Source organism: Chryseobacterium balustinum (genome assembly GCF_900168205.1).
In the GTDB taxonomy this organism is placed as follows: Bacteria; Bacteroidota; Bacteroidia; order Flavobacteriales; family Weeksellaceae; genus Chryseobacterium; species Chryseobacterium balustinum.
On record NZ_FUZE01000001.1, the window covers coordinates 574,319 to 689,661 of the forward strand.

At 33.2% G+C, this 115,343-nt stretch carries 113 protein-coding genes and 1 riboswitch (1 of these 114 cut by a window edge); of the genes, 73 read left to right on the forward strand and 40 right to left on the reverse strand.

Translation table 11 applies throughout. From position 1 onward, the window contains the following. The 23 genes from rpsC to B5X64_RS02880 form a co-directional block, all read left to right on the forward strand. Positions 1–419: the 3' portion of a 30S ribosomal protein S3 gene (gene rpsC / locus B5X64_RS02770; RefSeq protein WP_066679842.1), read on the forward strand. Its footprint begins 328 nt before the window's first position; only the last 419 of its 747 coding nucleotides appear in the window; the start codon falls outside the window, past its left edge; the stop codon is at positions 417–419. Between the two features lie 78 nt (positions 420–497). Next, a complete protein-coding gene (gene rplP / locus B5X64_RS02775; protein WP_079463782.1) occupies positions 498–923 on the forward strand; it encodes a 50S ribosomal protein L16 in 426 nt (141 codons plus the stop codon). A 12-nt stretch (positions 924–935) separates the two neighbouring features. Continuing rightward, the gene (gene rpmC, locus B5X64_RS02780) at positions 936–1,121 is read left to right on the forward strand and encodes a 50S ribosomal protein L29 (protein WP_066679840.1); all 186 of its coding nucleotides are present in this window, start codon (positions 936–938) and stop codon (positions 1,119–1,121) included. Between the two features lie 11 nt (positions 1,122–1,132). Beyond that, on the forward strand, positions 1,133–1,387 hold the full coding sequence (rpsQ, locus tag B5X64_RS02785) for a 30S ribosomal protein S17 (protein WP_027383312.1): 255 nt from the start codon (positions 1,133–1,135) through the stop codon (positions 1,385–1,387). 2 nt (positions 1,388–1,389) lie between these two features. Further along, entirely contained in the window at positions 1,390–1,758 is a 369-nt protein-coding gene (gene rplN, locus B5X64_RS02790) for a 50S ribosomal protein L14 (protein ID WP_034684837.1), read from the forward strand. A 19-nt stretch (positions 1,759–1,777) separates the two neighbouring features. Then, positions 1,778–2,104: a 50S ribosomal protein L24 gene (gene rplX, locus B5X64_RS02795; RefSeq protein ID WP_079463783.1), complete on the forward strand. Its 327-nt coding sequence runs from the start codon at positions 1,778–1,780 to the stop codon at positions 2,102–2,104. A gap of 11 nt (positions 2,105–2,115) precedes the next feature. Continuing rightward, positions 2,116–2,667 (forward strand): 50S ribosomal protein L5, encoded by a 552-nt coding sequence (gene rplE, locus B5X64_RS02800; protein WP_066679838.1) that lies wholly within the window; start codon positions 2,116–2,118, stop codon positions 2,665–2,667. Positions 2,668–2,670: 3 nt separating this feature from the next. Then, positions 2,671–2,940 carry a 30S ribosomal protein S14 gene (gene rpsN, locus B5X64_RS02805; protein WP_047442254.1) on the forward strand — a complete coding sequence of 90 codons (270 nt, stop codon included), beginning with the start codon at positions 2,671–2,673 and terminating at the stop codon, positions 2,938–2,940. Positions 2,941–3,087: 147 nt separating this feature from the next. Next, positions 3,088–3,486 (forward strand): 30S ribosomal protein S8, encoded by a 399-nt coding sequence (rpsH, locus tag B5X64_RS02810; protein WP_079463784.1) that lies wholly within the window; start codon positions 3,088–3,090, stop codon positions 3,484–3,486. A 17-nt stretch (positions 3,487–3,503) separates the two neighbouring features. Continuing rightward, positions 3,504–4,049, forward strand: a complete 546-nt coding sequence (gene rplF, locus B5X64_RS02815) for a 50S ribosomal protein L6 (RefSeq protein ID WP_066679836.1) — start codon at positions 3,504–3,506, stop codon at positions 4,047–4,049. Between the two features lie 14 nt (positions 4,050–4,063). Continuing rightward, complete coding sequence (rplR, locus tag B5X64_RS02820) at positions 4,064–4,417, forward strand: 50S ribosomal protein L18 (RefSeq protein ID WP_079463785.1); 354 nt, start codon at positions 4,064–4,066, stop codon at positions 4,415–4,417. An 18-nt stretch (positions 4,418–4,435) separates the two neighbouring features. Then, positions 4,436–4,957, forward strand: a complete 522-nt coding sequence (gene rpsE / locus B5X64_RS02825) for a 30S ribosomal protein S5 (protein ID WP_056026804.1) — start codon at positions 4,436–4,438, stop codon at positions 4,955–4,957. 10 nt (positions 4,958–4,967) lie between these two features. Continuing rightward, positions 4,968–5,144, forward strand: a complete 177-nt coding sequence (rpmD, locus tag B5X64_RS02830; protein ID WP_007839493.1) for a 50S ribosomal protein L30 — start codon at positions 4,968–4,970, stop codon at positions 5,142–5,144. A gap of 19 nt (positions 5,145–5,163) precedes the next feature. Continuing rightward, positions 5,164–5,613 (forward strand): 50S ribosomal protein L15, encoded by a 450-nt coding sequence (gene rplO / locus B5X64_RS02835; RefSeq protein ID WP_066679834.1) that lies wholly within the window; start codon positions 5,164–5,166, stop codon positions 5,611–5,613. 9 nt (positions 5,614–5,622) lie between these two features. Then, complete coding sequence (secY, locus tag B5X64_RS02840) at positions 5,623–7,002, forward strand: preprotein translocase subunit SecY (RefSeq protein ID WP_066679833.1); 1,380 nt, start codon at positions 5,623–5,625, stop codon at positions 7,000–7,002. Between the two features lie 3 nt (positions 7,003–7,005). After that, the gene (gene infA, locus B5X64_RS02845) at positions 7,006–7,221 is read left to right on the forward strand and encodes a translation initiation factor IF-1 (protein ID WP_055861802.1); all 216 of its coding nucleotides are present in this window, start codon (positions 7,006–7,008) and stop codon (positions 7,219–7,221) included. Positions 7,222–7,334: 113 nt separating this feature from the next. Then, the gene (rpmJ, locus tag B5X64_RS02850) at positions 7,335–7,451 is read left to right on the forward strand and encodes a 50S ribosomal protein L36 (protein ID WP_007839480.1); all 117 of its coding nucleotides are present in this window, start codon (positions 7,335–7,337) and stop codon (positions 7,449–7,451) included. Between the two features lie 3 nt (positions 7,452–7,454). Next, entirely contained in the window at positions 7,455–7,832 is a 378-nt protein-coding gene (gene rpsM, locus B5X64_RS02855; RefSeq protein WP_034678036.1) for a 30S ribosomal protein S13, read from the forward strand. Between the two features lie 12 nt (positions 7,833–7,844). Further along, the gene (rpsK, locus tag B5X64_RS02860) at positions 7,845–8,234 is read left to right on the forward strand and encodes a 30S ribosomal protein S11 (protein ID WP_066679832.1); all 390 of its coding nucleotides are present in this window, start codon (positions 7,845–7,847) and stop codon (positions 8,232–8,234) included. Positions 8,235–8,253: 19 nt separating this feature from the next. Next, entirely contained in the window at positions 8,254–8,862 is a 609-nt protein-coding gene (gene rpsD / locus B5X64_RS02865) for a 30S ribosomal protein S4 (RefSeq protein ID WP_079463786.1), read from the forward strand. Positions 8,863–8,895: 33 nt separating this feature from the next. After that, a complete protein-coding gene (locus tag B5X64_RS02870) occupies positions 8,896–9,891 on the forward strand; it encodes a DNA-directed RNA polymerase subunit alpha (RefSeq protein ID WP_066679830.1) in 996 nt (331 codons plus the stop codon). Between the two features lie 6 nt (positions 9,892–9,897). After that, a complete protein-coding gene (gene rplQ, locus B5X64_RS02875; RefSeq protein ID WP_079463787.1) occupies positions 9,898–10,416 on the forward strand; it encodes a 50S ribosomal protein L17 in 519 nt (172 codons plus the stop codon). 140 nt (positions 10,417–10,556) lie between these two features. Further along, positions 10,557–11,375 carry a GLPGLI family protein gene (locus B5X64_RS02880; protein ID WP_079463788.1) on the forward strand — a complete coding sequence of 273 codons (819 nt, stop codon included), beginning with the start codon at positions 10,557–10,559 and terminating at the stop codon, positions 11,373–11,375. Between the two features lie 192 nt (positions 11,376–11,567). Here the strand turns inward: B5X64_RS02880 and B5X64_RS02885 are convergent, their stop codons facing one another. After that, on the reverse strand, positions 11,568–11,987 hold the full coding sequence (locus B5X64_RS02885; RefSeq protein ID WP_079463789.1) for a hypothetical protein: 420 nt from the start codon (positions 11,985–11,987) through the stop codon (positions 11,568–11,570). A gap of 148 nt (positions 11,988–12,135) precedes the next feature. Between B5X64_RS02885 and eno the strand changes: the two genes are divergently transcribed. Then, positions 12,136–13,428 carry a phosphopyruvate hydratase gene (gene eno, locus B5X64_RS02890; RefSeq protein ID WP_079463790.1) on the forward strand — a complete coding sequence of 431 codons (1,293 nt, stop codon included), beginning with the start codon at positions 12,136–12,138 and terminating at the stop codon, positions 13,426–13,428. An 81-nt stretch (positions 13,429–13,509) separates the two neighbouring features. Next, on the forward strand, positions 13,510–14,796 hold the full coding sequence (locus tag B5X64_RS02895; RefSeq protein ID WP_079463791.1) for a citrate synthase: 1,287 nt from the start codon (positions 13,510–13,512) through the stop codon (positions 14,794–14,796). A gap of 76 nt (positions 14,797–14,872) precedes the next feature. Here B5X64_RS02895 and B5X64_RS02900 read toward each other — a convergent pair whose 3' ends face one another. Next, complete coding sequence (locus tag B5X64_RS02900; RefSeq protein ID WP_167370492.1) at positions 14,873–15,778, reverse strand: toxin-antitoxin system YwqK family antitoxin; 906 nt, start codon at positions 15,776–15,778, stop codon at positions 14,873–14,875. A gap of 479 nt (positions 15,779–16,257) precedes the next feature. On the opposite strand from B5X64_RS02900, the gene B5X64_RS02905 reads away from it, so the two are divergent. From B5X64_RS02905 to B5X64_RS02925, 5 genes are all read left to right on the forward strand, one after another. Next, positions 16,258–17,226: a helix-turn-helix domain-containing protein gene (locus B5X64_RS02905; protein WP_228418702.1), complete on the forward strand. Its 969-nt coding sequence runs from the start codon at positions 16,258–16,260 to the stop codon at positions 17,224–17,226. Positions 17,227–17,306: 80 nt separating this feature from the next. Then, entirely contained in the window at positions 17,307–19,478 is a 2,172-nt protein-coding gene (locus tag B5X64_RS02910) for an outer membrane beta-barrel family protein (protein WP_079463794.1), read from the forward strand. Positions 19,479–19,822: 344 nt separating this feature from the next. Further along, positions 19,823–20,737, forward strand: coding sequence for a dimethylarginine dimethylaminohydrolase family protein (locus tag B5X64_RS02915; RefSeq protein WP_079463795.1), 915 nt, complete (start codon positions 19,823–19,825; stop codon positions 20,735–20,737). 51 nt (positions 20,738–20,788) lie between these two features. Next, entirely contained in the window at positions 20,789–21,712 is a 924-nt protein-coding gene (ctlX, locus tag B5X64_RS02920) for a citrulline utilization hydrolase CtlX (RefSeq protein WP_079463796.1), read from the forward strand. 121 nt (positions 21,713–21,833) lie between these two features. Next, on the forward strand, positions 21,834–23,591 hold the full coding sequence (locus B5X64_RS02925) for a discoidin domain-containing protein (RefSeq protein ID WP_079463797.1): 1,758 nt from the start codon (positions 21,834–21,836) through the stop codon (positions 23,589–23,591). 43 nt (positions 23,592–23,634) lie between these two features. On the opposite strand, the gene B5X64_RS02930 is transcribed toward B5X64_RS02925, so the two are convergent. The 5 genes from B5X64_RS02930 to recJ form a co-directional block, all read right to left on the reverse strand. Beyond that, a complete protein-coding gene (locus tag B5X64_RS02930; RefSeq protein WP_079463798.1) occupies positions 23,635–24,486 on the reverse strand; it encodes an alpha/beta hydrolase in 852 nt (283 codons plus the stop codon). A 73-nt stretch (positions 24,487–24,559) separates the two neighbouring features. Then, positions 24,560–26,842, reverse strand: a complete 2,283-nt coding sequence (locus B5X64_RS02935; protein WP_079463799.1) for a TonB-dependent receptor domain-containing protein — start codon at positions 26,840–26,842, stop codon at positions 24,560–24,562. A 241-nt stretch (positions 26,843–27,083) separates the two neighbouring features. Beyond that, positions 27,084–27,422, reverse strand: coding sequence for a DUF3817 domain-containing protein (locus B5X64_RS02940; protein ID WP_079463801.1), 339 nt, complete (start codon positions 27,420–27,422; stop codon positions 27,084–27,086). Positions 27,423–27,491: 69 nt separating this feature from the next. Then, positions 27,492–28,076 carry a nicotinate (nicotinamide) nucleotide adenylyltransferase gene (gene nadD / locus B5X64_RS02945; protein ID WP_079463802.1) on the reverse strand — a complete coding sequence of 195 codons (585 nt, stop codon included), beginning with the start codon at positions 28,074–28,076 and terminating at the stop codon, positions 27,492–27,494. 106 nt (positions 28,077–28,182) lie between these two features. After that, the gene (gene recJ, locus B5X64_RS02950; protein ID WP_079463803.1) at positions 28,183–29,901 is read right to left on the reverse strand and encodes a single-stranded-DNA-specific exonuclease RecJ; all 1,719 of its coding nucleotides are present in this window, start codon (positions 29,899–29,901) and stop codon (positions 28,183–28,185) included. A 215-nt stretch (positions 29,902–30,116) separates the two neighbouring features. On the opposite strand from recJ, the gene B5X64_RS02955 reads away from it, so the two are divergent. The 3 genes from B5X64_RS02955 to B5X64_RS02965 all read left to right on the forward strand — a co-directional run bounded on the left by B5X64_RS02955 (position 30,117) and on the right by B5X64_RS02965 (position 32,581). After that, positions 30,117–30,827, forward strand: a complete 711-nt coding sequence (locus tag B5X64_RS02955) for a ferritin-like domain-containing protein (RefSeq protein WP_066679814.1) — start codon at positions 30,117–30,119, stop codon at positions 30,825–30,827. Positions 30,828–30,846: 19 nt separating this feature from the next. Then, positions 30,847–31,662: a ferritin-like domain-containing protein gene (locus tag B5X64_RS02960; RefSeq protein ID WP_079463804.1), complete on the forward strand. Its 816-nt coding sequence runs from the start codon at positions 30,847–30,849 to the stop codon at positions 31,660–31,662. A 103-nt stretch (positions 31,663–31,765) separates the two neighbouring features. Then, the gene (locus B5X64_RS02965; protein ID WP_066679812.1) at positions 31,766–32,581 is read left to right on the forward strand and encodes a M48 family metallopeptidase; all 816 of its coding nucleotides are present in this window, start codon (positions 31,766–31,768) and stop codon (positions 32,579–32,581) included. A 78-nt stretch (positions 32,582–32,659) separates the two neighbouring features. Here the strand turns inward: B5X64_RS02965 and B5X64_RS02970 are convergent, their stop codons facing one another. Beyond that, a complete protein-coding gene (locus tag B5X64_RS02970) occupies positions 32,660–34,282 on the reverse strand; it encodes an ABC-F family ATP-binding cassette domain-containing protein (RefSeq protein WP_079463805.1) in 1,623 nt (540 codons plus the stop codon). A gap of 118 nt (positions 34,283–34,400) precedes the next feature. Between B5X64_RS02970 and smpB the strand changes: the two genes are divergently transcribed. The 5 genes from smpB to B5X64_RS02995 all read left to right on the forward strand — a co-directional run bounded on the left by smpB (position 34,401) and on the right by B5X64_RS02995 (position 39,198). After that, positions 34,401–34,859: an SsrA-binding protein SmpB gene (gene smpB / locus B5X64_RS02975; protein WP_066679915.1), complete on the forward strand. Its 459-nt coding sequence runs from the start codon at positions 34,401–34,403 to the stop codon at positions 34,857–34,859. A gap of 77 nt (positions 34,860–34,936) precedes the next feature. Continuing rightward, positions 34,937–36,421 (forward strand): OmpA family protein, encoded by a 1,485-nt coding sequence (locus B5X64_RS02980; protein ID WP_079463806.1) that lies wholly within the window; start codon positions 34,937–34,939, stop codon positions 36,419–36,421. Between the two features lie 93 nt (positions 36,422–36,514). Further along, a complete protein-coding gene (locus tag B5X64_RS02985; RefSeq protein ID WP_079463807.1) occupies positions 36,515–37,255 on the forward strand; it encodes a YebC/PmpR family DNA-binding transcriptional regulator in 741 nt (246 codons plus the stop codon). 145 nt (positions 37,256–37,400) lie between these two features. Beyond that, complete coding sequence (locus tag B5X64_RS02990) at positions 37,401–38,225, forward strand: UDP-2,3-diacylglucosamine diphosphatase (protein WP_079463808.1); 825 nt, start codon at positions 37,401–37,403, stop codon at positions 38,223–38,225. A gap of 1 nt (position 38,226) precedes the next feature. After that, on the forward strand, positions 38,227–39,198 hold the full coding sequence (locus B5X64_RS02995) for a glycosyltransferase family protein (protein WP_079463809.1): 972 nt from the start codon (positions 38,227–38,229) through the stop codon (positions 39,196–39,198). On the opposite strand, the gene B5X64_RS03000 is transcribed toward B5X64_RS02995, so the two are convergent. Beyond that, positions 39,187–39,477, reverse strand: coding sequence for a GNAT family N-acetyltransferase (locus tag B5X64_RS03000; RefSeq protein ID WP_079463810.1), 291 nt, complete (start codon positions 39,475–39,477; stop codon positions 39,187–39,189). The two genes, B5X64_RS02995 and B5X64_RS03000, sit on opposite strands and share 12 nt — an antisense overlap. A gap of 217 nt (positions 39,478–39,694) precedes the next feature. Between B5X64_RS03000 and B5X64_RS03005 the strand changes: the two genes are divergently transcribed. After that, positions 39,695–40,165 carry a hypothetical protein gene (locus B5X64_RS03005; protein WP_079463811.1) on the forward strand — a complete coding sequence of 157 codons (471 nt, stop codon included), beginning with the start codon at positions 39,695–39,697 and terminating at the stop codon, positions 40,163–40,165. A gap of 112 nt (positions 40,166–40,277) precedes the next feature. Here B5X64_RS03005 and B5X64_RS03010 read toward each other — a convergent pair whose 3' ends face one another. Then, on the reverse strand, positions 40,278–41,027 hold the full coding sequence (locus tag B5X64_RS03010; RefSeq protein WP_079463812.1) for an RDD family protein: 750 nt from the start codon (positions 41,025–41,027) through the stop codon (positions 40,278–40,280). A 27-nt stretch (positions 41,028–41,054) separates the two neighbouring features. Here B5X64_RS03010 and B5X64_RS03015 point away from each other — a divergent pair, with 27 nt between their 5' ends. The 9 genes from B5X64_RS03015 (at position 41,055) to B5X64_RS03055 (ending at position 49,037) form a co-directional block, all read left to right on the forward strand. Continuing rightward, positions 41,055–42,038 carry a stage II sporulation protein M gene (locus tag B5X64_RS03015; protein WP_079463814.1) on the forward strand — a complete coding sequence of 328 codons (984 nt, stop codon included), beginning with the start codon at positions 41,055–41,057 and terminating at the stop codon, positions 42,036–42,038. Next, positions 42,022–42,984, forward strand: a complete 963-nt coding sequence (locus B5X64_RS03020; RefSeq protein WP_079463815.1) for a DUF4013 domain-containing protein — start codon at positions 42,022–42,024, stop codon at positions 42,982–42,984. Before B5X64_RS03015 ends, B5X64_RS03020 begins: the two co-directional genes overlap by 17 nt. After that, positions 42,977–43,774, forward strand: a complete 798-nt coding sequence (locus B5X64_RS03025) for a DUF4129 domain-containing protein (RefSeq protein WP_079463957.1) — start codon at positions 42,977–42,979, stop codon at positions 43,772–43,774. Before B5X64_RS03020 ends, B5X64_RS03025 begins: the two co-directional genes overlap by 8 nt. Before the next feature lie 15 nt (positions 43,775–43,789). After that, a complete protein-coding gene (locus tag B5X64_RS03030; RefSeq protein ID WP_079463816.1) occupies positions 43,790–44,947 on the forward strand; it encodes a DUF4350 domain-containing protein in 1,158 nt (385 codons plus the stop codon). A 123-nt stretch (positions 44,948–45,070) separates the two neighbouring features. Then, positions 45,071–45,538, forward strand: coding sequence for an IS200/IS605 family transposase (tnpA, locus tag B5X64_RS03035; protein WP_079463817.1), 468 nt, complete (start codon positions 45,071–45,073; stop codon positions 45,536–45,538). A 222-nt stretch (positions 45,539–45,760) separates the two neighbouring features. Next, positions 45,761–46,801, forward strand: a complete 1,041-nt coding sequence (locus B5X64_RS03040; RefSeq protein ID WP_079463818.1) for an AAA family ATPase — start codon at positions 45,761–45,763, stop codon at positions 46,799–46,801. Positions 46,802–46,858: 57 nt separating this feature from the next. Continuing rightward, positions 46,859–47,209 carry a four helix bundle protein gene (locus B5X64_RS03045; protein ID WP_079463819.1) on the forward strand — a complete coding sequence of 117 codons (351 nt, stop codon included), beginning with the start codon at positions 46,859–46,861 and terminating at the stop codon, positions 47,207–47,209. Positions 47,210–47,264: 55 nt separating this feature from the next. Beyond that, the gene (locus B5X64_RS03050; RefSeq protein WP_079463820.1) at positions 47,265–48,587 is read left to right on the forward strand and encodes a DUF58 domain-containing protein; all 1,323 of its coding nucleotides are present in this window, start codon (positions 47,265–47,267) and stop codon (positions 48,585–48,587) included. A gap of 24 nt (positions 48,588–48,611) precedes the next feature. Next, positions 48,612–49,037: an OsmC family protein gene (locus tag B5X64_RS03055; protein WP_079463821.1), complete on the forward strand. Its 426-nt coding sequence runs from the start codon at positions 48,612–48,614 to the stop codon at positions 49,035–49,037. Between the two features lie 88 nt (positions 49,038–49,125). On the opposite strand, the gene B5X64_RS03060 is transcribed toward B5X64_RS03055, so the two are convergent. Then, on the reverse strand, positions 49,126–51,738 hold the full coding sequence (locus B5X64_RS03060) for an MGH1-like glycoside hydrolase domain-containing protein (protein WP_079463822.1): 2,613 nt from the start codon (positions 51,736–51,738) through the stop codon (positions 49,126–49,128). 186 nt (positions 51,739–51,924) lie between these two features. Then, positions 51,925–52,036: riboswitch (SAM riboswitch) on the forward strand. Between the two features lie 63 nt (positions 52,037–52,099). On the opposite strand from B5X64_RS03060, the gene B5X64_RS23295 reads away from it, so the two are divergent. The 7 genes from B5X64_RS23295 to metF all read left to right on the forward strand — a co-directional run bounded on the left by B5X64_RS23295 (position 52,100) and on the right by metF (position 61,246). Then, complete coding sequence (locus B5X64_RS23295; protein WP_079463823.1) at positions 52,100–53,038, forward strand: alpha/beta fold hydrolase; 939 nt, start codon at positions 52,100–52,102, stop codon at positions 53,036–53,038. Between the two features lie 54 nt (positions 53,039–53,092). Next, positions 53,093–54,634 (forward strand): ACT domain-containing protein, encoded by a 1,542-nt coding sequence (locus B5X64_RS23300; RefSeq protein WP_079463824.1) that lies wholly within the window; start codon positions 53,093–53,095, stop codon positions 54,632–54,634. Between the two features lie 130 nt (positions 54,635–54,764). Beyond that, on the forward strand, positions 54,765–55,925 hold the full coding sequence (locus B5X64_RS03075; RefSeq protein WP_079463825.1) for an O-succinylhomoserine sulfhydrylase: 1,161 nt from the start codon (positions 54,765–54,767) through the stop codon (positions 55,923–55,925). A 195-nt stretch (positions 55,926–56,120) separates the two neighbouring features. Beyond that, a complete protein-coding gene (locus tag B5X64_RS03080) occupies positions 56,121–57,131 on the forward strand; it encodes a homocysteine S-methyltransferase family protein (RefSeq protein WP_079463826.1) in 1,011 nt (336 codons plus the stop codon). 30 nt (positions 57,132–57,161) lie between these two features. Then, a complete protein-coding gene (locus B5X64_RS03085; RefSeq protein ID WP_079463827.1) occupies positions 57,162–57,536 on the forward strand; it encodes a four helix bundle protein in 375 nt (124 codons plus the stop codon). Beyond that, positions 57,526–60,240, forward strand: coding sequence for a methionine synthase (gene metH, locus B5X64_RS03090; protein WP_228418707.1), 2,715 nt, complete (start codon positions 57,526–57,528; stop codon positions 60,238–60,240). Before B5X64_RS03085 ends, metH begins: the two co-directional genes overlap by 11 nt. Before the next feature lie 46 nt (positions 60,241–60,286). Then, positions 60,287–61,246, forward strand: coding sequence for a methylenetetrahydrofolate reductase [NAD(P)H] (gene metF / locus B5X64_RS03095; RefSeq protein ID WP_079463828.1), 960 nt, complete (start codon positions 60,287–60,289; stop codon positions 61,244–61,246). Between the two features lie 56 nt (positions 61,247–61,302). On the opposite strand, the gene B5X64_RS03100 is transcribed toward metF, so the two are convergent. Further along, positions 61,303–61,788: a hypothetical protein gene (locus tag B5X64_RS03100; RefSeq protein ID WP_079463829.1), complete on the reverse strand. Its 486-nt coding sequence runs from the start codon at positions 61,786–61,788 to the stop codon at positions 61,303–61,305. A 16-nt stretch (positions 61,789–61,804) separates the two neighbouring features. Further along, a complete protein-coding gene (locus tag B5X64_RS03105) occupies positions 61,805–62,956 on the reverse strand; it encodes a hypothetical protein (RefSeq protein WP_079463830.1) in 1,152 nt (383 codons plus the stop codon). 99 nt (positions 62,957–63,055) lie between these two features. Here B5X64_RS03105 and folE point away from each other — a divergent pair, with 99 nt between their 5' ends. The 8 genes from folE (at position 63,056) to B5X64_RS03145 (ending at position 73,306) form a co-directional block, all read left to right on the forward strand. Next, positions 63,056–63,724 carry a GTP cyclohydrolase I FolE gene (gene folE, locus B5X64_RS03110; RefSeq protein ID WP_076557562.1) on the forward strand — a complete coding sequence of 223 codons (669 nt, stop codon included), beginning with the start codon at positions 63,056–63,058 and terminating at the stop codon, positions 63,722–63,724. A 164-nt stretch (positions 63,725–63,888) separates the two neighbouring features. After that, complete coding sequence (gene cysS / locus B5X64_RS03115; RefSeq protein ID WP_079463831.1) at positions 63,889–65,355, forward strand: cysteine--tRNA ligase; 1,467 nt, start codon at positions 63,889–63,891, stop codon at positions 65,353–65,355. A 172-nt stretch (positions 65,356–65,527) separates the two neighbouring features. Next, complete coding sequence (locus B5X64_RS03120) at positions 65,528–66,844, forward strand: T9SS type A sorting domain-containing protein (protein WP_164463455.1); 1,317 nt, start codon at positions 65,528–65,530, stop codon at positions 66,842–66,844. Positions 66,845–66,967: 123 nt separating this feature from the next. Then, positions 66,968–68,131 (forward strand): T9SS type A sorting domain-containing protein, encoded by a 1,164-nt coding sequence (locus tag B5X64_RS03125; RefSeq protein ID WP_079463833.1) that lies wholly within the window; start codon positions 66,968–66,970, stop codon positions 68,129–68,131. Positions 68,132–68,254: 123 nt separating this feature from the next. Next, positions 68,255–70,903, forward strand: coding sequence for a 4-alpha-glucanotransferase (locus B5X64_RS03130; RefSeq protein WP_079463834.1), 2,649 nt, complete (start codon positions 68,255–68,257; stop codon positions 70,901–70,903). Positions 70,904–71,004: 101 nt separating this feature from the next. Further along, a complete protein-coding gene (locus B5X64_RS03135) occupies positions 71,005–72,012 on the forward strand; it encodes a hypothetical protein (protein WP_228418710.1) in 1,008 nt (335 codons plus the stop codon). Between the two features lie 181 nt (positions 72,013–72,193). Continuing rightward, on the forward strand, positions 72,194–72,649 hold the full coding sequence (locus B5X64_RS03140; RefSeq protein ID WP_079463835.1) for a hypothetical protein: 456 nt from the start codon (positions 72,194–72,196) through the stop codon (positions 72,647–72,649). Positions 72,650–72,796: 147 nt separating this feature from the next. Then, positions 72,797–73,306, forward strand: coding sequence for a ferritin (locus B5X64_RS03145; RefSeq protein ID WP_079463836.1), 510 nt, complete (start codon positions 72,797–72,799; stop codon positions 73,304–73,306). A gap of 63 nt (positions 73,307–73,369) precedes the next feature. Here B5X64_RS03145 and B5X64_RS03150 read toward each other — a convergent pair whose 3' ends face one another. Next, on the reverse strand, positions 73,370–76,522 hold the full coding sequence (locus B5X64_RS03150) for a UvrD-helicase domain-containing protein (RefSeq protein ID WP_079463837.1): 3,153 nt from the start codon (positions 76,520–76,522) through the stop codon (positions 73,370–73,372). Positions 76,523–76,703: 181 nt separating this feature from the next. Here B5X64_RS03150 and B5X64_RS03155 point away from each other — a divergent pair, with 181 nt between their 5' ends. Genes B5X64_RS03155 through B5X64_RS03165 form a run of 3 tightly spaced genes read left to right on the forward strand, consistent with a single transcriptional unit; the run spans position 76,704 to position 79,051 of the window. Then, complete coding sequence (locus B5X64_RS03155) at positions 76,704–77,450, forward strand: hypothetical protein (RefSeq protein WP_079463838.1); 747 nt, start codon at positions 76,704–76,706, stop codon at positions 77,448–77,450. Between the two features lie 9 nt (positions 77,451–77,459). Continuing rightward, entirely contained in the window at positions 77,460–78,242 is a 783-nt protein-coding gene (locus tag B5X64_RS03160; RefSeq protein ID WP_123921001.1) for a carboxypeptidase regulatory-like domain-containing protein, read from the forward strand. Further along, entirely contained in the window at positions 78,239–79,051 is an 813-nt protein-coding gene (locus B5X64_RS03165; RefSeq protein WP_079463840.1) for a hypothetical protein, read from the forward strand. The genes B5X64_RS03160 and B5X64_RS03165 overlap by 4 nt, the downstream gene beginning before the upstream one ends. A 106-nt stretch (positions 79,052–79,157) precedes the next feature. Here the strand turns inward: B5X64_RS03165 and B5X64_RS03170 are convergent, their stop codons facing one another. From B5X64_RS03170 to B5X64_RS03190, 5 genes are all read right to left on the reverse strand, one after another. Beyond that, positions 79,158–79,670 (reverse strand): GNAT family N-acetyltransferase, encoded by a 513-nt coding sequence (locus B5X64_RS03170; RefSeq protein WP_079463841.1) that lies wholly within the window; start codon positions 79,668–79,670, stop codon positions 79,158–79,160. A 2-nt stretch (positions 79,671–79,672) separates the two neighbouring features. After that, on the reverse strand, positions 79,673–79,894 hold the full coding sequence (locus tag B5X64_RS03175) for a PspC family transcriptional regulator (RefSeq protein ID WP_079463842.1): 222 nt from the start codon (positions 79,892–79,894) through the stop codon (positions 79,673–79,675). 4 nt (positions 79,895–79,898) lie between these two features. Next, positions 79,899–81,164, reverse strand: coding sequence for a DUF2851 family protein (locus B5X64_RS03180; RefSeq protein ID WP_079463843.1), 1,266 nt, complete (start codon positions 81,162–81,164; stop codon positions 79,899–79,901). A 281-nt stretch (positions 81,165–81,445) separates the two neighbouring features. After that, complete coding sequence (gene bshA, locus B5X64_RS03185; RefSeq protein ID WP_079463844.1) at positions 81,446–82,594, reverse strand: N-acetyl-alpha-D-glucosaminyl L-malate synthase BshA; 1,149 nt, start codon at positions 82,592–82,594, stop codon at positions 81,446–81,448. Positions 82,595–82,604: 10 nt separating this feature from the next. Further along, positions 82,605–84,335: a glycoside hydrolase family 3 protein gene (locus B5X64_RS03190; protein WP_079463845.1), complete on the reverse strand. Its 1,731-nt coding sequence runs from the start codon at positions 84,333–84,335 to the stop codon at positions 82,605–82,607. A 112-nt stretch (positions 84,336–84,447) separates the two neighbouring features. Between B5X64_RS03190 and B5X64_RS03195 the strand changes: the two genes are divergently transcribed. Beyond that, positions 84,448–84,972 carry a hypothetical protein gene (locus B5X64_RS03195; RefSeq protein ID WP_079463846.1) on the forward strand — a complete coding sequence of 175 codons (525 nt, stop codon included), beginning with the start codon at positions 84,448–84,450 and terminating at the stop codon, positions 84,970–84,972. A 67-nt stretch (positions 84,973–85,039) separates the two neighbouring features. Here B5X64_RS03195 and ribA read toward each other — a convergent pair whose 3' ends face one another. The 8 genes from ribA to B5X64_RS03235 all read right to left on the reverse strand — a co-directional run bounded on the left by ribA (position 85,040) and on the right by B5X64_RS03235 (position 92,003). Then, the gene (ribA, locus tag B5X64_RS03200; RefSeq protein WP_079463847.1) at positions 85,040–85,633 is read right to left on the reverse strand and encodes a GTP cyclohydrolase II; all 594 of its coding nucleotides are present in this window, start codon (positions 85,631–85,633) and stop codon (positions 85,040–85,042) included. A gap of 13 nt (positions 85,634–85,646) precedes the next feature. After that, the gene (locus B5X64_RS03205) at positions 85,647–86,099 is read right to left on the reverse strand and encodes a hypothetical protein (protein WP_079463848.1); all 453 of its coding nucleotides are present in this window, start codon (positions 86,097–86,099) and stop codon (positions 85,647–85,649) included. After that, complete coding sequence (locus B5X64_RS03210) at positions 86,096–86,707, reverse strand: DUF4254 domain-containing protein (RefSeq protein WP_079463849.1); 612 nt, start codon at positions 86,705–86,707, stop codon at positions 86,096–86,098. The genes B5X64_RS03205 and B5X64_RS03210 overlap by 4 nt, the downstream gene beginning before the upstream one ends. A gap of 16 nt (positions 86,708–86,723) precedes the next feature. Continuing rightward, on the reverse strand, positions 86,724–86,939 hold the full coding sequence (locus tag B5X64_RS03215; protein WP_079463850.1) for a twin-arginine translocase TatA/TatE family subunit: 216 nt from the start codon (positions 86,937–86,939) through the stop codon (positions 86,724–86,726). Positions 86,940–86,969: 30 nt separating this feature from the next. Further along, positions 86,970–88,529, reverse strand: a complete 1,560-nt coding sequence (locus tag B5X64_RS03220) for a murein hydrolase activator EnvC family protein (RefSeq protein ID WP_079463851.1) — start codon at positions 88,527–88,529, stop codon at positions 86,970–86,972. Next, complete coding sequence (gene lolB1, locus B5X64_RS03225; protein WP_079463852.1) at positions 88,526–89,368, reverse strand: lipoprotein insertase outer membrane protein LolB1; 843 nt, start codon at positions 89,366–89,368, stop codon at positions 88,526–88,528. The genes B5X64_RS03220 and lolB1 overlap by 4 nt, the downstream gene beginning before the upstream one ends. A gap of 131 nt (positions 89,369–89,499) precedes the next feature. Further along, complete coding sequence (locus B5X64_RS03230; protein ID WP_079463853.1) at positions 89,500–90,516, reverse strand: sugar phosphate nucleotidyltransferase; 1,017 nt, start codon at positions 90,514–90,516, stop codon at positions 89,500–89,502. A gap of 32 nt (positions 90,517–90,548) precedes the next feature. Further along, positions 90,549–92,003, reverse strand: a complete 1,455-nt coding sequence (locus tag B5X64_RS03235) for a lipopolysaccharide biosynthesis protein (protein ID WP_079463854.1) — start codon at positions 92,001–92,003, stop codon at positions 90,549–90,551. A 120-nt stretch (positions 92,004–92,123) separates the two neighbouring features. Here B5X64_RS03235 and B5X64_RS03240 point away from each other — a divergent pair, with 120 nt between their 5' ends. Continuing rightward, positions 92,124–93,461, forward strand: a complete 1,338-nt coding sequence (locus B5X64_RS03240) for a dihydroorotase (protein WP_079463855.1) — start codon at positions 92,124–92,126, stop codon at positions 93,459–93,461. 541 nt (positions 93,462–94,002) lie between these two features. Here the strand turns inward: B5X64_RS03240 and B5X64_RS03245 are convergent. From B5X64_RS03245 to B5X64_RS03280, 8 genes are all read right to left on the reverse strand, one after another. Further along, positions 94,003–94,644 (reverse strand): Crp/Fnr family transcriptional regulator, encoded by a 642-nt coding sequence (locus B5X64_RS03245; protein WP_079463856.1) that lies wholly within the window; start codon positions 94,642–94,644, stop codon positions 94,003–94,005. Positions 94,645–95,022: 378 nt separating this feature from the next. Next, positions 95,023–95,472 (reverse strand): hypothetical protein, encoded by a 450-nt coding sequence (locus tag B5X64_RS03250; protein ID WP_123920999.1) that lies wholly within the window; start codon positions 95,470–95,472, stop codon positions 95,023–95,025. Between the two features lie 511 nt (positions 95,473–95,983). Further along, entirely contained in the window at positions 95,984–96,880 is an 897-nt protein-coding gene (locus B5X64_RS03255; RefSeq protein ID WP_079463858.1) for a helix-turn-helix domain-containing protein, read from the reverse strand. Between the two features lie 235 nt (positions 96,881–97,115). After that, positions 97,116–98,123 (reverse strand): aldo/keto reductase, encoded by a 1,008-nt coding sequence (locus B5X64_RS03260; RefSeq protein WP_079463859.1) that lies wholly within the window; start codon positions 98,121–98,123, stop codon positions 97,116–97,118. 193 nt (positions 98,124–98,316) lie between these two features. Beyond that, positions 98,317–100,611, reverse strand: coding sequence for a GH92 family glycosyl hydrolase (locus tag B5X64_RS03265; RefSeq protein WP_079463860.1), 2,295 nt, complete (start codon positions 100,609–100,611; stop codon positions 98,317–98,319). Positions 100,612–100,677: 66 nt separating this feature from the next. Further along, positions 100,678–102,330, reverse strand: a complete 1,653-nt coding sequence (locus tag B5X64_RS03270) for a hypothetical protein (RefSeq protein WP_123920997.1) — start codon at positions 102,328–102,330, stop codon at positions 100,678–100,680. Positions 102,331–102,419: 89 nt separating this feature from the next. Then, positions 102,420–103,097 carry a response regulator transcription factor gene (locus B5X64_RS03275; protein WP_079463960.1) on the reverse strand — a complete coding sequence of 226 codons (678 nt, stop codon included), beginning with the start codon at positions 103,095–103,097 and terminating at the stop codon, positions 102,420–102,422. A gap of 17 nt (positions 103,098–103,114) precedes the next feature. Next, the gene (locus B5X64_RS03280) at positions 103,115–104,362 is read right to left on the reverse strand and encodes a sensor histidine kinase (RefSeq protein ID WP_079463862.1); all 1,248 of its coding nucleotides are present in this window, start codon (positions 104,360–104,362) and stop codon (positions 103,115–103,117) included. Between the two features lie 166 nt (positions 104,363–104,528). On the opposite strand from B5X64_RS03280, the gene B5X64_RS03285 reads away from it, so the two are divergent. The 3 genes from B5X64_RS03285 (at position 104,529) to B5X64_RS03295 (ending at position 107,105) form a co-directional block, all read left to right on the forward strand. Further along, entirely contained in the window at positions 104,529–104,939 is a 411-nt protein-coding gene (locus tag B5X64_RS03285; protein ID WP_066678480.1) for a DUF1573 domain-containing protein, read from the forward strand. Positions 104,940–105,264: 325 nt separating this feature from the next. Then, positions 105,265–106,146: an SDR family oxidoreductase gene (locus tag B5X64_RS03290; protein ID WP_066678484.1), complete on the forward strand. Its 882-nt coding sequence runs from the start codon at positions 105,265–105,267 to the stop codon at positions 106,144–106,146. A gap of 131 nt (positions 106,147–106,277) precedes the next feature. Then, positions 106,278–107,105, forward strand: coding sequence for an endonuclease/exonuclease/phosphatase family protein (locus tag B5X64_RS03295; RefSeq protein ID WP_079463863.1), 828 nt, complete (start codon positions 106,278–106,280; stop codon positions 107,103–107,105). An 8-nt stretch (positions 107,106–107,113) separates the two neighbouring features. On the opposite strand, the gene B5X64_RS03300 is transcribed toward B5X64_RS03295, so the two are convergent. The 3 genes from B5X64_RS03300 to B5X64_RS03310 all read right to left on the reverse strand — a co-directional run bounded on the left by B5X64_RS03300 (position 107,114) and on the right by B5X64_RS03310 (position 110,027). Then, the gene (locus tag B5X64_RS03300; RefSeq protein WP_079463864.1) at positions 107,114–107,962 is read right to left on the reverse strand and encodes a DUF1835 domain-containing protein; all 849 of its coding nucleotides are present in this window, start codon (positions 107,960–107,962) and stop codon (positions 107,114–107,116) included. A 69-nt stretch (positions 107,963–108,031) separates the two neighbouring features. Further along, positions 108,032–108,718, reverse strand: a complete 687-nt coding sequence (locus B5X64_RS03305) for a response regulator transcription factor (RefSeq protein WP_079463865.1) — start codon at positions 108,716–108,718, stop codon at positions 108,032–108,034. Then, entirely contained in the window at positions 108,708–110,027 is a 1,320-nt protein-coding gene (locus B5X64_RS03310) for a sensor histidine kinase (protein ID WP_228418713.1), read from the reverse strand. The genes B5X64_RS03305 and B5X64_RS03310 overlap by 11 nt, the downstream gene beginning before the upstream one ends. Before the next feature lie 145 nt (positions 110,028–110,172). Between B5X64_RS03310 and B5X64_RS03315 the strand changes: the two genes are divergently transcribed. Both B5X64_RS03315 and B5X64_RS03320 read left to right on the forward strand, forming a co-directional pair. Next, a complete protein-coding gene (locus B5X64_RS03315) occupies positions 110,173–112,554 on the forward strand; it encodes an outer membrane beta-barrel family protein (RefSeq protein WP_079463867.1) in 2,382 nt (793 codons plus the stop codon). 133 nt (positions 112,555–112,687) lie between these two features. Next, positions 112,688–113,392 carry a BamJ family beta-barrel-assembly machinery protein gene (locus B5X64_RS03320; RefSeq protein ID WP_079463868.1) on the forward strand — a complete coding sequence of 235 codons (705 nt, stop codon included), beginning with the start codon at positions 112,688–112,690 and terminating at the stop codon, positions 113,390–113,392. Between the two features lie 79 nt (positions 113,393–113,471). Here B5X64_RS03320 and B5X64_RS03325 read toward each other — a convergent pair whose 3' ends face one another. Continuing rightward, the gene (locus tag B5X64_RS03325) at positions 113,472–114,116 is read right to left on the reverse strand and encodes a response regulator transcription factor (protein WP_079463869.1); all 645 of its coding nucleotides are present in this window, start codon (positions 114,114–114,116) and stop codon (positions 113,472–113,474) included. A gap of 2 nt (positions 114,117–114,118) precedes the next feature. Further along, positions 114,119–114,898: a sensor histidine kinase gene (locus B5X64_RS03330; protein ID WP_079463870.1), complete on the reverse strand. Its 780-nt coding sequence runs from the start codon at positions 114,896–114,898 to the stop codon at positions 114,119–114,121. Between the last annotated feature and the right edge of the window lie 445 nt (positions 114,899–115,343).

The window sequence follows — 115,343 nt, forward strand, 5'->3', positions numbered from 1 at the left end:
TTGATGCAGTATTAGTTGCAGACAGTATCGCTAAACAAATCGAAAACAGAATCTCTTATAGAAGAGCTGTGAAAATGGCTATCGCTTCTACAATGAGAATGGGTGCTGAAGGTATCAAAGTTCAAATCTCTGGTAGATTGAACGGTGCTGAAATGGCAAGATCTGAGTCTTTCAAAGACGGAAGAATCCCATTGTCTACTTTCAGAGCAGATATCGACTATCATATCGGTGAGGCATTAACTCAATACGGTAAATTAGGAGTTAAAGTTTGGATCATGAAAGGAGAAGTTTACGGTAAGAGAGATCTTATGCCATTAGTAGGACAACAGAAGAAAGGTGGTCCTTCAGGTGGTGGAAACAGAGAAAGAGGAGGAGATAGAGATAACAGAAGACCTTCAAGAGATAAAAAAAATAATTAATAAAATTTTAGAGGATAGTTTTTAAACGACCGTTACTTTTTTAAAATCTAAATTCTAAAATCTAAAATTTAAGAAATTATGTTACAACCAAAAAGAACCAAATTCCGTAGAGTTCATAAGATGAAAATGAAGGGGATTGCTCAAAGAGGTAATCAACTTGCTTATGGAACTTTCGGAATCAAAGCCAATGAAGGTGCTTGGATCACTGCTAGACAGATCGAAGCTGCTCGTATCGCTGCGACAAGATATATGAAAAGAGAAGGTCAACTATGGATCAAAATATTCCCAGATAAGCCTATTACTAAAAAACCAGCCGAAGTAAGGATGGGTAAAGGTAAAGGTGCTGTAGAATATTGGGTAGCTGTAGTAAAACCAGGTAAAATTATGTTCGAAATCGGAGGTGTATCTTACGATATCGCTAAGGAAGCTTTAAGACTTGCTGCACAGAAATTACCAGTTACGACTAGATTTATAGTTGCTAACGATTTTGTTAAACCTCTTTAATCTCTGAATATAATGAAACAAGCTGAAATTAAAAATCTAAGCGCTGAAGATGTTCAAGCTAAATTGACTGAAGCTAAAGCTACTTTCTCTAAAATGAAATTAGCTCACAAAATCAGTCCTCTTGAAAATCCAATCCAAATCAGAGATTTGAGAAAGACAATCGCAAGACTAAACACTGAGTTAACTAACAAACAATAATCCTTTTTACAATGGATAGAAATTTAAGAAAAGAAAGAATCGGAGTGGTTTCCAGCAATAAAATGGAAAAAACTATTGTTGTTAGTGAAACTACAAGAGTAAAGCACCCAATGTACGGTAAATTCGTTTTGAAAACGAAAAAATATACTGCACACGACGAAAACAACGAATGCACAGAAGGAGATACTGTATTAATTACAGAAACAAGACCTTTGAGCAAGAGTAAGAGATGGAGATTAGTAAGAATCATTGAAAAAGCTAAGTAATAATGTTACAAACAGAATCAAGATTAAAAGTTGCTGATAACACAGGTGCTAAAGAAGTACTAGTGATCAGAGTTCTGGGAGGTACCAGAAGAAGATATGCTTCAGTTGGTGATAAAATTGTAGTTACTATTAAAGATTCTACACCATCAGGAAATGCAAAAAAAGGTCAAGTATCTAAAGCAGTAGTAGTAAGAACTAAAAAAGCAGTAAGAAGAAAAGATGGTTCATACATCAAATTCGAAGACAATGCTTGTGTATTACTTAACGCTGGAGGAGAAATGAGAGGAACACGTGTTTTCGGACCGGTTGCTCGTGAGTTGAGAGACAAAGAATATATGAAAATCATTTCATTAGCTCCTGAAGTACTTTAATATTTAAAATTTTAAAAAAATGTCAAAGTTAAAAATAAAAAGAGGAGATAACGTAATCGTAACTACTGGAAAGAAAGGTCTTAAAGGTGGTACTGGTGAAGTTATTGAAGTGATCAAAAAAGAAGGAAGAGACCCTAGAGTTATCGTTGCAGGACTTAACATCGTTAAAAAACACGTTAAGCCTTCAGCTTCTAACCCTCAAGGAGGAATCACTGAGAAGGAAGCTTCTATTCATATCTCAAACGTAGCTTTAGTTGGTAAAGACGGAAAAGCTATCAAAATCGGTTACAAAATCGAAGGAGATAAGAAAGTAAGAATCAACAAAAAAACGGGTGAAACTTTATAATTAAATAACACATGGAATTTATAGCAAGACCCAAAAAAGCATATAATGAAACGATTGTTCCAGCAATGATGGAAGAATTCGGATACAAGTCTGTAATGCAGGTACCAAGACTAGAGAAAATTATTTTATCTCAAGGTTTAGGTGATGCTACTGCAGACAAAAAAATCATCGATTATGCTGTAGAAGAACTTACAAATATCACTGGTCAAAAGGCTGTTGGTACTATCTCTAAGAAAGATGAAGCTGCTTTCAAATTAAGAAAAGGTATGCCTGTAGGGGCTAAGGTAACTCTTAGAGCTCACAAAATGTACGAATTCTTAGACAGACTTACTGCTTCTGCTTTACCACGTATCAGAGATTTTTCTGGTATCAAAGCTGACGGTTTCGATGGTAGAGGTAACTATAACTTAGGTATTACTGAGCAGATTATCTTCCCTGAGATCGTGATCGACAAAGTAAAGAAAATCCAAGGGATGGACATTACTTTCGTTACCACTGCGAAAACAGATAAAGAAGCTAAAGCATTATTAACTCACTTCGGTTTACCTTTCAAAAAGAACTAAGAGATGGCTAAAGAATCAATGAAAGCGCGTGAGCGCAAAAGAGAAGCTACAGTAGCTAAATACGCTGAAAAAAGAAAAGCTCTTAAAGAAGCTGGTGATTATGAAGGACTTCAGAAATTACCTAAAAATGCTTCTCCTGTAAGATTACACAACAGATGTAAATTAACAGGTAGACCAAGAGGATATATGAGAACGTTTGGTATTTCGAGAGTAACTTTCAGAGAAATGGCAAATAACGGTCTTATCCCGGGAGTTAAAAAAGCTAGTTGGTAATAACTACACATTAAAAATCGGGACAATTAAGTTGTCGAGATACTAAAGAAATAAATATCAGACCTAAGATCTTCTGAAGTCTGATATTTTAATCTTCAAGTCTTTTCAAAACTGATTGTTCTTTAACCAATAATTTAAAACAAAGAAATGGTAACAGATCCAATTTCAGATTTCCTAACTAGAGTAAGGAACGCACAAAGCGCAGGCCACAAAGTGGTGGAAATTCCTGCATCGAAAATCAAAAAGGAGATTACGAAAATCTTATTTGAGCAAGGGTATATCTTAAACTTTAAGTTTGAAGAAAGCGCTGTTCAAGGGACAATCAAAATCGCTTTGAAGTACGACAAGCAAACCAACAAACCAGCAATCAAGAGCATTCAAAGAGCTTCTAGACCAGGTTTGAGACAGTACAAAGGTTCAGGTGAACTTCCAAGAGTACTAAACGGTTTGGGTATTTCTATCATCTCTACTTCTAAAGGAGTAATGACTGACAAGAAAGCTAGAGAAGAGAAAGTAGGCGGTGAAGTAATCTGCTATGTTTATTAATTTTTAATCAAAGGAAAATGTCAAGAATTGGTAAAGCAATTATAACAATTCCAGCTGGTATCACAGTTTCTGAAAAAGAAGGTGTAGTTACAGTAAAAGGTCCTAAAGGAGAACTTTCTCAGGAGCTTACAGAAGGAATTACTATTGAGCAAAACGAAGGTACGTTAACTGTTAACAGGCCATCTGATGCTAAACAACACAGAGCACTTCACGGTTTATATAGAGCGTTGATCGCTAATATGATCCTAGGTGTTGAAAAAGGTTTCGAAAAGAAACTAGAATTAGTAGGGGTAGGATACAGAGCTTCTCACGCAGGTCAAAAACTTGAGTTAGCTTTAGGATTCTCTCACGGTATCGTTCTAGAACTTCCTAGCGAAGTAAAAGTTGATACATTGACTGAAAAAGGTAAAAACCCAATTATTACTTTAACGTCTCACGATAACCAACTTCTAGGGATGGTAGCTGCAAAGATCAGATCTTTCAGAAAACCTGAGCCATACAAAGGAAAAGGTGTGAAATTCGTAGGAGAAATTGTAAGACGTAAAGCTGGTAAATCTGCTTAATAAAATTTAAGAAAATGGCACTAAGTAAATTAGAAAAAAGAATAAGAATCAAAAGAAGAGTAAGAGGAAAAATCTCTGGATCTGCTGATTTGCCAAGATTATCTGTATATAAGAGTAATAAGGAAATTTACGCTCAGTTAATCGACGATAAAGACGGAAAAACTTTAGCTTCAGCTTCTTCTAGAGAGAAAGGAGTAGACGCTAACGGAACAAAAAGTGAAGTTTCTGCTGCTGTAGGTAAAGCAATCGCTGCTAAAGCCCTTGCTGCAGGAATCGAAAGTATTGTATTTGATAGAAACGGATTCGTATATCACGGAAGAGTTAAGGCTCTAGCTGATGGTGCGAGAGAAGGAGGACTTAAATTCTAATCATTAAATTTCGGAAATATGTTAGGACTAGATAATATAGAAAGAGTAAAACCGGGAGGATTAGAACTTAAAGATCGTCTCGTTTCAGTAAATAGAGTTACTAAAGTAACTAAAGGAGGTAGAGCTTTCGGATTTTCTGCAATTGTTGTTGTAGGAGACGAAGCTGGAACTATCGGTTTTGGTTTAGGAAAATCTAAGGAAGTTGCTTCTGCTATTGCTAAAGCAGTAGAAGACGCTAAGAAAAACTTAGTAAAAGTTCCTGTAATGAACCATACAATCCCTCACCAGACTACTGCAAGATACGGTGGTGCAGATATCTTCTTGAGACCTGCTTCTCACGGTACAGGTCTTATCGCAGGTGGTGCGGTAAGAGCGGTATTAGAATCTGCTGGTATTCACGATATCCTTTCAAAATCTAAAGGATCTTCAAACCCTCACAATGTGGTAAAGGCAACTTTCAAAGCATTGTTAGACATCAGAAGACCAGAAGAAATTGCAAGAATGAGAGGAGTTTCTCTAACTAAAGTGTTTAATGGTTAATAATAAAACAATGGCAACAATTAAAGTAAAACAAGTAAGAAGCGCTATTGGTAGAACAAAAACCCAAAAGAGAACGCTTGAAGCATTAGGATTTAAGAAACTTCACCAAGTTGTAGAGCACGAAGCTACTCCTTCTATTTTAGGAATGATAGCTGCAGTTAGTCACTTACTTGAAGTTCAAAAATAATTTTTAAAATAATTTTAAAATGAATTTAAACAACATAAAGCCTGCTGCAGGTTCTACATTTAGTTCAAAAAGAATTGGTAGAGGACAAGGTAGTGGAAAAGGAGGTACTTCTACAAAAGGTCACAAAGGTCAGAAAGCAAGAGCTGGTTATTCTCAGAAAATCGGTTTTGAAGGAGGACAGATGCCTTTGCAAAGAAGATTACCTAAATTCGGTTTCAAAAACGTAAACAGAAAAGAATACAGAGCTATTAATCTTGATGATATCCAAATTTTAATTGAAAATAAATCTGTAACAGGAGATATTACAAAAGAAGTTTTGGTACAGCACGGTCTAGCTACTAAAAATGAAATAGTGAAAATTATGGGGAGAGGAGAATTGAAATCTGCGGTTTCAATTACTGCTGACAAATTCACTAAATCTGCTGAAGAGCTTATTGCTAAAGCAGGTGGAAAAGCAATTACCTTATAATAATTACTAATGAAAGAATTTATACAAACCCTCAAAAATATTTGGAGTCTTAAGGAACTTAGAGATAAAATTCTATTTACTTTAGGGATTATCCTTGTGTATAGATTCGCATCTTTCATCTCTTTACCTGCAATTAACCTTGCAGAAGTAGGAGATCTCTTAGAGCATTATAAAAATCAAGGCGGTAACAAGCAAGGAGCAGGTCTCCTTGGCTTGCTTTCGTCGTTTACGGGAGGAGCTTTCAGCCACGCTTCCGTAATGGCGTTAGGCATCATGCCTTATATTTCTGCTTCTATTATTGTTCAGTTGATGGGGATGGCAATTCCTTATCTTCAGAAACTTCAAAAAGACGGAGAGTCTGGTAGAAACACATTGAATCAAATTACTAGATGGTTAACAATTGGGGTTTGTCTTGTACAAGCACCTTCTTATTTAACTTCTATTACTCAATTATTTTTACCTTATGCTCAGTTCCAGTCTGCATATTTTGTAGATCCAAATTCTATTATGTTCTGGTTACCAAGTATTGTTATCTTGGTAGGTGGTTCTGTATTTGCAATGTGGCTAGGTGAAAAAATTACCGATAAAGGTATTGGAAATGGTATTTCTATCCTTATTATGGTAGGTATTTTATCTAGATTACCAGAAGCATTTGTACAAGAAATCGCTGTTCAGAATGGAAAAGGAGGTTTAGGTTCTATCATGATTATGATTGAAGTAATATTCTGGATGTTGGTGGTTCTTTTGGCAGTAGTATTATCTGTTGCAGTGAGGAAAATCCCTATTCAGTATGTAAGCAGAGCTCAGGCAAGGGGAGGTGTAAATAGAAATCTTATGCAAGGAGCAAGACAGTGGATTCCACTAAAAGTAAACGCAGCTGGTGTAATGCCGATTATCTTTGCTCAGGCATTGATGTTCGTACCTGGTTTGTTAACTAAAGTAGATGAGTCTAATACTTTTCTTGCAGGTTTCAAAAACGTTTTTAGCTGGCAATATAATGTATTGTTTGCGCTATTGATTATTATCTTTTCATTTTTCTATACCGCAATTACAATTCCGGTAAACCAAATGGCCGATGATCTTAAGAGAAATGGTGGTTTGGTACCTAAAGTAAGACCCGGCAAAGAGACTGCTGATTACTTAGATGATATTTTATCAAAAATTACTTTGCCAGGTGCAATATTTTTATCTATCTTTGCAGTCCTTCCGGCAATTGTGCATGGAAGTCTTGTTCAGACAGATGCGTTCGCCTTATTTTTTGGGGGAACTTCGTTGCTAATTATGGTTGGAGTAGTATTAGATACTGTTCAACAGATTAACACTTATCTGCTGAATCATCATTATGATGGCTTAATGCAGTCTAAATTATCAAGATCGACTGGATATTAATTTATGGCAAAACAAAAACATATCGAACAAGATGGCGTTATAACGGAAGCACTTTCGAACGCTCAGTTCCGCGTAGAGTTAGAAAATGGGCATGTACTTATTGCTCATATCTCTGGCAAAATGCGTATGCATTATATTAAACTATTACCTGGTGATAAGGTAAAATTAGAAATGTCTCCTTACGATCTTACGAAGGGGAGAATTACATTTAGATATTAAACAAATGCCAAATGGAATCTTCGGGTCTCCATTTGGCTCTTGTTAAAAAATGAATATTTTCAAGTGAAATCACTGATTGCATTTGACTAGTAAAAAAAACAAAAATTTTCAAAATGAAAGTTAGAGCATCAATTAAAAAAAGAAGTGCTGATTGCAAGATTGTACGCAGAAAAGGTGTACTATTTGTAATCAACAAGAAAAACCCCAAATTTAAACAAAGACAAGGCTAAATTATGGCGAGAATTTCAGGTATTGATTTACCAAAAAACAAAAGAGGTGTTATCGGTTTAACTTACATCTATGGAGTTGGAAGAAGTACTTCTTCTGAAATCCTTAAGGCTGCCGGTATCAGCGAAGACAAGAAAGTCAACGAATGGAATGACGATGAATTGGCTGCAATCAGAACTTATATCTCAGAAAACATTAAAGTGGAGGGAGAGCTTAGATCTGAAGTGCAATTGAACATTAAGCGATTAATGGACATAGGATGCCAACGAGGAATACGTCACAGACTAGGACTACCTTTAAGAGGCCAGAGAACGAAAAACAACTCGAGAACCCGTAAAGGAAAGAGAAAAACAGTTGCTAACAAGAAAAAAGCAAGTAAATAATCGTTAGGAATTATGGCAAAACAAACTAAAGTAGTTAAAAAAAGAAAAGTAAAAGTTGAGGCTATTGGTGAAGCGCATATTCAAGCTTCTTTCAATAACATCATCATTTCTTTAACAAATAAAAGCGGAGAGGTTATCTCTTGGGCATCTGCCGGTAAAATGGGGTTCAGAGGTTCTAAAAAGAACACTCCTTTTGCTGCTCAAATGGCAGCAGAAAATTGCTCTACTGTAGCTCACGAAGCGGGTCTTAGAAGAGTAAAGGTGTATGTGAAAGGTCCTGGTGCAGGTAGAGAGTCTGCAATCAGAACTATTCACAATTCAGGTATCGAAGTTAGCGAAATTATTGACGTTACTCCAATGCCACACAATGGATGTAGACCACCGAAAAGAAGAAGAGTTTAATTTTTAGAATTTACCCATTATGGCAAGATATATTGGACCTAAAACTAAGATTGCTAGAAAGTTTGGTGCTGCAATCTACGGAGATGATAAGAACTTCGAGAAAAGAAAAAACCAACCGCCAGGACAACATGGCGTTAACAAAAGAAGAGGAGCAAAGAAATCAGAATATGCTGTCCAGTTGATGGAAAAGCAAAAAGCTAAATATACTTACGGTATTTTAGAAAGACAATTTGCAAACTTATTCGAAAAAGCACACAGAAGTAAAGGTGTAACAGGGGAAGTACTATTACAACTTTGCGAATCAAGATTGGATAACGTTGTTTACAGATTAGGTTTTGCTAAAACTAGATCTGGAGCAAGACAGTTAACTTCTCACAGACACATTACTGTGAATGGTGAGATCCTTAACATTCCATCTTATTTAGTGAAAGCTGGTGATGTAATCGCTGTAAGAGAAAAATCTAAGTCTCTAGAGGTTGTTGCTGATGCTTTGGCATCAAAAGCAAACTATGAGTGGTTACAATTCAACGACGAGAAAAAAGAAGGTACCTTCATTACTGCTCCTGAAAGAATCCAAATCCCGGAAGACATCAAGGAACAGCTTATCGTCGAACTTTACTCTAAATAATTTTTTAATCAAATTTTTGCTCAACCCAACAATATGGCAATTTTACAATTCATAAAACCCGATAAAGTAATTCTACTTAACTCTGATGAATTTAAAGGTCAATTCGAATTTCGTCCTTTAGAACCAGGTTTCGGGCTTACAATCGGTAATGCTTTGAGAAGAGTGTTGCTTTCTTCTCTGGAAGGATACGCTATTTCATCTATCAAAATAGAAGGTGTAGAGCACGAATTTTCAACTATCCCAGGAGTAATTGAAGACGTTACCGAAATTATTCTTAACCTTAAGCAAGTAAGACTTAAAGCTACAGCAGAAAACCAAGCTTCAGAGCAGGTGGTTGCTAAAGTTTCTGGTCAAACTGTTATTACTGCTGGAGACTTAGGACAGTCTATCAACGGATTTGAAATCTTGAATCCTGAATTGATGATTTGTAACCTAAACTCGGATGTCACTTTTGAAATTACGTTCAACATAGAAAAGGGAAGAGGGTATGTTCCTTCCGAACAAAATAAGTCAAACAATGCTCCTGTAGGAACTATTGCTATTGACTCTATCTTTACGCCGATCAAAAAAGTACAGTATAGTATTGAAAATTACCGTGTAGAGCAAAAAACAGACTACGAAAAACTTGTATTAGATATAGAAACTGATGGCTCTATCAGCCCTCAGAATGCTTTAACTGAAGCTTCTAAGATATTAATTTATCACTTCATGTTGTTCTCTGATGAGAGAATCACTTTGGAGACGGAAGCTGTGAAAGCATCTATTCAGTACGATGAAGAAACTCTTCACACTAGACAATTACTTAAGTCTAAATTAGCAGATATGGATCTTTCTGTAAGAGCCCTAAACTGTCTAAAAGCAGCTGAAGTAGAAACTCTTGGTGAGCTTGTTTCTTACAGTAAGTCTGATTTGATGAAATTCAGAAATTTTGGTAAAAAATCTTTGACAGAACTAGAAGAATTGGTGCATTCAAAAGGTCTTAACTTCGGTTTTGACGTTGCAAAATATAAATTAGACGCTGATAATTAAATAATAATGAGACACGGTAAAAAATTCAATCACTTAGGAAGAACTTCTTCTCACAGAAGCGCGTTACTTTCTAATATGGCTTGTTCTCTAATTGAGCATAAGAGAATCAACACTACTGTAGCTAAAGCGAAAGCTTTAAGAGTATATGTTGAGCCTCTATTAACAAAGGCAAAAGAAGATACTACACACAATAGAAGAATTGTTTTTTCATATCTTCAAAGTAAAGAGGCTGTTACTGAACTTTTCAGATCAGTAGCTCCTAAAATCGCAGAAAGAAACGGAGGTTATACAAGAATCATCAAGACTGGTTTCAGAAAAGGTGATGCTGCTGACATGGCTCTTATCGAGCTTGTTGATTTCAACGAACTTTACAATCCTAATGCTGAGGAGAAAAAGACGACAAGAAGAAGTAGAAGATCTACTACTGCAAAAGTAGCTGTTGAAGCTACTCCTGTAGCAGAAGAAAAAGTTGAAGAGGCTAAAGCTGAATCAACTGATTCTACTGAAGAAAAAGCTGGAGAATAATATTCATTCAGATATATAAAAAAAACCGTTCAGATTTCTGAGCGGTTTTTTTTGTGGAATATTTTAAAACCTCCATTTTTTAAATATTTTAATGTAAGCTTCAATGTTTTTTATACTTATTTTTAAAATGATATCAATTAATGTATAAATGTTTTTTGTTTTTTCTGTTTTTTATTCAATATTCTTACTCGCAAGACTATAGAGTAATATATGATTTTAGTTATAAATTAGATTCATTGAATCCCAGTAGTGATCATATTGAAATGGTACTTGATGTACATAAAGATGACTCGAAGTTTTATTATAAAAAATTAATCAAATTAGATTCCTTGGTAAGAAGTGGTGCTATACTATCTTATGGTTTTCCTGTACAGCAGGTAATAAAAAGAAAAACAGGTTCTTTTAAAAATGAAAATTTTGTGACCGTAAGTGATAAATATTATAATTATTCTTCTACGGATGAGATTAAATGGAAAATACTATCACAGACAAAACTCTTAAACAATTACAAATTACAAAAAGCGGAGGCTATTTGGGGAGGTCGAAAATGGATTGCTTGGTTTTCTATTGAAATACCGGTTTCGGAAGGACCTTATAAATTTAGAGGATTGCCAGGATTAATCTTTGAAATAAAAGATACCAATAATAATTTTAATTATACATTAGTATCTCTTAACAAAGCACTATCAGTATATGATACTTCTAATGTTGTTGAATCTAATTTGGGGTTAAATCCAATATCGATTACGTTAAAACAATATCAGAAATTGTTGATAGATAACTATAATAATCCGTTCAGCGAATACTATACAATGAAAGAAGGAACTTGGGGCTTAACTCTTTTTGATAAAGAAATTAACAGTGTAGAAGGATTGAAAAGTATTAAAAAAGATTACCAGCTCGAGATCATCAATAATTATAATCCTATAGAACTAGATAAGGCAGTGAAGTATAAATAGGAAGTAGTTGTAGAAATTTCATAGTACCCTATGCTGATTTTAGTTCTTTCAGATATAAAAAGAGTCCGTCTCACAGCTAGTGAAAACGGACTCTTTTAATGATCTTTATCGACCTAGTGTCGCAGAATGGTTTTCATACAGTGGATTCTCAATCCATATCATTGAGTTATGAAACTAACTCTTTTGTATGTTTTAAATTTTGGTTCTTTCCAATTCAATAATATTATTACCTTGATGAATGATTAAACTATCTCCTTTTACGGTAGCAGTCATATCGTCTTTTTTATAAGTTGTTTCATGTACCTTGGCTTCAGATTTTTCCAGTACAAATGTTTTATTGTTATTGGTGATAGAAACAGTTCTGTTTTTAGGGTCATAGTTGAAAACCACTTTTACCAAAGACTTGTCGGTCGCTTTGTAAACGAAATCTGTTTTTATGCTTTTATTACCTTCGATGTCGGTTTTGTAAGCAATCGTAGAATCCAGTGCTCCATTATCAGTAAGAACTTCTGTGGGTGCTGGATCAGCTTTTATAACACCTTTATTCTCTTCTTTCTTGCAAGCAATTATTAAAGATGATATTATAGTGACTGTAATAATTTTTTTAATCATATTATTTAAATTTATCTATTGTAGTGCATATTGTTACCAATGTAAAATTAACTAAAATTTAACTCATATTTAAATAAAAGAGGTTGCTAATTAATTGAAAAAAGTTAATTTTTGAGTAAATTTGTATAAACTATAAAATAGATAAAAAATGAGTTACATTTCTTACATAGAAGCGAGACAAATTTTGGATTCAAGAGGAAATCCTACAGTTGAAGTTGATGTATTTACAGAAAGTGGTGCGATGGGTCGTGCTGCAGTTCCTTCTGGTGCATCTACTGGAGAGCATGAAGCGGTAGAATTGCGTGATGGTGGTTCTGAATGGATGGGAAAAGGGGTTTCCAAGGCTGTAGAAAATGTAAGAGAAGTAATATCACCTGAATTGGTGGGTCTTCCTGTTTTTGATCAGAATCTTATCGATCAGATTATGATTGAGCTAGATGGTACAAACAATAAAGGAAACTTAGGAGCAAACGCAATTCTTGGAGTTTCTTTGGCTGCTGCAAAAGCTGCTGCTGCTGAACTTAAAATGCCTTTATATAAATATGTAGGTGGTGTAAATGCAAATACACTTCCTGTTCCGATGATGAATGTAATCAACGGTGGTTCTCACTCAGATGCCCCGATTGCTTTCCAGGAATTTATGGTAATGCCGGTAAAAGCAGATTCTTTTTCTCATGCATTAAGAAAAGGTACTGAAATTTTCCACAACCTGAAATCTATTCTTCATTCAAGAGGTCTTTCTACTGCGGTAGGTGATGAAGGTGGTTTCGCACCAACTTTCAAAGGGACTGAAGATGCTTTAGATACTTTGCTTCAGGCAATTGAAAAAGCAGGATATAAGCCAGGTGACGATGTAATGATCGCATTAGACTGTGCAGCTTCAGAATTCTACAAAGACGGAATTTACGATTACAGAAAATTCCAGACTGCAGATGCGCCTCAGTTCTCAAGCAGCGAGCAGGTTTCTTACCTTGCTGAGTTGGCAAATAAATATCCAATTATCTCTATCGAAGATGGTATGCAGGAAAATGACTGGGAAGGTTGGAAAATGTTAACTGACAAAATCGGTGACAGAGTACAGCTAGTTGGTGACGATTTATTCGTAACAAATGTTGAAAGATTATCAAGAGGAGTTAAAGAAGGAATTGCTAACTCAATCTTGGTAAAAGTAAACCAAATCGGTTCTCTTTCTGAAACAATGGATGCAGTACAAATGGCTCAGCACAACAAGTTTACTTCTGTAATGTCTCACAGATCTGGTGAAACTGAAGATTCTACTATTGCTGATTTAGCAGTTGCTATGAATTGTGGTCAAATCAAAACTGGTTCGGCTTCAAGATCAGACAGAATGGCTAAGTACAACCAACTATTAAGAATTGAAGAAGCTTTGGGAGATACTGCTTATTTCCCTGGTTTAGATGCTTTCAAAATAAATAGATAAATTAAATAAAAAAAACAGCAAACTTTTTTGGTATTGCTGTTTTTTGTGTATTTTTAAGAAATTTAAATAAAATATTATATAATGTCAGACAACAAAGTTATATTGAATTATGACGGTAATTCGTATGAATATCCTATCGTAGATAGTACAATCGGAGACAGAGGAATAGATATTTCAAAATTAAGAGACCAAACGGGTCTTATTACCTTAGATTTAGGGTACAAAAATACAGGAGCTACATTAAGTGAGATCACATATCTTGATGGTGACCAAGGAGAGTTGTTTTACAGAGGTTATCCTATCGAGCAAATTGCTGAGAAATCAAACTTTACTGAGGTAATGTATCTTTTATTGCACGGTGAATTGCCTACAGAAGATCAGCTTGATACTTTCAACGGTAATATCAAAAAATATAACTTCGTAGCAGAGGAGATGAAAAAGATCATCGATGCTTTCCCTCGTTCTGCTCACCCAATGGGAGTTTTATCTACTCTTACTTCTGCGTTAACAGCATTTAATCCTAAATCTGTTAATGTACAATCTAAAGAAGAGATGGATCTTGCAGCAGAATTATTGATTGCTAAATTTGCCCACCTTGCAGCTTGGACGTACAGAAAAACTCTTGGTTTACCATTAAACCACGGAGATAACAGCCTTGATTATGTAGAAAACTTCTATAAAATGGCTTTCAGATTACCAAACGAAGAGTTTGTAATCAACCCTGTAGTTACTGCTGCTTTAAATAAATTATTAATCCTTCACGCTGACCACGAGCAAAACTGTTCTACATCTACTGTAAGAATGGTAGGTTCTGCTCATACAGGCCTTTTCGCTTCAGTTTCTGCAGGTATTTCTGCACTTTGGGGACCACTTCACGGTGGTGCAAACCAGGCTGTTATCGAAATGCTTGAATTGATCGAAAAAGACGGTGGAGATGTTAACAAATGGGTAGCTAAAGCGAAAGATAAAAACGATAGCTTCCGTTTGATGGGATTCGGACACAGAGTTTACAAAAACTTCGATCCAAGAGCAAAAATCATCAAAAAAGCTGCTGACGATTTATTAGCTGCTTTAGGTATTGAAGATAAAGCGCTTGACATTGCGATGCAGTTAGAAAAAGTAGCATTGGAAGACGAATACTTCATCGAAAGAAAATTATATCCAAACGTAGATTTCTATTCTGGAATTATCTACAGAGCGTTAGGAATTCCGACAGAAATGTTTACAGTAATGTTTGCATTGGGAAGACTTCCGGGATGGATCGCTCAATGGAAAGAAATGAGATTAAAAGGAGACCCGATCGGAAGACCAAGACAGGTTTACCAAGGAGCTCAAAAAAGAGATTATATCGATATTGCAAACAGATAATATTGTTTTCTCAAATAAATATAAATCCCAAAGTTTTTTGCTTTGGGATTTTTTTGTATAAAGTTTTGTTAGAAAATTAAAGACCTCGGTTTTTTACTCTAACAGAATCTCTGTCGTAATAAAACATTGCATCTCTTTCTGCTCTTTTTATAGACTGTATGGCTTGTCTTACACTTTCGTGTTTTACCTTATGGTCAAGCTTTCCTTTTTTATCATAAAATTTCCACATTCCAGTATTATGATTAAAATAGTATTTGCCTTTTGTCATTAAAGTGCCTTCTTCATAATATTCTCTATATTTTCCATGAGGTTTAAAATTTGTAAGATTATAGATTTCTTTAATAGCTCCACTTGGATAATAAGTTAATTTTTTCACTTCATTATTTGGATGATAAAAAAGAGTTTCCAATAAAATTCCTTTAGTATCTGTGATTTTCCATAATCCTATTCTTTCACCATTATTAAATATGCCTTCTTCAAAATACTTATCATTAAGACGCCTCCATTTTCCGGTCTCATTACCATTTAAATTATAATTTCCATATTCAATTTGCTTCCCCTGAGAATCTAAAGTTTGAAAAAGACCTATATTTCTGCCATCTTTATAATACCAAGTGCTTTTTGTTTTTCCATCTTTATAGAATAATTTCCATATACCATCTTCTTTATCATTAATATATTTTCCTACAAGGAAAATTTCCCCGGTTTCATAATATCTTTTCCAAAGTCCTTCCCTCTTATTGTCAATTTGTAAACCTTTTTCATATACATTTCCATTATCAAAGTAAAATGTCCAAAGCCCAGTAGACTTACCGTTTTTAAATGTACCTCGTGTTAAAATCTTTCCTTTTTCGTAAGCAAGCCATTCGCCGTCTTGAATACCGTTTTTAAAATCTTTTTCTACAGATAATTCTTCATTAATGTCGTAATATTGCCATCTGCCTTCCCTTTTTCCGTTTTTCTCAAAACCCTTTTCGCTCAATCTGGTACCATATTCATATATCTTTTTTTCTTTTAGATCTTGACAATAATGATTTTTTGTTGAGATTAAAAACAAGAGAATTATAAAATAAATTTTCATGATAATTTTCTACGTATATCCGTTTTTTATCTTATTGCTGTAATGTTAGCAATAATGAACCTTTCAAAGATTTTATCTCTTTTTAAAAATGAATTCTGCAATCTTCTTCGCTCCCAAAATGAGCAGTAAAACTAAATATATCCATCTAATTAATTAAACTATAGATAAAAATAATGATTTATGGTGAATTACGGATATGCATAAGGAAAAATAATATTTTACAAGATTATCTAAATTTTGATATAATAAATTTATTAAATTTACGATTCATAAAATGGTAATAAACAATGAGTTTCGGACAACAGATGTTATTTTTTTTCAGCGTAATAGGAGCTTTTAATGGGCTTCTGCTTGGGATTTACCTATTGTTTGTGAAAAAAATGAAACATATTCCGGATTTTTTCTTAGGATTAATTTTATTGACATTAAGCATTCGCGTAGGAATTTCGGTATGTATTTATTTTTATCCGGATTGGCCTAGAATTATCCCACATACGGGGTTATCGGCACTATTTTTTACTGGTCCGGCTTTGTATTATTATGTTCGTTCTTCTTTTTTACAAGAGCAGTTTAATCTTAAAAATGCTGGAAATTCTTTTGGTATTCTGACGCTAATTCTCGGTGCAATTGGTCTTTTGTATTTAATTTTCCCTATTACTTGGAATGAAAATTTTGCTAGATTTATTTATGGAGTTTGGACGGTTTTCATTTTTCTATCAGTTTATGAATATTTTATTTTTTCAAAAAAAGAAGCTAAAAAACCTACTCAATTTATCCTTCCTGTTTTAGCAAGTAATGTGATTATCTTTTTAGCATATCAACTCATGTCTACGGGATTGATTCAAGTGTATTGTGCAGGTGGAAGTCTTGTGTTTTCTTTGCTTTTGTATGCAAATGTTTTGATCTTTTTCAAAAGTAAAAATAAATCGACAACAGTAAAAGAAGAGAGTAAATATTCCAATAAAAAAATACCCAATCAACAGGCTGAAAACTTTGTTTCAAAATTAGAAAGGTTGATGAATATGGAAGAATTATATAAAAATCCGAATTTGAAATTAAGTGATTTAGCCTTGAAAATGAATATTTCAGCCCATCAGCTTTCACAATTATTGAATGATAATTTGGGTAAAAGTTTTTCAACCTACATCAATGAATACAGAATCAATGAGGCCTGTGAAAAAATTGAAAATGGATCTTATCTGAAAATTGAGGAAATCGGATATGAAGTAGGATTCAATTCTAAATCTACATTTTTTTCTACTTTCAAGAAAATCATGAGTACGACGCCGCTTTTGTATAAACAATCTCAAATGCCTTCTGAGACAGGATTCCAAAGTTCAAATTTATAATTCTGTACTTCGGAATTTAAACTTCAAAACCTAATTTTCGCCCACGTCCAATACTTTTGGGTTCATAAAATTTAAAGCTTATGAACGTCAAATTATGGATTTTTATCTTGTTGTTATTCTTATCATTTTTCGCAAAGTCTCAGGAAATACTCAAAACGAAGGTTCCCGATTCTATACAACAAAAAGATTCGGTCGCAACAATTTCAGAAGTTATTATCCAATCTTCTCATAGAGATTTAAAACTTAATCAAGGGAATATTGTGATGAATGTTTCCGGGAATAAAGATTTTAAAACATCAACCAATATTCTCGAAGTTCTAAGAAAAACTCCAGGTGTGACGGTAGATTCTGAAGATGGAATTTTTATTGGAGGAAGAGTTAGCCCTGCAATTTTTATCAATGGAAAACCTGTTGTAATGAGTAATCAGGAACTGCAGTCCTATCTGAGGTCACTATCGCCGGAAATGGTAGAATCTTTAGAAGTAAATACGAATCCATCTTCAAAATATGATGCTGAATTCAAAGGGATTATTGATATCAAATTAAAGAAAAATACCAATCTTGGCTGGATCGGAAACTATATTGGAAACACCAGTGTCAATAAATTTAATTATAAAGAAAATAGCCTTAACCTTTCTTACAATACTCAAAAGATAAGCTATAATGTACAGTTAGGGTATAACAACGGTATCTCAACATATCGTTATAATGCGTTGCAGCGTTTAGCAAATACAAATGTGATGAGAACGCAGACTTATCAAAAAGATGATGCAAAAATTTATACTATTCAGGTAGGAATCGATTATAAATTGAATGATAAAAATAGGTTTGGCGTCAATGTAAGAAGTAACTTCAGAGATAGTGAACGGATTCGTTTGGGGTCATTATATACCTTAAATAAAGATGAAACGCAGTTGATTTTTAATACAGGAAGTAAAAACCCGATTAACTATTTTCAAGATAATTATGGAATAAGTACAGATTATTCTTTCCAACATAAAAATTTTAAGCTAAGCTTTTTAGGCAACTATCTTTCGGTTAAAAATAAGCAAGAAGATGATTTTCTGAATAGCGATAAGCCAAATTCACAGCTTTTATCCTATTGGAAGTCTGATCTGCTCAACAAAATTATTATTTACACGGGACAAATTGATGTTTCTCAGATAATAGGAGATGCTACTTTCGATGCGGGGCTAAAATTGAGTGATACTAAAACGAATAATATGATTAGATATGATACGTTGTCGGTGAATCAACAATTTGTTTTTGATCCGGCGAGGAGTAATCAATTTTCATATAAAGAGAAGATATTTGCTGGATATTGGGCGTACAGTCAGAAATTTAATAATCTTCAGATTAATGCAGGATTGAGATTTGAAAATACCCAAAGTATTTCTAATGCGGTAACCGTAGATTCTGTGGTCTCAAGAAATTACTTGAAATGGTTACCATCTTTCAGTGTAAGTTATGCCTTCAATAAATCCAGTGAACTTTCATTTTCTTACAGCAGAAAAATGACAAGACCGGTTTTTTCACAGCTTAATCCATTCAGGTTTTATTACAGCCCGCTGAATTATTGGATCGGAAATCCATATTTACAACCTTCTTTTACCAACCAGATTAAAGCAACCTATCGATATAAAAATTGGGTAACCGCTTTTACCATTGGGAAAGAAACAGACGTGATGACTCGGTATCCTATCTACAATCCCGAAACGAATGTGCTCGAATTTTTAGGAACCAACTTACCTTATCGGAATTTTGCCAGTTTAGAAACAAGTTTTCCAGTGAAAATAACGAAATGGTGGAATATAAATACACAGTTCGCGGGATATTATAATTACGAGTTCAGACCTTATTTGGATAAAGTTTTTGCATTGAAAATTTATAACTACGAGATGAGATTAAATCAGGTTTTTTCTTTACCTAAAGGCTATACACTTAATATTTTTTCAAATTACGAATCCAAAACCGGCAATAGTTTATATATAATTAAGCCAAGATATACCGTTGATATTTCAGTTCAAAAAGCATGGTTTGATAATACACTCAATTCGAAAATAAGCTTTAACAATATTTTTGATTCCTATGACCAACGTTTAGAATTTAGACATAAACAAATTATAGATAATCAATTTACCCATTGGTGGGATACCCAAAAGCTGATATTGTCTTTAAGCTATAGTTTTGGAAACTCTAAATATCAGACAAAAAATATACAAAAAACTGATGAAGAATATAGAGCAAGATAAAGGAAAACTATTTTTTTGTAAACAGATTTTTAGTTGTAATTATAAACAAAAAAGATCGTGTATTTTAGAATTTCTATACCTAATTTAAACTTTAAAAGGAGAAAAAAGAGATAAAATACGAGATGATTTTTAGATATAGATAAAGAATAAGCAATTGCGTCACAAATAAATATCTGGAAAATCTTTTGAAATCAAGAGTAATTACTTGTTATTTTTAAAACGGCAAGTATTTAAGTTTGATTTCAAATAATTTTTAGTGTAAAATTCGACTTTGATGTATAAAACATTCAAAAGTTTTCCAGATAACCTCCTTTACTTATATTTGTAGTATTGCATAAATCTTTATGAAACTAAATATAAAAAACGAAACAGGAAGGCTGAAATCTGTAGTTTTAGGTCAACCTAATTCAATGGGAGGAATTCCTACACTGGAAGAAAGCTATGATGCCAAATCATATTACACGATAGAGCATAATAGCTATCCGAAAGAAGCAGACATCATCAGCGAAATGAATGCTTTTGAAGCGGTTTTAAAAAAATATGATGTTCAGGTTTTCCGCCCGGATATTATTAAAGATTATAATCAGGTTTTTGCTAGAGATGTAGCTTTTGTGATCGACGATAAAATGATTATTTCTAATGTGATTGCAGACAGAGCCGACGAACAGGAAGCGTACAAAAAAGTTTTTGAAGAAGTAGCTTGGAGAAAAATTATTAATCTTCCAGAAACAGCTCATATCGAAGGTGGAGATGTAATTGTGTGGAATGACTTTCTTTTTATCGGAACATGTTTCAGTGAAGATTACAGAAGTTATAAAACAGCAAGAACGAACGAATATGCCATTGAAATTCTTAAAGAATATTTTCCTAAAAAGAGAATTATCGATCTTGAATTAAAGAAAAATGATAAAGAACCTTATAAGGGTATTTTGCATTTAGACTGTACATTCAATCCGATTGGCGACGATAAATGTATTATTTATAAAAACGGTTTTGTAGATGAAAGCGATTACAACTTAATCATTGATATTTTCGGTGAAGAAAATTGCTTCCATGTAAACGATGAAGAAATGTTTGAAATGTTTCCGAATATTTTCTCGATTTCTTCTGAAGTTGTAGTTTCAGACAAGACATTTACAAGAATGAATAATCATTTAAGAGATGTCTGGGGAATGACCGTTGAAGAAATTCCTTACAGAGAAATTTCTAAAATGGGAGGACTTTTACGTTGCTCAACGATGCCACTTGTTAGGGAGTAGATTTTTAGATTAGAAAATAATTTGAAATCTTATAATTTGAAATTAAAAAAAATGCATACAACAGATACAGTATTAATGATAGAGCCGATTGCATTCGGTTACAACGCAGAAACGGCAGAAAATAATTATTTTCAGGTAGAGCAGAAAGGTGCAGATATCCAGTCAAAAGCTTTGGCGGAATTCAAGATTTTTGTTGAAAAACTGAGAAGTAAAGGTATTAACGTGATTACCGTTAAAGACACGATCGATCCACATACTCCGGATTCTATTTTCCCAAACAATTGGGTAAGTTTCCACAAGGATGGAAAAGTGGTTTTATATCCGATGTTTGCTTCAAACAGAAGGGTAGAGCGAAGAGAAGATATTATCGAGAGTATCAAAAATCAAGGTTTTCAAGTATCTGAAATTGATGATTGGTCATTGCCTGAAATCCAAGGACATTTTTTGGAAGGAACGGGTAGTATGATTTTTGATCATGATAACAAAATTGCATATGGATCGATTTCTTTGAGACTTGATGAAAATTTATTCAGAGAATTCTGTACCAAATATAGATTTACCCCGGTTGTTTTCCATTCATTTCAGACGGTTGGTGAAGATAGGCTTCCTATCTATCATACCAATGTAATGATGTGTGTTGCCGATAAATTCGTGGTAATTTGCTTAGACTGTATTGATTCCGAATTAGAGAGAAGCAAAGTAATTGAAACCATTAAAAATTCAGGAAAAGAAATCATAGAAATTTCTGAAGAGCAAATGCAGCAATTTGCAGGAAATATGCTTCAGGTTCAGAATAAAGATGGTGAAAAGTTTTTAGTAATGAGCCAAACTGCTTATCAGTCTTTGAATGCTGAGCAAATTTCAAATATCGAAAAATATTGTGAAATCATTTATTCAGATTTAAATACGATTGAAGTAAACGGTGGAGGAAGCGCGCGTTGTATGTTAGCTGAGGTTTTTTTACCTAAAAAATAAAGTATTTTACATTTAAATAAATTATAACTTCTGGCTTTCTAAAGGTCAGAAGTTTTTTATGCTTAGATACGAAGCAAACCGTTTAAAAAACTTTAAATTTGTAGAAATATAAAGTTTGATTATGAGTAAGAGATTATATTTCAGCATGGTAATACTTCTGTGCTTTTTTTCGAATGCGCAGCAAAAAACGTATTGCAATCCTATTAATATCGATTATGGCTATACGCCTTTTGAAGTTTTTTCAAAACAAGGAAAGCATCGTGCAACTGCAGATCCTGTAATTGTTAACTTTCAAAAAAAGCTTTTCCTTTTTTCAACCAATCAGGAAGGGTATTGGTACAGCGATAATATGCTCGACTGGAAATTTGTGAAAAGAAAATTCCTGAGAGACAATAAATATACGCACGATCTGAACGCTCCTGCAGTTTGGGCGATGAAAGATACGTTATACGTTTACGGCTCTACCTGGGAACAGGATTTCCCGATTTGGAAATCTACCAATCCTACAAAAGACGATTGGAAAATTGCTGTAGATACTTTGAAAGTCGGAGCTTGGGATCCTGCTTTTCATTATGATGAAGATAAAAATAAACTCTATTTGTATTGGGGATCTAGCAACGAGTGGCCTCTTTTAGGAACAGAAGTTAAAGTTAAAAATCTACAGTCTGAAGGTTTTGTAAAACCTATTTTAAGATTAAAACCAGAAGATCACGGTTGGGAAAGATTCGGTGAATATAATGACAATGTTTTCTTGCAACCTTTTGTGGAAGGAGCTTGGGTAACCAAATATAAAGACAAATATTACATGCAGTATGGTGCTCCGGCAACAGAATTCAGCGGATATTCTGACGGAGTGTATGTTTCTAAAAACCCGTTGGAAGGTTACGAATACCAACAGCATAATCCGTTTTCTTATAAACCAGGAGGTTTTGCAAGAGGAGCGGGGCACGGTGCTACTTTTGAAGATAATTTTAAGAACTGGTGGCATGTTTCTACCATTTTTATTTCCACTAAAAATAATTTTGAAAGACGTCTAGGAATCTGGCCTGCAGGTTTTGATAAAGATGATGTGATGTACACCAATACTGCTTATGGTGATTATCCGACTTTGCTTCCGCAGTTTGCGCAGGGAAAAGATTTTTCGAAAGGACTTTTCACCGGTTGGATGTTGTTGAATTATAACAAGCCCGTTCAGGTTTCGTCCACTTTAGGTGGTTATCATTCTAATAATGCGGTAGATGAAGATATTAAAACCTATTGGAGTGCAAAAACCGGAAATTCAGAAGAATGGTTTCAGACCGATTTAGGTGAAGTTTCTACCATTAATGCAATCCAGATAAATTATGCAGATCAGGATGTTGAGTTTATGGGAAAAACGGAAGGTAAAATGCATCAGTATAAAATATTTGATTCCAATGACGGTAAAAAATGGAAAGTAATTGTTGATAAAAGTAAGAACACAAAAGATGTTCCTCACGATTATGTAGAATTAGAAAAACCAGCCGAAGCAAGATTTTTAAAAATGGAAAATCTGAAAATGCCGACCGGAAAATTTGCATTAAGCGGTTTCAGAGTTTTTGGAAAAGGAGCGGGTGCAAAACCTGCGAAAGTTCAAAACTTTGTTCCGTTAAGAGCCGACCCGAAAAAATATGGTGAAAGAAGAAGCATCTGGATGAAATGGCAGCAAAATTCAGAAGCCGATGGTTATGTTATTTATTGGGGAAAATCTCCGGATAAATTATACGGGAGCATTATGGTGTACGGTAAAAACGAGTATTTCTTTACTGGAGCAGATAGAGTAGATTCTTATTATTTCCAGATAGAAGCATTTAATGCGAATGGAGTTTCTGAGAGAACGGAAGTTGTGAAGTCTGAATAAACTTTAAAATATTTAATTAAATAATAAAACGCTTTGAAATTTTTCAGGGCGTTTTATTTTTGTCAATTTGCTTTAAAAACTCACTAATCGAACTGATTACAAACGGAGCATTTTTCTCATTCGCCCAATCGAGATGTCCACCGGGAAATTCGAAAGATTGATTAAAAATGCCGTTTTTATTTAAAGCAGAGTCTAAAATCTTTTTTTGTGATAATGGAATTACAGTGTCATTATTTCCGTAAAAAGAAATTGTCGGTGGAGCGTTTTTAGTTATCCAGTAAACCGGACTTGCATAATTTTCCATAGAAATTCCATGCGGAATTGAAGCTGGATCAACCAAATGATTTTCAACAAATGAATAATCATAATAATTTTTAAAACTTGGATCTGATAAATCGGCTGGACCGACGATATTCACCACGGCTTTTATTCTTTTATTAGCATCAAACTTGTATGAATATAGCATAGATAAATGACCACCTGCACTGTTTCCGAGAAGAATAATATTGGGTTTATATTTTAATGTTTTCTCTAAAAATAAAATTACTTTATCAATATCATCGGTCTGGTTTGGAATACCGAAACGATTTTCTGAAGCCAATCTGTAATTAATGTTCGCAAAAACACTTTTAGGGAATTTCTCCATCATCGACAAAGTGAAATAAGTAAGCTGAGATTTATTTCCAGCCTTCCAACCTCCACCATGAATGATGATGAATAGGTCTTTATTTTGTTGGGTGTTTTTGGGAATATATAAATCTAATTTTTGTTCGGAATCATTTCCGTAAGAGACATCCATTTGTTTATCGAAAGTAATGTCTTTACTTATATTTACTGTTTTTTCTTTACAACTCAACAGTAAAACGAAAAATAAAAGGGCTAAAAATTTATTCATACTTAAATATAAACGAAACCCACCAATTTCTTGGCAGGTTTCTGTACAAAATAAAATATATGAAGATTGAATGTTAACGTGTTCTGCTTTTGATATCGTCTGAAGCACCTTCGATGCTTCTTACTTTTTTTACTTTTTGATTTCCGAAGTTGTAAGTGATGCTGAATGTTCCGCCTCTTCTGAATTGGTCATTTCTTACGTAATTGTAATTTCCGTTGGCTTGGTAATCTTCAATTTCTACGATGTTGGTTCTAAGCACGTCGGTAATATTTAATGCAAAGGTCCAGTCGTTCCAGTTTTTCTTTAAACTTAAATCAAGGCTTGAAAGATTCTTAAGCATTCCCAATTCGATTTGTTGCTTGTCTACGAAGAAATAATTTACGCCCAAAAACCAGGTTTTCTTTTTATCTAATCGGATGGTATTATTGGTTTGAATCAAGATACTTGTAGATCTTACATTATTACTATATACAATTTGCTTTCCCTCTTTATCAAGAAAAATATCACCATTCGTAGGATCTACAGACAAAGAACCATTGTTAACGTTGTGCTGTACCCCAACATTAAAATTCATCGTTAGATATTGATTAAAAAATGTTTTGTTCATTCCCAACATTGCAGACATTTCCTGTTTGTCACCAAAATTTGTTCTGATGTAGCGAAGCACGTTTTGCTCGGTGATTTTACCATCCATCGATTTTGCATAGCCTTGTAATGGAACCTGAGTAATTACATCTTTGAAGAAGGAGTGATTTAAAATCAAGAAGTAAGAGTTTTTGAACATATAGGTCAGTTCCTGGTTATAGGTTGACGAAGCCTTTACAAAAGGGTTGTTTTGAGTATAATTGTTTTCTGTCAAAATATTTTTTACAGGATTAAGCTCCCAAAAGCTTGGTCTTCTCATTCTGCTTGAAAATGCGTAAGAGATATTGTTTTTATCATTAATAGCATAATTAATACTTAAGTATGGAAGCAAATTATTATAATTTCTTTCAATCTTTTTATATTGCTCTGTAGCATTATCTGAAGTTCCCAAGCTGTTGGTAATTTCGTATCGGGTACCAATTTTCCCGGAAAGTTTATCAGAGAACTTTTTCTCCAATGTTAAATAAGCACCATAGATATTTTCATCATAAATAAAATGATTAGGCATGTGCTCTTCTGCTTTTAGTGGAGGTACTGGGTTTTCTCTGTACGTGTTGTTTTGGGTATCATTATCTGTTTTGGTTTTGTTAAAATTTCCACCAATAGCAACCGTAAAATCATTTTTAAATTTCTGAATATAATCTACTGTACTCGAAAAATTATTGATGATCTGTGGCAGATTCTGAGTAATGGTCTGGTTAGGTTTTAATGCAGTGTTATTTCCTGCGTAATCTGCTGCAAATGTTTTGTTGTCTGTAAACTGGAATCTTTTGTAATTAAGGTAGGCTACATTTACATTTAATTTACTTCCCAATGAATCAGTCTTTAATTCGTAATTTAAGTTAACCGAATTATTGTATGAACGCGCATCTTCTTTATTTCTAGAATTGGTATAACTGGTTTTGAAAGCATTTATATCTTCATCAAATACACGAATTGTATTAAATAAATTTACTGTAGAATTATAACTTTTATTAGCGCTTGAGTTCCATGACAAAGCCAAGTTGCTTTTTTCTGTTAACTGATAATCAAAATTCAGATAACCGCCAAGGTATTGGTTAGGGTCATCAATATTTCCTGTAGATTCATTAGATGATAGATTATTTCCGTTTCGTAAAACATAATGTTGAGCCTGAATATTTTCTCCACCGTACAAATTTGCACTTATTCCCAACTTATCTTTTCTGTAGTTGGCAGAGAAGCTTGCAGAACTGGCGTTGTATTTATTTTGAGTATTAGACATTCTCATGTTTCCGTTCAGGCCGTCGCTCATTTTCTTTTTAAGAATAATATTAATGATCCCGTCTGAAGATTCTACCTGAAATTCACTTCCAGGAACGGTAATGACTTCAATTTTCTGAATGTTTTCTGCGGGAGTATTTTTCAGAAACTGAGTAACAGACTCTGCATCCATATTAGTTTTTCTACCGTTAATGTAGATAAGGGCATTATTTTTCCCCACAATTTTTAAAGTTTTATCATCTGTTGTAGAAAGTAAAGGCGTTTGTCTCAATAGATCAAACGTCGTATTACCCTTTGTTACAGGAGATGCAGCTACATCATATACAAAACGGTCGCTTTGCTTTTTGAAAACTTGCTTTTTTAATACAACTTCTTCTATTTTTTGAGTTTTTACTGAATCTGATTTTTTTTCCTGGGCAAAAGTAAGTCCGCTAAAGAAAAGGGCTGCGATGAATATTTGAGTTTTCATAATTATATTTTTTAGTTTAGAAGCTTGTATTCCTTGTTATTTTACATTGCAAAGATATGTAATAAATATAGTATCATGCAATACAAAGTAGTGTAAATGTTTTTATTTTGATTGTAAATATTTGATTATCAATGGTTAAAATTTATTATTGGAATTTGTGGAATTTTGAGTTTCTAAATAATAAGACAACTGTAACAGTATATTTGTTACAGTTGAAGTGATTTTTTTTTAAAAAATTTAATTATTCTCTATCGAAACGAGCAAGCTTTTTGTCAATCCAAATAGTAGCAAACGGAAAGAAAGCAGATATTAAAGCGAAGACGTAATCTTCATCATCCCATTCGTATACTTTTCTGGTAGCAGGAAGAAATAATAGGTAAAGTGTAAAAAAGAATCCGTGAATGCTTCCAATTGTGCTGATATACACGATGGGTAAAATACCTTCAGGGTCAACCCGGATCCAAATCATTGCTGTAAAAAGGAAAAACCATGAAATTGCTTCAGCTAAACAGATTTGCTTAAACCACTTGATGACTTTTTCCTGACCATATTTTGCGAAAAACTTTTCTAAAAATTCCATTAAACAAAGATTAATTTTGACTAACAACTAACAACTAACAACTAACAACTAACAACTAACAACTAACAACTATTTGTAAAAACTACTTCCATCCAAATATTCAAAAACTTCAGGCGGAAGCATCGGTCTTACATTTTTACCTTGCTGAATCATATTGCGAATTTCAGTTGCAGATAACTCAATCACAGGTGCTTTTACAAGCGAAATATTTTCGTGGTTTATGTATTTAGAATCTTTTTTGTCACCTTCAAAAACTCTAGGATAAACAATGATATGATGATTTTTTATCAATAAATCAGAATTTTTCCATTTGTGTAAACTTTCAAGATTATCTTCACCCATTATTAAACTAAAAGAATAGTCTGGGTGTTTTTCTTTCAGATAGGTTAAAGTATCGATGGTGTAACTTGGTGTAGGAAGTGAGAACTCTACATTTGAAGCACGCATATCGGGATAATTTTTGATGGCAAGTTCTACCATGTCGAGCCTGTTGTGATCTTTCAGAAGTGACTTTTTTTCTTTAAAAGGATTTTGCGGACTCACTACAAACCACAATTCATTCATATCCGAATTTTCAAGAATATAGTTCGCCAATATCAAATGCCCGATATGAATTGGATTAAATGACCCGAAAAATAAACCGATTTTTTTCATTAAGTTGATAAGTCAATTGTCAATTTTGCTGTGCAAGTCAATTCGCTCTGCTTGTCCAATTTTTAATTATTTAAGAATTTACCATTCACTTCCGAAGGAAAATTTGCTATTGACCTTCATGAAACTTCACATCCTTAATATTCAAGCAATGTGTTACATTTCCTTTCCAGTGATTTTCTTCTAATGTAAAAGCAATATCAAAATTTTTAGTTCTGAAATCATCTGCAAATTGCCCTAGTTTAAAACCTATACATTCTATATTTCTTCCGGTAGATTCTTGTTTTATATAAAACTTAAGGTGATTATTATCTTTACCCATCGTTTTTAAATAACCGGAAATTTTTTGATTTCTTAAAACCAAATTAGGCTTCATATTCTGAGGTCCAAATGGAGCCAGTTTTCTGTGGAAATTAATAAAATCTCTATTGATTTCATCTGCATCTATATCTGCATCTATGGTAATTGATGGTTCTCTTTGATGGTCTTTAATTTTTTCACCAACAATTCTTTCAAATTTAATTTTGAAATCCTCAAACTTCGATTTCTCCATAGAAAGTCCTGCAGCAGCATGGTGACCTCCAAATTTCAGGAAGTATTCCGAGCATAAGTCCAATGCTTCATGTACATCAAAATCTGAGACCGATCGTGCAGAAGCTACCATTTCTCCATTATTTCCGTCTGTGAAAACGAGAGTGGGTTTATAGTAGGTTTCAGTAAGTCTTGAGGCTACAATTCCTATAACCCCTTTATTCCATTCAGGATGGTAAACGATGGTTGAGAACTTTGTCTGCTGTTGTGATTCTATGATTTGATTAAGCGCTGAAAGGGTAGAATTCATGTCGAGTTCACGCCTTTCATCATTAAGATTCATAATGTCGCTTACGATTTGATGAGCGTGTTTCAGATTGTCTGAAACCATCAATTCTACGGCAGCTTTTCCTTGGGAAATTCTTCCGGCAGCGTTGATTTTTGGTGCAATTTCAAAAACAATATTTGAAATTTCAAAATGAGAAAGTTTATCTTCCGGAATCAAAAGTCTCAGTCCCATGTTTCGGGTTTTTCTGAGCATTTTAAGTCCCATTTTTGCTAAAACTCTGTTTTCTCCTGTCATCGAAACAATATCTGCAGCAATAGAAATTGCCAGAAGATCTGTCAATTCAAACAGTTCAGATTCTGGGATTTTATAAATAGTATTCAGACCTTGGCAAAGTTTAAAACCTACACCACATCCTGAAAGTTCTTTAAAAGGATATCGGCAGTCAACCCTTTTCGGGTCTAAAACGGCTGTTGCATCTGGAATTTCATCTCCGGGTAAGTGATGATCGCAAATAATAAACTCGATATCTTTGGTTTTGGCATAATTAATCATGTCAATCGCCTTAATTCCGCAATCTAATGCAATAATAAGCGAAAAGCCATTTTCCTTTGCAAAGTCGATACCTTCAGTAGAAATTCCGTATCCTTCAGAATTCCGGTCTGGAATATAATAATCTAAATATTTTTTTTGAACAATTTTTCTAAGATAAAGATACATCAGCGCAACGGCAGTCGTTCCGTCTACGTCGTAATCTCCGTAAACCATGATTTTTTCTCCGTTTTCTATAGCTGTTGCAATGCGTTCTACTGCTTTTTGCATATCTGCCATCAGAAAAGGACTGTGGATATCGGAGATATTAGGCTTGAAAAATTCTCTCGCCTTTTGATAATTGTCGATTCCTCTGAGAACTAATAGTTTGGATTCAAAAGTTCCAAAACCAAGCGACGAACTCAATCCATCTACAATTTCTTCATCAGGTTCGGGTTTATAAATCCATTTTTGGCTCATGTCACAAAAATAGGTAAAATTTATTTTAAAAGCTATTGAAATGTCTGCTCAAATTCAAATTCATTCTTCTTTTAATGTTGAATTATTTTCAATAGAAGTGGTGTTTTTCAATTAAGTTTTTAATGAATTTTATTTTTTTTTACAATTTAATAAAACCAAAGCGTTGAGAGTCTCGTAAGTAATTTTAAATACTAAACCCATTTAAAAATTATATTATGAAAAAACCAATTCAAGTTTCTAACCAGGGAGCAACTCTGGATACCGGCAGAAGAAACTTCCTAAAACTGAGCGGCATTGGTATTGCCGTTGCCGGCCTTACTTTGATAGGCTGCGATGACGATGATTTCGAATACATGGAACCTAACAAAATATTTGATCTGGGAACAGGTGATGTAGGTGTTCTCAATTATGCATATGCTCTTGAGCAATTAGAAGCAGATTTTTATACTAAAGTTGTTAATAACTTTTATTCCGGTATTTCAAATGCTGAAAAAGAAGTGCTTACAGATCTTTATCACCATGAAGTTATCCACCGAGATTTTTTCAAGGCAGCCATTTCCGGTGTCACGAATAATGTTTTACCTACATTAGAATTTCAGTATACGAATGTGAATTTTAATGATAGAAACTCAGTTTTGGCTACAGCAAAGGCTTTGGAAGATACTGGTGTTGCAGCATATAATGCGGCCGGAAAATATATTTCGAATCCTGCATATTTAGTGATTGCCGGAAAAATTGTTTCTGTGGAAGCAAGACATGCTTCAGCAATCAGAGATTTAATCAATCCGGGAACTGCTGCATTTTCAGGAGATGATGTGATCAATGCAAACGGACTTGATGTTGCCAAAGAGCCAAAAGATATTGTAATGGCAGCTGGAGGATTTATAAAAACTCCATTCACTTGGAAAGAACAAGGTATCAACTAATCAAATTAAATCTATTATTATGAATATTCTTAAATTACTAGATAAACTTTCAGACGATTCTTTTTTTACAAGACAAACGTCTAGATCAGGTTCGCTTTCAGATATTTCAGCATTTGGAAAGAAAGCCGCAGTTGCAGCTTTACCATTAGGTTTGGCTGGTTTAATGACCACTACCGCAAAAGCAGAAACTTTTAACGATAATATGCCCGGAAATGCGAAGAAAAGTGCTTTAACAGATGCCCTTCAATTAGCATTAACTTTGGAATATTTAGAAGATGAATATTACAGAATAGGTCTAAATGCCGGAACTTTAATTCCTGCAGCAGACCGTACTGTTTTTATGCAGATTTCTAAACATGAAGCAGCTCACGTTGCGTTTTTAAAAGCAACACTAACTTCTTTAGGAGAAACACCGGGAGCAAAACCTACCTTTGATTTTACAGCCGGAGGAAATTTTACACCATTTACCAATTATCAACAGTTTATGATTTTGGCGCAAGCTTTTGAAGATACTGGTGTAAGGGCTTACAAAGGTCAGGCAGGAAATGTAATGTCTAATAAAGCTGTTCTTCAGGCTGCTTTACAGATTCACTCAGTGGAAGCGAGACATGCTTCTCAGGTGCGAAGAATGCGCGCCAATAAAGGCTGGATAGAATTAGCAAATGGCGGAAATATGCCTGCTGCAACAAATGCTGTTTATGCAGGAGAAGATGTGACATTACAAGCTGGATTTAATACTGCAACTGCTTTTGGAGCTGCGGCCGGATCTGCAGCTTATGATGAGGTTCTCAGCGGTTCAGATGCAGCGGCAATTGCAGGTTTGTTTATTGTTTAACAACATAAATTAGCATAAATTCTTTAATCCTTTTTCGGTAAATTTCCGGAAAAGGATTTTGTTTTAATGAAAAGTATTATCTTCACCACACAAATTATTTAGTATGAAAAAAATATTAATTTCTGCACTTCTAATAAGTGCTGTCACGGGCGTTCAGGCTCAGAAAATCAATCTTGGAAAAGCTGCAGGGGTTGTCTCTAAAGGTGCGTCAGCTTTATCATTCTCTAATGCTGATGCCATAAAATTATCTAAAGAATCGGTAGATTATATGGATAAAAATAATCCGGTCGCAGGTCCGAAAGATCCTTACACCGTAAGGCTGAATAAACTTTTTGGAAAACACAAATCTCAGGATGGTTTAAACCTGAATTATAAAGTTTATAAAGTGAAAGATATTAATGCATTTGCTTGTGCAGATGGGAGTGTACGTGTTTTTTCTTCTTTAATGGATATTATGACGGATGATGAATTATTGGCGGTAATTGGTCATGAAATTGGCCATGTTAAAAATGAAGATACAAAAGATGCAATTAAATCAGCTTATCTAAAAGCTGCAGCTTTGGAAGCTGGTTCAGCTGCCTCTGGTACGGTTGCTGTGTTAAACGAAAGTCAGGTTGGAAAAATGGCAAATGAATTTTTGGATGCTTCTCACAGTAAAAAACAAGAATCTCAAGCCGATACCTATTCATATGATTTTATGAAAGCAAATAATTATAATGTTGTTGGAGCTTACACAGCATTTAAAAAATTAGCTTTATTATCTGAGGGTGGAACGGCTCAGTCAGGATTTCAGAAAATGTTTAATTCGCATCCTGATAGCAATAAAAGGGCAGAAGCAGTGAAAAAGCGTGCTGAAAAAGATGGTTTATGGAAAGATCCGGGAACGGTTTCTTTACCTAAAACTAAACTGACAAAATAATTGTGAACTAAATATTACAAAAAAAATCCTCAAAATTAATTGAGGATTTTTTTTATGAATTTTAATGTTCTTCTAAAATTAAGAATACATTTTTTCTCTTAGTTCTTTGATCTTTTTATCAGCAAGATATTCGTCGTAAGTCATTTCTCTGTCGATAATTCCGTTTGGAGTCAATTCGATGATTCTGTTACAGACCGTTGAAAGCATTTCGTGGTCATGAGATGCCAATAAAAGATTTCCTTTAAAGTTAGACAATGAGTTGTTCAAAGTCGTGATACTTTCAAGGTCTAAGTGGTTGGTAGGTTCGTCTAATAAAAGAACGTTTGCTTTCTGAAGCATCATTCTGCTGAACATACATCTCATTTTTTCACCTCCTGAAAGTACTTTACAAGATTTTAAAGCTTCATCCCCTGAGAAAAGCATTCTACCTAAGAATCCTCTCATAAATTCTTCGTGGCGCTCTTCGTCGTTTTTAGTAAACTGTCTCAACCAATCTACCAAGCTAATATCCTCTTGGAAGAATTTAGTATTATCTAAAGGCATATGCGATTGGTTTGTAGTAACTCCCCATGCAACATTTCCTTTGTCTGGATTATTATTTCCGGCTAAAATTTCGAAAAATTCGGTAATTGCTAATGAATTTTTAGATAAAACAGCAACTTTATCTCCTTTTTTAAGATTTAAATCAATATTAGAGAACAATAATTCTCCGTCTTTTGTTTTTTCAAGACCTTTTACATCTAAAATCTGATCTCCGGCTTCTCTTTCCATTTCGAAAATAATGGCAGGATATCTTCTTGAAGATGGCTTGATATCATCGATGTTTAGCTTGTCGATCATTTTCTTTCTTGCAGTAGCCTGTTTAGCTTTTGCAACGTTTGAACTAAATCTTGCGATGAAATCCTGAAGTTCTTTCTTCTTTTCTTCCGCTTTTTTGTTAGCCTGAGCTCTTTGTCTTGTTGCTAACTGAGAAGCTTGATACCAAAAAGAGTAGTTTCCTGTATAAAGGTTTAATTTAGCATAATCTAAATCTCCAATGTGAGTACAAACGGTATCTAAGAAGTGACGGTCGTGAGAAACTACAATTACTGTATTTTCGTAGTCTGCAAGGAAGTTTTCTAGCCAAGCAATTGTTTCGATATCAAGGTCATTGGTAGGTTCATCCAGAATCAATACATCAGGATTTCCAAAAAGAGCCTGAGCCAAAAGAACTTTTACTTTGTCTTTATTCTCAAGTTCTCCCATTGTCTGCCAATGCATGTCGTCTTTGATACCTACATTTGAAAGCATTGTTTGTGCATCAGATTCAGAGTTCCAGCCACCCATTTCATCATAAACTACACCTAGTTCTCCAGCTTTTATACCATCTTCATCAGAGAAATCTTCTTTGGCGTACAAAGCGTCCATCTCTTCTTTTATTTCAAATAATTTTGTATTTCCTCTTAATACAGCTTCAAGAACAGTAAATTGATCGTATGCAAAGTGATCTTGCTCCAAAACTGACATTCTTTTCCCTGGTTCCAGAGATACATGTCCTGTCGTTGGATCTTGCTTTCCAGTTAATATTTTAAGGAATGTAGACTTTCCTGCACCATTTGCTCCGATGATTCCGTAGCAGTTTCCTTTGGTAAACATAATGTTTACGTCATCAAAAAGTATTCTCTTCCCGAATTGTAAAGATAAATTAGATACTGTTAACATATAGTTTTGTAAATTTGGCGCAAAATTACGAAAAGAATTTGGGTAAATTATAATAATGTAATACTCAAGTTTTTATATGAAAGCAAATTTTGTATATTTAGTAACAAAATTTAACATAATGAAGATTGAAAAAACAGTTAGAATACTTAATAAAAGAGCTAGATTTGAATATGAAATTCTCGAAGAAATAGAAGCGGGAATGGTATTGACAGGTACCGAAATTAAATCTTTACGCTCTTCTAAAGCTTCTATTACAGAATCTTTTTGCCAGTTCATCGATGGTGAATTGTATATCATTAATATGATGATTGATGAATATAAATTGGGTACTTTTTATAATCATAAAACAAAAAGGGAACGAAAGTTGCTCTTGCACAAAAGAGAATTGTTAAAATTTGAAAAAAAACTTAAGGATGCAGGGAACACAATGATTCCTTTGAAACTTTATATTAATGATGCAGGTAAGGCTAAAATTCTTATTGCACTTGGGAGAGGTAAAAAACTCTTTGATAAAAGAGAAGCGATAAAAGATAGAGAAAACAAAAGAAACCTCGACAGAATATTAAAGAAAAGTTAAAAATCATCCTGAAAACTTTGTTTATAAAGAAAAATTATATTTATTTTGCAATATCAATTATTTAATCATTTAATTCTATGAAAAATCTAAAATTAGGAATTTCAGCATTGGCGCTTACAGTTGCCTCTACTGTTTTCGCTCAGACTACCAACAATCCGTGGATGATCGGAGTTGGTGCTCATGCGGAAAACCATACAGCACAGCGTGGTACTTTTAGTAATACGTTTTCTGCTACTAATTTGACGAAGAATATGTTCAATACGAGCAATTTTTCTATTACACCACCACTTTCTAAATTAACTGTTGCTAGAAACATCGGTAAAGGTTTAGTTATTGATTGGCAAACTTCTGTTGGAAATGTGGAAAACAAAAGGCTTAACATGGGTAAAGAATTCATGTTAATGACTGGTCTTGGTTTCCAAGCTAAAGCTGCTGGTTTACTTTGGGACGAAGAGTCTTGGTTTGACCCTTACTTGAGAGTAGGTGCAAACTATTTAAGACATGATTACACTGCTCTTTCTTTCCCAAGACAAACTTTCATCAATGGAAATCCTGCGGAAATGACTAGTATCGATGATGGAACAGTTCAAATGGGTAAAGCAAACCATTTTACTGTATCTACAGGTGCTGGGGTTAACTTCTGGTTGACTAAAAACTTCGGTTTAGGTGTACAAGGTGATTATGTTTCTACTCCAACTGATAAAGCTAATTATGCTAACTTTTGGCAAGCTTCTGCTTCTTTGAACTTTAGATTTGGAAACAGAGATAGAGATAAGGATGGTATCTTAGATAAAGACGATTTATGTCCAGATACACCAGGTTTACCTGAATTCCAAGGATGTCCAGATACAGACGGTGATGGAGTTCCAGATAAAGACGATCAGTGTCCAGATGTTGCTGGTCCAGTTGAAAACGGTGGTTGTCCTTGGCCAGATACTGATGGTGATGGTATTATCGACAAAGATGATGCTTGTCCTACAGTTGCAGGTCCTGCAGAAAACAACGGTTGTCCTTGGCCAGATACAGATGGTGACGGTATCTTAGATAAAGATGATGCATGTCCTACAGTTCCTGGAGTTCCTGAATTCAACGGATGTCCTCCTCCACCACCAGTTGATCCAATTGAAGTTGTTATTACAAGAGAATTCAAAGATCTTTTATTTGACTTCAATAAAGCTACAATTAGAAAAGAATCTAGTGGTAAATTAGATACAGCTGCAAAAATCATTAAAGATGCTCCAGCTCAAAACTTCGTAATTGTTGGTATGACTGACAAAAAAGGTAGTGATGCTTATAACTTGAACCTATCTAAGCAAAGAGCTGCTTCAGTAGTTGCTGCTTTAGAAGCTAGAGGTGTTAACCCATCAGTATTGAAATCTATCGGTATCGGTGAACAAGATGCACAAGTTCCAGAAACTGCTTCTGACGCTGAAAGACAAGCTGACAGAAAAGTAATTGTAAGAGCTATCTCTGGATCAGAGTGGGAAACTTACAAGAAATCTGACTTGCCAACTAAAAAAGCTCCAGCTAAGAAAAAAGCTCCAGCTAAAAAGAAAAAATAATTAATTTTTCTAAATAATAAATACCTCCAGATTTCTGGAGGTATTTTTTTTGTTGTTGATTTTGAGTAATTTTGTCAAAATTTAAATTATAAAATGGGAAGAGCATTTGAATATAGAAAAGCCTCAAAAATGGCACGTTGGGATAAAATGGCCAAGACTTTTTCTAAAATAGGAAAAGATATCGCATTAGCAGTAAAAGCAGGAGGTACAGATCCAGAAGCCAATCCGGCATTGAGAAGATGTATTCTAAATGCAAAAGGTGCTAATATGCCTAAAGATAATGTTGAAAGAGCCATCAAAAAAGCTGGTGGTGCAGATGCAGAAAACTATGAAGAGATTACTTATGAAGGATACGGGCAAGGTGGTGTTGCATTTTTCGTAGAATGTACTACAAATAACCCTACTAGAACTGTTGCTAACGTAAGAGCAATCTTTAACAAGTTTGATGGTAACCTTGGAAAGAATGGTGAATTAGCTTTTATCTTCGACAGAAAAGGGATTTTCACTATCGATTTAGCTAAAGTTACAATGGATTGGGATGATTTTGAAATGGAAATGATTGACGGAGGTGCGGAAGATGTAGAAAAAGATGACGAAGAAGTAATGATTACGACTGCTTTTGAAGATTTTGGATCTTTATCTCACAAATTGGATGAGCTTAAAATAGAAGCTAAGAGCTCAGAATTGCAAAGAATTCCAAATAATACGAAAGAGGTTACTTTAGATCAGTTTAAAGCAAATATGAAAATGCTAGACCGTTTTGAAGAGGATGATGACGTACAAAACGTTTATCATAATATGGAAATTACAGACGAACTTCTGGAGTCTTTATAAAAAAATAATATAGCATTCATATACAATTCATTTTCAATTAGTTTCTTTGTATAAGAATCAATTGTGAAATCGCCATCCTTGGTCAATATAAATACTAATTGATATGGCGATCACATTTGATCATTAGTAAGATAAATATCTGCAATTGAAAAGAAACGTTGAGCTTGTCGTTATTTCGGATGTACATTTGGGAACTTACGGATGTAAGGCTAAAGAACTTCTACGGTATCTAAATTCTATTCAACCGAAAACATTAGTTTTAAATGGTGATATCATTGATATTTGGCAGTTTAAAAAGTCTTACTTCCCTAAGCCTCATTTAAAAGTAATCAAAAAGATTATTTCATTAGCTACAAAAAACACAAATGTCTATTATATTACCGGTAATCACGATGAAATGTTCAGAAAGTTTACCGATTTTGAATTGGGGAAACTCAAAGTTTGCAACAAACTCTGCCTGGAAATTAATGGTAAAAAAACATGGATCTTTCATGGTGATGTTTTTGACGCATCGGTACAACATTCAAAATGGATTGCCAAGCTTGGTGGAAAAGGCTATGATCTTTTAATTGTTATCAATAATGTTGTGAATTGGTTTTTAGAAAAAATGGGTAAAGAAAAATATTCATTTTCAAAAAAGATTAAGAACAATGTAAAAAAAGCAGTAAAGTATATTGGCGATTTTGAGCTAACAGCTTCCGAGCTTGCTATTGATAACGGTTACGATTACGTAGTTTGCGGGCATATTCATCAGCCTCAAATGCGTGAAGTTTCCAATAAAAAAGGCTCTTGTACTTATCTCAATTCTGGAGATTGGATCGAAAATTTATCTGCCCTCGAATTTAATCAGAACGAATGGACAATCTTTCATTATGAAGATCACAAACATTTGCTAAAAGATGATGAGTCGGAAGAAATTCAGGATATTAACAATTCGGATCTTTTGAAAATTGTAACTCAATTTACTTAATATGAAAGTTTTGTATGCATTTCAGGGGACAGGAAACGGTCATGTTGCGCGAGCGCAGGAAATTATTCCTATTCTTAAAAAATATGTTTCCGTTGATACTTTTATCAGTGGGCATCAATCTCAATTAAAGGCCGATTTTCCGATTAACTTTCAACACAAAGGCATTTCTCTGCTTTATAATAAAACAGGAGGAATTTCCTATAAAAAAATCGTCTTAGAAAATAACTTTCTTGAAGCTTTTAAAACGATTAAACAAATCGATTTAAGTAAATACGATTTAATCATCAATGATTATGAGCCATTAACAGGATGGGCTTGTAAAACTAAAAATTTAAATATGATTGAACTGAGTCATCAAGCTTCAATGAGTTTTAAAGAAACCCCAAAACCTGTAAAAAAAGATTTTTTCGGAGAATTGATTTTAAAATATTACGTTCCAAGTGAGCGAAAAATTGGTTTTCATTTTGAAAATTATCATCCACAAATCAAAAAACCGGTCATCAGAAGAAAAATCAGAAATCTGAATCCTGATAAAAAAGGATTTTATGTGGTATATCTTCCTAGTTTTTCTGATGAAAATATCATTAAAGTTTTAAGTGAAATTCCTGTAGAATGGAAAGTTTTTTCCAAACACAGCAAACTTCAGAGAAAGGAAAGAAATGTTGAGATTTTTCCGATTGATGAAATTCAGTATTTAAAATATTTCGAAAACTGTGATGGGATTTTGTGTAATGCAGGATTTGAAACTCCGGGAGAAGCACTTTTTATGGATAAAAAATTGTTTGTAATTCCCATTCATAATCAGTACGAACAGGAATGTAACGCCTGTGCTTTAGATAAAATGGGAATTCCAAATTCTAAAATTTTAGATGAAAAAGAAATTACAAACTGGGTTGCATCAGACCTTCATTTTCAGGTCAATTACCCAGATGATATTGAAGATATTCTGCTCAATGACGTTTTAGTTCTGTAAAAAAATATCTTCTACATCATTCATTCTTTTCATTACAGCTCTTGCGTAAGAACAATGTGGATAAACTTTCCAGTTGTTTTCTCTCGAAAATTTAATAGCTTCTTCCACTAGAAATTTCCCCATTCCGCGACCTTCAAATTCGGGATGTACCAATACGAAAGAAATGATTAGTTTATTTTCTTCAGGAAAAATGGTATAAGTTACTCTGCCTACTTCTTTTATTTCGTTGTTGAGTGTGATGACACCGCCGTTTCCAGATTTGTTGTTGACGAATTTCATAGTTTATATTTTAATTAAATTTAAAACTACAAAAACTGCACCGTGAATATGTTGATGCCGATTAAGAAATAGATTTAAGTGAGTTGTAAATTCTCAATCTGTTTCACTTGACAGTTTTTTAATACAAATGGTGCAAAATTTATTATGAATAAATTTTTAAAGACAGAACTTTTAAAAGAAAATCCTGAATATTCCGTTTAATTCTTAAATTTGACTCATGCAAAAGAAACTTTTTCTCATCATTATACTATTTTCTCTTGTGAGTTGCTACACTTACCAAGTTAAAAAACCTGTGGATACTGCAATCGACACCAAGAAAGAGCCTAGCAAGAATGTAGCTAGTGTTGATGCTACTCCCATAGAAATGAAAAGTACAAAAGCTGAATTACAAAAGCTGAGTTCACAGCAAGCGCCAGCTCCAATTAATGTTCAGGAGAAACTTGTACCGAATAAAAACTTTAAAATTGATGTTGATGGTAAGGCTTATAAAATAATAGTTGACCGATGGGAAAGCGATAGCCTGGTGGCGCACGCGGTAAATAATCCTAAAAAAATTCTAAAATTTCATAAGAATCAGATTGATAGCGAGAAAATTGCTGAAAAACGCTTTTCAAAACCCCTCGCTGATATCATTACAATTGCTGTTTATGCAGGTATTGGTGTTGGGATTTGGTCTCTTCTGCAATAATAAATCTAAGGTGTTTTTTGAGTCAATGGTCAATCTTCAATTTGTTTCACCTATCAATTTTTCCATTATAATTTAAATTTATTATTCACTTGCGAAGCAAAATTCACCATTGCTAACTATCTTTTCCTGTATAATAATTATAATCTTTAATGATAATCCCAATAAACTGTCTTTCGGTCATTTTTGTAGGGTCAACTTCTAGCTTGAGAATGCTTTTTATTTTGTCTGAAAGCTTCGTAATCACCTGTCTGTCGTCAATCCTGAGAGCCTTTAGATAATTATCTTTAATAATTCTCATGTCATTATCGCTTAGCCCGATTACTTGTGAAAAAGTTGGGATGTAGTCGTGGTTGATATTTTCAAGAATAGTATGAGAAATATTGATGTTATTTTTGAGTGAAATTACCGCTGTTCCGGAAGCAATATCCCCTAAACGCTGATTGTTTTTAGAAACGATCATAGAAATTAAACCGACAACTCCAGCAAAGGTTGTATCGATCAGTCTTAAAACCCATCTTATCAAATAATCTCCGAAACTTGCCTGATAACCATCGATTTTCACCACCCGTATTTTCATTACTTTTTTTCCGGGAGTCTGCCCTTCCATCAAGCTTTCCAAAACAAGCGGATAAAGAGCAACAGGTAATGTAAGAACAATATAGATTGCGTTTTGAGACCAGGAATCTAAACCATCTAGAATATATCCTAAATTGAAAACACTAAAAAATAAATAGAACGTTGCCACAAGATAAGCCACCTTAATGAGAAGATCGATAATGTAAGCTACCATTCGTTCTCCGATACTTGCCGTGATAAAATTAATATTTACATTTTGAGAGGTATTAATCGCAATTTGAGACATAATTTTTATTATTTTAGCCTTACAATTATGAGAGAGGTTTATTTCATTAAACAAAATAAAGAAAAATGGTTGGGAATTGAGCAGGTTGTTCAAGGGAAAATTAAAAAAAATCCTGATGACCTGTCCTCGTTGTATATCAACCTTGTCAACGATCTTTCTTTTGCTCAGACTTATTATCCCAAAAGTAATACAACGGTTTATCTAAACCATCTTTCGTCTCAGATATTTCAGAAAATTTATAAAACCAAAAGAGTCGAAGAAAACAGACTAGTTTATTTTTTTAAAACAGAAGTTCCTTTGATTGTTTATGAAAACAGAAGATATTTAATCTACTCATTTTTGTTCTTCATTTTTTTTATGCTGATTGGCGTTCTTTCGGCAGTTTATGATAAAGATTTTGCAAATCTTATCCTAAGCGAGGGTTATGTGAATATGACCATCGAAAACATCAAAAACGGAAACGCAGTGGGTGTTTATCAGGATGGTTCTACCTGGGGAAGCACGATCGGAATTACTTTCAATAATATTATCGTCGGTGCAAAACTTTACATCTACGGAATTACCGGCGGACTCGGAACTTTATATCTTCTGATGCGAAATTCTGTCATGATAGGAACTTTCCAGTATTTTTTCTACGAACACGGAGCTTTAGGTGACAGCGCAAGAGGAATCTGGCTTCACGGAACATTTGAAATTTTCAGTATGGTGGTTGAAGGAATGTGTGGCTTGATTCTCGGGACATCTATTCTTTTTCCGAAAACGCTTTCAAGATTTAATTCTTTTAAAAATGGATTTAAAAATTCATTCAAAATATTTTTAAGTACAGTTCCCTTTACCATTTGTGCAGGAATTATTGAAGGTTATGTTACAAGACATGCTTTAAATATGCCTTTGTCACTCAATATTTTTATAATTTTTGGTAGTTTAGGGATTATTGGTTTTTATTATTTTATCTATCCTCATATTGTTAACCGAAGAGTAAAAAACACAATCAATGATGCAGTTTTATAAAAAAAGAGATTTCGGAGCATTTATCAGCGACAGTTTTACCTTTTTCAAATTATATGGTAAAAACTATTTCAAAAACTATATTCTGCTGAATGGGCTTTTGCTTATTCTGATGGTTGCAATATTTATTTTTGGGTACAGAGAACTTATTATGCAGATATTCGGCTCAAACATGAGTGGAGAAAGCTATTATTTTGAATCATATTTTGAAGACAATATCGGAATGTTTGTCGTAGTAGGATTGATTACTTTCTTGTTATTTACAATTATGATGATTGTCAACTACCTTTTTCCTGTGTTTTATCTTAAAAGACTTGCGGAAGGTGAAACTAAAATCAGAAGTGATGATATTCTCGGCGATTTTAAGAGAAATGCAGGCAAAATAGGAAAACTTTGTTTGGGAATGATCTTCATTGTAACGCCATTATCGCTCATTTTGATGGGTATTTCTTATGTGATGATATTAATTGTTGTCGGGATTTTTCTTATAGTATTGGTTTATCCGGCATTATTTAATGTGATCACATTTTTAATGTATGATTATTTTAACAGTAAAAGAGGTTTTTTTGAAAGTTTAAGCTATTCTATACGATCACAGTTTTCTTACACCAATGGAAGGGAAAGATCTCCATTCTGGAAATATTGGGGTTCTACCGTTGTTATCTCAATTATTCTTTACGTAATTACGACCATTTTTACGGCAATACCAATGATTTTTTTCATGCTTAAAATAACGACGACTGCACCTGATGCAAGTTTTGAACAAAATCCTTTCGCCGGAAGTTTAGGAATAATGATGTTTATAATGTATGGAATTTCCTTATTGGTGTCATTCTTTTTGTCGAATATGCTGTATGTAAATTCAGGATTGATGTATTACGACAGCCGAAGAGATTTTCACCAGAAAGTAGAGCTGGAAGAAATAGAAACGATTGGGATCAATGAATAAATTTCTGCTTTTTTTACTGATTTTTCTAAATCTTGGGGTTTTAAAATCTCAGGAATATGAAGATGATGATTTTTCTGAAGTTTATATCGAAGACTCTGTGGTGACCTCGCATTACAAAAATATGTATGTTGCAGATTCTGTTTTAAAAGCCAATCCTCAAACCGAGAACGCTATTTTTCCAAAGAAATTTAAAGAAAATTTACCTTCAAGATACAAAGGAAATGAGTTTGATTACACCACTTCAAAACCCAGAGAATCATTTTTTGATAAGCTTCAGCGTAAGCTCGCTCAACTTCTTCGCAGTATTTTTGGTGATACCAGTTTAGAGACTTCTTCGCAAATTACGAGCGTTGTTATCCGTCTTTTTGCAATTCTCGTGGTTGGTTTTCTACTTTATTTTATTATTAAATATTTAATCGGAACCAACGGAAGTTTATTCTTCGGTAAAAAGAATAAAAAAATTGAAATAAACGAAGAAGAACTTCATGAAAATATTCACGAAATCAACTTTCCACAAAGTATTGCAAAATTTGAAAATAATGGAGATTACCGTTCTGCAGTTCGATATCAGTTTTTGTTTATTCTTAAAAAATTAAGTGATAAAAAACTCATCCTTTGGAATCCCGAAAAAACAAATAAAGATTATGTAGCTGAACTAAAAGCTGCGCATCTTAAAAATGAATTTTATAATCTTTCCTATATTTTCGATTATGTTTGGTATGGCGAATTCAGTATTGATGAGCAGAGTTATGGCAAATTTAAAAACCAGTTTCACAGTTTTAAACTTTAATCAACCTTCTTTAAAATGAATAAAACGTTCAAAATATATGCTGTTATTTTCATCATTATCATGGTGATTTTGGCATTGTTTGAAGTGAATAAAAAGGAAGTTACAGACTGGCGAAAAAATTTCAATGTCAACAAAAAATCACCTTTCGGGCTCTTTGTTTTTAATAAAGAAGCAAAAGATTTATTTAAAAATAATCTCACGAAACTTGATGTTGCACCTTACGATTATTACACCGAAAAAGACAAGAAGGCACATAATATTCTCATCGTAGAAAGCGAAATGGATCCTGAATCTTGGAATAAAATTTTAGATGAGGTTTCTAAAGGTTCGGATGCAATGATTATTGCCAACCGACTTCCAAAAAATATTTCAGATACGATTGGGTTTTATGGTTCGAAAATTTCTTATGAAGATCAGAATGTTCTGAAACTGACCGACAAAAAATATCAGAATGATTTTATTAAATTAGATAAATTTCCTTCAGGAAGAGGTTTTTCTTACATTAAACCCAACGTTCAGATTTTAGGAAAAACAGTTGAAGAAAATAATAAAGATCAGGCAAATTTCATCAAAGCACCATTCGGGAAAGGAAACGTTTATGTGCATTGCGAACCACTTTTTCTAACGAATTATTATCTTTTACAATCTGGGAATGTAAAATATGCACAAAGTGTTTTTTCATATTTGAGTGACAGAGAAACGTTGTGGTTTGTAGAAAGTAATACCAAAGAATCGAGTTCTTTATTACGATTCATACTTTCTAATCCGGCTTTAAAATATGCTTGGTGGGTATTTTTAGGAGGATTAATTTTATTTATTTTCTTTAACGTAAAACGTAAACAGTGGATAGTTCCAATCATTGAACCGCTTAAAAATACCTCGGTAGATTTTGTAAAAAGTATAGGAAATCTTTATTTACAGGAAGGAGACTTTCACGATATGATGGCTAAAAAAGCTCAATATTTTTTAAATAAAGTAAGGCTCGATCTTTTAATAGATACCCAAAATCTCGATGAAGAATTTGCCAAAAGACTTCAGCTAAAAACAGGAAAGCCTACAGAAATGGTCAACGAAGCTATTGTTTTAATTAAAAAAGCACAGGATCCTTATGCAAGTGTAATGAAAGAAGATTTAGCAAGAATAAACAATCTTTTAGATGAGATTTTAAAATAATTTAATATTTAAGGAAGGCTCCGGAGGAGTCTGACCTTTGTAGAAAAAGAATATAAATATAAAAATGAGCTCCGTAGGAGCGAAACCTTCAAAACAAATTTAGAATATTAATTTCTTTCTAAAATGGGAAATACCTACTCACAAATTTTCATTCAGCTAATTTTTGCCGTAAAAGGTAGAGAAAGGCAAATTCGTGAAGAGTTTCGGGAGCGTTTAGAAAAATATATTACAGGAATTATTCAAAATAATCATCAAAAACTTTTAGCTATTTATGCAAATCCGGATCATGTTCATATTTTAATTGGTTACAATAATTTGAATATTCTTATACCCAATCTTGTGAGAGATATTAAATCTAGTTCTTCAAAACTCATTAATGAAGAAAATTGGTTTACAGGAAAATTTCATTGGCAGGAAGGTTACGGTGCATTTTCCTATTCTAAAAGCCAAATTGATTCTGTCGTGAAATATATTTTGAATCAGAAATCGCATCATGAAAAGCAGTCTTTTAAGGAAGAATATATTGAGTTTTTGACAAAATTTGAAATTGATTATAAAAATGAATACGTTTTTGAATTTTATGACGATTAAAGGTGTCACTCCTCCGGAGCTCCGCTAATTACAACATAAAACCTGCTACAAAGGTTGAACTCCTCCGGAGTTCGCTGATTTTAGATAAATTTAAGAATATAAATATGTTAGAGTAGAAGACCTCGTAGGAGTCTAATCTTTGTAGAATAAAATATGTGAAAGAAATTGAGCTCCATAGGAGCGAAACGTCAAAGCATTCAAAAGCAATAAAAACAAAATAGTATGGAAAATTATGATGGACAGAATTTAGAAAATCAAAATTCTATCAATTTAAATAAAGAAACAAAAGATCAGAGCCAATTTGAATCAAGAATTGATATGATTGAGCTTCGTGAAAGTTTAAATAAAGTAAAAACGGAGATTGCAAAAGTAATTGTCGGTCAGGAAGATATGGTCGAACATCTTTTAGCTGCTCTGCTTTCAAATGGTCATGTTTTGATTGAAGGTGTTCCGGGAGTTGCAAAAACTATTACGGCAAAATTACTGTCAAAAACTATTGATGTTGATTTTAGCAGAATACAGTTTACGCCAGATTTGATGCCTTCAGATATTTTGGGAACCTCAATTTTCAGCATGAAAAATTCTGAATTTGAGTTTAAAAAAGGACCTATTTTCTCAAGTTTCATTCTGATTGATGAAATCAACCGTTCTCCGGCAAAAACTCAGGCGGCTTTGTTTGAAGTAATGGAGGAGAAGCAGATTACAATTGACGGAACCCGTTACGAAATGGATGAACCTTTTCTTGTTGTTGCAACTCAAAATCCGATTGAGCACGAAGGAACTTACCGACTTCCTGAAGCTCAGCTTGACCGATTTTTATTCAAAATTAATGTAGGTTATCCCAACCTTGAGCAGGAAATTGCGATTATCAAAAATCAGCATGACAACAGACTTGAAGACAAGACTGAAGCGGTAAACAAAGTGATTACAGCACAACAGTTAAATAATTATCAGAAATTAGTAAAAGAAATAATTGTTGAGTCTCAACTGATCGAATACATCGCTAAAATCATCATCAATACAAGAGAAAATCAGTTTTTATATTTGGGAGCTTCACCAAGAGCAAGTTTGGCATTATTAACGGCTTCAAAAGCTTTTGCAGCTTTAAGAGGGAGAGATTTTGTAACTCCGGAAGATATCAAAGAAGCGAGTTACGCAGTTTTAAGACATAGAGTGATCGTTTCTCCTGAAAGAGAAATGGAAGGTTTGACTGCCGATGAAATTATTCGCCAGATTTTAGAAGGAATAGAGATTCCGAGGTAGTTTACAGGTAGGAGATTTTAGGTTATAGGTAATGATTCGAGTTTTAAATTTTCAGGTATGGCTAATTTTAAAGAACTTTTGGTTTGGCAAAAATCGATAAATTTTGTAACTGAAATTTATGAATTGACAAATGATTTTCCTAAAAATGAAATGTATGGATTGACATCACAAATCAGAAGAGCTTCAATTTCAATTCCGTCTAATATTGCTGAAGGAAACTCAAGAAGAAGTGTTGCTGATTATTTACAATTTCTAAAAATAGCAAGAGGAAGTTGCGCTGAAGTCGAAACCCAATTAATTATTGCCCAAAATCTTAAATTTTTAAGTGAAGAACATTATTTAAAATTAAATCAAGACATCATTGAAATTTCAAAAATGCTAAACGGACTTATCAATTCATTAAAATAACTTAAAACATTTTAACGGGATTTAACTGCAACCTAAAACCTAAAAATCTGCAACCTTGAAGAATCTATATATCAATACCCGCTTTTTTTTCGCACTCATCGGTGTAGGAATGCTTTATGTTTTGGCATTTTTCTTTCCGTTTTTTATGATTTTAGGGCATGGACTTTTATTATTGATTTTCCTTACAATTTTTGTTGATTATTTGCTTGTTTTCAGACAAAAAGATGCTGTTTTAGCACAAAGAATTTTGCCTGAAAAATTGTCAAATGGTGATGAAAATGCAGTGAAAGTTGATATTAAAAATAATTACAGTTTTAAAATCAATGTAAAGGTTATTGATGAAATTCCATTTCAGTTTCAGAAACGAGATTTTTTAATTAAAAAAGAAATTCAGTCCGGGAAAAATACACTGTTTCAATATTTTCTTGAACCGAAAGAACGTGGAGAATACAATTTCGGAGCTTTAAATGTTTATGCTTCGTCGCCCATTGGTTTCGTTTCAAAAAGATTTATATTTCAGAAAGATACTTCGTTAGCTTCTTATCCGTCATTTGTTCATTTAAGAAAGTATGAGTTGATGGCGCTTCAGAATGAATTTCTTTTAGGCGGAATCAAAAAAATAAGAAAGCTGGGACATACGATGGAATTTGAGCAGATCAAAGAATATGTTCCCGGAGATGATGTAAGAACGATCAACTGGAAAGCGACCTCAAAGACCAATCGTCTGATGGTGAATCAGTTTCAGGATGAAAAATCCCAACGTATCTTTATGTTGATTGACAAAGGAAGAACGATGAAAATGCCTTTTAATGGCTTAAGCCTTCTCGATTATTCAATTAATGCAACCATGGCACTTTCTCATATTATTTTGAAAAAAGGAGACCGCGCCGGAATGATGACTTTTTCGAAGAAAGCCGAAAATAAAGTCGCTGCCGAAAATAAATCAGGTCAATTAAGAAAAATTTCTGAATCTTTATATAACATTAAAACTGATTTTTTTGAGAGTGATTTCAACAGGTTGTACCAAGATGTAAAATACTCGATTAATCAGAGAAGCTTGGTTTTGCTTTTTACCAATTTTGAAACGTTGGATGGTTTAAACAGGCAAATGAAATATTTGAGAGGAATTGCCAAAAACCATTTATTGGTCGTAGTTTTCTTTAAAAATACTGAAATTCAAAAATTAATTCATACCCATCCTGAAAGTATGCAGGGAATTTATGACGAAATTATTGCCGAAAAATTTGAATTTGAAAAAAAACTCATCATTCAGGAATTAAGAAAGTACGGAATTTACTCAGTTTACACACTTCCCGAAAATCTAAATGTTGATGTGATTAATAAATATCTTGAGATTAAAGCAAGAGGGATTTTGTAGATTTGCAATAAGAAATAAACAATAATGAAAATAACACTTAACCGAATAAACGACGATTTTTTATTTGAATGTACCAATGCTCATGGAAATTCAATTTTATTAGATAATACATCTCAACCAGGCGCAAAAGGTGTTTCACCAATGGAAAGTGTTTTGATGGCAGTTGCGGGTTGCAGCGGAATTGATGTTGTTTCTATTTTGAAAAAACAGAGACAGGAAATTATAGATTTCAAAGCTGAAGTAGAAGGCGAAAGAGTTGCTGTAGATGATGCAAAACCATTCAAATCAATTAATGTAAAGTTTTTATTGGAAGGAAATATCGATCCTAAAAAAGCTTTAAAAGCATCAGAATTATCTTTTGAAAAATATTGTTCAGTTTCAAAAACACTTGAACCCAATGTAGAAATCGGGTATGAAGTTTTTGTAAACGGAGAGAAAGTTGAGAAATAAAGTGATAGAGTTTTAGTGTTTGAGAGTTATTGAAAATTTTACTTATTCATAACTCTCAAACACTATTCACTCAAACCCTTCAACCTGATTACGCCAGTCTTGGCTTCATTAATTTAGCCACAGTTGCAGTCCATCCTGTTTGGTGAGAAGCTCCAACTCCGCGACCATTATCTCCGTGGAAATATTCATAAAATGTGATGTAATCTTTGAAGTTCGGGTCATAATTAAATTTATAATTACCACCGTTGAAGGCACGTTGTCCGCTTTCATCTTTTAGAAAAATAGAGCAGAGTCTTCCGCTGATATTTTGGGCAACTTCATCTAAGTTTTTCTTTTCACCACTTCCGGTAGGGAATTCCACTTTTAAGCTGTTTCCATAATAAAAATGGAAGCGTTGTAAACTTTCAACAATCAGGAAATTAATCGGAAACCAAATGGGGCCTCGCCAATTACTGTTTCCGCCAAACATTCTGCTATCACTTTCCGCAGGCGTATAATAAACGACATTTTTGTTGCCGTGAACTGTAAACACAAACGGGTTTTCTTCATAAACCTTCGACATGGCCCGGATTCCATAAGAACTTAGAAATTCTTTTTCATCCAACATTCTGGTCAAAACTTTTGTAAGTCTATTTTTACGGAGAATACTCATGAGATGTTTTCTGCCGCTTCCTTCTTCGTCCCAGTGAGAAACTAAAGAAGTTAATTCAGGTTTGTTTTTTAAAACCCAATCCATTCTTTCACGGAAATTAGGCATCTTACTCAGTAAATGGTGGTCGATAATTTCAACTGCAAACAAGGGAATAAGCCCAACGATACTTCTCAATCTTAAAGAAACACTTTCTCCGTTTGCCAACTGTAAAACGTCGTAAAAGAAACCATCTTCTTCGTTCCATAGACCTTCTTTGCCTTCACCCATGTTTTCCATCGCTTCGGCAATATAAAGATAATGTTCAAAAAACTTGATGGCCATATCTTCGTAAACCTGATAATATTGAGCCAATTCCATAGCAATTCGCATCATGTTTAGCGCGTACATCGCCATCCAACTCGTTCCGTCGGCTTGCTCAAGATGTTCGCCATCTTTCAGCTCCATATTTCGGTCAAAAGCACCGATGTTATCCAGTCCTAAAAATCCGCCACCGAAAATATTTTTACCGTTTTTATCTTTTCTGTTGACCCACCAGGTAAAATTGAGAAGAAGCTTTTGAAAAACTTTTTCAAGGAATAAAAGATCAGGTTTGCCGTTTGTTTTTTCATCAATTTTAAAAACCCTGAAACACGACCATGCATGAACAGGCGGATTAACATCGCTCAAATTCCATTCATAAGCAGGCATTTGTCCGTTTGGATGCATATACCATTCTTTGGTAAGCAAAAGCAATTGATTTTTCGCAAAACCGGCATCAATAATGGCAAACGGGACACAATGGAATGCCAAATCCCAAGTCGCATACCAAGGATATTCCCATTTATCGGGCATTGAGATGATATCTTTATTGTGAAGATGTTCCCATTCGGTGTTTCTTACATAATGATTAAAATCTCTCGGAGCTTCATAATTTGGGTCGCCTTTCAGCCATTTTCCGACATTGTAATGATAGAATTGTTTGTTCCAAAGAAGTCCTGCAAAAGCCTGTCTTTGTACATTTTTTTCATCATCATTAAATATATCCTGCTGAATTTCATCATAAAATTCATTCGCTTCATTATTTCTTGCATTAAAAATATCATCAAACTGATAAAAAGCATCATCCATATCATAAGGCGATAACCTGAATTCAAAAACTTCAGACTGACCAGCTTCGATAGTTTCATCAATGATGAAAGCAGCTTTTGTTCCTTTTTTTTCGGGATTTACAGTGTTTTGCTGATGAATAATATAATCGTTGATTCCGTCTTTATAGTAAGTGTTTTCTACAGACGGAGTTCCATGAAGTTTAGGATTATTGGTTTCATTTTCACAGAAAACCTGTTCCGCATTTTTCTTTTTTGAATAAAACTTTTTGATGGGAATACTGTCGTGAACAATGTTGATGCAACCTTCTTTTCCTCCTACTGTCTGACCTTTGTATTCATTATAACCCCACTTCCAGTTATTTCTAAACCAGGCTGTAGGTAAGATAATAATGGGAGCAGCTTTGTCGCTTCTGTTGCAAACAGTAACACGTATTAAAATGTCATGAGCGTCAGATTTACAGTATTCTATGAAAATGTCAAAATATTCATCTTTGTCAAATATCCCTGTATCGAAAAGCTCATATTCAGGTTCTTTTTTGGTACGTCTTGCGTTTTCAGCTACGATATCGTCATAAGGAAACTCATTGATAGGATATTTGTACACCATTTTCATATAGCTGTGAGTAGGTGTATTATCCAAATAGTAGAAAATTTCTTTAATGTCTTCTCCGTGATTTCCCTGAGGATTGCTCAGTCCGAAAAAGCGTTCTTTTATTCTTTTATCTTTTTTATTCCAGAATGAGAGTGCAAAACAGAAAATCTGTTTAGGATCTGAAATCCCTGCAATGCCTTCTTCTCCCCATCGATAAGTGTGGCTTTCTGCAATATCATGGTTGGCAAAATGCCATGCATTTCCGTTGGGGCTGTAGTCCTCACGCACATTTCCCCATTGTCTGTTGCTTACATAAGGTCCCCAGTTTTTCCAATCTTTATCTTGTAATCTTTGCTTTTCGATATTCATTTTCAGCCATTTTCATGGCTAAGTTAATTTTTTTGATAAATAATTCCAATTTTTTTAATCTGAATAATTATTAACAATCTTCTCAAAACCCTGCTGCTATTACGTTTTATATTATTTGTTAATTTTTTTTAATTTTTAAAATAAAAAGTTTTATCTTTGCACCATTCGTTCATTTACATATTGAAAATGTTATCAAGAAAGGTTGAGGGATATAGACCCTATGAAACCTTAGCAACCCTTTGCGCAAGCAGAGAAGGTGCTACGTTCTACCAAATAATTTATTTTGGACAGATAACTTACTGAAGTTCTTTTCAGCCATTCTCATGGCATTTTCAAATTTATTTTTTTAATAATTATAAAATTGAAAACAGAACTACAACATATTAACTTTTTGTACAAAACCGATTCTCAGAGAGAATATCATATCCCGCTAAGCTATCAGCTTTTCGGGAAAGAACTCTTTTCAGCACCCATCATTTTGGTAAATCATGCCTTAACCGGAAACTCGAATGTTGCCGGAGAAAAAGGTTGGTGGAAACAACTGATTGGCGAAAATCAGGTGATTGATACAAATAAATATACAGTGCTCTGTTTCAATATTCCCGGAAACGGTTATGATGATTTTTTTATTGACGAATATTCAGATTTTACTCCTTCAGATATTGCTAATATATTTCTGAAAGGTCTTGAATCTTTACATATTAAAAACTTATACGCTCTGATTGGAGGATCTTTGGGTGGGGGAATTGCTTGGGAAATGCTTTCAAAGAAGCCAGATTTAGCCGAGATTTTTATTCCGATTGCCTGTGATTCTAAAACTCATGATTGGCTGCATGCACAATGTCTTGTTCAGAAATTTTTATTAAATGGAAATGATAAACCGCTACAAAAAGCCAGAATTCATGCAATGTTGTGCTACAGAACACCTCAGTCTTTAAACGACAGATTTCAAAATAAATACAATCAAGACAAACAGCAGTTTGAATCTGAAGACTGGTTAAATTATCATGGGAAATCTCTTGCCGAAAGATTTAGTTTAAAATCGTATCAACTGATGAATCATTTACTAATGAATATTAATTCAAATGAAAATAGGATGGAGAAAATTCAGGCACGAATGCACATGATCTCTGTAGATACAGATTTGTTTTTCCCGGCTTCTGAAATTAGGAATGGCTTTGAGAAGCTAAAGGAAAATAAACAAGATGTTTTCTATCACGAGATCAAATCAATTCATGGGCATGATGCCTTCTTAATGGAATACAGTCAATTAAATAATATCATAAATAATATTTTGTAAGATAAAAGGAGTTTAAGGTAATTCCGTCTTACGAAAAAATAAAAAAGGTTACAGATGAAAAGTAATGCAAGCGAAATAAAATTTTTAAAGAACAGATCAATCATTAAATTTGAAGGAGAAGATTTTTTAGGTGAAATAGGGATCGATGGAAGAGTGTTTAAAGCCCTTACATTTGCCCGTATCAGTGTTGGGATAATCTCTCAGCAGGCGGTAGAAAACGGATTGTCGATCCTTGTACACGAAGATGATTCTGAAAAAGCTGTAAACTGTCTGATTGAAGAGTTTGCAACAGAAAGAAAATCAGGTAAAGTTTCTCAGATTTACAGCATCAACAATGTTTCTGTTATCGGTTTTGTGGCAGAAGATCTCAATAAAATACTTTCTGAACTGGCAAGAAATAATGTTTTCCCATTGCTTTTAAACCAGAATTCAAGCGAGAAACGTATCAATATTGTTGTGACATCTTCTCAGGATGAGAAAACTAAAAATATCATTGAGTCTGAAATTTTCAAAAAACCAAAAACAGTTCATCTCGCAATTATCGGTCACGGAAATGTAGGAAAGACTTTAATAGAGCAGGTTTTACATTCTTCGGAAGAAATTAAAAGAAGAAAAAATATACATCTTAAAGTTGTTGCGGTAGCTAATTCAAGAAAAATAGCTTTCAACAAAAAAGGTTTTGACAACCAATGGAGTAATGAGGTTTTTGCCTCTGAAAAAACTTCAAATGTAGAAGAATTAATTAATTTCTCTAAAGAAAACCAACTTGAAAATCTTATTGTTGTAGATAACACAGCAAGTACAGATTTTGTTAAAAATTACCATGCGTTGGCAGAAAACGGCTTCGATTTGGTTTCTTCCAATAAAATTTTCAACACACTTCCTATCGAAGAATATCGTAAACTAAGATATACGTTGAACAAAAACAACAAGCGTTATTTGTATGAAACCAATGTTGGTGCAGGTTTGCCGTTAATTGACACCATAAAACTTTTACATCTTTCCGGTGAAAATATTACAAGAATAAAAGGTGTTTTTTCAGGAACATTAAGTTATGTATTCAACAATTTTTCTTTGAGAGATGATAAGTTTTCAACCATTGTTAACGAAGCTTTAGAAAAAGGTTTCACAGAGCCAGACCCAAGAGAAGATTTATCAGGGAATGATGTGGCTAGAAAATTATTGATCTTGGCGAGAGAATTAGATTTAATTAATGAATTTAATGATATCAACATCCAAAACTTAGTTCCGGAAGCTTTGCTTTCTATATCAAAACAGGAATTCCTTTCAAGACTTGAAGATTTGGATGAAGAGTACGATAAAATTAAGAAAAATCAGGAGCCTGGTCACGTTTTAAGATATGTAGGTGACTTACACGGTGATTTACAGAAAGAGAAAGGTAATCTTGATGTTAAGCTAATTTCTGTTCCTGCAACTTCCGCTTTGGGACAACTGAAAGGTTCAGATTCTATTTTTGAAATCTATACCGAGAGTTATGGTGAAAACCCAATCGTTATCATGGGAGCTGGAGCCGGAGCAAAAGTAACGGCAAGAGGAGTTTTCGGAGATATTTTAAGATTAAGTGAAACTAAATAATATTAATATAACAATTTAATAATGTAACAGTTTACCAATGTTTATTACAAGTATCATTCTGATCGAAAAAAAGTGAAGAATCTCATTGTTACATTGCTAAACTGATTACATTGTTACATTTTCAAACTATATGGAAAATTTCGAAACCTTAGCTATAAGAACCCAAATTGAAAGATCTCAGTTTGACGAGCATTCTACACCGTTGTATCTTACCTCAAGCTTCGTTTTTGAAGATGCGGAAGATATGAGAGCAAGTTTTGCAGAAGAAAAATCTAAAAACCTGTACAGCCGATTTTCAAATCCTAATGTTACAGAATTTACTGACAAAATCGTCAAAATGGAAGGTGCAGAAGCGGGTTATGCTTTCGCTACAGGAATGGCGGCAATTTATTCAACGTTTGCAACTTTGCTCAATGCAGGTGATCATATCGTAAGTTGTCAGTCTGTTTTCGGATCTACGCACACGTTGTTTACCAAATATTTTCCAAAATGGAATATTGAAACGACGTATTTCAAAGCTGAAGATTCTGAAAATGTAGAAAAATACATCAAGCCAAATACAAAAATTCTGTATTTGGAAACGCCAACAAATCCTGCGATAGAAATTTTAGATTTAGAATTTTTTGGTCAGATTGCAAAAAAGCATAATCTAATTTTCATTGTAGACAACTGTTTTGCAACTCCATATCTACAGCAACCCATAAAATACGGAGCAGATATCGTTGTTCATTCTGCTACAAAATTAATTGATGGTCAAGGTCGTGTTTTGGGTGGAGTAGCGGTTGGTAGAGAAGATTTGATCCGTGAAATTTATCTTTTTGCAAGAAACACAGGTCCTGCAATGTCGCCTTTCAACGCTTGGGTTTTATCTAAAAGTTTGGAAACATTAGCAATTCGTGTAGAAAAGCATTGCGAAAATGCTTTAAAAGTTGCCGAATTTTTAGAAAGCCATCCGAATGTAGAATTAACGAAATATCCGTTCTTGAAATCCCATCCTAGTTACGAAGTGGCAAAAAAACAGATGAAATTAGGCGGAAATATCGTTGCTTTCGAAATCAAAGGGGGTATTGAAGGTGGAAGAAATTTTTTAGATAAAATAAAAATGTGTTCACTTTCTGCCAATCTTGGCGATACCAGAACGATTGTTACGCATCCCGCATCAACAACGCATTCCAGGTTGTCTGATGAAGAAAGAAATGAAGTGGGAATTACCGCAGGTTTGGTTCGTTGCTCGGTAGGTTTGGAGAATGTGGAAGATATTATTGCAGATTTAAAGCAGGCATTAGACTAAATTAATTTGGGCAGCTTTATCCGCCTGAATTTATCCTGAGCTTGTCGAAGGACCTCGTTCAAGTCGGGCTGCAAAGATTCAGCGCAAAACCTTGACAAGGCTTAGAAATAAAAAGTTTGAAATAAATAAAGAGTCCTGAAAGGACGATTTAAATCAGAATAGGATGTAATCCTATTGCAAAGTAAAAAAAGTAAAATGAAAAATTCAGAACAACTATACAAAGCATTATCCGAAAGAATTTTAATTCTCGACGGAGCGATGGGAACCATGCTTCAGCGATATAAATTCGAAGAAGAGGATTACCGTGGCGAGCGTTTTAAAGATTGGGAACATCCTGTAAAAGGAAATAACGACCTTCTTTCTCTTACGCAACCTGAAGCCATTGAAGAAGTTCATAGAAAATACCTCGAAGCCGGAGCCGATATTTTGGAAACCAATACATTTTCCGGAACTACGATTGCGATGGCAGATTACCACATGGAAGATTTGGTCTACGAACTGAATTACGAATCTGCAAAAATTGCCAGAAAAGTTTGTGATGAATTCACTGCTAAAAATCCGGAGAAACCAAGATTTGTTGCCGGTTCTATTGGCCCTACGAACAGAACGGCAAGCTTAAGTCCAGATGTCAATGATCCGGGTTATCGTGCGATTACTTTTGAAGAATTGAGATTAGCTTACAAGCAACAGTCAGAAGCTTTATTAGACGGCGGTTCAGATATTCTTTTGGTAGAAACAATTTTCGATACATTAAATGCAAAAGCTGCTTTATTTGCCATCGACGAAATTCAGGAAGAAAGAGGAATTGAAATCCCAATCATGGTTTCAGGAACGATTACCGATGCTTCAGGAAGAACGTTGAGTGGGCAAACCGCAGAAGCTTTTTTGATTTCCGTTTCGCATTTAAATTTATTGAGCGTAGGTTTCAATTGTGCTTTAGGAGCAAACCAATTAACGCCTTATTTGGAAACATTAGCGCATAATTCAGACTTTTTTGTTTCGGCATATCCTAACGCAGGTTTACCAAATGCTTTCGGGCAATATGACGAATCTCCCGAATTTATGGCTGAACAAATCAGAGAATATGTAGAAAAAGGATTGATCAATATTATTGGTGGATGTTGTGGTACAACGCCAGAACACATCAAAGCAATCGCTGATTTGGTAGATAAATACGAACCAAGAAAAGTTGCATTTAGTTTTTAGTGTTTGGTATTTAGATTTATAAAATAAATTATGAGTTTTCAGAATTTTAAGAAATTAGATGTTTGGTTATTTGCAAGAAAATTAACCAACTCAATTTATACCGTGACAAAAGAATTTCCGAGTAGTGAGCAATTTGGTTTAACAAATCAAATGAGAAGATGTGCTGTTTCTGTTACATCAAATATTGCAGAAGGATGTGGCAGAAATACTCCAAAAGGAACGTTGGTTTTTTTATACATATCTCGGGGTTCTCTTTTTGAATTAGAAACTCAACTATATATTGCATTTGATCAAAATTATATTGATGAAATTTTTTTTAATACAATTGATGAAGAAATCCAGACATCTAAAAAGTTGCTAAATGGATTTATAAATTATTTCAAAAAACAAGAAGATGGAAAATAGAGAAGAGATGCTAAACACTAAAAACCAAATACTATACCCCAAATACCTTCGTTTATCAGGCCTCGAGCCTTTGATTATAACTCCTGAATCAAATTTCATCAACGTTGGTGAAAGAACTAATGTTGCCGGATCTAAAAAGTTTTTAAGATTAATAAAAGAAGAAAAATTCTCTGAAGCCTTAGATATCGCAAGAGATCAGGTTGACGGTGGAGCTCAGATTCTTGATGTTAATTTTGACGATGGTTTGATCGACGGAAAAGCTTCCATGATTAAATTCTTGAATTTAATTGGTTCAGAACCGGATATTTCCAAAATTCCAATCATGGTCGATTCTTCCAAATGGGAAATTTTGGAAGCAGGATTACAGGTTGTTCAAGGAAAATGTGTAGTCAATTCCATTAGTTTAAAAGAAGGAAAAGAAGAGTTTGTAAAACACGCTAAAGCGATCAAAAGATATGGAGCAGCTGTTATCGTGATGGCTTTTGATGAGGTTGGTCAAGCTGATAATTACGAAAGAAGACTCGAAATAACGAAACGGTCTTATGATATTTTGGTTGAGGAGGTTAAATTTCCTGCAGAAGATATTATTTTCGATTTAAATATATTCCCTGTTGCAACAGGAATGGAAGAACACCGTAGAAACGCAATCGATTTCATCGAAGCAACACGTTGGGTAAGACAAAATCTTCCGTATGCTTCGGTGAGTGGGGGAGTTTCGAATGTTTCGTTCTCTTTTAGAGGAAATGATACGGTGCGTGAAGCGATGCACTCTGTATTTCTTTATCACGCCATCCAAGCTGGAATGAATATAGGAATTGTAAACCCAGCAATGCTTGAGGTTTATGATGAAATTAATAAAGAACTTCTACAACTCGTTGAAGATGTAATTCTTGATAAAAGAGATGATGCTACAGAGCGTCTTTTAGATTATTCTGAACGAAATAAATCGGTTAAAAAAGAAAAAGTAGAAGAACTGGAATGGCGTACTCATCCATTGCAGGAGAGAATTACGCATTCTTTGGTAAAAGGAATTGACCGTTTTATTGAAGAAGATGTAGAAGAAGCAAGACTGCAATCTGCGAGACCACTTCATGTTATTGAAGTCAATCTGATGACCGGGATGGGCGTTGTCGGTGATCTTTTCGGAAGTGGAAAAATGTTCCTTCCACAAGTTGTAAAATCTGCCCGCGTAATGAAAAAAGCAGTGGCATATTTGCAGCCTTTTATTGAAGCTGAAAAAGACGAAAAACAAAAAGCCAACGGAAAAATATTAATGGCAACCGTAAAAGGGGATGTTCATGATATTGGTAAAAATATTGTGAGTGTAGTTTTGGGTTGTAACAATTATGAAATCGTTGATTTGGGGGTGATGGTTCCTGCGGAGAAAATTATACAAGCAGCAATTGAACATAAAGTTGATGTTATTGGTTTAAGTGGATTGATTACCCCAAGCTTAGACGAGATGGTCTACATTGCATCAGAATTGGAACGTCAAAATCTTAATTTTCCATTATTAATCGGTGGTGCAACTACTTCAAAAGCCCATACTGCGGTTAAGATAGATTTAAAATATAAAAATGCTGTTGTTCATGTGAATGATGCTTCCAGAGCTGTAAATGTAGTAAGCTCATTGCTTGGCGATCGAAATAAAGAATATGTTGATGACCTGAAAAATGATTATTCAGATTTCAGAGAAAAATTTCTGAACAGACAGGTTGATAAAAATTATGTTTCTCTTGAAGACGCCCGAAAAGATAAGTTCAAAATTGATTGGGAAAACGAAGAAATATTTACTCCTAATCAACTAGGAATTCATGTTTTTGAAAATCAGGATTTGGAAGAATTGATTCCTTTTATCGATTGGTCACCGTTTTTTAGAAGCTGGGATCTGCATGGGAAATATCCGAATATTTTTGAAGATGAGGTTGTGGGTGAACAAGCTAAAGAATTATTTGCAGACGGACAGAAAATTTTAAAGAAAATTGTTGATGAGAAGTTATTAACAGCAAAAGCAATTTTCGGAATTTTTAAAGCTAACTCAAATGAGACTGATGATATTTTAATTTATGATAAAAATAATCAAGAGCAAGTTAAATTTTTAACCTTAAGACAGCAGGTTCAAAAGTCAAAAGGAAAAGATTATCTGGCTTTAAGTGATTTTATTGCCCCCAAAAGTACCGGAAAAACTGATTACATGGGAGCTTTTTGTGTGACGACAGGTTTCGGAACCGATGAATTGTCTAATCAATATGAAAAAGATAATGATGACTACAATGCAATCATGGTAAAAGCCATTGCCGATCGTTTTGCAGAGGCTTATGCTGAATTTTTGCATAAAAAAGTTCGTACAGAATATTGGGGATATGCCAATCAGGAAAATTTAAGTAATGAAGAATTAATTGCAGAAAAATATAAGGGAATTCGTCCTGCTCCTGGTTACCCTGCGTGTCCTGATCATTTGGAAAAACATGCCATTTGGGATCTTTTGAAAGTGAAAGAAAATATTGGAGTTTATCTTACCGAAAGTTTAGCGATGTTTCCTACAGCAGCAGTTTCCGGATATTATTTTGGAAGTCCACATGCTAAATATTTTGGATTAGGAAAAATCACGGAAGAACAGGTGAAAGAATATTCTGAGAGAAAAGGAATTTCTTTAAGAGAAGCTAAGAAATGGCTTTCTCCAAATTTAGCTGATGGAATTTAAAATCCTAAAATTTATTTCAAAAAAAATTAAAACTTACTATTATTAAATGAAAATCACAGACCATATAAAAAACGCCAACGGCAAAACTTTATTCTCCCTCGAAGTAGTTCCGCCACAAAAGGGAATCGGAATTGAAGATTTATATAAAAATATTGATCCTTTAATGGAGTTTAAACCTCCATTTATTGATGTAACGACTTCTCGAGAAGAATATATTTACATAGATAAAGGGAATGGTTTGATGGAGCGCCGGATTACCAGAATGCGTCCCGGAACTTTGGGGATTTGTTCAGCAATTCAGCATAAATATGGAGTTGATACTGTTCCGCATTTGCTTTGTGGTGGTTTCACTAAAGAAGAAACAGAGTATCTTTTGGTAGATTGTATGTACCTTGGAATCGACAATATTATGGCCCTTCGTGGTGATGCGATGAAAGGTCATCAGTATTTTGAACCCACTTTAGGAGGTCATGCAAGTGCAATGGATTTAGTAAATCAGATCAATAATTTAGGACGTGGAAAATACCTTCATGATGATGAGCAGATTTGTGATGAACATAACAAATTTTGCATCGGAGTTGCCGGTTATCCGGAAAAACACATGGAAGCTCCCTCAATGAATTATGATTTAAAATGGTTGAAACAAAAAGTGGATGCAGGTGCAGATTATATCGTTACCCAAATGTTTTTTGATAATAAAAAGTATATAGAATTTGTTACTAAAGCGAGAGAAATGGGGATTACAGTTCCTATTATTCCTGGAATTAAACCTATTGCAACAAAGAAGCATCTGAAGCTTTTACCACAAGTTTTCAAAATAGATTTACCAGAAGATTTGATCAATGCTGTTGAGGGTGCAAAAAATAACGAAGCCGTAAAACAAATTGGTATTGAGTGGGCAATCAGTCAATGTCAAGAATTATTAGATTTTCAAGTGCCAGTTTTGCATTTTTACTCAATGGGAAAAAGTGATAATATTAAGAAAGTGGCGGGAGAGCTATTTTAAAATAGTTAGTAAATTGAAGAAATAAGGCTTTAGAAATTTTTCTAAAGCCTTATTATTTATAGTTCGGTTTGGTATTGAACCAATTTTTCAAAAACACTTTTAGTGGTAGGTTTTGAAGAATTTGTATTAAAAATAAACATTCCGCTGTCGATGTTGAAAAAATATTTTTTTGTACCATCTGACACCGAAAACCACTTCAGTAAACCATTTACAATATTCACATCCTCCCATTTTACTGAAGATTCGTCTAATATAAATGTATATGGATTTTGATTTAAAGTGTCCCTGAAAATAATTTTCTTGTCTTCTACATAAATAATTCCGCTTCCCTGAAAAGCTTTTACTTTAAAGAATTGATTTTGAGTGTCTCCCATGTTGTAACGTACAAATGCGTAATATTCAGGAGTACCTATTTTTTCCAGCAAGATCTTTTGTTTTTTCTTTCTGCTTCTGGCAGCGAGATAAGCAATTAGAAAAATGATTGCTGGAATAGAAAATATTAATAAAAGGAAAAAAAGAAAAAAAATAATTACTGAATCCATAGTTTTTATTTTTAAATTATAAATAAGGATGCCTCTCAAATTCTTTATTCTGGTCAAACAAATATCGGTAAGTTACCAATTTTCTGGTAACTGTAGTATCAAGATTTTCAGCAATTTTTATCATTTTAGGATTAAAATCACCGATCCATTGTAGCTCAGTAGTTTTGAAATCAGTGTGCTTTCTTAGATGTTGTGTGCCTTCCCATATCATATATCCTTCCAGACCTTTTTTCTGCCATTCTGGGACAACTCCAAAAACAAGACCTACCATTTTCTCATTTTTTTTGAACTTTTTAACCCATAAAAATTTTAATTTTTCAATAATTCCGAATTTTCCGTTCAGGTATTTAAACCATTGGTTCAGATCGGGAATATTCATCCACATGGCAACTGGTTTTTCATTTTCATAGACGAACCAGGAAATATGTTCATTGATGATGGGTTTCATTGTTTTAAACATTTTCAAAGTCTTTGATTCGTCTAAACATTTTCCTTCACCGTGTGAAGCCCAGGCTTTATTATAAATTAAAGTGAAATCTTTTGCAAATTTCTCCAGATTATTCTTTTTCATCGGTCTTGCCGAAATCTCTGGATTTTTGCTGTGCTTTGCATGCATCACTGTGAAAACCCTTGAAACTTCTGCGAAAATAGGTCTGGAAAAACACAATTGTTCAAAATAAATTTTAAAACCATAATTCTGAAAAAGCTCTTTGTAATAAGGAAAATTATAATTCATTCCATACAAAGGTTCGATAAAACCTTCTGTTAAAAGCCCCCAAAATTTATCACGTTCTCCGAAATTGACTGGTCCATCCATCGCTTCAATTCCTCTTTCCTGGAGCCAGTTTTTGCAATGATTAAAAATAAAATTAGCAGTTTCCTGATTATTGATACAGTCGAAAAAGCCAATTCCGCCAGTCGGTTGATTCTGTTCGTAAGATGTATTGATGAAAACAGCAATTTTTCCTACAGTTTCAGATTTATTTTTAAATAAGAACCTTACACATTCTCCGTTTTTATAAAATTTATTTTTTTCAGGATTGAAAACCTCATTGATGTCTTTGTCTAAAGGTCTGATGTAATTTTTGTCGTGTTGATAAAGTCTTGCCGGGAAATCTAGAAACTTCTTTTTTTGATGGGTATTTTGTACTTCTTCAACAGTAATCATAACTTTTTAGCAGAATAAAACCGAAAGGTAATATTTTTCAGTATAAATTGAAATAGCCGAAAAGATTTTATCCGTATTTTTGTTGAAAAATTATTTAAAATGGTTGATTTTACCGATAACGATGATGATATTTTTACAGGGAAAGAGCATACGCCAATCCGTGAAGATGCTTTTGAGAAATCGCCACAGGAAAAAATAGAAAAAATTACCGAACTTTTTGGCGAAATTATGGAAACTTTAGGTCTTGATATGACTGATGATTCTTTAAAAGACTCTCCGAAAAGGGTTGCGAAAATGTATGTTAACGAAATTTTCGGAGGTTTACTTCCCGAAAACAAGCCAGGAATTTCTACCTTTTCAAATAAATATAAATACCGCCAAATGTTGGTGGAAAAAGATATTACAGTTTACTCTTTCTGCGAACATCATTTTTTACCAATTATTGGAAGAGCGCATGTTGCCTATATTTCAAATGGAGATGTAATTGGTCTTTCAAAAATCAACAGAATTGTAGATTATTACGCAAAAAGACCGCAGGTACAAGAAAGACTGACAATGCAGATTGTTGATGCGTTGAAAGATGCTTTGGGAACAAAAAATGTTGCCTGCATTATCGATGCTAAACATCTTTGCGTTAATTGCAGAGGAATAAAAGATACCGCAAGTTCAACGATTACGGCAGAATTAAGCGGGATTTTCAGAACCAACCCTATTACAAGACAGGAGTTTCTACATTATGTAGGAAGCCATGCAAAACTGGATTATTAAAATTTAAAGTAATGATAAAATTTAAAAAAGTTTCAAATCAGATTTTCATCACAACCATTATTTGTTGTTGCTGTGAATGCTGCTGTTAAAAGAGTTCTTTCTTTTAATAGATGAAACTGTAGAATAAATTTTAAAAATCATTAAATCTTTTAATTAAAAATAAAATGCAACTAAAAATATACAATTCGCTTACTGCGGAAAAAGAAATATTCAAACCAATTTTAGAAGGAAATGTAGGAATGTACGTTTGTGGACCGACTGTTTACAGTAATGTACATTTGGGAAATGTGCGAACTTTCCTTTCTTTCGATTTTATTTACAGAAGTTTGACCCATCTTGGGTATAAGGTAAGATATGTAAGAAACATTACCGATGCAGGTCACCTTACCGATGATGGAGATGTAAATAACGACCGTTTTGTAAAGCAAACCCGTCTAGAAAAATTAGAACCTATGGAAATTGTACAGAAATATACTGTAGATTTTCACAAGGTTTTAGATATGTTCAATTTATTACCTCCAAATATTGAGCCTACTGCAACCGGTCATATTGTAGAACAGATTGAGTTAACTCAGAAATTAATCGAAAAAGGATTCGCCTATGAAAGCAATGGTTCTGTTTACTTTGATGTTTTAGAATATAACGCAAGAGGTTTAAATTATGGTGAACTTTCAAAACGTAACATCGAAGAACTTTTTGCCAACACAAGAGATTTAGACGGTCAGGGTGAAAAGAAAAATCCTCAAGATTTTGCATTGTGGAAAAAAGCTTCTCCAGCACATATCATGCGTTGGAATTCTCCTTGGGGAGAAGGTTTTCCGGGATGGCATCTTGAATGTACTGCAATGAGCACTAAATATTTAGGTGAAACGTTTGATATTCACGGTGGTGGAATGGATTTGAAATTCCCTCATCACGAATGTGAAATTGCACAAGGAAAAGCTTGCAACGGAGCTTCTCCGGTTAATTACTGGATGCACGCTAATATGTTGACAATGAATTCTCAACGTATGAGTAAGTCAACAGGAAATTATATTTTACCGATGCAGTTAGTTTCTGGGGATAATGATTTTTTTGAAAAATCTTTTCATCCAACGATTGTTCGTTTTTGCTTTTTACAGGCACATTACAGAAGTGTTTTAGATATTTCTAATGATGCGATGTTAGCGAGCGAAAAAGGCTTCAGCCGATTGATGGAAGCGTTAAAGATATTAAATTCAATTACTCCGAATGATGAGAAACAGTCTGGTTTTAGTTTGGAAGATTGGAAAACAAAATGTTATGATGCGTTAACAGATGATTTCAACTCACCTGTTCTGATTGCTCATTTATTTGAAGCGGTGAAATTTATTTTTGCTTTAAAAGATGAAAAAGAAACAATTTCTACTAAAGATTTAGACGATTTAAAATCAACATTAAATGCTTTTGTTTTTGATGTTTTAGGATTACAGAATATTGAGGAAAATAATAATGAGAAATTAGATCAGACGTTACAGGTTTTAATTGAATTGAGAAATCAGGCAAGAAAATCTAAAAACTTTGACCTTTCAGACCAGATTAGAGACAAACTTCTAGCTGAAGGAATTGAGCTAAAAGATGGTAGAGAAGGCACAACGTACTCTATTTCTTAATCTTATTATTCATAAAATTTACATCCCTTTCAAATTAATCATTTGAAAGGGATTTTTTATTAACTTTGAAAAATATCCATTAAAACTATTAACTATGATAAAAAAACTATTTTCTTTTATTCTTGTGTTCTTTTCATATCTGGTATTGTTTTCTCAGTTTAGTTGGTTAAAAATGAACACAGTATATCCTTCAAGTGTTGATAATGTTTCTATTCATTACAGTATTGTTAACGAGCAGGTTGTTTGGGCTAATTATTGGAATACTAATGGCAAAGTGGCATTCACAAAAAGTACGAATGGAGGAGCTACTTGGAATACGATACCCGCAGTATTTCAATACAATGATTATAATTTTTCAGTTACTGATTTTTTTGCAGCTTCAGAAAATGTTGCCTTTTTAGCGACGACTTTTCAAAATAACATTGGAAGAGGGCGCTTGTACAAAACCACAGATGGTGGTAATACTTGGAACTCAATAAAAGATTTTACGACAGGTTTAACTTACGTTCATTTTTGGGATAAAAATGTAGGGATTGTAGTTTGCTACCCAGATATGAGTAATAATGGCTCAAAAAAAATCGAGATATTTAAAACCACAGATGGTGGGGTAACATGGGTTCCGAAGGGAGGCGCCTTGCTTACGAATTCAAAACCTAATCAAATTCCGAGATATATAAAAGATGATTTAGGAGATTCTTTTTGGTTTGGCTCTAGTGATGGTGAAATGATTAAAACTAATGATAAAGGGACTACATGGACGGTAACACAAACGCCTTACACTACATCTCATTATGAACTTGACAGTAAAAGTTTAGGGTATTTTGCGATCATTGATGCTAATACGGCATATTTTACAGATTATAATACCGGAAAACTTTACAAAACTACGGATGGTTTTTTAACAGAACAATACGTAGGTGATCCGGGATTTGGTAAACAAACATATTTAGAAAAGATACCGAATACAGATATTCTGATTGCAGTGTCTGGAAGTTTTTTTCTTGGGAATCCAATAGGGTCAAAATACAGTAAGGATGGTGGTCAGACATGGAATCTTATTAGCAATATAGGTAGAGCACGTGTGAAGTCTAAAGGAATTGACGCTACTTTTGCCTTTGGATGGGATGGCTTAGGCGGAAATGATGATTATTGGAGGATCGTAAAACTAGCTGGAAGACCAATTGATCCTCAGAATCCAGGAACTCCTCAGAATCCGGGAACTCCCCAAAATCCAGGCAATCCTCAAACGGGGTCAGGAAGTGATTCTGATATTTTTGCAATTTATCCTATTCCTACAGGTGATTATCTGCACATTAAATCAAAAATCTTATTAGACTCATTTTCTATTTGGGATTTTTCTGGAAGATTAATTTGGCAGGGAAAAAGCGCAGATAATAGAATAAATGTTTCAGGTCTTAGCAAAGGAGTTTATTCTGTTTCTGTATTGCATCAGGGGGTGCATCATTATAGAAAATTCATCAAAGAATAAATATCTTCATCAAAAAGATTAATACTCTCATTACTTTTGTTTTGAGAGTTTTTTTTTATTTTCTTATTCAAGAAAATTATTTAACTTAGTAAAACTAAAACAATTACAAATAAAAATTAACACATGAAAAAACATTTATTCCCTATTATCTTACTATTACTTGGAAATACGATCAGTGCACAGCAAGATTTTTTTGCATTGACAGGTGAAAATTCTCCAAGAATTGAGTTTAGTGATTTCCGTGCAATGAATTCAGACGGAACTTCCGGTGAAAGTATTTTTACTGTTTCTTCGGAAGCAAAAGTAATTTCTCAATCAAGAAAAGCAGCAATTACAGAAGATAAAAACTCTTACAATCATGCTCAGTCGATGACTTTGGCGGCGCTAGCTTTTGATTCTTCGGGCAATAACTTGGTGTATATGCCAATGTTTTCATCTAATATCTATATTTTAAATCAGAAAACCAAAGAGATCACTTTAGTTGAAAATTCCGTTGCTAGAGTTACATCTTGCGATATCAATTCGCATATTACAAGAATGACAAATGGCTATGATGGTAATATTTATGCCATCAATAATGCAGGAACGCAATTTATTCAAATCAGTAAAAAGAACAATCAATACGTTGTAAACGATCTTGGAATTATTAAAGATGATGTTTCGAACGGTAAAAATTCTTTTACTGCGATGGAAACAGGTTTTGGTGGCGATATGATTGCTGATGCGGATAATAATTTTTACGTTTTTGCAGCTTCTGGAAATGTATTTAAAGTTTCAACTAAAGAATTAAAGGCAAAATTTGTAGGTAAAATTACAGGTTTACCTGAAGCATATTCTGTAAATGGCGCTGCAGTAAATGCTAAAGGAAAAGTAGTAATTGCAAGTGCAAAAGGAGCTGCTTTGTATGAATTAAATCTTAATAATCTGGAAGCAAAACAACTTCCGGGTGAACAGAATCTGCATATTTATGATTTGGCAAGTAAATATTTTGCAAACGACAGAGTTGCTGCTGTAAACACTTTGGCGAATATTGACATTTATCCAACAAAAGTTGATGAACAAACGATTACGGTGAATGTAAATGATAAGGCTGTTAAAGGAAATATTAAAGTGAATATTTTTGATGTTTCTGGGAAATCGGTGATGTCAACAACTTTATCGGTGAAAGATGGAAGTCTTAATCAGCAGATTCACCTTAGAAATTTGGTAACCGGAACGTATGTGGTGAGCATCACAGAAGAATCAGGGAAAACCTTATTATCAAAGAAAATTTTAGTCACAAAGTAAATTGACTTTTATAATATTTTAAACCTTTTCTCAATATTGAGAAAAGGTTTTTTAATGAAAATATGATATTGCAACCGTCTGTTTTTCAATTTTTAAACGTATTTTTAAGAAAATTATACATCGATGAAATTGTATTTTAATATTGAATATCATACAAAACCAGGTGAGAAGCTAGAATTGATCATTGATGAAAAAGATTCTGCTGCTCGAAGTTATATGATGTTTCATACCGAAAATGGTTTATGGAAATGTGAAGTAGATTTTTTTTCTAAATCAATTGCTTACAAATATCAGCTTAAAGACGAAAAGGGAAATATTTTACGCGAAGAATTTGTCATGCATCATTTAGGTTTTCCTCACAACTACAAAGAGTTTTTAATTTTTGATGAGTGGAATAATAAAAATTTTCCTGAAAATTATCTGAACAATAAGATTCTCAGAAACAAACTCAGTCAATTAGTTCCACGAAAGCTTTCGGTTTTAAAAAAGCATACCCATTTATTCAGAATTGAAGCGCCCGTTTATAATTCTAACTGGGAAATTGTTTTAGTAGGAAATACGCCTTCTTTAGGCAATTGGAGTTATGATAACTCAATTCATTTATCTCAGACTGATTTCGGGATTTGGGAAGCTTCTGTTGATATTCAGGAAATTCAGCTTATTCAATATAAATATGCAATTTTTGATAGAACAAAAGGTAAAATAATAGATATAGAAAGTGGTGAAAATAGGTCGACAATTCCTAATCCACAAAAAGATGTTTTGCAGATTGTAGCAGATCATTATTTCAGGTTTAAATCTTACCAAATGTATCACGATGCAGGTGTTGCAGTCCCGGTATTTTCTTTGAGAACCGAAAATGGTTTTGGTGTAGGAGAGTTTTTTGATCTTAAAAAGCTTGCCGATTGGTCAAATGAAGCATCATTGGGAATTATTCAGATTTTGCCAATTAATGATACCACTGCTAATTATTCGTGGACTGACTCATATCCTTATGCGGCGGTCTCTGTTTACGCTTTACATCCACAATATATTTCAATTGAAAATTTAGATTTTAATTTACCTAAGGAACTAGTTGAAGAATATCAAGCGGAAAAAACAGAATTAAATTCATTAGATTTAATTGATTATGAAAAGGTTATTTCCGCAAAATGGAAATATCTGAAACTTGTTTTCACTACTGAAAAAGAAAAAATTTATAAAGACAGAAATTTTAAAAAGTTCATTAAAGATAATGAAGAATGGCTTCTGCCTTATTCTGCATTTTGTGTTTTAAGAGATAAATATAAAACACCCAATTTCAACGAGTGGAAAACTCATAAAAAATATATCGCAGGAAAAATATCTCCGTTTTTTGCGGTAAAAAACAAAGATTACGATGCTTCGATGCTTCATGCATGGGTACAATTTCAGCTTCATAAACAATTGAAAGATGCCGTTGAATATGTTCACAGTTTAGGAATTTCATTAAAAGGAGACTTACCAATTGGAATTTATAGATATTCTGTTGAAGCATGGACTGAACCTGATTTATTTGGGATGGATTTTCAGGCGGGTGCACCTCCTGATCAATTTACAGAAATAGGGCAAAACTGGGAATTTCCTACCTATAATTGGGAAGCGATGAAGGCCGATAATTACAGGTGGTGGAAAAACAGATTCAAAGCTTTAGAGCAGTATTTTGATGCGATGAGAATCGATCATATTTTAGGGTTTTTCAGAATCTGGAGAATGCCAATTTCTGCTACTCAAGGAATTTTGGGGTATTTTTATCCGGCAGTTCCAATTGTATTGGATGAATTTAAAGCGAGACATATTCCTTTCGATTTTGAAAGATATTGTAAGCCTTTTATCAATGATGATATTTTAGAGAAATTTTTTGGGGAAGAAATTTTTAAGGCTTTAGAATTTATCCATAAAAATTCTGACGGAACTTACCAATTTAAAGAAGAGTTTAATACTCAAAGAAAAATCGCCAATTATTTTAAAAATAAACCTGAAGATATTTCTGAAAAATTGATTTCTCTTTGTGCAAATGTTTTGTTTTTGGCAGAAGAAAAAAATGGAGAAACGGTTTATCATCCAAGATTTAATGTTTTTAAAACTGAATCTTACCAATATCTTTCTGATTGGGAAAGAAAGTCTATTTATGAGCTTTATCAGGATTATTTCTTTAAAAGACAGGATTGTTTGTGGAAAGAAAAAGCCATGGAAAAACTTCCGGTGATCCTGAATGCAACAGATATGTTGATTTGCGGTGAAGATTTGGGCATGGTTCCCGACTGTGTTCCTGAAGTGATGGATGAACTGGCGATTATAGCGTTAAAAGTTCAGCGTATGCCATCAGGAAATATTCCATTTTATAATCCAAAAAATGCAGGTTATATGAATGTGGTGACGGCTTCTTCTCACGACAGCTCGACGCTTCGTCAATGGTGGAAAGAGAATACTGATTTTACACAGACTTATTTTAATCAGCAACTGAACCAACATGGCAAAGCTCCCAATGATTTAGAGCCTTATTTAGCTGAAATTATCCTCAAACAACATCTTTACAACGATGCGATGTTAGCAATTTTCCCAATTCAGGATTTCTTTGCAATCGATGAAAATTTGGTTAATTCAAAGGTTGATAATGAAAGAATTAATAATCCTGCAGTGTTTCCGCACTATTGGCGTTACAGAATGCATGTAAATCTTGAAAAATTAACAGAAAATTTAGAATTTAATCAAAAAATATCAAATTGGATTAATGACAGCGGTAGAAATTGATTGAAATTATTAATCTGAAAATCAATTATTTAAAAATATTTTAAAGGAAGTTTCATCTTAGGATTTAACTTCTTTTTTTTATCTACATCCAAAAGACAAGAATGAAAGTTCTGATATTAACCAAATTAATGATTAACGAAATGAAAAATATATTTATAGGATTTGCATTAAGTTTAGCAACTTTATCATTTGCTCAACAGTATCCAAATAACGGATGGGGTAATGATGGGTCTTATGGGAATAATGACGGATACTACAATGATGAAGATGATAGGAACTATTTCCCTGATGATTATTATTACAATTATCCACAGGATTATTATCCTTCAGATTATTATCAGAGCTATTACAACGATTACAGACAGAGTATCATCAATATCAATTGGAACGGATTTTTTGCTCAGCACAGATTAAACCGTTGGCAAATTGATCAGATTATGTATCTGAATAATTTATACTCAAGTTTTTCTTCGTGGAATAATTTCTACCGTTACAATCCAGACAGATGGTATTATGACAGATTTTATGCAATGGAAAGAATTTTAGGACCTAGAGTTTTTGTTGTTTTTCAAAACAATTATTATCACGGTTCTAGCCCGATTGTTTATTTTCAAAATTACAGAAGAACACATTATGTTCCGACATATCGAGTAATGCCTCGCTATAGAAATGTGAATATCAATATTTATAGAGTAGACAGAGGTAGCTTCCGCAGAAATGATAACCCAACATTGAATGTTGTAAGATCAAGAGACGTTGGTGGTGTAAGAAAAGGGAATTCTTCAGGCGGCTTTAGAAATTCAGATTCTAATAATGGCGTAAGAAATAACAACGGAAATAACGGAATCAGAAATAATAACGGAAATGGAGAAGTGAGAAGCAGTGGTGGATTTAGAGGTAATACAAGGAATGAAGGTGGGCAAAGACAGAGAGAAGCTACTCCAAGACCTGAAAACAATACTCCAAGAAATAATGGAAATGGAGGTTTCAGATCTCAACCGCAGAGAGAAAATTCAAGTCCTAGACAGCAAAACAATGCTCCAAGACAACAGAATAATTCTAGTGAAGGAAGAAGTTCTGGTTTCCGAGGGAATTTAGTGAGAAATTAATTTTCATATATTATATTTGAGTGGTGTTGAGAGTAGGTTTTATTATCTACTCTCTTTTTAATTTTAAATAATGTTGAAATATTAATAATTAAATTTAACATTATTTATGAATTTCATTTTTAACTTATCGTGAAATTTAGTATCAAAAAGATATAACAAAACAATTAATTAATTTAAGCACATGAAAAAATTAGTATTAGCCGCAGCCTTTATCATAACAGGAAGTTTTGCAATGGCACAGCAGGTAAATCCTCAAGATAAAAAAATCAACAGAGAGGAAATGCATAAAAAAATGGAACTGAAGCAGCAGGAAAGAATGGCTGAAATGCAGAAAGAATTAAATCTGAATGAAGCTCAGGTTGCAAAAATAAAAAACCTGCAAGAAAAGCGTAAAGCTGATATGAAAGTTGAGTTTGAAAAAAACAAAGGCGAAAGACAGGCTAAAGTGGAGAAAATGAAAGCCAAAAGACAACAAATGGATAATGAGATGAAAACCATCTTAACTCCGGAGCAGTATGATAAATGGCAGGTTTCAAGAAAAGCTAAAATGGAAGAAAGAAAAGCTATGATGAAAGAAAGAGGTGTGAAGCATGATAGAAAAATGAAGGCAAAACCTCAGCCTGGAACCTCAATATAAGCTGATATAGAAGTTTATAATTTTGATTTTTAATGTTAGAAGGGCAGAAGTAATTTTGCCCTTTTTTATATTCAATCTAAATCTAAATTTTGTGAAAACTTTTCAATTCGCCTTTTAATCCGTAATTTTGAATATAAATTTTTTATTATGGTAAGTGAAAAAATTGCACAGCTAATAAACGAACAAATCGCTCACGAGCAATATGCGGCTCAATATTATCTTTCTATGTCTGCTTGGTTTTCAGCAAAAGATCTTGACGGAATTGCCAATTACTTCAGAGTTCAAAGCAAAGAAGAATTGATGCATGCCGACAAAATGTTTGATTACTTAAACGATGTGGGCGGCGAAATTATCTTAGGGGAAATTGCAAAACCACCACATGAGTTTGAGAGTGCAACAGATATTTTTGAAAAAGCTTTGGCGCACGAAAAGACGGTAACTAAAAGTATCTTCAACATTGTGAAAAATGCAAATGAAGAAGGAGATTTTGCAACAACTTCATTCTTGCAATGGTTTATTATTGAGCAGGTAGAAGAAGAAGCGAGTGCTTCTCAGTACGTAACGAAAATCAAAATGGTTTGTGATAACCCTTCTGCATTATATCTTTTTGACCAAGAATTGGCGAAGAGAGTTTTTGTAGCAGATCCTACAGCTTAAAATATTTTTTAAAATTGTGAGCTTCGGCGGCACCAAAGGTGCTGCCGAAGCTATTTTTAAATTTTATAAATTCTCAGGAATATAAATCAATTGCGTTTTAATTACCTTCATTCCCAGGTGCTCTAAAACAGATTGATAGGTTTCAATTTGTTTATCGTTCTTTTCGGTTTCTATTCCGGTTTTAAAATCAACAATAATATACCCTTCATCACCTTTTAAAATTCTGTCGGGACGATAAATTCTGCTGATTCCTCTTTCAGAAACCATAATGTCTTTTTCGTTAATCACTTTCCATTTTTCATCAAAAAATTCCGAATATTGATGAATGATTTTTTGGAGATCGTTTTTAATATTTGCTTTTTCTTCGAGCGTAATCTGGCCTTCCAAAACATACGTCTCCAAAACCTTATCAATATCTTTTTCAGTGTTTATTTTTGAAAGCAATTCATGCACAAAAAGCCCGATTCTTACTTTCTCATTTCTTACCTGATAATTTTTAGAAGGTGTTGCAATTTTTATTGAACTTGTATTTTCATGCTCGTTTCTCAGGTTCTGAATATTTTCAGTTTTAAATTCAGATTTTTTATGAGAGATTTGCTTTTTCAACATTTCAGGATGAGTTGCATACAAATCAAATTCATCAAGATCTTGCAGGTTTTTAGACTGTACAAATTCTAAAATTTCTAAATTATTTGAAGTCTTATTTTGTTTCTGAAGATAAAAAAACAATTGTTCCACAGGTCGCGTTGTCGCAACATATTGCAAACAAAGTCTGTCAACTAGGTTTTTGTAAGAGTTTTCTTGATTAAACTTTTCTATTCCTTCATCGTAGACTTCAAGGTTTTTATTGAACTGATTAATATTGACTGATTTTAAAACCGACTTTTCACCCGTTTCAAACCAATTGCTAAATTCAGAATCACGGTTTTTATTCATCATCGGAATAAAAACGACCGGAAACTCAAGTCCTTTTGCTTTGTGAATGGTCATGATTTGAATGGCATCAATATTTTCAGAAGCCTGAATGGTATAGGTTGAAGCTTCTTCGTCCCAATATTTTAAAAATTCTTTGGTGCTTGCTCCTGCATTTTGTGTGAAATTGAAAAGCATTTCCAAAAAGTTGAGCAGAAAATCTGTTTCTTTATCTGTAATCGAAAATTCGTTGATATAATATTCAATAAAATTATAAAGATTAAATTTCGGGAAATGATCCTGCTTCAGTTTTACATGATATTTTTCTTCAATAAATTGAATGATGGTTTCATGCTGTTCCAAAGCCAGAATTTCTTTCATCTCTAAAGTGAAATCTAGCATATTAATTCTTCCGAGTCTGTTGAGATAAAACATCATCATAATAAGATGAGGCTTATTTTTCGGATTAGTTTCCCATTTCAAAAACTCAACAATAGCTCTCAAGGTATTTGATAATTCTAGCGTTAAACCTTTATCGGAAATCGTTTTAATATTTGTTTCTTCACCATTATAATTGACTTTCAGATTTCCAAGTTTCTGGGAATAAGAGAAAATGTCAAAATTTCCACGGCAGAGAATCGTAATGTCTGAAAACCTGAACCCATTATCCAAGCATTCCTGAATATCTTTCTGCATTTTTTCTGAAACATCGTTGTAGAAATCTTCATTGGTTAAATTTTCAATCAGATTTATTTTTACTCTTCCTTCAATACTTGATCTTGGATTTTGCTCGCCATCAACTCCAAAAATATGTTGATGCTCTTCTTCAAGATTTAAAGAATGAAAATGATACAGCTCATTATTAAACTGAACAATATTTTTAGCACTTCTCCAATTGTCTTTAAGGACTAATAATTCAGCTTCTTTAGGCGCAAATTCTTTTTTGTTGATAATATCCAACATGAGTTTACTTTCACCCCCACGAAAACGATAAATACTTTGTTTAGGGTCGCCAACTAAAGTAAAAGAAGTATTTTCTGTCGAAATACTGTGGTCTCTTAACGGAACAAAATTCTGCCATTGCAACTCTGAAGTATCCTGAAATTCATCAAAAAAATAATGCTGAAACTGTGCACCTACTTTTTCATAAATAAAAGCAGAAGGTTCATTTTTAAGGTTTTCATTGATCAGAATATTGAATTTTGAAAGTAAAACCAGATCATTTTCTTCCTCAATTTTTCTTAGTTCATCCTGAATATCTTTGTTGACTTTTAAAGGCAATAAAGCGGAAAGTATTTTTTCTTTTTTCTGAGTTTCGATGAACAGAAGAATGAGTTTCATTCTGTTTTCAAGAAGTGGCTCCAGGATTTCTGAAATTTCTGCGTCTTTATGTTTTGATTTTGCAGCTGCTCCTTTTCTGTATTTTTCAACTACAGATTCTTCGGATGTTGTAGGGAACGGAAATCCAGCTCTTTTTTTCTGATAAAAATCGACTACTTTTGGGAAAAATCCACCAATTCCATTTTTCCCCTGCGCAAAATCTTCGATCTCAATATTTCTTGACTTAAATAATTCAATTGAGCTTAAAGCAAGTTCCAGAGACTGCTTTTTGTTGGTAGAAATTTCTTTCCTTAACGTGTTTTTGATGTTTTCATAATTCTCATCATCAAACTCTTTATTGTCTTTCAGATGTTCGTAATGAATGTCTTTTACAAACTCTTTCGCAGAATCGTAAAGGTTTTTATTCAGATTAATTCTTTCATTATTTTCTAAACTGTAATCTACATAATCCATAAAAGAGTTAGAAATATTTTCATTTTCTCCAATCTGGTCAAGCATCTTGTCAACAGCTTCAATTAAAAATGGTTCTGCATCAATTTCAAGATTAAAATTTTTAGCCAAACCCAATTCATAAGAAAAACTGCGCACCAAACGTGAATTGAAACGGTCGATCGTTCCGATATTTAAGGTAGAATAATTATGAAGAATATAATCTAAAAGCTTTTTAGAGCGGTGATGAAGTTCATCAATCGTTATTTTCAGACCTTCGTTTTCAAATGCTTTCTGAATGTTTTTGAGGTCATTATTATCTCTGTAATTTTCTGCTGTAAACTTTTCTAGCCATGAAAGAATTCTTTCCTTCATTTCGTTGGCTGCTTTGTTGGTAAACGTTAATGCCAAAATATTTCTGATAGATTGATGCTGATTGGGATACTTCAGACAAATCATTAGAAGTCTCTGTACAAGAGCATAAGTTTTACCCGAACCCGCCGATGCGTTGATTACAGTATATGAATTTGACATTTTTTACGAGAGATTTTATGCAATTTAGATAAAATTTATTTGAAAATTTAACAAAATGAAGCCGATATTTTAACAGTTTTGAAGATTAAATTCAAAAAAAATATTAAAACCCGTTAAGTCTGGTTAAACTTGCTGTGTTAATGAAAAATAACTTTAGTTTTGCTTAATAAAACCATAATCTGTGAAATTTAAATTACTCTTTATTTTATCTATTATTTCTTTCGTTCAAATGAATGCTCAAAATTATATTTTTGGGAAGATTTCATCTGAAGAATTGTCTGAAGTCCCGAATGTGACTGTAATCAATATGCGTACGGATGAGCAGGCTCTTACCAATAGAGACGGCCATTTTATGATTTCGGGAAGGCAAGGTGATGTTCTTCGCTTTTTTAAAAGCGGATATGAAAGAACAGACCAAAAAGTGTCTAAAGAAAATCTAGAATCTCCGATGAATGTAAAGTTATTGAGAGCTGCAGAATTAATCGCCGAAGTGGAGATCAAAAAAGGTTTCAGCGGAGACTTGAAGATTGATTCTAAAATGCTGAATCCTCCAAAAAAAGTTGAAAAACTGAAGGCAGATATCAATAATTACCTCCGACAAAAATCTGACCCTAGAATTTTAGCCGCAAGACCTGGTGAATTTGTGCAGCCAAAAGGGCAGGGTTTCTCTATTGGAAAGGTGAAAAATAAATGGGATGACCTTGATTTGGCAAATTATCTGGCATATGCTTTAGGAGACCAGTATTTTAAAGATTTGCAAATTGAAAAACCTTTTATTAATCACTTTATCAATTATGTTCTTGCTGGTGGATTTGAAAGGGCTAAGATTTTGAAATATGGTTTTGTAAGCGATGCAGATTTGATGAGATTTCAAAGATTTGTTTTGATGCGAATTTCTTCCTATAAAACTCCTCAGACGCAAAAATAAACACAAGCGATGAGAAAAAATCTTATTGTATTTTTCTTTTTTATGACACTACATTTCTTTTCTCAGCAGAAAATATCAGGGAAAACGTTGAGTGAAAATGATATGATTGTCACTTCGGTTTTAGTCGTTAATATTTCTAATGATAAGAAGGTTTACAGTAATTCTTTAGGAGAGTTTTCTATTGAGGGTACAGAAAAAGATGAAATCAGATTTATCAAAAATGGATACGAAAGAGCTTCAAGAAAAGTTTCAGATGTAGAATCTTCAATGAATGTAATTTTAGTGAGAATTCCTGAAGAAATAGAAGAAGTAGAAATAATTTCTACAACCGGAGATTTGGCAAAAGATTCTAAACGACTAACTAAAATAGACAAAAAAGAGCAGCTTCAGAAAGATATTGGTCTTCCGAAACCTCCTGAAAAACCTCGTGAAGTTCCGGCAGAAGTAAAGAAGGTTTTATTGGCCGCGGCTTTTGGGAATGTCGATGTACAGGCTGTTTTTGATTTGATAAGTGGAAAATCCAGAAGGCAGAAAAGATGGTATAAATATGAAGATGTACAGCTTGATATTGTTTGGATCAGAAAACGAATTGACGATGAATATTTTGTGAAAGACGGAATTCCTGCCGAAAGAATTTCGGAGTTTTTAGAATTCAGTTTTCTCATGAAACCGGAAATAAGATCTTATGTGAAAGCTAAAAATATAAACAGAGTCATGTTTAATTTAGATAGTGTACTTCCGATTTATGTAGATCGGCTCAAGAAAAGCAATAATACTGTTGAACAAAAATGAGGACAGTTCCCACAAAATTTTTAATGTTGATTGCTTTGCTGTTGATGATTTTCGCATTTTCACAGCAAAATATCTCGGGTAAAATTGTAGATGAAGATAACAATAGTCTGAATGTTGTTTTGGTTTTTAATATCACTAAAAACATAAATACATATAGTAATATTTCAGGTGATTTTTCAATTGAAGCAAGAGAAAATGATGAATTAAGATTTATAAAAGAAGGCTTTTACCGAATTGATAAAATTATTAAAAAGGAAGCATTCAATTCTCTATTAGAAATACAGCTTGTAAGAGCTGAAACCTTGATTCAGGAAGTCAAAATAGGCTATAAACCTACTGGGAATTTAACTAAAGACAGTAAATATTTGGATGATTCTAAGAAAGTCGCTTTCTTGAAATCTTCAATCAACGAATACATGAAGTCTGAATTGAATGAGCCCCTGCCTAAAAATGAGGTTCCAAAATCTTTTCAAGGGCACGATTTTAAGGCAGGACATGTAAGTTTAGATATTTTTGAAACTATTGCAACGATAGTTTTTTTGACTAAAAAAGGTTCTATAACAAAAATTACCACTCCCAATTATGTTGAAACTCAAAATTTTCTTTCCAGAGTAAAATCAGAAGTAGATTTGAATATATTCAAAAAATACGGAATGGATGAAGAAAAAATAGACCATTTCCTGGCCTATGCTGAGAAAGTAAATTATCTTTCAAAAAAATACCGCAAAGATTTCAATGCAGCTACAATTCTGAGTGAACTTCAGACTGCGTTTGTAGAATATTCTAAATTGAATAAATTAAGCGATTAATATTGATTTGTATGACTTATAAAGAAGATAGTAATTCCATGAAATGAATAATCAGTATAACCTATGATAAAAAAATCCAGAGCTTTTAATGCTCTGGATTTATATTTTAATGATAAACAATATCATAAATTTCGTCTTTTACTTCCTCTAAATTTTCAGGAATATAATTGGCAAGAAGCCAAAGGTTAAGGCTTTTTTTTCCTTCGCCATAGCTTGGCTGTACATACGTTTCGTCAATCAGATTAAAACCGTTTCTTTTATAAAACGAAAAACGTCGTTTAGCATCATCATTTAAATGTTCCGGTTCTATTTCCAAAATAATTCTTGGGTAATTTTTAAATAAATAATCGGTAATATGTGAGCCTAACTTTTGATTTCTGAATTCAGCGAAAACTTCAAAATGCTCCACAAACACATAGTTTGTTAATTCCCAGAGAATAAGGTAACCGACATTTTCTGTATCATTTAAAACAGAAATTATTTTTACATTTGGATGGTCAAACAATTTTATAAACTGAGACCATTCTCGCCTTTCGTCTTCCGGAAAGGTCGTAGAATAAGAATTGAAAATCTGCTCTACACGATAGTCATCGTGTGATGTAATTTGTAAAAACTCCATATTTAAAGGTCAAAAACACTTGGTCGTCTGGTGATAAAAATGTCTTTAATCCAAAGAGTAAAAGCCAAACCAAGATATATTAAAAAGAAAAATCCTGCCGTTGCAAAGGTAGAATAGATAAAGAAAATTCTCAGCTTAGAAACCGGAATTCCCAGTTTAGCACCCATTCTTGTGAGCACACCAAACCATTCGCGTTCCATTTTGTGGCGTAGATTATCAAACATTTTTTTAAGATTCTTTTAAAATTTTAAATCCGATACTGCAATTTAAGCAATTTTTTGCTTTACAATAGTTTTTAAAATGATAAATCAGGCTTTGACTTTCTATTGAAGTTTTAGTTTTTAAACCTAATTTCTTCCATTCTTTAATAATTGAATTTTTTTCTGATTGAATTTCACTGTAAAAAAATAAAATTTCGTCATTGATATTTTCATTCTGATGTTTGTGATAGGCATATTTTACAGGAAGAATTGTATTCAAAATAATCAGTTCAATGAAATCTTTCGTTAAAACTTTGGGATGATGAATAGAAGATATTTTACCAAAATTAAAATGGTCAGTCCAATAGTCTGAAGCCTGAATTTCTTTGAAAATTTCAAACAAACTATTTGTGTTTTGTGCTGAAATAATTTTTGAAAATAAATTCTGATGCTGAAAATAGAGGTCAGCAAACTGTGACAAACGAATTGTCGGAAAATTGGGTGGCCTTAATCGAAGAAACTTGGGACGAATGATGATTTCAGGGATGTTATATTTAGCTTTAAGAAAATCAAATTCTCTTTTCCAGATTTTCATTTGTGCATCTAGCGGGGTTTCAAGCCAACCTGAAATTCCGAAAAACAATGCTTCGAGCTGTGTTTTATTTTGCCGTATTTTATTGATGATCGTAAAATCAATGCTTTCTGCAATCTGTTTAAATAACAAAGCATTTACAGTTAAGCCAAAAGAGTAGGCGAGATGATGAAACATAACAGCTTCATAATTGTTTTTATGGCGCTGTAAATCGACTTCTATTTCTAAAGATTTTTGCTCCAGCTTTTTGAGCAAATTTTCTTCATGAAAGTTAATCGGGATTTTCTTTGTGTCGAAAATCTTTTCACACGGAATAAACTGGTTTTCCTTCAAAAGATTTTCATACTTCTGAAAAACATTGCTGTCGATATAATCTTTCAGTTCAAGAGTTGGAATATTTTGGTCTTTAAATTCTTTGATGTCAACATCATTCTGGAAAACTACATGTAAAATGATATTCTGATAAGCTGGATCTTTTGAGTGTTGATGAAAAATCCAGTCAGAAGATTTTACATGAAGCTCGATGTTGCCGGCAAGGATAATATTTTTGGTTTTAATCTTTGCCATCAGAAAATCGGGTCCGGAATCTGTATTCCATCGTCCAAAATCTAAAATTTCAACAGGATCTCCGTTGGTATCTGTAAAATCGAAATGGGTGAATACTTTGAAATTCCAAAGATATTGAAGCAATTTTTCATTCATCAGTTGTGGTTTTGTGTTACAACTAATTTAGGGAAAAATATTTTGAGAATTAATATTTTTTTTGATTAGGTTTTTAGGTTGCGCTCCTACGGATCGCTGCAATTCATAGACTAGCTAATGTTTTCTACAAAGGTTCAGCTCCGAAGGAGCTGAACTGAACTAATTCAATATTTTTTTAAATATCAAACACTATGTTCTTAATTAAGATATTTTTCAAAAAAATTGTAAACAAAAAAAGCCAGAGCAACCGCCCTGACTTTTAATTTTATTTTAGAAAAAAACTAAGCTTTTGCCGGCTCTTTTACAAAATTTGCAATTGTTGTTTTATACATTTCTTCATAAATTGGAAGAATGTTTTTCAAATCAAATTTTACAGCTTGTTCTTTAGCATTAATTTTCATTTGTGCTAAAAGTTCTTCATTGCTCAAAAGTTTGATGCAATAATTGCTCATCGCTTCTACGTTACCTATTTCAGCTAAAAATCCTGTTTCGCCCTGAATGTTTACTTCAGGGATTCCACCAGCATTTGAGCTGATTACTGGAGTGTATGCTGCCATCGCTTCTAAAGCTGCCAAACCGAAGCTTTCCTGCTCAGATGGAAGTAAAAAGACGTCTGAAAGCTGTAAAATTCTATACAAATCATTTACTTTTCCTAAAAGACGGATTTTTGAAATCAAATCTGGGTTTTCTTCTAAGAACTGATTGACTTTTTCCATATCGGGACCTTCTCCGATAATAATAAGTTTAGATTTTACTTTCTTCTCTACATTTTTAAAGATTTGTAAAACTTCATCTACACGTTTTACCGGACGCAAATTGGATACGTGAATCAGTATTTTTTCATCCTCATTGGCAAACTGTGTTCGCTGACATTCATTAAGTTCATCAAATTCAGAATTGTCAATAAAATTGGTAATTACTTGAATTTCTTTTTTAATATTAAAAAACTGTAACGTATCTTTTTTCAGACTTTCAGAAACTGAAGTAATGGCATCCGATTTATTAATCGAAAATTCTACCGCATGTTTGTAGCTTGGATGCTGACCTACTAATGTGATATCTGTTCCGTGAAGTGTGGTTACCAAAGGAATGTCGTTGTTATCTTCCTTCAACATTTGCTTTGCTGTAAAAGCCGCATAAGCATAAGGAATGGCGTAATGGGCGTGAAGCAAATCTAGTTTATAAAGATTCACAACACGATATATCATCGAGCTTAATGCAATATCATAAGGCTGATATTGAAAAAGCGGATACGTCTGAACATTTACCTTATGGAAGAAAATATTAGGGTTGGTAATATCTAATCTTGCTGGAAGTGCCGAACTAATGAAGTGTACTTCATAGCCTTTGTTGGCTAGAGACATCCCGAGTTCTGTTGCCACAATTCCGCTTCCGCCGTATGTTGGATAGCAAAGTATGCCTATTTTCATTGTACTGTTGTTATTTTGAAGTGATGAATTCTGTTGATTTTGAAAATTTAAATGGGTCTAAAGTTATTCCCATTCCTGGTTTTAATTGGTCATTAACTAAAACAGGAAGTTTTCCTGGAATTATAGTCTTTCCGCGAAATGCATCGGCAGTTGCCGTCATAGAATCATCGTTGTTTTCGTAAGAAACCAAAACGGTGGAAACTTTAGAAATATCAATGTCCTTCAAAGCATATGCGCTTCCGAAAACATTTAGAATAACATTTTGGTTTTTAGTTAAATCTGCCAATATCTTTTTAGATTCTGCTGAAATTTTGTAAGGCTTGTAAGCTGTAGAGTTATCTTTATGGAAACCTACAATTACCGTTGAGTTTGCCGGAATTGTATTGATCTCTGAAGCTTTTTTAATAATAACTTTAACATCTAGTTTTAACCTGTTTTCAAAAGTCTGATAAGGAGCTTCTTCCAATGGAATATAGTAATAGGTTGAGTTATAATTTAACGGAAGCAATTTCTTCTCATCTTTCAATAATGTTAAAGCATTTGAATAAAGATTTTGAACCAGCTTCGTATGTGAATCATTATTGAGGTCGTAATTTACATTTTCAGGATTTTTTGGAGTGTATTGGTTTAAGCCTAAAAAATATTTAGTTAATAAAATTTTCTTTACGCTTTCTTCCACTCTCGATTGAGAAATTTCTCCTTGATCAATTGCTTTCTGAATGAGTTTTTTACCTTCTGAAACACCTTGTGAGAATAGCATGATGTCATTTCCTGCCTTGAAAGCTAATGCGTCCAGTTCACCTGGTTTGTATTTATTAGCTACAGCTCCCATATTTAAAGCATCAGTGATGATTAAACCTTTGTAGCCTAATTTTTCTTTTAATAATCCGGTAATGATATTTTTTGAAATAGAAGCTGGGATTCCTTTACCTGATTCCAGACTTGGAACGTATAAATGCGCCACCATTACACCGCCAATTCCTTTATTCATTAAATCTTTAAAAGGTGCTAATTCTATTTTATTTAATCTTTGCAAACTGTGAGAAACTACGGGTAGATCGAGGTGAGAGTCTGTATTGGTATCACCATGTCCCGGAAAATGTTTAATCGCCGCAAGAATATTGTGGTCTTGCAAACCATTTACATAAGATAAAGCAGATTGAGTTACGTTAGAAACTTCTGAACCGAAACTTCTGTTTCCAATAATCGGATTGTTTGGATTGGTATTGACGTCAACCACCGGTGCAAAATCCCAATTGATGCCCATTCTTTTGCAGTCTTCGGCAATTTTAGCAGCCATCTGATAAATAAGATTTTTATCCTGAATTGCTCCCAACGTCATTGCCCATGGAAACTTGTGAGCGGTGTTGATTCTTTGATACAATCCCCATTCAGCATCCATTCCGATCATTAACGGGACTTTTGACTTTTGCTGAAATTCATTCACAAGATTAATTTCTTTTGCTGCATCATCTTGCATCAGAATTAATCCGCCGATTTTATCATTGGTAACGATATTTCTTATCTGATTGATGTAGTTTTCATCTTTATTGGTATAAAGAGCCACAATAAAAAGCTGACCTAGTTTTTCATCTTGAGAAAGACTGTTGTAAGTTTGGTCTACCCATTCTTTTGCTTTTTTTAAATCTTGCTTTGAAATATCTTTAGGCTGATATTGTGCCGAAAGATTTAAACTGAATAAAACGGTAATTAAGAGAAAATTAAAAGCTAATTTCTTCATGATTTTTGAATATGAACAAAAATACGATTAAAAAAATGATGAATACTAAAGTTTTTTTGATTTTTGGTATATGTTTTGATTCCGCCTTTAGTAATATTAAACTTAATTTAAAATGAAAAAAATTATTCCATTTTTAATGCTTGCATTTGTCAGTATATTTACAGTTAGTTGTGATAATGATGATGATATAGTTGAAGTACCTGTAGACTACGATACTTATTCTACAGCATATGATATAGCTCCGAACTTTACCAGAGTTAATAGTTCGTTATATGAATATGTTGATGAGTTTACAAAACCTTTAGTTGAATCTGATGTAGTGCTTGTTTATATGCAAACTGACACAACAAATAATGGATCTCCTATTTGGAAATTATTACCGTATACCTTCTTTACTAATAATGCAAATAATGATGAGGTTGATTATGGTTTTGATTTCAGTAAATTTGATTTTAGCATTACTGTTAATTCAACTTTGAATCTTGATACTAATTCTTCTTATTATACGAATAAAAAATTTAGAGTAGTAACTGTTCCTGCAAAATCTGGTAAAAATGGCGGTGTAGATTATAACGATTACAACAGTGTAATTAAATTCTACAACATTGATGAGTCAAAAATCAAATTTAAAAATTAAGAATCTTTTCAAATTTTTATAATAAAAAAAGCGCCGGAAATTTACTTTTCAGCGCTTTTGATTTAAATTATTTCTGGTCATCTAAAAAATGGCCGAAGAAATCTTTTTTTGTCTGTAAATATTCTTTACTATTTTCATTTGCCGGAATCTGCAATGGAACTCTTGAGTTGAGGTTGATATTGCTTTCTTCTACAAATTTTACCTTTTCCGGATTGTTGGTTAAAAGGTTAATGTTTTCAATTTTTAATTGGTTTAAAATTTCGATAGCAATACCAAAATTCCGGTCATCTGCAGGTAAGCCAAGTTCTAGATTTGCCTGTACGGTATCAAAACCTTTTTCCTGAAGAGAATATGCTTTAAGCTTATTGATGATTCCGATGTTTCTGCCTTCCTGACGAAGATAAATGATGAGTCCGCCGTTTTCGTGCATGTATTTCATTGCTGCATCAAGCTGTTGCCCGCATTCGCATTTTTTTGAATGGAAAACTTCTCCGGTAATGCATTCAGAATGAAAACGTACATTGACAGGCTGAGAAAAATCTGTATTTTCTGCGACAACTGCCATGTGTGGCATCCAGTCATTTTCATCTTCCGAAAAAGCAATCATTCGGAAATTACCGTGTTCTGTAGGAACATTAGCTTCCGCCTGAATTTTAATCATTGAATTGTTTTGTTTATTTTTTTCCGTTTACAGAATCTTCTATTACGGTAATATTAGTTTTGAGTCTTACCAAATATCTGTTTAATACTTCGTCCTCATCTTTCTTCAGATATTTTCTTAACTTTTGAATGTTTTTGTAAGATTTTTCCAGATTTCTGATGGTCTTATTTTTTCCTGAATTATTCCCTGCAGCTATAGCATATAGGTAATTTTGAAGAGTGTATTTTAAGGTACTTACTTCATCATTTACAGCAGTGTTAGAAAATTTAGGAAATGTAGAAATCAGATTAGTGATTTCTGAGGCATTTACATTTTCGGTAATATTGATGCTTATACTTTTTGAATTTTCGGAATCAGATTTTGCATCACTTGAAAAGGTGTTTGATAAAGGTGATAAGTTCAGCTTTTCAGTAGCACAAGAAGAAGTGATTAATATCAGTGTTCCTAAAAAAAGTAGTCGTCTCATTTTTGCTCCTTTTGGTAAAGGATTGGGTTAAGACTTTCATCGTTGTACATTTTCATTTGTTTGTACACTTTCATCTTAACATCACCGTTTTCAATATCTGTAAGTAATTGAATAATTGAAGTCGACAAATCTTCTTTCTGAGTTAGTAATACGTCTAATTTTGCCTGGCAATTTTGACGGTGCTCTTCAGAAGCAGATTCTCTGTTGGCTTCCAACGACATATGATAAACCTTTAATGCCAAAATAGATAATCTGTCAACAGCCCAAGCTGGAGTTTCAGTGTTTATTTTTGCATTAAATTTAGGAGTAATATTTTTGTATTTATCTAAAAACCAACTATCTATAAATTCTACCAAATCAGTTCTTTTTTGATTTGAAGAATCTATTGTCCTCTTTAATTGAAGAGCCTCAACAGGGTCTATGTTTTCATCTCTAATAATATCCTCTAAATGCCATTGAACGGTATCAATCCAGTTTTTAGCATACAAAATCCGTTCCAAACTGTCTGTTTCAAAAGGATTATTTACAGGTGTTTCAACGCTGTCTAATACATGATAGTCTTCAATAGATTGGTTGAAGATTTTCCAGGCAGTATCGGTAAAATTCATAGAAATGAAGAATTATTTAGTTGCTTTTTGGGGTGTCGTTTGAAGGGGTGTTTTCGGTAGTTTTTGCCTCCGGTTTATCTTCTTCTTTAATAGCATCTTTAAATTCTTTAATTCCAGAACCCATACCTCTCATCAATTCAGGGATTTTTTTTCCTCCGAAAAGTAATAAAAGTATGATGGCAACGATAAGGATGTGCTGCCAAGATAACGCAAGTATTGTTAATGTGTACATTTCTTAAATTTTTGCAAAGTTAATCTTTTTTTAATATGAAACCCAACCTAAAGGGTCAACTGCATTGTTTCCATTCCAAATCTGGAAATCAAGCGTATACGTTCCGTCAAAATCCTGAGCAACTGCTCCTACCACTGTTCCTGCAGAAACCTGTTGGTTCTTAGAAACCGTTGTGCTGCTAAGATTTGAATAAATGGTAAAATAATCACCATGTTTTATCATTACCGTTCTTGTTCCATCTGCTGAAGGAATTACTTGAGATACTACTCCCGGGAAAACGGCTCTTGCAGAAGTTCCTTTTGCTACGGATATTTTGATTCCGTTATTTTCTTCCCAAATCGATTTAAAAACAGGGTGTTGCTGTCTTCCAAATCTATGGGTGATTGTTCCTTGTGCAGGCATAGAAATTCTTCCTTTGCTTGACGCAAAATTACTTCCCGCTGCCGGAGCAGATACCCCATAATTGGTCATTGCTTTTGTTTCTGCCGCTTTCTTGTCACTTTCTTTTTTCTTTTCTAAAGCTTCTTCAGCAGCTTTTGCAGCATTTAGTTTTGCAGTGGCTTCTTTAGCCCTTAATTCAGCATCTTCAGATGCTTTTTTAGCTGCAATCTTTCTTGCCTCGTCTTTTGCACTGGCTTCACTTTTTGCGGCATCTTCATTTCTTTTTCTTTCTTCTTCAGCTCTTTTAGCAACTAACTCTGCTGCTTTTTTTGCTTCAGCTTCGGCAAGCTTTCTTTCTCTTTCCAAAGCTTCAGCACGAGCTTTTGCTTCCGCTTCAATTCTTGCTTTTTCTCTGTCTGCAGCAATTTTTGCTAAACGAATTTTTTCGGCTTCAGCTTTTCTTCTGCTTTCTTCCTCTGCTTTGGCAATTCTTATTTCTTCAGCAATAATGGCTCTTATTTGTCCTTCTAAAGCTTTAGACTGCGTTTGTTTTTGTCTAAGATCAGCGGTAAGTTTGGTTTCGTTTTTCTTGAAATCTGTTACCAACTGTTCTTTCTGAGCTCGTTCAACACTAATAGTTGTTAAATCTTTTTTCTGATTGACTAATAGGTTTTCTTTTTCTGTTGCCGATCTCTTTTTCTGTTCAACAGACTTTTTTAATGCAACAGCTGCAGTTGTTATTTCTGCGGCTTTTTTATCTTGGTTATCAGAGTACTTTTTAAGATATTGTACTCTTCTTAAAGCTTCACCTAAACTTTTTGATGAAAGAATAAATGTAACTTTATTTTGTACTCCTTTGTTTTTATATGCATTGACCAAAACATGAGCAAAGTTTTTTCTTAAAACAGCAAGCTCTCTATTTTGACGATTAATTTCAAGTTGACGAAGATAAATTTCATCTTCAATAAATCTTTTTTCTTTTTGAGTATTGTTATAAACCTTTTCTCTAAGCGCTAATTTTTTATTAACGTTATCCAAATATGATATAGATAATTTAGATTCGTTTCTTGTTTTTGCCAAATCTGAATTTATCTGAGCTATCTGTTTTTTTAGGTCAGCATTTTGTTTCTGTAACTGTTCTTTATTTTGTTGGCCAAATTGTAAACCGAACAGCAAAATGCCTATTAAAAAGCTAATTTTTTTAATCATTTAATATCAATTTTCTTATAATTGGCTGGAACTGAATATGGTGTTTCCATCCTCGAAAAGTCAAATTTCGTGTTTTCAATTAAAATCTGACTTGTTTTGGAACCTTTTATAATTATTTTAACATTTTTTGGTAGCTTCACTTCATTCGGAAAGGTCTCCCAGTTTTCATATACGATTTCAATGGCATCATTGGATTTTACATCTTGTAATTTTACCCAATTTAAATTAAAATCTTCAGTATACTGCATTTCCACTTTGTATTCTCGTGTAATCTCGTTGGTTACAATTTTTTGATTTGTGATTGAAGTCAGTTGGTATCCCTGAGAATTTTTTACAATTTTTGAATTGCTGTTGGTGATGCTCATAAAAGTACGTCCCATCAACAGTTTTTCTAAAGTCTTATAGTCAATAAAGTTTACGTTCAAAAGATTGTTAAGATAGTCAAAGTCTGAATCGATATAATTTTTGTTATACTTATCCATTGCTTTGATACCTTCAGGAGTAATAATTGCTCTTGCCGCAGGAATGATTAAAAAAGTAATATTAGACCATATTTTTTTATCACTTTCGATATAAATTACGGCATCTAGTGGACTTACTCTTAAATCACTCGCTGTAATTTTACTATTGATTTTTACATGTTCAAATTTAGGATGGAGCATTATATTTTCATAAAATACTAAACGATCCTGAATGTTTTTTGGGTCTTTAGGATCATTCTGATCTGAATTTTGAATCTGGATGCTGTCATTTTCAGAAGCAGTCTGATTGAGTGCTTTTCTGCTTTTACAGGAAAGTACAGTCAACGTAATAATCAGTAAGATAGCCCAATTTTTCATATGAATCTTTTATTTTTAAGCAAATGTAATCGTTTCGATTCTACCTGCAATTTTTAGTAATCTTTTGCAATATTAACGCCAAACCACACAAATGGTATTGTGTGGTTTGTTCAACGTTATTTTATTTAAATTTATTTTGATAAAAAATCCAAAACTGAAAAATCTCCTAAAGAAATTTCTCTGGCTACACCAAAATAATGAGCCGAGCTTCCAATCATTGAGTTAGAAAGATTTCCGTGGTCAATGATGGTTTTCTCCTGAATCAATGAGTTGTCAATATTGGAGTTGATTACTTTTGTTCCTTTTCCTAATGAAACGTAAGGCCCAATTTTTGAGTTTGAAATTTCGACTCCTTCACCGATATAGCAAGGCTGAATAATCAAAGAATTTTGAATATTAGCAGACTGAGGAAACTCTGTAAACTCATCTTTTTCGTATTCTAAAATCTTACCATTGGTTTCTACGGTAGCATTTTTATTCCCACAATCCATCCAGTCATCAACTTTTCCTAAAGAAAATTTAGCGCCGGCTTGACGAAGGTTTTCTAATGCAGTTGTCAGTTGATATTCTCCGCTTACTTTAATGTTGTTATCCATGATATGGTTGATCTCAGACATCAGTTTTTCTGCCGAATTAAAGTAGTAAATACCAATAATCGCCAAATCTGAAACAAAAGTCGCAGGTTTTTCAACAAAATCTGTAATAAAACCATAATCATCCAATTTTACAACACCAAAAGCAGAAGGGTCTTCTACTTTTTTTACCCAGATCACCCCATCAGAATTGGTATCTAAAGTAAAATCTGCTCTGAAAAGTGTATCTGCATAAGCGATTACAACATTTCCCTGCATAGATTCTTCAGCACATTTTATAGAGTGAGCGGTTCCTAGGGGCTCTAGTTGGTGATAAATAGTTCCTTTTGCACCAAGTTTTTCGGCTATTTTCAGTAATGATGCTTCAACTTCAGCTCCAAAATCTCCGATAATAAAGGCTACCTCTTCAATTTCTTCACCTGCCACTTTAGCGATATCTTCTACCAATCTCTGTACAATTGGTTTTCCTGCAATCGGAATCAATGGTTTTGGAACGGTTAATGTGTGTGGTCTCAATCTTGAGCCCTTTCCAGCCATTGGAACAATAATTTTCATATATGAATATTTGTTTTATTTATAAGTTTAATTTAAGGTCTTCTTAGTATTTTATTAATCATTGTTCTTTCGTTATATGCTAAAAATGCAATGAAGAAAAGAAACAAACCGTTTCCAATTAAATAATTGTGTCGGAAATAATAAAATGAAATCATCGAAATCGCAATAGATAACGAGAGATAAATTGCTATTTTGGATGTATTATAATGAATGGGATATTGTGATTTCCCCCAAAGGTAGGAAATAATCATCATACTTGTATATGTGATTAATGCTGCAAAAGCACTTGCCCAATATCCGTATGTAGGAATAAATGTAAAGTTGATAAAAATGGTAATTGCAGCCCCGATTAAAGAGATATACAACCCAACTCTTGTCTGATCTGAAAGTTTATACCAGATCGATAAATTTAAATAAATCCCTAAAAACAATGCGCCTAACATTACAAATGGAATAATTTCAATCCCTTCATAATAAAGAGGATTTCCTAGGTATTTTTCGGCAATCCATTGGAGATTAACCATTAATCCCATGTAAATTAAGCAATTGCAAATAACAAAGATATCCATTAAAACGGCATAGGTTTTATGATTGCTCTTGTCTTTAAAACTTGAGAAAAAGTAAGGTTCAATTCCTAGTTGATAGGCCTGTCTGAAGACTGTGATAAAAGTGGCGATTTTATAAACAGCTCCATAGACTCCAATCTGATGTTTGGCTTCTTCTTTTGGAAGCCAGAATTTTAAAAACTGTCGGTCTAAAGTCTGATTGATAATTCCTGCTAATCCTGCAATCATTACCGGCCAGGAATAATTCATGATTCTTTTCCAAAGTTTAAAGTCAAATTTTTTAAAGCTAAAATTTACAAACTCTTTTCCCACAATCAGTAAAGTTATGATGCTTTGAACTAAATTAGCTATAAAAACATATCCGACACCAAATTTTGCATTGTATTTAATTCCTAAAATTCCATTAGGGTAATTGGGAAGCCATTTGATGAAAAATACAACAAGAAAATAATACGCTAAAGCTCCAATAACTTTTGAAAGCATATATTGTATAGGCTTTCCTTCTAATCTCAAAATTGCTGAAGGTATTGTCGCAAAAGCATCAATGGAAAGCATAAAAAGAAATATAACCAGATAATTAACCTGATCAGGAGTTTCAAAAGCATTTGCAAGATCTTGCCTGAAAACATATCCTAAAATCAAATAAATAAAACCAGCTCCCAAAATACTTAGAGCACAGGTAGAAACCAAAGTTTTTTTATCAATATCACCTTCCTGTGCAAAACGGAAAAATGAAGTTTCCATCCCATGGGTAAGAAAAACAGTAATTACTCCAGCAATAGAATACCAATCTACGAAAGGTGATGAAGCAGAAGGTCCGAAAGCTTTTGTTACGATGGGTGCAATAAGAAAAGGGAAGATTCTTACCAATACAGAACTGAGCCCGTAAACAGCGGTTTGTCCAAATAGTTTCTTATACAATTTTAGGTTTTTAAAATGCAAATGTAAATATTAGAATTCACAATTTTCTGATTGATGTTTAAAAATCACTTTGGAAAATATTAAATTTGTGCAATATCAATCTTATATCTAAAAGTAAAAATGAAAATTCTTATAAAAAATGCTCAAATCGTCAACGAAGGAAAAATTATTAAAAGTGATATTCTGATTGAAAACGATTTGATTTCTAAAATCGATTCTCAAATTTCTGAAGATGCCGACCAAATCATTGATGCTTCCGGAAAATATCTTTTGCCAGGAGTAATTGATGATCAGGTCCATTTCCGTGAACCGGGTTTGACCCATAAAGGCGATATCGAATCTGAATCTCGTTCAGCCATTGCAGGAGGAACAACCAGTTTTATTGAGCAGCCAAACACAGTTCCTAATGCGGTTACGCAGGAATTGTTAGCTGACAAATATGAAATTGCTTCTCAAAAAGCCTACGCAAATTACGGTTTCATGATGGGTGGAACGAATGATAATTTGGAAGAAGTTTTAAAAACAAACCCAAGAAATGTTCCCGGAATTAAATTATTTCTTGGTTCTTCTACAGGGAATATGTTGGTTGATAATCCTGAAACTTTAGAAAATATTTTCAGCAATACAAAAATGCTGATTGCCGTTCATTGTGAAGATGAGGCAACGATTCGTGAAAACACTCAAAAATATCTAGATGAATATGGTGAAGATATTCCTGTGAAATTTCATCATTTGATCAGAAGCGAAGAAGCTTGTTATAAATCTTCTTCAAAAGCAGTTGAACTGGCGAAAAAAACAGGAGCAAGACTTCACGTTTTTCACCTTTCCACGGCAAAAGAAATGGAACTTTTCAGAAATGATATTCCTTTAAAAGATAAAAAAATCACTGCGGAAGTTTGTGTTCATCATTTAACTTTTACAAATGAAGATTATGATACAAAAGGCGGATTAATCAAATGGAATCCTGCGGTAAAAACTCAAAATGACAAAGATGCACTTTGGGAAGCGTTGTTGGATGACAGAATTGATGTGATTGCAACAGATCATGCGCCTCACACTTGGGAAGAAAAGCAGAATGTGTATACAAAATGTCCCTCCGGGGCGCCGTTGGTACAACATTCTTTGGTGGTGATGCTTGAAAATTATATTAACGGAAAAATTTCTTTAGAGAGAATTGTTGAAAAAATGGCTCATAATCCTGCGATTTTGTTCAGAATTGAAAAAAGAGGTTTCATTAAAGAAGGATACAAAGCAGATTTAGTTTTGGTTGATTTAAATGAAAAATGGACGGTCGAAAAAGAAAATATCCTGTACAAGTGCGGTTGGAGCCCGTTGGAAGGGATGAGTTTCCATTCTAAAGTGACTCACACTTTCGTTAATGGAAATCTGGTTTATGAAAATGGTAAAGTCAACGAAGAAAAATTCGGCGAACGTTTGCTTTTTGAAGTTCAGGAATAAATTGTAAAAAAGTAATCATATCAATAGAGTAGGCTTTAGCTAAAGCACAATTTTTGCTCAAGTCTCGTTGCGATTATACAGCATCATCAAACCTCACAGACTTCTAAAGCCTGTGAGGTTTTAAAATTTTATAATTAAAAATTTCTTTAGCAAATTATGCATATTTACTTACGGAAAGTAAATCGTATACTGAGGTTAATGCTATTTAGGCTATTAGAGAAAAATAGAAACTAAAAATCATTATTGTTTTATAGGAACTGAAAATGTTCGTTTTGGTGACTTGCAAAGAACAATTGATGTAATTTCTGCAAAAGTACTTTAGAGTGAATTAAAAGATTTGAAACCCCACGGTTTTATGAAAAGATTATTGTCTTGCAAGACAAAGCCGGTTGTTATAGAATATATTTCTGCCGATTACAGCAGAGCACTGAAAACTGTGATTGTATCGATTTCCGACTTGGGAAGAAGTCACAAAAAATATCAGGAAAGATTCTTTTGCTTAATTTTAAGAAGCCAATATCAAAGAACTTTAATTGGTCAATTACCAATCGGTGCTTTTTTCGAAATACAAAATGCCGTTTTTGGTTTTAAGAATATCACCGTCATTTTCAAGGTTTTTTAATATACGGCTCACTACTTCTCGGGAAGTACCTAAATTATTGGCAATTTCTTGATGGGTTATTCTTAAAGGGTTTCCGTGATTAATCTGTACTTGGTCTTTAATAAAGTTTAGAATTCTTTTATCAAGTTTATAATACATCGCATTATTTACCTTAGAAATAATATCTGAAAGCCTGTTTTTGTATTCCAAATAAAAGACCTTGTTGATTTCTGGATACTTAACCAGCCATTGGTGCAGTTTTTCTACAGGAATCAATATAAGCTGAGAATCTTTTACAGCCACAGAATAAACGCTGCTTATATAGTTGCTGAAAATTGATGAAAATGTCATAGAGCAACTTTCGCATGGTTTTACATAATAATGGATAAATTCGTTTCCATCATTCAGCGAAAACACTTTTAATGATCCTTTAGATAAAATAGGAACAAACCTGTTTCTTTGTCCTTCTCTCACAATTTCGTCTTTAGCAACTACATTTTGTATGAGGATATTATATTCAAACTCATTGAGAAAATCCTTTCCAAGAAAGCCAAATTTTTTTACAATAGTTTTTCGGTACATTAAATTTATTTCAAGTATTATTAAATAATAGCCTCCATTTTAAAAATTATCAAAAAGCTTTTAAGGCATAGTTTGATGTATTTACCTATCCGTTTTTCCGGTGTCTTCTTTTTGAAGATAAGCTTCGCAAAAAGAAAAAAATCTATGTAAACAGATTTAAAAATGATGCTGAAGCAACGATTAAAAACTTGGCCGAAGCGTATTCAGTCTTTAATAGGATTAATTTTTATAACATCTTAAAAGACGATTCTAAAAAAAATCGAAATAAATGAAAACATATAATGTGTTTTTGTATTTTTAAATTATCAGTTTGCAATTTAGCTTCAGTAATTAGCCAAAATTTGACAACACATTCTATTAATTAAAAATTGAATATCATCAAGAAAACTTCATCAGGCTTTGATGATGTTCGTACAGCCCGTCCAATAAAAGAGATTGTACTTTGTTTACAGCAAACTGTCTTAAAACGGTTACGTTTTTTTCGGAATAATCTTTAAATCTGTCTGGGTGAAAACCTACAGGATCCTGCAACAAATTTGTGATGATAAAATCTTTGTCAATAAAGAGATGATTAAACCTTGTTCTAATAGTTTCGGAGAATTCATGAGTGAAAAATTCATTAAAACCAATATGCACGACGGTAGATTTTTCATTCATGATATCGATTGCAATTAAATCTTTTGCAAAAATAATTTTTTTTGGCTGTAATATTAATTCTCTTTTTTTATTAATTAATATTAGAGTTTTTTCATAGGTGATGATAATATTGTAAAAATAATCGAAACAATTTTTATTCAAGCTCAAAACGGCTACTTTGAAATCTTTCATATTATTCATTTTGTACAATGTGGTGTTAAAAATTAGATACTGTTTAAAGAACACAATGGTTTTGAATCAGACATTTTTTTTCTGGACAAAAAGACAGAATGTTTTTTAATTTAAAATTGTAATTATTCATTTTAAAAAAGCAAATACAGAAGTTTTAGACGTAATAATTAATTATTTAGACTGAATAAGAATTATTATGAATAACAAAAATGATAAATAGGAAGATTATGAAACGGTGATAAAAGTCACAAAAATTTCTTTTTTTTAATTAAAGAGATGGGGTAGAGTAAAAGAAAAATGCCTTCAAAATAGAAAAGGCATTTTAAAATTGTAATAAGCGAAAAAAAACAATGTTTTTAGATTCAGAAAAAGCAGGAAATAATATAAAGAAAGATATTTTTGAAATTGATTGTCAAGATGATCAATAGAATGAGCTTTAGTTAAGGTATAATTTACTTTCGCAGATTTTTTACATAATCATCTGCGAAAATCTCATAAATCGATGAGGGATTTAATTAAAAGACTGCCTAAACTCCAACGGCGACATATTCGTTTTCTTTTTAAAAAGCGTAGAAAAAGATTGGGAATGCTCAAATCCCAATTCATACGCAATTTCGCTTATCGAAAGTTCAGTCATTGAAAGTTTTTCTTTGGCTTTACTGATCAGCTTTTCATGAATATGTTGTTGGGTATTTTGTCCGGTATGAACTCGCAAAAGATCACTCAAATAATTTGGAGAAAGATTCATTGCTTCTGCAATTTGATGAACAGTTAAAAGTCCTATATCAGAAGACTCCTGATTAAAATAATTATTCATAAAAGTTTCAAATTTCGTTAAAAGCTGGTGGGTTCCACTTTTTCGGGTGATGAATTGTCTTTCATAAAAACGCTTCGAATAATTCAAAAGCAATTCGATCTGCGTCAAAATGATTTCCTGCGTATGATGATCGATATGCTGATATTCTTTATCTATTTTATTCATAATTTCAAGCAAATCATTCTCTTCATCTTCAGATAAATGTAAAGCTTCATTCACTGCATACGAGAAAAATCCATAAGAAGAAATCGTCTTCGCCAATGAATGTTTCAGCAGAAAATCTTCATGAAAGATCAGCAAATAGCCCGTATTTTCACAATCCATTGTCTGCAAATCCAGATACTGCACTTGATTCGGTGCTGTAAAACTCAAAACACCTTTGTCATAATCGTAATGTTGTTGTCCGTATTTTATTTTTCCGGTTGCATTTCGTTTCAGAGCTACACAATAATAACGGCTTACAAAGCCTTTCCAGACCTCATCTTCAATAAAAACACTTTCCGAAAGATTAATGACACTTACCATCGGATGCTTTGGCTCAGGAAGCGACAACAATCTGTGAAAAGCCGAAATAGATTTTATTGTGTTCATAACTTTTTATTTTTTTATGGCGCCGATTTCCGTCTTCCACTCCCGCTTTTTTGCTCCGCAAAAAGAGCTCCGTTCAAGCCGGGGCGCAAAATCGTACTGCATTTTTAATTTAAGTAGTCTGTCATTCTGACGAAGGAAGAATCTTACAAATATAATAATGGGGAGATTCTTCACTACATTGCATTTCGTTCAGAATGACAAACTGTAGAATAATTTAAACAATCAAAATTACAGATTAATAATCCAAAAGCCCCATACTGAATTCATCATAAGGTGCACCTGTATCGGTTCCCAACGGTACAATACTTTCCAGCTTCTGGATATCAGATTCGCTTAACACAATTTTACTTGCTTCAATATTCTTTTCAAGATATTTTCTGCGTTTCGTTCCCGGAATAGGAAGAATTCCTTTACTGATAATCCACGCCAAAGCCAATTGTGATGATGTAATATTTTTTTCTTGTGCAAGGTTTTCAATAGCTTCCACCAATTCGATGTTTTTATGAAAATACTGCTCCTGAAAACGAGGAATTCCCCTTCTGAAATCATTTTCAGGCAGATCATCAATCGAACGTATCTGCCCGGATAAAAATCCTCTTCCCAAAGGTGAGTACGCTACGAAACCAATTCCCAATTCATTCAACGTTTTGATGACACCTTTTTCCTCAACAGTTCTTTCAAAAAGAGAAAATTCACTCTGAACTGCCGAAATCGGATGAACTGCGTGTGCTTTTTTTACCGTTTCCGAAGAAACTTCCGACAAACCGATATAGCCGATTTTACCTTCTTTCACCAAATCGCCCATCGCTCCAACGGTTTCCTCAACAGGAACATTTTTATCTAAACGATGCATGTAATAAAGGTCGATATAATCAGTTTTCAGATTTTTAAGCGAACGTTCAATCGATTTTTTCACATACTCTTTTGTTCCGTTGATTTTCCAGGTTACCTGGTCATTATCATCAATCTCCCAACCGAATTTTGTTGCAATAATATACTTGTTGCGATTTCCTTCAATAGCTTTCGCAATTAATTGTTCATTTTTAAATGGACCGTATAAATCGGCAGTGTCCAGAAAGTTCCCACCCAATTCTAAAGAACGGTGAATGGTTGCGATAGCTTCTTTCTCATCGGTTTTACCATACATGTCTGCATCGCCAAAACCTGTCATTCCCATACATCCCAAACCTATATTCGGAACGATTAATCCCTGGTTTCCTAATTTTACTTGATTCAATTTCATATTCTTGATTTTATTGATACAAAATTCAGCAGAAATTAGAAATAGGATGTATGCAAAACGATGAATTTCGTATGTAAACTACTGATGAATGAATTTTAATCTAATATTTGTCATTCTGAAGAAGGAAGAATCTCTACGCATAAAGTAGATTCCACGCTGCACTGTGTTCCGCTCTGAATGACAAACTAGATGTTTATTTTCTAGGTTTAGCACTCATATAAAAACTCAATTTCCCTCCATTCATAATATCAGAATGTTTCAAAGTAAAGTTTTTAATTTCCTTTCCATTCAATAGAATTTTTTGAATATAGACATTCTTCGGACTTTGGTTGATGGCTTCAATTTCAAAAGTTTTTCCGTTTTCTAAATTCAAAACAGCATGGTCAATCGCAGGACTTCCAATTGCATAATCTTCCGAACCCGGAGCAACAGGATAAAAACCAAGCGAACTCAAAATATACCATGCACTCATTTGTCCTGCGTCATCATTTCCGCCCAAACCATCAGGAGTGGCTTTGTATTGCATTTCCAAAATTCGTCTGATTTGAGCTTGAGTTTTCCAAGGTTGCCCCGCCCAATTATAAAAATACGCGACATGATGAGCCGGTTCGTTTCCGTGAACATAACCGCCAATAATTCCTTCTCGTGTAATGTCTTCGGTATCTGCAAAAAACTCGTCTGGTAAATGCATCGTGAACAATTCATCCAATTTTGAAGCAAATTTTTTCTTGCCGCCCATCATTTTAATTAATTCATCCGGATTTTGAGGAACGAAGAAGCTATAATTCCATGAATTTCCTTCAATGAAACCTTGTCCGTGTGTACTTAATTCATTAAAATCTTTTTTAAAACTCCCGTCAGCCAAACGAGGACGCATAAATCCTACTGTTTTATCAAAATTATTTTTCCAGTTTTCCGAACGTTTGATGAATTGATTGTAAATTTCTGTTTCACCCAACTGTTTCGCTAGTTGCGCAATTGCCCAATCATCATAAGCGTATTCTAAGGTATTTGAAACTGAAGTGCCACTTTTCTCAGCAGGAATATATCCTTTATCTATATAATATCCGATTCCTTCATAATCTCTTTTGTTGGCAGTTTCTACACAGGCTTTTAATGCAGCTTTTGCATCACCGTTATAATTTCCTTTAATAATCGCATCTGCAACAACGCTTACACTGTGATATCCGCTCATACACCAATTATCATTCGCATAATGCGACCAAATCGGCAACATCTTCATCGAAAACTGATTGTAATGAGCCATCATCGATTTTACCATATCACCGTTTCTTTTGGTTTGAATGATATTAAAGAAAGGGTGTAATGCACGATAGGTATCCCAAAGTGAAAACGTTGTGTAATTGGTAAAACCTTCTGCTTTATGAATATTTTGGTCTAAACCTTTATATTCTCCGTTTACATCTGTATAAGTTGTCGGATTGATAAAAGTATGATACATTGCCGTATAAAAGTTTGTTTTCTCTGTTTCAGAGCCTTTAATAACGATTTTATTTAATTCTTTATTCCAAATTTCCTGTGTTTGTGCTTTTACCTGGTCAAAAGATAAGTTTCCAGTCTCTTTTTCTAAATTTTCTAAAGCATTTGCTTGACTTACCGGTGAAATTGCAAGCTTAACTTCAATTGCTTCATTTTCATTCGTATCGAAATCAAAATACATTTTCAGATTTTTTCCTGCGATTTCCGGAAAGTTTTTCGTCTGGTCAAATTTTCTCCAAAATCCGCCATACACTTGTTTCCCGTCATAATTTTTCTGGCCGTAAGATTTAAATGGCTTTGAAAATGTCATCGCAAAATAAACCGTTCGTGTTCTTGCCCAGCCGTTGGTCTGTCGATAACCTGTGATGGTATTTCCGTTTTTTACACGAACGTAAGTCCAAACATTTTTACCATCATAATTATAAATACCGGCCATCAAGTCTAAAATAATATGTGCCTGGTCAGATTTTGGGAAAGTGTAGCGATGAACACCGACTCTTGTTGTAGAAGTTAATTCGGCTAAAATATTGTGGTCGTCTAACTTTACTTTGTAATATCCAGCTTCTGCGGTTTCATTTGCATGTGAAAATCTGCTTCTGTAACCACTTTCAGGATTTGTTGCTGTTCCGGGATTCAATTGCAGTTTCCCAACAGTTGGCATTACGAGAAAATCTCCTAAATCAGAATGCCCTGTGCCACTAAAATGGGTAGAACTAAAGCCTACAACGGTTTTGTCTTCATAGCGATACCCTGCACAATATTTATAAACATCACCATTATATTTTCCGTTCATTTCATAAGAAATCGTATCGGTTTCCGGGCTGAGCTGAATGGCTCCAAAAGGTGCAGTAGCTCCGGGATAGGCGTGTCCCATCTTTTCTGTCCCGATTAACGGATTGACATATTGATGTAGTTTCTCAAATTTTTGAGCATTATTTAAACCAAAAATTAAAATAAATATAAAAATAAGAGTTCCGGAATTTTTCATAAGATTTAAATAGTAAAGTTATGTTAAATATAAAAAAGTATCTGCCTGTAAATTAAAGGCTTGAATCTAATCTATTTTATAAAAAAAGCGATTTAAGAAATCATAAACAAGATTTCTATCCTGCTTTTTAAAATTATCGTCAATGATGATGGAGCCTTTTGGCTGAAATCTAATAATAGGTTTATAATCATCAGCAATTTTTATTTGTTTATAGGGTATTCCATGTTCTTCAAGTCTGTCGAGATTACTAGGAAAATACCTTGCGTCAATTTTTACTGTTTTTCCGGAATCCTTGAGCATGTCTAAAATGTAATAGGTCTTTTCGGTTCCATAAATATTTAATACGGCAACTGATGAAAAGAAGAATAAAATATTAACAATTAAAATTCCTTTTAAAATAAAAAGGTTTTTGATTTTAGTATTATTTACCTCCAATATAAGCAGCAATATTAGTGGGATCAGATAAAATTGGGGAATATACCGTACCCACCAAGGATCAGAAATAATCAATACAGACGCTAAGATTGGAAGAATGCTAATAAAAAGTATTTTTTGCTGATGATTGAGATTTTTCAGAAGTTTATTATTGACGATAAAAAATAATAATAAAACGATCAAAAAACCACTATAAAATATACCAAATCCTCCGACGCCAATATCTGCATCAGCCAACCGATTCAGCTCTTTTTGGGAAATGCTGAATGGAATTTTATAAGACATATTATCTTTATCAAAAGACCCTGTTTTGGTAAATAATGTAAATGCAAGTTTTTCTATTCGATTATTATTTCTTACAAATCCTTCTGGTGCAAAGCGCTCAAGAATATCGATTGATCCTTCTCCTTTTAATGGATAAAATACATGCTTTCCTTCTTTCAAATTTGTAATATATGGGTTGTAATTACAGAATATTAATAAAAAAGAAGCGCATAGTAATGGCAATATTAAGGCTTTAAGCGATGATATTTTTTTCAAAAACAACAAAATAACCAATATACAAACAGTCAATACACCCAATGTTGGCATTGAAGTAAACTTTAAACTTCCACCAATCGTTAAAGTTGCTATGATCAATGCTATATAAATTCTTTCTTTTGTTTTGATAAAAAGAAAAAGAGAACTCAAAAAGCAAATGATAAACGAATAACTAAATCCGTCTACATAAAAAGTTAAAATTTGTGAAATTACAACTGGATTGGCAGCTATTAGAAAAGCAAAGATCCATTGTTGTTTAAGATTAATACTAAAGGATTCCAAAGCTTTTTTTGTAATCAGTAATGAAGAGATAAAAAGAAAAATATTGATGGCTTTCCCAGTTTCTATTTTGCCAAAGAAAGAATAAATGCAAGACTGTATTATTTCGGCTCCTTTTGGATAATGCTCCGTCCACACTTTCATTGTACGAGAATGAGATTCAAAGGAAATAGGATTCCAGCCATTTTTCAACTGAATAATACTTTCCTGATGATAGCTTTGCCCGTCTGCAGAGAGGTCAAAAAAATAACCGCTGATTAAAAAACCAAATAATAAAATGAGCGCTGTGATAGCCCCTGAAATAAAATTAACTCTACAAATTAAAAAAGAAATGATTACCGACAGCGGATAATAGAATCTTGTTACAGGAAAGTTTAAAAAAAGGCCAAGCTGAGAAATAAGCAAGCAAATGAAAAGATGGAAAATAACAATAAATACTATTTTTTCGAGATAAATTTTATTCATATTCTGCATTTATACAAATATAAAATATTGTAAGAATAAAAGATCAATTAAAAAAAATGAAATTAGAGATAAGAAGCAGATAAAGGTTATTATTCAGAAAAGCGAAAGCCAATACCGTGAATGTTTTCTATCGCGACAGTATTTTCATCGGCAAAAACTTTTCGCAATCTTGAAATAAAAACATCAAGACTTCGTCCCATAAAATAATCATCATCGCCCCAGATTGCCTTCAAAATATCCTGCCTTTTGAGGACGGTATTTTTATGACGAATAAAATACAAAAGCAAATCAGATTCTCTTTGAGTAAGCGTTATTGTATTTTGAGTGTCATTTAAAGTATAGTTTTTAGGGTCAAAATTGTACTTTCCGACTTTATATTTTTGTGGAAAGGCTTCCGTTTTCTTGGAACGTTTTAGGAAAATTTCAATTTTTAAAATCAATTCTTCGATGCTGAAAGGTTTTACCAAATAATCATCTGCACCGATTTTCAAACCTTTAATTCGGTCTTCTTTTAAAGCTTTAGCAGAAGTGAAAATGATTGGGATCTCGGCATTTTTATCTCTTATTTTTTGTGCTAAATCGAAACCGTTCATTTCGGGCATCATAATATCGAGCAAACAAATGTCAAAATCTTTGGTGTTGAACGCTTCAAACGCAGATTTTCCGTTTGAGCAATGCTCTATTTCATAATAATTTTCTAAGCTGTCCTGAATTAGAAAAGCTATGGTTTCATCATCTTCTGCGTATAGAATTTTAGATTTATCCATCATTTACACAAATTAAATTAAAACGGAAAAAACAGAGTAATGGTGATGCCTTTATCTACATTGTTTTCAACTGATATTTTCCAGTTATGCTGCTGAACGATTTTTTTTACATAAAATAATCCCAGCCCAAACCCGTTGATTTCTTCACTATTATTGGTAGGAACTCTGTAAAATTTATCAAAAATATGATTAATGTTTTTAGCAGGAATGCCCATTCCGTTGTCTTTAAACTTTAAATATAAGCCTTTTGAATCTTTCACCGAAGAAATAAGAATTTCAGGTTTTGTTTCGCAGTATTTGATTGAGTTGTCTAAAAGGTTGTAAACGATATTGGTAAAGTGAAATTCATCTGCTAAAATTGAAATATCATTTTCAATATTTATCTGAATGGAAATATTTTCATTTTTCTGTTTAATAGTTTCTGCAATCTCCTCAATAAACGGTTGCAAAATAATTTTTTGAGGTTTTAATGATAATCCTGAAGCATCGTTTTTCGCAATATTCAGTATTTTTTCAATATGATTATTCAGTTTATAACTTTGATTAATGATAATTGATGTGTATGTTTTCAACTTAGAATTTTCTTGCACGACTTCTTGTTTGTTGAGCGCCTCCGAAGCTAATAATATTGATGATAACGGAGTTTTAAACTCATGCGTCATATTGTTGATAAAATCACGCTGCAATTCTGAGAATTTCTTCTGTTGAATAATTGTATAAATTGAATAAACATAAACGAGAAGAATAATAATCAGTGCAAAAGTCAAAAGATACCAAAAACGCAAAGAGCTGATGAGGTAAGTGGTTTTGTCGGGGAAACGTATCGAAAAATAATAAGTAAGATTTTTATGTTTCGGAAACTGAATTACCTTTTCATTGGGCTCTTCCTGATGGCTCGTCATATATTTCCCATAAATCATTTGATCGCTGTGGCAATTATATAAAGCGTAAACATAATCTGTATTAATTTGAAATCTCGTAAATTCTGTTTTCAGATAATGCTCAAGAACTGCGGGATGAAATTCATTATTGATATTCACAACGTAATAATCATTCGCAATAATCTGAACGGGATTTTCGGTAAAAGAGGATTTTCCTTCAGACATTTTGTCGACAACCTCCATTAAAGCGATGTTTACTTTCTGATTAAATTTTCTGTCCTCAAGATTATACGCTTGTTTGGTCCACAACAGTTGGGCAATCAAAATTCCGATGATAGCAACCAATCCGAGGGTGATAATAATATTGAGTTTTTTAATTTCCATTTCCAGAAGCAATATTATCCAAAAATATCTATAATTTTTTTATCATTAACAACTCGTTAACAAATGTTTGATAACAGTTAACAACTTACAATCGTTTTCCGCTCTACATTTGTTAAAACAAAAAATAATTATTATTTGATTTCATAATTACTAAAAATTTATACACATGAAAAATTTAAAAATTACAGCGCTTCTTGCGGTTTTGGCATTCTCTCCGTTTTATGCAAATGTATTTCCGGTAACTCCGGCTTCAATTGTTAAAAAAGTAGCAGAAGCTGCAAAATGGAAAGCAGAAATTATCGATGTAGGAAATATTCCTCAAGGGAAACCAAAAATCATCAGATTTGAGTTTACCAATACTTCATCACAGCCAATTATGATTGATAAAGTTGCGCCATCATGCGGATGTACAACAGCTGATTACACAAAAACTAAAATTTTACCTGGAAAAACAGGATTTGTGGAAGCAAGCTACAATGCTGCAGCGGAAGGTCCATTTACAAAATCAGTTACGGTTAATCTGAGTGACAGTCAAAACCCGAAAATACTTTCTTTTAAAGGAACTGTTGTTAAGTAATTAATTTAATCTTGTTCAATATAAAAAACAGCCTGTCAATTATTTGACAGGCTGTTTTTGTTTTTTGGAAAATCGTAAAGGTGCAAATTAAATCCAAAATATTATTTCTAAGGCGCAAGGATTTTTTTCTACAAAAAAAATAAAAGTTTATTGAAAATCTTTGATTTTTCTGCGCCTTATAACAATATGAAGAGCAAAATATTTGCGTCTTTGTGATTCTTCAACAATCTATTGTTTTAAAAAGAGCTATTTGTAGCATCATTTATCAATCTATTTTAAGGGATTACATCCTAATATTTATTATTTTTAAGAAAAAATAAAACATATGAATCTTTATACACAACCGATGTTGCGTGAAGACGCTCTAAAAGATAAAGTTGCTATTGTTACAGGAGGCGGAAGCGGTCTTGGAAAAGCAATGACCAAATATTTCCTGCAATTAGGAGCAAAAGTGGTGATTACTTCCAGAAATTTAGAAAAACTTCAGGTTACTGCGAAGGAATTGGAAGATGAAACGGGTGGAAAAGTTCTTTGTGTTGCCTGTGATGTAAGAAATTGGGACGAGGTGGAAGCCATGAAAGAAGCAACTTTAAAAGAATTCGGAAAAATTGATATTCTTTTGAATAATGCTGCCGGAAATTTTATTTCACCTACAGAAAGATTAACGCACTCTGCATTCGATTCTATTTTAGATATTGTTTTAAAAGGAACAAAAAATTGTACACTTTCTATCGGAAAACACTGGATTGATTCAAAAACTCCGGGAACAGTTTTAAATATTGTAACGACTTATGCTTGGACGGGTTCGGCTTACGTTGTTCCATCAGCTTGTGCAAAAGCGGGAGTTTTAGCAATGACAAGAAGTTTAGCAGTTGAGTGGGCAAAATATGGCATCCGCTTTAATGCGATTGCTCCTGGACCGTTTCCTACAAAAGGAGCTTGGGACAGATTGCTTCCGGGAGATCTGCAGGAAAAATTTGATATGAGAAAAAAAGTTCCGTTGAGAAGAGTAGGAGAACATCAGGAATTAGCAAATCTTGCTGCGTATCTGGTTTCAGATTATTCAGCTTATATGAATGGAGAAGTCGTTACAATCGATGGGGGAGAATGGCTTCAAGGTGCAGGTGAATTTAATATGCTGGAAGATATTCCACAGGAAATGTGGGATGCTTTGGAGGCAATGATCAAGGCGAAAAAATCCAATTAGTTATAATTATGAATGATGAATTTTTAGTTTCTGGTGATTTAATTTTGCTAATAACTAAAAAACATCATCAATAAAGCTTCTCTATGAAACATAAGTTTTATTTTTGTTCTTTAATTTAAATAAGAACCCTAATGAATTTCAGATTTTCAACTTTATTACTATTTGTTTTTGCATGGAGCTTTTCTCAGAATTTAAAAGTAATGTCTTTCAACATCAGACTCAATGTAGAATCTGATAAAGAAAACTCATGGACGAACAGGAAACAGGATGCGGTAGATTTATTAAGCTATTACCATCCGGATTATTTCGGCGTTCAGGAAGCACTTCCCGAACAGATGAAAGATATAAAAAATGGTTTAAAAAACTATGATTATGTAGGCGTAGGTAGAGATGATGGCAAAGAAAAAGGAGAATTTTCTGCTATATTTTATGATACCGAAAGATTACAAATAGTAAAATCAGGAACATTCTGGCTTTCAGAAACTCCGGAAACTCCGTCGAAAGGTTGGGACGCTGCTTACAACAGAGTTTGCACGTATGCCGTTTTTAAAGATAAAAAATCGAAGAAAGAATTTTTGGCAATGAATCTTCATTTCGATCATATCGGAAATGTAGCGAGAGTAAAATCTGCAGATTTGATTTTAAAGAAAATTAAAGAAATCAATCCTAAAAATTTACCTTTAACATTAAGCGGAGATTTTAACTTGACAGATGATACAGAACCGATTAAAATAATTTCTCAAAATCTGAAAGACAGTTTCTACAATTCTGAATCAAAACCTTACGGACCAAAAGGAACTTTTACAGCATTCAACGTAACCGAAGTTCCGCAGGAAAGAATCGATTATATTTTTGTAAAAGGTTTTAAGATAAAATCTCACAGACATATTAACGACAGAAGAGAAAATCTGCTGTATCCGTCGGATCATTTCCCGGTTTTGACAGAGCTGCAGTTTTAAAAAAATATTTAATTAAAGATAGAAAATAAGCTTTGTTCAGTAGAATGAAGCTTATTTTTTCTTATTTCTAAGTCCCGCATCGTTGTCGGATTTCCTCGACTTTCTAATAAATTTTGATTAAGTAAAACGTGAATTCTATACCAAAGATAATGGTCGCCAACTGTAGATTCCTGCTTTTCCATGGTGGCACCGATTACCCTTGCCGCGACTTGATATTCTGAAGAACAATTTGCAAGAAGCGCCTGATCATAATAATCTTCTTCTACAGAAATCACTTGTCCATTCCTGAAAATTCTGGTTAATTTTTGATCATTTTTCAATCTTTCCCATTCTTGAGCGTAGAAAAATTTACGATCGTGTTCTATCTTTTTTATATGATTAAAAATTCCATCCATATGCTTTGGATTTCGGGTTGCCAAAGAATTGCTATTGTAAACATCTTTAGGATTTACCGGCCAATCATCAAGATTTATCTCATACAAATCTCTAGTCTTTAAAAGTGCGCAATAACGGTAAAGCATTATTTTCTCATTCGTATCACTTCCGTGCCAAATAATAAGTGGCTTTTCTGGAGGGAAATCAATTTTAAATTCATTAAAAAAATCAGAAGATTGCGTATAGCTTTCCTTAGATTCATTATTTGAATTCGAAATGTTTTCAATCGCTTTCCAGTAAGAAGAGTAGGTTTCATAGTCTGATGGAGAGGTGAAATCATTTAACGGACCTACTGATAAATCATCATGAATACAGTGAATTTTTATTTCATCATCAGGATAATTTGTTTCAAAATAATGCTTCAGACTACCTTTTGCCGAAATTCCGCTCACTAAATGAATGGCTTTTTTAAAATCAATCATCGCTGTATTTTTTTAGTTATTTAATGAAACAATTTTCATGCTGAGAAATAAATGTTTTTTTTGTCAAATTCAGCTTTCAGGAAACTCAATTTCAAAGCCAATTCCTCTCAGAGATTGGATTTTTATTTCAGCATCATGCTGAAAATATTTGCGCAGTCGACTGATAAAAACATCAAGGCTTCTTCCTGTAAAATAATCGTTAGTCTCCCAGAGATTATCGAGTATATCGTCTCGCTTGATGGTTTTATGATTGAATTTTAAAAGATAAAGTAAAAGATCTTTTTCGCGAATTGTCAATCTTATTTTCTCTTTGGGATGAGAAAGCAAAAGCTTTTCTGTATCTAAAATATAGCTTCCGATTTTGTATTGAGTGATCGTTTCTGAAGATAAAGTTCTTTTCAGAATATTTTTAATTCTTAAAATTAATTCTTCCGGATCACAAGGTTTTGAGATGTAATCATCTGCTCCGATTTTCAATCCTGTTAAGCGGTCTATTTTCTGATTTTTGGCCGTTAAAAATAAAAGTGGGAAATCGGGTTTGGCTTTTAAGATCATTTTTGCCAAAGAAAATCCGTCGAGATTAGGCATCATAATATCTAAGATCCCGATATGAAAATGGAGATCTGACTGTAAAATCGGTAAAATATCTTCCGGATCCTGAAACCATGAAACTTCAAAATCTTCAAGCTCGAGATATTGTTTCAGGATCATTCCAAAATCTGAATCGTCTTCTGCCAGTAAAATCTTAATCTTCATAAGGAATTGAAATTTTAAAAGTTGTTCCTACATTCACTTCGCTTGTAATCTCAGTTTTCCCATTATATTTCTCAACAATTTTTTTAACGAAAAACAATCCCAAACCCAAACCTTTACTGTTGTGAATATTATTGGATTGTATTCTGTAAAATTTCTCAAAAATATTTTTCAGTTCGCTTTGTTCCATTCCGTTTCCGTTGTCTGCAACAATGATTTCAAGCTTATTCTGAATAGTTTTCACATCGATTTTAATTTCTGAAGCACCATATTTTACACTGTTTTCACAAAGATTTTTGATCACGGTTTCCATCAGTTTTTTGTCAAACGGAAGTTCTTTTGAAACAGAATTATTAAGCTTAAAATCAGTATTCTTGTAAGTGAAAGCTAAATCCTGAATAAAAAAATCCCAGTTTTCAGGCTTTGTTGCTGATCTTTCTTCAGTAAGATATTCAGGATGAAGTTGATGCATCAAGTCTTCCAACCTTGAGATTTGTCTGTCGATCAATGGGAAAATTTCGGTGTTGTATTCTTTTTTTAATGTTTTTGAGGCAATTTTAAGTGTTGCAATGGGTGTTTTAAATTCATGAGAGATATTGTCTACAACAGTATGCAAAACCTCAACCTGTTTTTGTTGCCGGATTAAATTTTTAATGGTGAAAATATATAAAATCAAAACACTCAGTAAAATAGCGATACAGCATAAAGTAAGTAGTGTAAGGTTTTGAAAAACAACAGTATTGATATTTAAAATTTCAAAATCTGTCTGGCTTCTTACAAAAAAAGAGTCGTCTTTCTCAAGTTGATCGCTTTTATCCGATCTCGAAGTGGAGGAGGTTTCCCATTTTCCAGTATTAGAAATTCCGGCTTTTGTAATCTTGTTTCGCGTTTCGTATAAAGTGACTGGTTTATCGATCAGGTTTATATTTTTCGGAACATAAACAATTGATAAAAACTGAGTTCTTACAGCCACTTTATAGCCTTCTTTCTTAAACTTATGGTCAATATAATCACTTAATTTATCTTGTGTGATTTTTTTGTTTTTTTCAAAATAGTTTAAAAACTCTTTTTTGCTGATTTTTTTATTGTTGAATTCGGCAAAGATTTTCCTTTGACCTTCGTCACCCAAATTACTTGCACCGCCAAGATTTTCCAGATTATCAATGTAATCATCAATTCTGTTATGAACATCGCTGTAGACTTCCCGCTTTTTTACCTGAGAAGTTTTGTACATAAAATATACCTGAATACCCAATAATAGCAGGAATAAAGCTGCAAAAAGAGAGATAAGATATTTACTTTTAGAAATCATTGAAGCAAATATATACATTTCGTGAATGCGTTTTTACCATTAACCTCGCATTAACCTTCCGTTAACTGAAATTCTCGGTGGCAATATTCAATTTTGTCACAGTAAAATATCAAACTCATTTGAATTAAACTTAAAACTAACTGAAATGTATAAATATCTTCTCTTTCTTCTCTTTCTTGTTTTTCCGGTTTTTATGTTTTCGCAATCGCAGAAAATTTCCGGTACTGTTTTTAATGCTGATAAAGAAAAACTCGATTCTGTGAAAGTGGAATTGTATAATCATGAAAATACTTTAATTAAATCTTTTTTTACCGATTCTGAAGGTAGGTTTTTGTTTGATGATCTTTCATCAACATCTTTTAAGCTAAAAATTAATAATGAAAAATACCTTTCATTTGAAAAAAATATCGAGGCTGAAAATGAGATCGAAGCTTTAAATATCATTTTAAAAAACAATCAGAAAGATATTGAAGCGGTAACGATTACGAAGAAAAAACCATTGGTGAAAAGAAAAGTAGACCGTTTGGAATTTAATGTAGAAAACAGCAATATTTCTTCACTCAACGCTTGGGAAATTCTTAAAAAAACACCTCAGGTTACCATTAATAATGATGTTTTGGCAGTGAAAGGCGGAACGTCGGTTTTGATAACCATTAATGATAAAAAAGTAATGATGACTGGCGAAGAGCTCAAAAATTTTCTTGAAAACACACAAGGCGATGACGTGAAATCTGTAGAAGTTATTACCAATCCGCCTGCAAAATATGAAGCGCAGGGTGGCGCTGTTCTGAATATTGTGATGAAGAAAAATAAAATTGAAGGCTATCGTGGAATTCTTTCTTCAAAATATATTCAAACCCAATACGCAAAAGGGGTTGCCGGTCTTTCGCAATATTACAAAAAAGATAAACTTTCGGTAATGGGAAGCTATTTTCGAGGAGGAGGAACGTATTATCGTGAAGGTACAGATTATGTAAACTATCCTGAAGATGGCACAACCTGGATTAGTACAATGAACCGGAAAGATCAAAATAAAAACCAGAATACAGTAAACTTTAACGTTGAATATGAAATCGACAGTCTTACAACAGCGAGTCTGAATTATTCCGGATTTTTTGCCCCAAAATCTTACGGAACTTACTTTGTGCCAACTTTGATTTATAATACCCAGAATGTTGCGGAATCTAATTATACAACGATTAACGATCATCATTCCAGAACAATTAATAATTCATTAAGTTTTCAAATTGATAGAAAACTAAATAAAAAAAGCAGTCTTTCGTGGATTAATTATTTTACGGCAAATAATTCAAATGCATATCAAAATGTTTTGACCTACTTGAATTTTAAAGATGAGCAACCGCGAGAAACGAATTTTATGACCAATAATAAAAGCAATGTTCAGCTATATTCTACGCAACTTGATTACCAATGGAAAAACGATAAATTGGAATTGGAATCGGGTGCAAAATACAGCTTTGTAAAAACAAATAGCTTGCTTGATTTTTCAGATAACGAAAATGGTGAATTTCAATACAGACCGGAAAAAAGTAGCCTTTTTGACTATAAAGAACACAACTTTGGAATTTATACATCAATGGCTTATAATCTCGGAAAATGGAATTTCAAAGGCGGACTTCGTGCAGAAATGACCGATTTGGAAGGCGTGGTTTCTGAACCTTATGAAGTAAATAAAAATAATTATTGGAGCTTTTTCCCGACATTTTTTGCACAATATACCACGGAAAATAAACATGAATTTGGATTTTCGTATGGTAAAAGAATCAGCAGACCTTTTTATTCATGGTTAAATCCTGCAAAATCTTATTATAATTTATTCTCTTATTATCAGGGAGATCCCAAGTTGAAAGCAACCATTATTCACAATTTAAATCTTACCTATTCATTCAAAAACTGGAATTTAGATTTCTACTACCGAAAAGAAATTTTCCCATCAATGGAAATTTCTTACCAACAGCATGAAAACAATAATCTGATTTACTATTTTACTAATATTGAAAAAGGTGAAGCTTATGGGGTGAATCTTTACAAAAGCTTTGAAATAAAACCTTGGTGGAGTTTAATTATTTCTGAAAACCTGGAGCACAACGAAAATTATTTTAAAGGAATAGACGGAGCTTTAAATAAAAACAAAGTCTGGAACTGGGTTTCAAATGTTTCAACAAGTTTTACTTTAGACAAAAATTCAGACTGGAAGATGGAAGCCGGACACAAATATTATTCGCCGTCAATTCAAGGGACATTCAAAATTTCCAGTCAATGGTCGGCTTATTTTGTAATGAACAGAAAGTTTTTCAATAAAAAATTAGAAGCTGCATTTATTTTTAATGATATTTTCAGATCGACACAGCAAAAAATAAGCACCAAATATGGCAATCAGGATAATTACTTTTTAGATTATCAGGATACACAAGGTTTTACTTTTTCTCTAAAATATAATTTTGGAAATCAGTCGGTTAAAAATTCAAAAACAATCAAAAAAGCCGATGAACAGGAAAGATTGTAGATTTATTTGATTAATCTGTTCAATTAAAAATTTTTAACAGAAAAAAGTGTTGTACAGCAGGGAAATTTCTTTAATTAATGATAGATTTGCAGCAATTATGTAATTCGTTAATAGCAAATAATAAAATTATCAAATGAAAAAACAGACCATTGCATTATTTTGTATCGCAATATTTAGTATTTCGTGCGCTCAGAAAAATGATAAACAAGGCGATAGCAAATATACTGATGACCAAAAAGCGTCATATTATATAGGGTTAAATATTGCCCAAAATATGAAACAAGAAGGTTTTAAGGTAGATGCAGATCTTTTGGCGCAGGCTATAAAAGAAGAAATGAACGGGACAAAGAAGCTGATGCCAGCTGAAGAAATGAACGCTTTTATGCAGGATTTTATGCAGAAGCAAAATGAAAAAAAGCAATCCACTGCGTTAGCACAGGCAGGTGAAAATAAGAAAAAAGGTCTGGATTTTCTTGCAAAAAATAAAAGCAACCCAAAAGTAAAGACTACAACTTCAGGTTTACAGTATGAGGTTTTGCAGGAAGGTGATGGTAAAACAAAACCAAAAGCATCAGACGTTGTACAGGTGAAATATACCGGAAAACTTTTAGATGGAACTGTTTTCGACTCTACCGATAAAAATGGTGGTGCTGCAATGGATATTAATCTGGGTAGCGTAATCAAAGGTTGGACAGAAGGTATTCAATTGATGAGCAAAGGATCTAAATACAGATTTTATATTCCTTCAGACCTTGCTTATGGAGATCGTGGAGCAGGAGCTGCAATTCCAGCAGGAGCTACAATTATCTTTGATGTAGAACTGGTAGGTATAAAATAAATTTAATCTAATTTTTCCAATAAAAAAAGAAGCTGAAAAGCTTCTTTTTTTATTGGAAAAACTCTGACTAGATCATTAGCTATGATTCTGCAAAACCATTCTTGATCGCAAAAACGGCTAAACCGACTCTTGTTTTAAGGTCAAACTTTTCACAGAGTTGATCACGATAGCTTTCTACAGTTCTTGGGCTACAACACATTTTTTCTGCAATTTCTTTATAGCTGAGTTCAGTAACAGTATAAGTAAGAAATTCTTTTTCTCGTTCAGAGATTTTCTTTTTTTTCTCATTATTCTTCTCATCACTCATGTTTGAAAAAATAATTTTTGAGGCCCAATCCGGATAAAAGAAACCGTCGCTGCTCAATTTTGTAAGGGCTATTTCCAAATCTTTTGGATGGGTATTTTTTAATAGATAACCTTTTGCTCCGTTTCTTATCATTTTGATAACACTGTTGTCATCACCCTGCATACTGAGAGCCATTACCTTAATGTTTGGATGATTCTCTTTCAGCCATAAAGCGGTTTCAAAACCATTCATAATCGGCATACTGATATCTAAGAGTATAATATCCGGGATTTTTTGTCCATTTTTAAACTTATCAATCAGGTCTTTCCCGTTTTCGGCCACATCAATGACTTCAAAATCTTCGAAGTTACCGATGATTCCTTCAAGTGCTTTGGCAATCAATAAATGGTCGTCAACAATTACAATGGTCTTTTTCATTGCTATTTTTTTAGTTTTATTTCGATCGCTGTACCTTTGTTCTCGTTGCTTTCAAGATTAAACTCAGCTCCGATGATTGCTGTTCTGTTTTTCATATTGGTAAGCCCAATTCCGTTTGAAAGAATTTTGTCGATATCAAAACCAATTCCGTCATCAGTAATATTTAATTCCCAAAGATTTTCTTCGGTAGTATTGAGCTTAATGAAAATATTTTTACATTGCGAATGTTTTATGCTGTTTTGAATAAACTCTTGTGTAATTCTTAACAAAACATTTTTATGAACAAAATCGAGATCAAGACATTTAAAATTATGCTCAAAATGAATTTTGCATTTCTTTAATACACACGCATTTTCAACTTCTTCCTGGATCAAAGTTACGATGTCTTTTTGATCGATGTTATCGTCGGTCAATGTTTTTGAAAGACTTCTTAAATCCTGCAGAGACTGATCGATAATTTGAGAAACCATATTTATTCTCTCGCTTTCTTCAATAATTTTATTTTCATAAAGCAGCTGTTGTATATAAAGGCTTGCTAAAGTAAGTTTTTGTCCAATGTTATCATGTAGTTCTCGTCCGATTTGCTGCATAGTTGCCTGCTGAATTTCGAGCTGGGTAGCTAAAAGTTCTTTTTGATGGATCTCATTTTTAAGCTGAATTTCATTAAGATACTCTACTTTTCTCTGCTTATATTTCCGAATGTAAATCATTACGGCAACTAGAAATATGACAAAAAAAATATTAAATAAAATAATGGTTAAGTATAATTCTGTTTTCCCCATATGAATGAACTTGCAAATAACAGATACATTATAATTCCCGACAAAAGAAAATAGCTATAATAGAGGCTCCAAATATCCATATGCTCCAAAAGTTGGAAATAAAATGTCCAAAACGGGAGCGTACCTATATAGAATAAAGTTACGCCAAGATTTATATAAAACATTCTGTTTTTGGTGAAATTAAGAATATTCTCCGAATTTACTTGCTTATAATATTCCATAATAACCAAAAACATTAAAAGCAGACTTCCAAATGTATAGTTGAAAGAAAAAACATGCTTGTTTTTTACAAAATAAAGCTCATTTGGGATGAATGCTAAAAGAAATAAAGCAGAAAAAATAAAAAAAAGGTTTTTATTTTTTAGTGATCGATATGCATAAAGCCAGTAAAAAAATATAAATTCTATTGGGATGACGAAGTAATTGAAAAATAAATTTTTTGGGT

Excerpts from the sequence above, each read along its gene's own strand:
- rplP (WP_079463782.1), top strand. The coding sequence starts at position 498 with ATGTTACAACCAAAAAGAACCAAATTCCGTAGAGTTCATAAGATGAAA.
- rpmC (WP_066679840.1), top strand. The coding sequence starts at position 936 with ATGAAACAAGCTGAAATTAAAAATCTAAGCGCTGAAGATGTTCAAGCT.
- rpsQ (WP_027383312.1), top strand. The coding sequence starts at position 1,133 with ATGGATAGAAATTTAAGAAAAGAAAGAATCGGAGTGGTTTCCAGCAAT.
- rplN (WP_034684837.1), top strand. The coding sequence starts at position 1,390 with ATGTTACAAACAGAATCAAGATTAAAAGTTGCTGATAACACAGGTGCT.
- rplX (WP_079463783.1), top strand. The coding sequence starts at position 1,778 with ATGTCAAAGTTAAAAATAAAAAGAGGAGATAACGTAATCGTAACTACT.
- rplE (WP_066679838.1), top strand. The coding sequence starts at position 2,116 with ATGGAATTTATAGCAAGACCCAAAAAAGCATATAATGAAACGATTGTT.
- rpsN (WP_047442254.1), top strand. The coding sequence starts at position 2,671 with ATGGCTAAAGAATCAATGAAAGCGCGTGAGCGCAAAAGAGAAGCTACA.
- rpsH (WP_079463784.1), top strand. The coding sequence starts at position 3,088 with ATGGTAACAGATCCAATTTCAGATTTCCTAACTAGAGTAAGGAACGCA.
- rplF (WP_066679836.1), top strand. The coding sequence starts at position 3,504 with ATGTCAAGAATTGGTAAAGCAATTATAACAATTCCAGCTGGTATCACA.
- rplR (WP_079463785.1), top strand. The coding sequence starts at position 4,064 with ATGGCACTAAGTAAATTAGAAAAAAGAATAAGAATCAAAAGAAGAGTA.
- rpsE (WP_056026804.1), top strand. The coding sequence starts at position 4,436 with ATGTTAGGACTAGATAATATAGAAAGAGTAAAACCGGGAGGATTAGAA.
- rpmD (WP_007839493.1), top strand. The coding sequence starts at position 4,968 with ATGGCAACAATTAAAGTAAAACAAGTAAGAAGCGCTATTGGTAGAACA.
- rplO (WP_066679834.1), top strand. The coding sequence starts at position 5,164 with ATGAATTTAAACAACATAAAGCCTGCTGCAGGTTCTACATTTAGTTCA.
- secY (WP_066679833.1), top strand. The coding sequence starts at position 5,623 with ATGAAAGAATTTATACAAACCCTCAAAAATATTTGGAGTCTTAAGGAA.
- infA (WP_055861802.1), top strand. The coding sequence starts at position 7,006 with ATGGCAAAACAAAAACATATCGAACAAGATGGCGTTATAACGGAAGCA.
- rpmJ (WP_007839480.1), top strand. The coding sequence starts at position 7,335 with ATGAAAGTTAGAGCATCAATTAAAAAAAGAAGTGCTGATTGCAAGATT.
- rpsM (WP_034678036.1), top strand. The coding sequence starts at position 7,455 with ATGGCGAGAATTTCAGGTATTGATTTACCAAAAAACAAAAGAGGTGTT.
- rpsK (WP_066679832.1), top strand. The coding sequence starts at position 7,845 with ATGGCAAAACAAACTAAAGTAGTTAAAAAAAGAAAAGTAAAAGTTGAG.
- rpsD (WP_079463786.1), top strand. The coding sequence starts at position 8,254 with ATGGCAAGATATATTGGACCTAAAACTAAGATTGCTAGAAAGTTTGGT.
- B5X64_RS02870 (WP_066679830.1), top strand. The coding sequence starts at position 8,896 with ATGGCAATTTTACAATTCATAAAACCCGATAAAGTAATTCTACTTAAC.
- rplQ (WP_079463787.1), top strand. The coding sequence starts at position 9,898 with ATGAGACACGGTAAAAAATTCAATCACTTAGGAAGAACTTCTTCTCAC.
- B5X64_RS02880 (WP_079463788.1), top strand. The coding sequence starts at position 10,557 with ATGTATAAATGTTTTTTGTTTTTTCTGTTTTTTATTCAATATTCTTAC.
- B5X64_RS02885 (WP_079463789.1), bottom strand. The coding sequence starts at position 11,987 with ATGATTAAAAAAATTATTACAGTCACTATAATATCATCTTTAATAATT.
- eno (WP_079463790.1), top strand. The coding sequence starts at position 12,136 with ATGAGTTACATTTCTTACATAGAAGCGAGACAAATTTTGGATTCAAGA.
- B5X64_RS02895 (WP_079463791.1), top strand. The coding sequence starts at position 13,510 with ATGTCAGACAACAAAGTTATATTGAATTATGACGGTAATTCGTATGAA.
- B5X64_RS02905 (WP_228418702.1), top strand. The coding sequence starts at position 16,258 with ATGAAACATATTCCGGATTTTTTCTTAGGATTAATTTTATTGACATTA.
- B5X64_RS02910 (WP_079463794.1), top strand. The coding sequence starts at position 17,307 with ATGAACGTCAAATTATGGATTTTTATCTTGTTGTTATTCTTATCATTT.
- B5X64_RS02915 (WP_079463795.1), top strand. The coding sequence starts at position 19,823 with ATGAAACTAAATATAAAAAACGAAACAGGAAGGCTGAAATCTGTAGTT.
- ctlX (WP_079463796.1), top strand. The coding sequence starts at position 20,789 with ATGCATACAACAGATACAGTATTAATGATAGAGCCGATTGCATTCGGT.
- B5X64_RS02925 (WP_079463797.1), top strand. The coding sequence starts at position 21,834 with ATGAGTAAGAGATTATATTTCAGCATGGTAATACTTCTGTGCTTTTTT.
- B5X64_RS02930 (WP_079463798.1), bottom strand. The coding sequence starts at position 24,486 with ATGAATAAATTTTTAGCCCTTTTATTTTTCGTTTTACTGTTGAGTTGT.
- B5X64_RS02935 (WP_079463799.1), bottom strand. The coding sequence starts at position 26,842 with ATGAAAACTCAAATATTCATCGCAGCCCTTTTCTTTAGCGGACTTACT.
- B5X64_RS02940 (WP_079463801.1), bottom strand. The coding sequence starts at position 27,422 with ATGGAATTTTTAGAAAAGTTTTTCGCAAAATATGGTCAGGAAAAAGTC.
- nadD (WP_079463802.1), bottom strand. The coding sequence starts at position 28,076 with ATGAAAAAAATCGGTTTATTTTTCGGGTCATTTAATCCAATTCATATC.
- recJ (WP_079463803.1), bottom strand. The coding sequence starts at position 29,901 with ATGAGCCAAAAATGGATTTATAAACCCGAACCTGATGAAGAAATTGTA.
- B5X64_RS02955 (WP_066679814.1), top strand. The coding sequence starts at position 30,117 with ATGAAAAAACCAATTCAAGTTTCTAACCAGGGAGCAACTCTGGATACC.
- B5X64_RS02960 (WP_079463804.1), top strand. The coding sequence starts at position 30,847 with ATGAATATTCTTAAATTACTAGATAAACTTTCAGACGATTCTTTTTTT.
- B5X64_RS02965 (WP_066679812.1), top strand. The coding sequence starts at position 31,766 with ATGAAAAAAATATTAATTTCTGCACTTCTAATAAGTGCTGTCACGGGC.
- B5X64_RS02970 (WP_079463805.1), bottom strand. The coding sequence starts at position 34,282 with ATGTTAACAGTATCTAATTTATCTTTACAATTCGGGAAGAGAATACTT.
- smpB (WP_066679915.1), top strand. The coding sequence starts at position 34,401 with ATGAAGATTGAAAAAACAGTTAGAATACTTAATAAAAGAGCTAGATTT.
- B5X64_RS02980 (WP_079463806.1), top strand. The coding sequence starts at position 34,937 with ATGAAAAATCTAAAATTAGGAATTTCAGCATTGGCGCTTACAGTTGCC.
- B5X64_RS02985 (WP_079463807.1), top strand. The coding sequence starts at position 36,515 with ATGGGAAGAGCATTTGAATATAGAAAAGCCTCAAAAATGGCACGTTGG.
- B5X64_RS02995 (WP_079463809.1), top strand. The coding sequence starts at position 38,227 with ATGAAAGTTTTGTATGCATTTCAGGGGACAGGAAACGGTCATGTTGCG.
- B5X64_RS03000 (WP_079463810.1), bottom strand. The coding sequence starts at position 39,477 with ATGAAATTCGTCAACAACAAATCTGGAAACGGCGGTGTCATCACACTC.
- B5X64_RS03005 (WP_079463811.1), top strand. The coding sequence starts at position 39,695 with ATGCAAAAGAAACTTTTTCTCATCATTATACTATTTTCTCTTGTGAGT.
- B5X64_RS03010 (WP_079463812.1), bottom strand. The coding sequence starts at position 41,027 with ATGTCTCAAATTGCGATTAATACCTCTCAAAATGTAAATATTAATTTT.
- B5X64_RS03015 (WP_079463814.1), top strand. The coding sequence starts at position 41,055 with ATGAGAGAGGTTTATTTCATTAAACAAAATAAAGAAAAATGGTTGGGA.
- B5X64_RS03020 (WP_079463815.1), top strand. The coding sequence starts at position 42,022 with ATGATGCAGTTTTATAAAAAAAGAGATTTCGGAGCATTTATCAGCGAC.
- B5X64_RS03025 (WP_079463957.1), top strand. The coding sequence starts at position 42,977 with ATGAATAAATTTCTGCTTTTTTTACTGATTTTTCTAAATCTTGGGGTT.
- B5X64_RS03030 (WP_079463816.1), top strand. The coding sequence starts at position 43,790 with ATGAATAAAACGTTCAAAATATATGCTGTTATTTTCATCATTATCATG.
- tnpA (WP_079463817.1), top strand. The coding sequence starts at position 45,071 with ATGGGAAATACCTACTCACAAATTTTCATTCAGCTAATTTTTGCCGTA.
- B5X64_RS03040 (WP_079463818.1), top strand. The coding sequence starts at position 45,761 with ATGGAAAATTATGATGGACAGAATTTAGAAAATCAAAATTCTATCAAT.
- B5X64_RS03045 (WP_079463819.1), top strand. The coding sequence starts at position 46,859 with ATGGCTAATTTTAAAGAACTTTTGGTTTGGCAAAAATCGATAAATTTT.
- B5X64_RS03055 (WP_079463821.1), top strand. The coding sequence starts at position 48,612 with ATGAAAATAACACTTAACCGAATAAACGACGATTTTTTATTTGAATGT.
- B5X64_RS03060 (WP_079463822.1), bottom strand. The coding sequence starts at position 51,738 with ATGAATATCGAAAAGCAAAGATTACAAGATAAAGATTGGAAAAACTGG.
- B5X64_RS23300 (WP_079463824.1), top strand. The coding sequence starts at position 53,093 with ATGAAAAGTAATGCAAGCGAAATAAAATTTTTAAAGAACAGATCAATC.
- B5X64_RS03075 (WP_079463825.1), top strand. The coding sequence starts at position 54,765 with ATGGAAAATTTCGAAACCTTAGCTATAAGAACCCAAATTGAAAGATCT.
- B5X64_RS03080 (WP_079463826.1), top strand. The coding sequence starts at position 56,121 with ATGAAAAATTCAGAACAACTATACAAAGCATTATCCGAAAGAATTTTA.
- B5X64_RS03085 (WP_079463827.1), top strand. The coding sequence starts at position 57,162 with ATGAGTTTTCAGAATTTTAAGAAATTAGATGTTTGGTTATTTGCAAGA.
- metH (WP_228418707.1), top strand. The coding sequence starts at position 57,526 with ATGGAAAATAGAGAAGAGATGCTAAACACTAAAAACCAAATACTATAC.
- metF (WP_079463828.1), top strand. The coding sequence starts at position 60,287 with ATGAAAATCACAGACCATATAAAAAACGCCAACGGCAAAACTTTATTC.
- B5X64_RS03100 (WP_079463829.1), bottom strand. The coding sequence starts at position 61,788 with ATGGATTCAGTAATTATTTTTTTTCTTTTTTTCCTTTTATTAATATTT.
- B5X64_RS03105 (WP_079463830.1), bottom strand. The coding sequence starts at position 62,956 with ATGATTACTGTTGAAGAAGTACAAAATACCCATCAAAAAAAGAAGTTT.
- folE (WP_076557562.1), top strand. The coding sequence starts at position 63,056 with ATGGTTGATTTTACCGATAACGATGATGATATTTTTACAGGGAAAGAG.
- cysS (WP_079463831.1), top strand. The coding sequence starts at position 63,889 with ATGCAACTAAAAATATACAATTCGCTTACTGCGGAAAAAGAAATATTC.
- B5X64_RS03120 (WP_164463455.1), top strand. The coding sequence starts at position 65,528 with ATGAACACAGTATATCCTTCAAGTGTTGATAATGTTTCTATTCATTAC.
- B5X64_RS03125 (WP_079463833.1), top strand. The coding sequence starts at position 66,968 with ATGAAAAAACATTTATTCCCTATTATCTTACTATTACTTGGAAATACG.
- B5X64_RS03130 (WP_079463834.1), top strand. The coding sequence starts at position 68,255 with ATGAAATTGTATTTTAATATTGAATATCATACAAAACCAGGTGAGAAG.
- B5X64_RS03135 (WP_228418710.1), top strand. The coding sequence starts at position 71,005 with ATGAAAGTTCTGATATTAACCAAATTAATGATTAACGAAATGAAAAAT.
- B5X64_RS03140 (WP_079463835.1), top strand. The coding sequence starts at position 72,194 with ATGAAAAAATTAGTATTAGCCGCAGCCTTTATCATAACAGGAAGTTTT.
- B5X64_RS03145 (WP_079463836.1), top strand. The coding sequence starts at position 72,797 with ATGGTAAGTGAAAAAATTGCACAGCTAATAAACGAACAAATCGCTCAC.
- B5X64_RS03150 (WP_079463837.1), bottom strand. The coding sequence starts at position 76,522 with ATGTCAAATTCATATACTGTAATCAACGCATCGGCGGGTTCGGGTAAA.
- B5X64_RS03160 (WP_123921001.1), top strand. The coding sequence starts at position 77,460 with ATGAGAAAAAATCTTATTGTATTTTTCTTTTTTATGACACTACATTTC.
- B5X64_RS03165 (WP_079463840.1), top strand. The coding sequence starts at position 78,239 with ATGAGGACAGTTCCCACAAAATTTTTAATGTTGATTGCTTTGCTGTTG.
- B5X64_RS03170 (WP_079463841.1), bottom strand. The coding sequence starts at position 79,670 with ATGGAGTTTTTACAAATTACATCACACGATGACTATCGTGTAGAGCAG.
- B5X64_RS03175 (WP_079463842.1), bottom strand. The coding sequence starts at position 79,894 with ATGTTTGATAATCTACGCCACAAAATGGAACGCGAATGGTTTGGTGTG.
- B5X64_RS03180 (WP_079463843.1), bottom strand. The coding sequence starts at position 81,164 with ATGAATGAAAAATTGCTTCAATATCTTTGGAATTTCAAAGTATTCACC.
- bshA (WP_079463844.1), bottom strand. The coding sequence starts at position 82,594 with ATGAAAATAGGCATACTTTGCTATCCAACATACGGCGGAAGCGGAATT.
- B5X64_RS03190 (WP_079463845.1), bottom strand. The coding sequence starts at position 84,335 with ATGAAGAAATTAGCTTTTAATTTTCTCTTAATTACCGTTTTATTCAGT.
- B5X64_RS03195 (WP_079463846.1), top strand. The coding sequence starts at position 84,448 with ATGAAAAAAATTATTCCATTTTTAATGCTTGCATTTGTCAGTATATTT.
- ribA (WP_079463847.1), bottom strand. The coding sequence starts at position 85,633 with ATGATTAAAATTCAGGCGGAAGCTAATGTTCCTACAGAACACGGTAAT.
- B5X64_RS03205 (WP_079463848.1), bottom strand. The coding sequence starts at position 86,099 with ATGAGACGACTACTTTTTTTAGGAACACTGATATTAATCACTTCTTCT.
- B5X64_RS03210 (WP_079463849.1), bottom strand. The coding sequence starts at position 86,707 with ATGAATTTTACCGATACTGCCTGGAAAATCTTCAACCAATCTATTGAA.
- B5X64_RS03215 (WP_079463850.1), bottom strand. The coding sequence starts at position 86,939 with ATGTACACATTAACAATACTTGCGTTATCTTGGCAGCACATCCTTATC.
- B5X64_RS03220 (WP_079463851.1), bottom strand. The coding sequence starts at position 88,529 with ATGATTAAAAAAATTAGCTTTTTAATAGGCATTTTGCTGTTCGGTTTA.
- lolB1 (WP_079463852.1), bottom strand. The coding sequence starts at position 89,368 with ATGAAAAATTGGGCTATCTTACTGATTATTACGTTGACTGTACTTTCC.
- B5X64_RS03230 (WP_079463853.1), bottom strand. The coding sequence starts at position 90,516 with ATGAAAATTATTGTTCCAATGGCTGGAAAGGGCTCAAGATTGAGACCA.
- B5X64_RS03240 (WP_079463855.1), top strand. The coding sequence starts at position 92,124 with ATGAAAATTCTTATAAAAAATGCTCAAATCGTCAACGAAGGAAAAATT.
- B5X64_RS03245 (WP_079463856.1), bottom strand. The coding sequence starts at position 94,644 with ATGTACCGAAAAACTATTGTAAAAAAATTTGGCTTTCTTGGAAAGGAT.
- B5X64_RS03250 (WP_123920999.1), bottom strand. The coding sequence starts at position 95,472 with ATGAAAGATTTCAAAGTAGCCGTTTTGAGCTTGAATAAAAATTGTTTC.
- B5X64_RS03255 (WP_079463858.1), bottom strand. The coding sequence starts at position 96,880 with ATGAACACAATAAAATCTATTTCGGCTTTTCACAGATTGTTGTCGCTT.
- B5X64_RS03260 (WP_079463859.1), bottom strand. The coding sequence starts at position 98,123 with ATGAAATTGAATCAAGTAAAATTAGGAAACCAGGGATTAATCGTTCCG.
- B5X64_RS03265 (WP_079463860.1), bottom strand. The coding sequence starts at position 100,611 with ATGAAAAATTCCGGAACTCTTATTTTTATATTTATTTTAATTTTTGGT.
- B5X64_RS03270 (WP_123920997.1), bottom strand. The coding sequence starts at position 102,330 with ATGAATAAAATTTATCTCGAAAAAATAGTATTTATTGTTATTTTCCAT.
- B5X64_RS03275 (WP_079463960.1), bottom strand. The coding sequence starts at position 103,097 with ATGGATAAATCTAAAATTCTATACGCAGAAGATGATGAAACCATAGCT.
- B5X64_RS03280 (WP_079463862.1), bottom strand. The coding sequence starts at position 104,362 with ATGGAAATTAAAAAACTCAATATTATTATCACCCTCGGATTGGTTGCT.
- B5X64_RS03285 (WP_066678480.1), top strand. The coding sequence starts at position 104,529 with ATGAAAAATTTAAAAATTACAGCGCTTCTTGCGGTTTTGGCATTCTCT.
- B5X64_RS03290 (WP_066678484.1), top strand. The coding sequence starts at position 105,265 with ATGAATCTTTATACACAACCGATGTTGCGTGAAGACGCTCTAAAAGAT.
- B5X64_RS03295 (WP_079463863.1), top strand. The coding sequence starts at position 106,278 with ATGAATTTCAGATTTTCAACTTTATTACTATTTGTTTTTGCATGGAGC.
- B5X64_RS03300 (WP_079463864.1), bottom strand. The coding sequence starts at position 107,962 with ATGATTGATTTTAAAAAAGCCATTCATTTAGTGAGCGGAATTTCGGCA.
- B5X64_RS03305 (WP_079463865.1), bottom strand. The coding sequence starts at position 108,718 with ATGAAGATTAAGATTTTACTGGCAGAAGACGATTCAGATTTTGGAATG.
- B5X64_RS03310 (WP_228418713.1), bottom strand. The coding sequence starts at position 110,027 with ATGATTTCTAAAAGTAAATATCTTATCTCTCTTTTTGCAGCTTTATTC.
- B5X64_RS03315 (WP_079463867.1), top strand. The coding sequence starts at position 110,173 with ATGTATAAATATCTTCTCTTTCTTCTCTTTCTTGTTTTTCCGGTTTTT.
- B5X64_RS03320 (WP_079463868.1), top strand. The coding sequence starts at position 112,688 with ATGAAAAAACAGACCATTGCATTATTTTGTATCGCAATATTTAGTATT.
- B5X64_RS03325 (WP_079463869.1), bottom strand. The coding sequence starts at position 114,116 with ATGAAAAAGACCATTGTAATTGTTGACGACCATTTATTGATTGCCAAA.
- B5X64_RS03330 (WP_079463870.1), bottom strand. The coding sequence starts at position 114,898 with ATGGGGAAAACAGAATTATACTTAACCATTATTTTATTTAATATTTTT.